Source organism: Vreelandella piezotolerans, assembly GCF_012427705.1.
Taxonomy (GTDB): Bacteria; Pseudomonadota; Gammaproteobacteria; order Pseudomonadales; family Halomonadaceae; genus Vreelandella; species Vreelandella piezotolerans.
Map to the genome: position 1 here is coordinate 2815930 of NZ_CP048602.1, position 115343 is coordinate 2931272.

Below are 115343 nucleotides of genomic sequence, written 5' to 3' on the forward strand. Positions count from 1 at the left end.
GCGGCATGAAGCGGCTGATCGTATAGAGCTGCCGCCCCGCCTCGACAGGATCGAACAGTAGTCCCCATACCGACACTACCGCCGCAATGGTCGGAAACAGCGCCAGCAGCGCGTAAAATGCCACCCCTGCGGCAAACATGGTGACCCGGTCTCGGCGCGCGGCGCGCACGACGCGCCACGCAATATCCTGCCAACCACGCTTTGGAATATCGTTGGGCACATCGGCACTTCGGCCGCGCTCACCCAATGGCTCTCTTGCTTGTTGCCCCACTACTGTCCCTCCCAAATGAGCAAAAGTGCCAGGAGAACGGCCAACGCCATCATCAAGCCTCCACCATGCTGGCGCATCCATGACTCCACTGATAGTCCGCGCAACAACCCCTTCATGAGCAAACGCTCACCCTTCAGTGCCAGCGCCACGGAGGTTGTTTTACCTCTTCCACATCGCGCGGCCAGTGAGCGTGCGGCGCTCAAGCCTAGAGTGGCAAGGGAATGGTATCCCCACCACCAATCCCCGGCAGGTGGCGTTGGCACATCAAAACGGCGCAGCGCCAACAAGCCTAACGCCATGCCGACAACGCCTACCGGAAAAGGCCAAATAATGCCCAACCACTCGTTCAAGGGAGGAGCGATCACACTCCCCTCCGGTAACGGCAGCCACAGCGGTGTCATTAGCGCAGCGATCAATGCCGCTAGCCACGCCCCCCACTGAAACGAATGGCTGTTTCCTCGCTGCCGCTGCTGCCATTGTCGCCACACGCAGACCGTCACCAGCGCGGCCGTGCCCATCGCCGCCCAAGTCAATAGTGCGATAATGCGCTCTTGCTCGAACTCATAGAGCGCATGCTTCACCCCCCACTTGCTGAACATGCCTGCCGCGAGTGCGCCTGTCAGCGAAATGCCCGGTAGAGCAATCAAAAGAAACAGCAGCGAGGTGGGCCACTTGGGCATATGCTCACTCACACTGGTACCCATAAAGAGAGCGCCCTTCGCTAACGCATGGTGACCCGCAAACAAAATGATGGCAGGTAGCAAGGCCGGCCATACCGCTGGCACGACGATTCCCATACCCACTAACGCCGTTAACATGCCCATTTGGCTGATACTGGAGTAGGCCAAAATTGCTTTGGGATGCGACTGCCAAATGCCGTACAGGGCCGCACCAAATGCTGCTGCAAACCCTGCCACCAATACGACATTGCCAAACTGCATCATGGCAGGAGATAGCGACTCCATTCCCAACGGCAACACGGTCAACCAACCCAACAAGCCTGCCTTGATCATGGCGCCGCTGAGGACAGCGCTGGCGGGCGCGGGAGCCACGGGGTGCGCTAATGGTAACCAAACATGCAGCCCAATCACCCCCGCTTTCACGCCTAAACCCAGCCACAGCAACAGCGCCATCCACGCACCATGGTCTGCCGTGGCCAGGGTGTCGCGCACGCCTTTGAGTGTTAACGTATCCGAGGTGCCTGCGGCCCAGAGAAAACCACCTAATATCAAACCTTCACCGATAACGGCCAGCACAAGATAGGCCTTAGCCCCCAGCTTCGCGGCCGGAGTGCCGTTATGCACCACCAGCGCATACGCAGCGAAGGTCATCAGCGCAAAGCCAAAATAAAAACTGGCAATATCCTGGGCGACTATCAGAAGAATGTTGCCCAGCAAGGTTAGCGGCCACAGTAAGGTTAAACGCTGTAAACGCCGTTGTGCCGACGCATCCCCTCCTTGTGCCTGACGCTGTTCATCGGCGAAGTAACCTCGTGCATGAAACGCCGCCATACTCCAAAGCAGAGCAGTAAAGGCTAGCCACGGTCGGCTGAGCGCATTCAGCTCCCAATACCCACCTAACATCCAAGCATCCATGGTCCACTGCACGTCACCCACATACGCCAGCGGTAAAGCAGGCCAGGCAGCACTTACCCACATCATCGAAATGAAATGACGCTGTTGAACAGGGACTCGGTAAGCGCTCCAAACGCTACTGCCTGCCACGATAAGCGGCCAGAGTAAGGCCACGGCCAACAGCAGTGAACTCATGGCAGGTACTCCCCAACGGCTACGCGCGTTGCCCAATCCAGCGGACTAAATGGCAACCCAGCCAACAAACCAGCCCCTATACTAATGACGGCCGTCAATACCGCTGGCCACAACAGCCATCCGTGGGTTTCCAGCCGCCCTAATGACTGCTCTTTAGGCCATTGCCCCTTGCCATGGGCCGGACCCTCACGGAACCAGAGGCGATGTACGATAGGGAGAAAATAAATCGCATTCAGCGTACTGCTTGCTACTAGCACGGCCACTACCCAGTACATATCTGCCTCGATAGCGCCCATGCCTAGGTACCATTTAGTAATGAACCCAGCGGTCGGTGGCAACCCGATCATCCCTAGCGCCCCCACCGTAAACGCTAGGCTAGTCAATGGCATGCGCTTGCCTGCACCGTCCATTTCATCGAGGCGATGAATCCCCAGCTCTTCTGCATAATTGCCAGCACAAAAGAACAGCGTCACTTTCATCAGGCCTTGGTGAAGCAAATGCGCCAGCGCGCCTATCGTCCCGAAAGGGCCAAACAAGCTAACGCCTAACACCACATAGGAAACTTGGCTAATCGTCGAAAACGCCAAGCGTGGCTTTAACTCCTCTTGGGCAATCGCCCGCAGCGACCCATAAATAATGGTGATAGACGCAGCGACGGCCAGCACGGTGGTGACGCCCAACTCCACGCTAAGTTCAATGCCGTATAGGTCGTATATGACACGCAAAATGCCAAACGCACCGGCTTTTACCACAGCAACGGCATGCAGCAATGCACTCACCGGCGCCGGTGCCACCATCGCCCTGGGCAGCCAGCCATGCAGCGGCACCATGGCTGCCTTCACCGCCAAGCCACCGACCAGCAGCGCAAAAATAAGGGTTAGCAAACCACGGTGATCATCCAGGTAGGGGGACAACCCTTGCTCTGACGCAAAAGAGTGATCGTTGGTTAAGCTGTACAGCAAGACAACGCCTAGCAGCAGCACGACGCCCGCCGTGAGGGTGTAACGCAAATACACTCGACCGGCCGCTAAGGCTTTTGCTGAACCGGCGTGCACCACGAGCGGGTAAGTTGAGAGTGTCAGCATTTCGTAGAAAATCAGGAAGGTAAACAGGTTTCCCGACAGGGCAATCCCTAGCGTACTGGTGACACACAGGCTGAAGAAGCCAAAGAAACGCTTCCGATTGGCCGCCCCTTCCAAGTACCCAATCGCGTAAATCGTCGTGCATAGCCACAGCAGTGACGAAAGACCCGCAAACATAACGCCGAGGGCATCCGCCCGCAGCACAAAATCAACGCCTCCCACGATTTGAAAGCTAAAGGTGTCTTCATAGCCTTCTGAAACACGCCCGACCATCACTATCACTAGGAGAATTTTAACGACCGCCGCCAGTAAGTTGATGCTCGTGCGGACACGTCGAGCCTCTTCTGGCAACGAGAAAATAATCACCGCCGCGAATAAGGAAGTTGCCAGCGTCGTCAGGGGTAACCAAGCCGCGTTCATCCACCACCTCCATGCAGCAACCCCAGCGGAAAGTGGGCGAGTAAGCCAAGCGCAAAGGCTGCTACCGCCAAACACAGAGCAATGGCATCCATGCCGGGCGCAAGCGGCTGATAATCGTGTCGCGGTGCGGTTTCATCAAACGAGTAGCGAAATACGCGAAACACGTAGGCAGCCGTCAATAGCGTGCCTGCCAGTAGGGCCGCCACGGCTAACCATTGCTGAGTCAGCACCATGGATTGAAGCAAGAGCCACTTTGCCGTAAAGCCAGCGCTGGGGGGTAGCCCCATTAACGTAACGGCAGCCATGCCAAAGATAAGTAGCGAAAGTGGCAGCCGACGACTGGTTCCTGCCAGCGCTTTCAGTGAGCTTTCACCCGTGGCAATGATCAAATTGCCTGCCGCCATAAACATGGCTGCTTTGGCTAGCGCATGTCCCATCAAATGTAACCAAAACCCGTCCCATGCCAGCGACAAAGGCAGCGGAGCGATGTTGGGACCTAATACCAGAGGAAAGGCCACCATCAAATAGCCCAACTGGCCCACAGTGGAAGAGGCAATCAGCGTTTTGAGTGAATCGGCTCGCCAGGCCACCAATCCACCCCAAACAATCGCCAACATGCCCAACCAGGCCACCAAACGGGGAGCAAACAGCGTCTCCGGCAGCAAGATGCCCCACAGCATCATTAAAATATAGAGCGAGGCCTTAATGACGAGCGCTGCATGCAGTGCACTGACCGGCGTCCAAGCATTCTCGTGTACGGGGGTTAGCCAACCATGCAAAGGGAATAGCGCCGCCTTTAAGGCAAGCCCCGCGCCTATAAGGGCTGCTGCAACCCAAGTAAGGGGCTCTGGCTCCACCCGTGCTTCAAGTGCGATTAAATCTAACGTTCCCCATTGACTCATTAATAGGGCAACGCCCAGTAAAAACGCGAGCGACCCCACCAGAGCCAAAAGGAGGTAACGCATACCGGCCTGTAGCGCCGCAGACTTACCCGACAGCAGCAACATCCCCACGGCCGCGAGTCCCATTGCCTCCAGCGCGGCATACAGAATCAACAGATCCGCCGCCAGCCAAATCAGTGAAAGCGCACTAACGAGCAACCCCATTAATGGCCATAACCAACGGACGCTGGCATTGGGGAGCGTTAGGCGGAGATAGCCAGGGGTATAAACGGCAACGGCGGCGGCCGTCCACTGGGTAATCAAGAGCATTAGAGCACTAAGGCCACTCAAGCGCAGCGTTAGCTCGATACCCGCCACCTCCCACTGCCAACGCAGCAATCCGACCTGTTGGTAGTCCAATACCATGACCCCTCCAGCCAGTAAAATCGGCAAGCAGGCCAAGGCAACCGGCAGCAAACGAGAGGGGCGAAACACGGCTCCGAGCGCACCAAACACCATCGGCAGCAGTAGCACAGCGGCGAGTGCCCAGTCCGTCATCCATAAGGGATCAAAGGTATTGTCGTACAGACCAAAGCGCCAGATCATGAAGGCGGCCTTACAGGGGCGTATTCATCGTTGAGGGCGGCGCTACCTTCCTGGTGCACTAGCTGGCGAAGGAGTAAAACCCCCAATAGCGACCCCAGCCAAGCGATGAGCAACCCCACCGTGATGAGCGCCTGGGCGCTGGGTGACGTACCCGCCATGCCTGCGAGCATCAAGAAAACGCCCGATCCAAGCACATTAAAGGCCATCAAGCGGCGCATCAGATGGTGGTGTAAAGCAAACGCCCCCATTCCCAACGATACAATGACCACAGAGCACAAAATAAGCGGATGCGCGGTCAGTGAAAGCGCCATATCAGGTAATAGAAACTGAGTCGCCACGCCTAGCATGATACTCCAGGCAATGATGAGCAGCCCCTTCGTCAAACGGTGTGGCCACTCGACGCGCGTACGATCATAACGTGGCATCGATAGCCTCTGACTGGGCAGTGTGCGCAAGACGTAAATAAAGCCACCCCCCGTGAGCGCACTCCCTAATATCACTTCCACCAAGGCTAACCACGGGGCGTTCAGGTACCACCACGCTGCACTCATCAACAGCGCAAATAGCACCAAAAGCCAACACGCCCTTAATAGGTGGCGATCGAATAAGCACCCAATGGCGGTCATCAGTAGACAAACGGCTAACCCACTTTCAACGGTATCGATAGACGCTATCATGTGCCCCTGCCTGTCCCTTGCCGCGGCATTAATAGCAGCAGCGTACTATCAAAGGCGCCGAACGCCTACTGCTCTCCCCTTAACCCAGACGCTCGCTTAGCCATTTGCCGATATCGTTGACCTGCTGCGGACACAGTGCATGTGCCATGGGGTACTGGCGATAGTTGACGCTGTAGCCCATGGTTTTCAAACGATCGACGCCGCTGCGACCCAGCGTCTCGGGCACGATGGGGTCGAAGTTGCCGTGATGGACTTCGATCGGCAGCTGACGGTTCGCCTCGGCAGGTGAGATGCTGTCGGCAGTGGCAAAGTAGGTGGACATCGCCAGCAGTCCGCCTAGCGGCTGCGGAAACGGCAGCGCGGCCTGATACGCCACCGCACCGCCTTGCGAGAAGCCCGCCACGATGATGCGCTGGCTATCGATCCCTTGGTCGATCTGCTCTTGGATCAGCGCCTGGATGCGCTCGGCGGATTTCTTGAGCTGCACCTCATCGACGCGGCGTCCCAGGTCCATTGCCAGGATGTCGTACCAAGCAGGCATCACCATACCGCCGTTGATGGTCACCGGTAGGCGCGGCGCATGGGGCATGATGAAGCGCACATGGGCGCTTTCCGGCAGCGCCAGGGCGGGTACTAGCGGCTCGAAATCGTGCCCATCGGCACCCAGGCCGTGGATGATGAACACGCATGCATCGGCGGGTTGACCATTTTTCGGTTCAATAATCAGTTCGCCAGGGGCTGTCATGGGCTATGTCCTTGCTGATATTAAAAGCGCCACCCTAGCGTAAAGCAGCCCAGGGAGCGAGTCATTCGCGGCTTAGAATGGCCACACCCATGGAATCAGCGCCACCACGATCACCCCCGTCAGCACGTTCAGGCCACCCCCGACGCGGAGAAAATCAGCGATCCGATAACCACCGGGCCCGTGCACCATGAGGTTGGTTTGGTAGCCAATGGGGGTAAGAAAACTGGCCGACGCCGCAAACATGACCGCGACCACATAGGGCATGGGGCTAACCCCTAGGCTTTCCGCCGCCGCCATGACCACCGGAAAAATGATCACGGCGGCGGCATTGTTAGTCACCAACTCCGTAAGCAGTGCCACGACGGCATAAGTGCCCACAAGCAGCAGCCATGGATTGCCAGCCACCACCGAGAGCACCCCACCGGCCATGGCATCCGCCGCCCCGGAGACGTGCAACGCCGCCCCTACCCCAAACGATGCCGCAATGGTCAACAGCACCTGGGTATCCAACCCGCGCTTGGCCGCCCCCACCGAGCAGCAGCCGGTCAACAGTGCCATGGCGGCGCCCAACATGGCGGCATTGAGCATGCTCAACACACCCAGCGCCGCCAGCAGCACCGCGCCAATCAGAATACCCCAGGCCAGCGGAGCCTTCTCGTGGATGGGCCGCGCCGAGCCATTGAGCTCACTGATCAGCAAAAAGTCTTTCGACTGTCGGTGGCGCTCGATGAACGGCGGGCGCGCCTCTAATAGCAACACATCGGCAGGCTGCAGGCGTACCTGTCCAAGGTTTCCCGTCACCCGCTCGCCGCCGCGACAAATGGCCAGCACGGCCGCACCGTATAGCGTTCTAAATCGTCCATCTCGAATCCGCTGACCAATGAATTGACACTGGTTGGAGACCACGGCCTCGACCAAACGGCGCTCTTTGAACTCCTTCTCCAGACTCGACGCGCCATCCCGTGAGGGGATCAGCCCGCGAATCTGCTGTAACTCGACGGCGGCGTCAGAGGTGCCCACGAAGACGAGGCGGTCTCCGCCTTTTAACTGCTCGCCAGGGCCGACGACGCTGACCACGTTACCGGCGCGTTCGATTTCGACGAGAAACAGCTCCTGCAAATGGCGCAGACCTGCCTCCTCGACGGTGCGGTCGACCAAGACACCGCCCGGGTCGACTTCCATTTCGATCGTGAACTCGCGGGGGTTGGCAAAGGCTTTGGCCGTACCGCCACGGGCAGGTAGAAGGCGCGGGCCGAGAAGAATTAGATACGCCAACCCCGCCACGGCGACGGGGATACCGACCCATGCCAGGTCGAACAACCCCATGGATAAGTCCGGATAGCGCTCGATCAAAAGCCCGTGCACGACCAAGTTAGTGCTGGTGCCGAAGAGCGTGATCGTGCCGCCCAGAATCGACGCGAAGCTCAGTGGCATGAGCAGGCGCTGGGGAGAGAGTCTCAGGCGGCGGCTCCAGCTCAAAACGGCAGGGATATAGGTGGCTACCACCGGGGTATTATTGAGAAAGCCGCTGAGCGATGCCACCGGCAATAGCAGCCGCGTCAGCGCGCCACGTTCGCTCGAGGGACGGCCCAACACATAGCGAATGATCAGATCGATACCGCCGGTTTCACGTATGCTGGCCACCAGTACATACATGAACGCAACGGTAAACAGACCGCTATTGGAAAACCCGCCGAGTGCCTGCTGAGGATCGATGACGCCCAGCGTCATCAGCACGACCACCGCACCCATTAAAATGATATCCGGTCCGAGGCGTGAGAGCGCCATCAGCGGAAAAATCGTCAGCACGACCCCTACTGCAATCCAAGCATCCAGCGACATAACCCCACATCCTTTCTCAAGCCCACTCACTGACATAACCGAATAGTACGAGGGGCATTGTGCCGCTTATCAGATATTCTAAAAAGTTATTTTTAGACACACAGTAAGAAGAAAATAGAATATATCGTGAGGCGTGAGGCGTGAGGCGTGAGGCGTGAGGCGTGAGGCGTGAGGCGTGAGGCGTGAGGCGTGAGGCGTGAGGCAGATAAGCATACACCAACGAAAAAACCCCGCATTGAGCGGGGTTTTTCTAGCTCGCTAGCAGACGCTGCTAGCGGCAAACATCAAGCTGGAATTAACCCAGAACTTTGATGTTAGAAGCCTGAAGGCCTTTTTTACCCTGGGTGACGTCGAAGGAAACCTTCTGGCCGTCTTGCAGAGTTTTGAAGCCGTCAGCTTGAATTTCGGAGAAGTGAGCGAACAGGTCGTCGCCATTGTCGTCCGGAGAAATGAAGCCGAAGCCTTTAGTGTCGTTAAACCACTTAACGGTACCAGTTGCCATGATCGAAATCCTCGATTTAGCTTTAATGTAGAGCCGGGTAATACCCGAGTTGCAGTGGGTAGAACAAGAAACCTTCACCAGACTCAACGCTAGAGCGTTTCGATACTGCTGACAACGTTCGACTTGCTAACCAACTGCATGCAGCATGCGCTTAACGACGCTGCACGTCAACACTATGATGGAAAAAAAAGTCAATGCAATGAATTTTCTTTTAAAATCCATCCGGCGGCTTTTTCAGCGATCATGAGGGTCGGCGAATTGGTGTTTCCACTGGTGATGGTGGGCATCACGCCCGCATCCGCAATCCGCAGCCCCGACACCCCTCTCACGCGCAATGTTGCGTCCACCACCGCCATTGGGTCATCACCTTTACCCATTCGTGTGGTGCCCACCGGATGAAAAATCGTCGTACCGATATCCCCTGCCAGCCGCGTTAACTCCTCGTCCGTTTGATACTCGACGCCCGGCTTCACTTCTTCAGGTGAGTACTTCGCAAAGGCAGGCTGTTCGGCGATACGCCGGGTTACCCGCAGCGAATCGGCCGCCACCTTGCGATCCTCCGGCGTGCTGAGATAGTTCGGCGAAATCGCCGGTGCCTGACGCGGGTCGGCGCTTTTCAACCGCACCGTTCCTCGGCTGGTAGGGTTCAAGTTGCATACGCTCGCGGTAATGGCCGGATAGGGATGCAGCGGCTGCCCAAAGGCCTCTAGGCTGAGCGGTTGGACGTGATACTGAATATTGGGGTACGGCTGATCGTTGGAGCTGCGAGTAAATGCGCCAAGCTGCGAGGGGGCCATGCTCATTGGCCCGGTGCGTTTGGTCACATATTCCCAGCCGATGCCCGCTTTGCCCCACAGCGTGCTGGCAATGGCATTGAGCGTCTTGGCGTTACTGACACGATACACCGAGCGTATTTGGAGGTGATCTTGCAGGTTTTCGCCAACGCCCGGCAAATCGTGAATGGCCTCGATACCATGCTCGCGCAGATGCTCCGCAGGCCCAATGCCCGATAGCTGTAAAAGGTGGGGCGAGCCAATCGCCCCTGCGCACAGCACCACTTCTTTTTGCGCCTGCACCCGCAGGGTTTTGCCGCTGCGCACCACCTCTACCCCGGTACAGCGAAGCGCTTGCGAACGATCGAAGCAGAGCCGGTTCACCTGGGTAGAGTGCCAAAGCGTCAGATTGTCCCGCTTTAGCGCGCTACGCAAAAATGCCTTGGCGGTATTCCAACGCCAGCCATCGCGCTGGTTCACTTCGAAATAGGCGACCCCTTCGTTACTGCCCCGGTTAAAGTCCTCGGTGCGGGGAATGCCAGCCTGAACCGCCGCTTCGGCAAAGTCGTCCAGCACTTCCCACTTTAGGCGCTGCTTCTCGACCCGCCACTCACCGCCATGGCCGTGAAACGCACGGTGTGTCTCGTCACCGTCGCTGCCCTCATCCAGCCGGTAGTGGTTTTCGTGTTTGATGAAGTCCGGCAGGCAGTTCTCCCAGCGCCACTCGTCACTGCCGGTGACCTCCGCCCAGTGGTCGTAATCCCGCGCCTGGCCACGCATATAGATCATACCGTTGATGCTGGAGCAGCCCCCCAGGGTTTTTCCTCGAGGGTAGATCAGCGAGCGGCCATTTAGCCCCGTGTCCGGCTCGGTGCGGAACAGCCAGTCGGTGCGCGGGTTATTGATGCAATACAGGTAGCCCACCGGAATATGGATCCAGTGGTAGTTATCCCGACCGCCCGCCTCGATCAGCAGCACCCGATTCTGTGGGTCGGCGCTGAGCCGGTTGGCCATCAGGCACCCTGCGGTGCCTGCGCCTACCACGATGTAGTCGAACGACTCAGCGTGGGAGTTTGTCATTGTATTCGTTGGCATAGGCTAGGCTCCCGTAACGGTCTGGCGCTACTTCGCCGTCGGCATCACGAATTCGGCGCCCGCATCGATGGAGTCGGACCAGCGCTGCATAATCGACTTCTGTTTGGTATAGAAGCGCACGCCCTCTTCGCCATACGCGTGGGTATCGCCAAACAGCGAGCGCTTCCAGCCACCGAAACCGTGCCACGCCATGGGCACTGGGATAGGCACGTTGATGCCGACCATACCCACCTGAATCCGCCGACCAAATTCGCGGGCGACGCTGCCGCTTTCGGTAAAGCAGCTCACCCCGTTGCCAAACTCGTGGCCATTGATCAGTTGAATAGCGGTCGCCACATCCGGCACCCGCACGCAGACCAGCACCGGGCCGAAGATCTCTTCTTTATAGATGGTCATTTCCGGCGTGACGTGATCAAACAGCGTGCCGCCCATCCAAAAACCGTCAGAACAGCCCTCGCCTGCTTGCGCGCCGTCGAACTCGCGGCCATCGACGACGAGCTCGGCGCCTTCTGCCACGCCCTTTTCTATGTAGCCGGTGATCCGCTGGTGCGCCTGACGGGTCACGATCGGACCCATTTCTGCATCTAGCTGCATGCCATCTTTCACCTTCAGCGCCTCGGCGCGTTCGGTGAGCATCGGTACCACCTTGTCGGCCACGTCGCCGACTAACACGGCCACGCTAATCGCCATGCAGCGCTCGCCCGCACTGCCGTAGGCCGCACCGATCAGCGCATCAACGGCTTTATCCAGGTGGGCATCCGGCATCACCACCATATGGTTTTTTGCGCCCCCCAGCGCCTGGACGCGCTTGCCGTGCTTGGCGCCACGCTCGTAGATCAGGTTGGCGATCGGCGTAGAACCCACGAACGACAGCGCCTTCACGTCAGGGTGATCGATTAGCGCTTCGACCGAATCTTTATCGCCCTGCACCACGTTGAAGACGCCATCCGGCAGGCCTGCTTGCTGCAATAGATCCGCTATCATCAGCGAGGCACTGGGGTCCAGCGGGCTAGGCTTGAGAATGAAGGTATTGCCAGCGGCAATGGCAATGGGGAACATCCACATGGGCACCATCGCCGGGAAGTTGAACGGCGTGATGCCCGCCACCACTCCCAGCGGCTGGCGCACGGTCCAGTTATCGATACCGGTGCTGACCTGCTCGGTGTAATCACCCTTCAAGAGCTGGGGGATGCCGCAAGCGAATTCGACGATATCGATGCCCCGGGCCACCTCGCCTTGCGCGTCGGTGAAGACTTTGCCGTGCTCTTTGGTGATTGCCTCGGCCAGGGCATCCTTATTAGCGTTCAGCAGCTCCAGAAATTTGAACATGACCCGAGCGCGGCGGATGGGCGGCGTATCGGCCCAGGCGGGGAATGCCGCCTGAGCGGCTTGCACGGCCGTATCTACGTCAGCGCTCGACGCCAGGGCCACACGCCCGGTGACCTGCCCGGTGGCGGGGTTGAACACATCTTGGGCGCTACCGGAGGTGCCTTCGCTACGTTGGCCGTTGATGAAGTGATGGATGGCGTGGGTGGTCATGGTCGCTACCTTTATAAAAAAAGCTTAAGTGATCAGAGGATGATCACAAGACTACCCCGCCGAACAGGCTAATCAATTGAGTAATTTTTAACCAAGATATAAGATTCACTAATAACACACCAGGGTAGGTTCATCACCATGCAGGAGTACGCCACGCTGCGGGCCTTTGTGGCCGTTGCCCACACCGGTAGCGTCTCGCGGGCGGCCGAGCAGCTCCACCTGACTCAGCCCGCCGTCAGCCTAAAGTTGAAGCAGCTACAGCAGCATCTAGGCTTAACGCTCTTTACCCGCCGCCCGCAGGGGTTAACCCTCACCGCTGACGGCTATGCACTCCTACCCACTGCAGAAAATGCGCTGGCCAGCGCGCTCGCCTTCGAGCTGACCGCCAGCGCTTTGCACAGCACCCTGCGTGGCAAGCTGCGCATTGGCACCATCGTCGACCCAGAGTTCATCCGCCTTGGCGACTTTCTCAGCCGCTTGATGGCCCGCGCGCCCCAGCTGGAAACCGAACTTCACCACGGCATGAGCGGCAATGTTTTGAGTCAGGTGGAACAGGGGGAGTTGGACGTAGGCTTCTTTCTCGCCACGCCCGGTGAAGGCACCGGCCGTCCAGCCCTTGATTGGCGCGAATTGACCCACTTTCATTATCACGTCGTCGCCCCGCCAGGCTGGGAAGCCAAGCTCGTCGATACCCGCTGGGAGACGCTTGCCCAGTTACCCTGGATCGTCACCCCCACCGTGTCGGCGCACTCCCGGCTACTCGAACGGGCTTTGACCGACAGCGGCGCGATACCGCGCCGCGTTGCCCAAGTCGACCAGGAGGTCTGTATGCTGGATTTGGTCAGAGCGGGTGTGGGGCTAAGCTTGGCGCGCGACGCGCTGGCCATGGCCGAACGGCAGGAGAGCGGTTTGACAGTGGCGGATAACGTTCGCTTGCCCTGCGCGCTCAGCCTGATTTGGCGCAGCGACCGCGCTACCGAACCCACCATAAAAGCCGCACTGGATACCCTCGATACGGTGTGGCCTCAGCGTGGTCGGTCGCGTTAAGAACGCGGAACCTCTCGATACTAATGGGCTCAATACCGAGCATCGATTCGTCACTGGAGTGTCAGACATGTACCGATTTTCCTCTTTTCGTCCGTTGACGCTGTGCATAATGGCCGCCGCTGGCCTGGCAAGCGCACCGCTCCAGGCGCAATCCAATAGCGAGGCAACGTTTGCTGGCGGCTGTTTCTGGTGCATGGAGCCGCCCTACGACAAGCAGCCGGGTGTCAGCGCCACCACCTCCGGCTATATGGGCGGCGAGCTGGACAACCCCACCTACGAACAGGTCTCCCGGGGCGGCACCGGCCACATAGAAGTCGTCAACATCGAGTACGACGACAGCCAGATCAGCTACGAACAGCTACTGGAGATTTTCTGGCGCAATATCGATCCCTTCGCCGTCAACCGCCAGTTTTGCGATAGCGGCGATCAATACCGCTCGGCCATCTTCTACAGCAACGAGGAGGAGCAGGCGTTAGCGGAAGCCTCGAAAGCCGAGATGGAAGCGAGGTTCGATCAAGAGATCACGACCGAGATCCTGCCGGCCAGCGAGTTTTGGCGCGCCGAGGAGTACCATCAGGATTACTACGAGAAAAACCCGCTCCGCTACAAGTTTTACCGCCTGAGCTGCGGCCGAGATGACCGTTTAGAAGAAGTATGGGACGAAGAGGCAGGCGGTCCTACTTTTGAGTAATCACGCCCTGTGACCTTTAAAAGCGCCAAGTCGGTTTATCTGTCTTGGCGCTTTTTTATGGAACCATTGTCTACCCGTCTTGCCCCAACGAGGGTGTCACGACATGCCTGATGATTCATTTGGGCAAAACGCCATTTATCTACTAAGGTAGAAATTCAGCATTAATAGACCAGTCGGCTAAAGGACTGCTCTACCTGATCGAACGCCCGTTGATCTAAAGATAGGAGATCTTATGAGCAACACCATCTCGACAGTCAATCCGACCACCGGCGAAACGCTTGAGACCTACACGCTGATGGATGAAAGCCAGGCCAAGCAGATCGTCGAGGCCAGCCATGAGGCGTTTCTGGATTGGCGGCTCAAGCCGCTAGAGCACCGCGCCAAGGTCGTCAAAGCCATTGGCGAAGCGATGAAGGCGCATAAAGACGAGCTTGCCGACCTAATGGTCAAAGAGATGGGCAAGCTGCCCTCACAGGCGCGCCAGGAAGTGGATCTGTGTGTCGGCATCTGTGATTATACCGCCGAGCACGGACCCACCAAGCTCGCCGACGAAGAGCGCAAGCCCGGCAACGGCGAGCGCGGAATCGTCACCTACTCCCCGATGGGCGTGATTTACGGCATTCAGCCGTGGAACTTCCCTGCGTATCAAGTCGTGCGCTACTCCATCGCCAACATCATGGCGGGCAACAGCGTGCTGCTAAAACACGCAGAGAACGTTACGGGTAGCGGGCTGCTGCTGGAGAAAATCTACCGCGAAGCGGGCCTGCCGGAAAACGTCTTCCGCACGCTGGTGATTTCTCACGATGTCTCCGACACGGTGATTGCCCACAAAGCCGTGCGTGGCGTCACCTTGACCGGCAGCGATGGCGCTGGTCGAAAAGTGGCCGCCAAAGCCGCCGAGCATCTGAAAAAGACGGTACTGGAGCTGGGCTCCAACGATGCCTACCTGGTACTGGACGATGCCGACCTTGATGTCGCGGTCGACACCTGCGTGACCGGTCGCGTCTTCAACGGCGGCCAAACCTGCGTGGCGGCCAAACGCTTTGTGGTCACCGAAAAGAACTACGAAGCATTCAAAGAGCGCTACGTAGCGCGCATGAAGGATTTGAAAGCGGGCGACCCAACCAAAGAAGATAGCGACCTAGGCCCGATGGCCCGCGTCGATCTTCGCGACGACCTTCACGAGCAGGTGGAAGAGAGCGTGCGTAAAGGCGCGACAATCCTCTGCGGCGGCGAAAAACCCGAAGGCAAAGGGGCGTTCTACCCGGTCACCGTGCTGGATAACGTCACCCCTGGACAGCCTGCCTACGACGATGAGCTGTTTGGCCCGGTCGCTGCGTTGATTCGTGCCAAAGACGATGAAGACGCTATGCGCATTGCTAACGACAGTCGCTACGGCTTGGGCGGCGGCATCATCTCCAAAGACGTGAAGCGCGCCACCGAGCTTGCCAGCCAGTATTTCGACACCGGCATGGTGTTCATCAACGGCTTCGGTGTCGCCACGCCGGAAATGCCGTTTGGCGGCGTGAAGGATTCAGGCTATGGGCGTGAGCACGGCGGCTTTGGGATGCACGAGTTCGTCAACGCCAAATCGGTGATCGTCGTACAAAGCTAAGGTGACCACGCTTTTCGTCTAGCGCTAGGCGGAGAGCACGTTACCCAAAACGCCGCAGCGTCGTTTTCACGACCTGCAGCGTTTTCGTGGTCCGCCTTGTTTGCAGCCTCTTTTACAGTATCAGGCGATTTGCCGCCGACGCTGCCAGAGCGTTAGCAGCAGCGCGACCACCAGCCAGCTCACCAGCGCGGCAATGACGTCATCCAACACGATACCGAACCCGCCGCTCACGTATTCTGCCAAATGAATGGGCGGCGGTTTCAATCCATCGAAGAAGCGGTAGACGCCAAACGCCAATGCCAGTACCAGCGGATGGCGGGCGGCTTTTAGCCCCAGCACCGCGAGCGGAAAAGCGACGTACTCATCGGCGACGATGCTGCCATGGTCCAGGCCATCATAATGCCACGCAGCGATATGACAAACCGGCACGGCCGCTATCAGCATCAGCGCGATGATGACCGCCTGCTGCCCCGTTGGGCGGCCCAAGAGCCACCACGCCAGCGGCAGGCCAATCAGTGACCCAAAGGTACCCGGCGCAACGGGCGCTAGCCCCAACCCAAAGCCAGTGGCTAGCCAGAAGTTGAGCGTATCGAGCATTAGCCAGCCTGCTGCGCCTGACGCTCGAGCTCTGCCGCCATCTCAGGCGTTAGGTTTAGCGCACTGGCGAGTTGATCCAACCAGGCGCGCTCCATGGGGTTTTGGTCGTCGATTACGGCGACGCTGATCAAATACATTTCGCGAGCGGCCTGGGGAGAGTCCGCTTCACGGGCCAAGGCCTGGGCGTCCAGCGGGGCTTTTAGCTGCTGTTCGACCCAGCGGTGCATCTCCTCATCCGCGCCGAGGGCATCGATCTGATCGGTAATCAGCGCCTGCTCCTGCTCGTCGATATGGCCATCCGCCCGGGCGGCCATGATCATGGCCTGCAGCAGCTCCAAGCTGCGGCGCTCTTGAACCTCGCCGCTCAACACCTCGACACGCTCGCCTTCCGAGGAGGATTGGGTCCCAGCCCCCTTCTTCTCCTTCTCCTGAGTACTTTGCCACGCCTTCCAGGCCAGTACGCCGACTCCCGCAATGGCACCATATTTGAGCGCTTTGCCGCCCATGCTGCGGCCACGCTTCGAGCCCACCAGCATGCCTAGGGCACCGCCGCCCAGCAGGCTTTTCATGTCGAAACCGCTGGAACCGCTGCTTTGGCGCGAGCCTTGGCTGCCACTGCCGCCCAACTGGCGGGAGAGGCCATCGATCACCCCTTTGACATCCATGCCGCCGCTACTGCCCTTGCTGCCGCTGGCCTGACTCATCAACTGCTGAAGAATTTTGCTTGCGTTCATCCTTGCACTCCTCAATGGTTACTCATTCGACGGGTCGAACGCGGGTCGTTTAATGTTCGTTATAGCGCATGCTACATGAATACAGCATGAATCGATCCTGCACTCGCGCTTAGCCCAGCGCCCCTTTTACCGCGACCGAACTGCCATGACGGCTAGCGCTCACCTCGATGCGCACTGGCATCTGCTCTTTGAGTTCGCTGACGTGGGAAATGATCCCTATCGTTCGCCCGCTCATTTGCAGTTCGCTCAACATGGCGATGGCTTGATCCAGCGCGTCTTGGTCCAGACTGCCAAATCCCTCGTCGATGAACAGCGTATCCAGTTGAATTCCCCCCGCGTAGGCCTGGACCACATCGGAAAGCCCTAGGGCCAACGATAGCGCGGCCATGAACGATTCCCCACCGGAGAGCGTGGCCACCGGACGGTTCTTGCCAGTGTAAGTATCGGCCACGTCGAGCTCGAGCCCTGAGGCTTTATTGCCTTTGGAAGGATCTTCCCGGCGCACGAGCTGATAGCGCCCGCGGCTCATTCGCACCAGACGTTCGGAGGCTTGGATCAGCACATCGTCCAGCAGCACGCCCAGCACGAAGCGCTGCAGGCTAATGCGGTGACCGGTGCGGCCGTTGGCGACCTCGCTGAGCGTTCCCCAAAGCTGATACTGCGCCTCGAGCGCTGCCTCGGCGTGGCGTGCCTCCGCCAAGCGCTGCTGGGTACTCGTAAGCTGATCGACGCGTGCCGCCAAGCGCTGATACGTTTGGCGGCACGCCGCTTCGTGAGACTTGGCCGCTTCGGCGTGGGTCTCCAAGGCAGCAACGTCGGGGGGCGTTTTGCCTTCCAGCAGCGGTTCGCTGGCCTCGAGCTGGCCCTCCAATTTGGCGAGCTCCCGCTGAAAACGCGCGACGCTTTCACTCAGGCGCTGCTGTTCCGACGCCTCTAGGCGGGCAGCGGTAAACGCCGCTTCGTCTCTGAAGGGGCTGGCCTGCAGCGCTGCTTGCCACTCGGTTCGAGCGGTGCCTAACGTGTGCTGCGCCTCGGTTTGGCGCTGGGTGGCCTCGGTTAGCGTGGTTTGTGCTTGAGTGAGCGCCATATGAGCCGTTTGGGCCTGGGCCTGGGCCGTTTTCCAGGTCCGTTCGCAGGTGTCGATCTCGCGGTTCACAGAGGCTAACGACGCGTTCACGCTCTCCAGCGACACGCTATCGCCCAACTGCTCGCGAAGCCGTTGGCAACGTTCGTCGAGGTGGTGAGACTGCTGCTCCAAGCCCTGGGCATGCTGCTGGGCACTCACCCAGGCCTGGCGAGCGTGCTCGTAGGCACTTCGCGCCTGCTTCATCTCCGCTTGCGTCACCAGCGCTTGGGAGGGAGTGGCGGGAGCCGGATGCTCACGGCTACCGCACACCGGGCAAGGCTGGCCGCTGTCCAACCGCTGGGCCAGCAGCGCCGCCTGGCCCTGGTGCCAGCGCATCTCTTGCTCGATGGCGTGCTGCTCTTGGCGGGTGGCCTCTTGCTGCGTCTGCTCTAACGTCTCGAGCGCTTGGGCGACCTGTTGGGCAAGGGTGGCGCGCTGCCCTTCCAGCGTGGCCAGCTCCTGACACGTAGCGAGGGATTGCTCCCACTCATACGCTTGACGCTGCAGCGCGGGCACCCGCTCATGCTGGGCATTGGCCTCCGCCAGTGCCGCCTGGGCCTGCTGATGGGCGGCCTGTCGAGGGGCTATGGCCTGCTGGGCGGCCTGGCATTCGCTCTCGGCGGCAGCGGCGTTTTTCTCGGCGCTTTGCAGCGCGTAAAACGGCGTAGCGAGCGCTTGGGTTTGTTCGTGCCGGTGCAGCTGCGCTTGGGCGTGCTGAATCGCGGGCTGCTGCTCCAATAGGGCCGCTTTTGCCTTGACCAGCGTGGCGTGCTGCTCGAACTGGCGAGCCAGCGCCGTGCCCGCCTGGGCGGTCGCCACGGCCTGCTCGCGCTGCTCGGTGGCGGCCGCCAGCGCCTGTTTGGCGGCGTGATGATCCGGGTCGAGCGCGGCGAGCGCTTCCTGTAGCGCGGCCTCGCTCTCGACATCGCTGGCCGACAGGATGCCCTGCACCCGCTGGCGGTGGTCGTTCACCTCACGGACGATCTGCTTGGCCCGATCCAGCAGGCGCTGCTCGATACGCTGAAAAATTTCGGTTTGAAACAGCTGGGCAAAAATCTCTTCGCGCTCTTTCGAGCCCGCCAGCAGCAGCTCGCGAAATTTACCCTGGGGAAGCACCATGACTTGGCGAAACTGACGCGCATCCAAGCCCAGCAACTGCTGCAGCTGGACGTTGGCATCGGTGATCTTTCGTGCCACCAAGCATTCGTCCTCCTCGCCCTTGGGAGTAACTCGCCATAATTGAGCTTCCGCCGCTTGCGTGGTCGTGCCTTCGCCGCTGGCTTTGGGGCGCTCCTGCTGCGGCACTCGGCGCACTCGATAAATGGCATCTCGTAGACGGAACGTCAGCGTCACTTCGGTCAACAGGGTCGCGGGCGCTTGGTCGCAGCGCATTTGGCCAGCGTCGCGCTCGTTGCCGGTGGTTTGGCCGTACAAGGCAAAACACATCGCATCGAGGATCGAGCTTTTACCCGCCCCGGTGGGGCCGTTGATCAGAAACAGCGGGCTTCTACCCAGCGCGGTGAAGTCGATGGCCTCAGTACTCGCAAAGGGGCCAAAGGCCTGCATGGTGAGTGTCAACGGCGTCATGCTTGGCCCTCCTGCTCACGGCTGAGGGTGGTGATCAGCTCGCTCATGGCGCGGGCCTGCTCGTCGCTCATTGGCTCACCGCTGGCTTGGGTGAAAAAGTCGCTGAACATATCCAGCGCGCTGAACTGAAGCCGCTCGCGGTCTAGCTGCTGGCGCCCTTTTGCTTCCAGCATGCCGGGCTTCTCCAGGTGCAGCACGTTGGGGTAGACCTCCCGCAGTTTGCCCATGGGGTCGAGAATGGCATGGCGGTCGGTGAGGCGCACCAGCAAGTAGTCATCGGCGTAGGGATCGCTGGCGCCTTGGGCCAGCAGCTGCGTCAGCTCGCCTTCCAGTACGCGTACGTCACGACGGGGTAGCAGCGGATGATGCTCGATCTGGGTGACACCTTCGCTGCCCACCTCGACGAGGGTGACGCCTTTACGCTGAGTGGCTTCGGAAAAGCTGTACTTCAGCAGCGAGCCGCTGTAGCGAATGTGCTCGCCACCGCGAGTTTGCGGGCCGTGAAGATGGCCAAGCGCCACGTAGTCGAAACGCTGCATGGGCTCCCAAGCCACGCTCTCCGCCCCGCCCAGGGTGAGCGGGCGCTCGGAGTCGCTGGCGGTGCCGCCATCGACAAAGCAGTGGCTCATGAGCATCGTCGGGCGGCCCGGCTGGCGCTGCGCCTCGATGCGCTCCAGCAGGTAGCGGTGGGCGCCGTCGAAGTCGCGCACGTCCACGCCAAACGCGCTGCGCACGTACTCCGGATCGGCGTAGGGGATGCCGAACACATCCAACGTGTCACCGCCCATCGTTAGCGTGACCGGCTGATCGCAGGTGGCCAGGTCGGTGAGGATATGCAGCCCGGCCTGACGCAAATGGCGGGCGCCAAAACCCAAGCGCTCGGCACCGTCGTGGTTACCGGAAATCATGATGACCGGCAGGCTGCGCTTCTCGCACAGCTCGACCAATATCTCATCCAGCAGCGTGACCGCCGCAGCGGGTGGCACAGAGCGGTCGTAAATATCGCCTGCGACCAGCACGGCATCCACCTGCTCGCGGTCGATGATCGCCAGCAGCTGCTGCAACACATGGCGCTGGTCTTCCAGCAAGGAGAGGTTATGGAATAGCCGCCCCAAATGCCAATCGGCGGTGTGAAGTAATCGCATGACGCACTCGATACAGAAACGTTAGCTGCATCATAACAACCTCACACCGCGACGCTAGCGCTCAGGGGGTGATGGGCAGGTGCCGTTTATGCGCTGAGCGCTGATACGTTTGTATCATCGTGGCACGCGCTTCCTCGCTTACCTGTTTACCCGTCAAGAAAGCATCGATATCTGCGTAGCTAACGCCAAGTGCCTCCTCATCGGCTAGCTGGGGTTTCAGAGTCTCTAGATCAGCCGTGGGCTGCTTCTCTACCAGCGCTTCGGGCGCGCCTAGCACCGCACCTAATTGGCGTACCTGGGCTTTAGTCAGACCGGTTAATGGAGCGATATCGCAGGCCCCATCGCCATATTTGGTAAAAAAGCCCATGAGCGCCTCCGCCGCCTGATCGGTTCCCACGACCAGCCCCGCGTTAGCCCCTGCGACAGCATATTGAGCCACCATACGTTGACGCGCTTTGATATTGCCCAGGACGAAATCGCGTTGCTGCGCATCGGTAAAGCCCAGCCCACCTGCTTCAAGCGAAGCCAACATTGCATCGCTCGCGGCCTGGATATTTACACTCAGCACGCTATCGGGTTTGATGAATGCCAACGCCTGCTGGGCGTCTGCTTCATCGTGCTGAGTATCGTAGGGTAAACGCATCGCATAGAAGTGGGCTGACACACCCTCTTGGCGAGCTTTTTCTACCGCCAACTGCGCCAAGCGCCCTGCTACAGTGGAGTCGACCCCGCCACTGATACCCAACACCAAGCTCTTTTGCCCAGAGTTTAGGAGTTGGCGATAGAGAAACATCACACGGCGCTCGACTTCTTGCTGCGGATCGATGGCGGGCACGACCCGCAACGCGGTTTGAATATGGGCTTGATGGGCTTGATGAGCGACGGCGCTGACCTCTCCCTCTACCACTGCAGCGTGGTGAGTCATTAAGCGCTTCAAAGCGTAGTGGGCCGCCGCTAAACGCACTTCGTTACGGTCACCTGAAAAATGCCGTGTCTCTGCGATGAGATAAATCTGCTGCTCGTACCGAAACGCCCAGGCAAAGCATACCGTTCCTACGGGAATGCCATCGTGGGGCTCTGGTCCAGCGATACCGGTATTGGCTATCGCAACGTTGGCATCATTGTTAGTGAGTGCCCCCACGGCCATTTCTTTGGATGTCGCCTCGCTGGTCAAACCACAACGCTCAAGGGTTTGAGCGCTTACCGAAAGATAACGCTGCTTAGCCTCTGGCGAGTACACGGCAAGGCCGCAATCCATCGATTGGCCACTGCCTGGCACCCGCGCCAGTTCCGACGCAATCAGTCCTGCCGTACAGGATTCGGCAGTAGCGAGCTTAAGTGAGTAGTCTTGTAAATAATCGCGAACTTGTCTCAGCAGTTCCATTGCGGGTCTCCTTGAAGGATGCATCCGTGCAGGTGGGGTTACTAAAGCCACTATAGATAATCACTCTGGTTTGTCGAAAACCCTCCTCGTCGTCTTAAGGTCATCTTTCGCGCCGTAACCCGCATACACAAAGCCCCCATCGCAAGGATGAGGGCTTTGTGTTAGTGACATAAAATTAACCTAGATTAATCTCTAAACGCATCCGGGTAGGTGGTGAGATCCACGCCCCACAGCATCGGCAGCAGGAAGTAGACCGCGGCCACGATCAACAGCATCGCAATGATGTTGAGCCAGAAACCGTTGCGCACCATCTCGATGATTTTGATTTTACCCGTGGCGAAGATGATCGCATTGGGCGGGGTGCCTACCGGTAGCATGAAGGCGCAGTTGGCCGCCATGGCCGCTGGCACCATCAGCACGAACGGATGAATATCGAGCGCCAGCGCCAATGAGGCTAGCACCGGCAAAATCATCGTCGCTGTGGCCGTGTTGGAGGTGATCTCGGTCAAAAATAGCACCATGCCTGTCGCCAGCAAAATGACCAGCAGGAAGTTGACGCCTTCTAGCACGCTCATTTGGCCGCCAATCCATGAAGCCAGACCCGATGAGCCAAAACCTGCGGCAATCGCCAAGCCGCCGCCGAACAGCAGCAAAATGCCCCACGGCACGTCTTTGGCTACGTCCCACCCCAACAGGCAGCCACCTTTATTGGGCGAAGGAATCAGAAACAGCGCCACGGCAGCAGTGATCGCAATCATGGTGTCGTTAATGCCTGGAATATTGAGGATCTGTCCCTGCCAAAGAAACGAGCGGGTAATCCAGAAGAACGCGGCAAACAGGAACACACCGAGCACCGCCTTCTCTTCGAAGGTGATCCTACCCAGCGCTTCTTTCTCTTTTCGAATCAGCGCCCGGCCGCCCGGCAATTTGGCGAGCTTGATCGGATAAATGAAGCGCGTCAGCATCACCCAGCCAATCACCAGCAGCGTCACTACCACCGGGAAGGCAAACATCAGCCAGCCCGCGAACGAAATCTCGACACCGAACAGCTCGTTCACGATCGCCGCCAGGATAATGTTCGGCGGCGTGCCGATCAGCGTGCCTAAACCACCAATGGTGCCACCATAGCCCACGCCGAAAATGAGCGCCTTGCTGAATTTATCGATTTCGTCGCTGTGGTCACCTTCGGTTTTATTCAGTTCCTGGGTGACTTGATAGACAATCGCAGTGCCAATAGGCAGCATCATCATCACAGCGGCGGTATTGGACACCCACATGGACAAGAAGCCCGTCGCCGCCATGAAACCAAACACGATGCTGTTGATGCTAGTACCGAGCACGGAGATGATCGACAGCGCAATGCGTTTATGTAGATCCCACTTCTCCATCGCCAGGGCGATCATAAAGCCGCCCAGGAACAGGAAAATAATCGGGTTGCCGTAGGCCGCCGTAACGGCGTTGCTCTCCAACGCCCCGGTAATGGGTAGGAGAATAATCGGCAGCAGAGAAGTGACAGGAATCGGGATGGCTTCGGTAATCCACCACACCGCTACCCACAAGGTAGTGGCCAGCACCATCCGGCCTTCGAAGCTAAGATCAGCCGGGTGGAAAAACATCACTACCATTGCAAACAGCAATGGCCCCAGCACCAAGCCGATTTTCTGCGCTCGGTTATACGCAGGAGGACGGGGTGAGTGGCCGCTGCTGCCTTGTGTACCATTAGCCTCGCTGCGGGATGAGGAGCCACCGGTACTTGAGGTAGGCAACGCACACATCAGAAGGTTTTTGACTTGATCGTGGGAGTGCCAAAGCTGATCCCACAGCGTCATCGTAGCAGTTCTGCGCATTATTAACGTACCGCTCGCAGTCAGGGTGAACGAAAGGGCTCAACACGGGGCAGGCCCTACGGCATTTTTACCAGCGCCGCTGGCGTTTGTGGTGCCCTTTATTCACTGCAATAAGCCTTTAGTCCAGCGAATTGGCCGTTATTACAACCAAAGTCTAAACACTTTAGTCTTAATTATTAGCCGCTACTAACATTAAACCCAGTCCCCTTTTACGGAGATATCATCGTGTTAGACCGCTTTACCATGCCGCTGACCCAGCGACCGCTTCTCGCGCTTGCTGACATCCTGCATCGTCAAAAAATTACCGCTGATCAAGTCACGCTAGCGGCCTTCATCGTGGGGCTCAGCGCCTTGCCGCTACTGGCATTCGAACAGTACGGGTGGGCGTTGGCTGCAATCGTGCTCAATCGTGTGGGAGATGGGGTAGATGGTGCCTTGGCCCGGCTGAATAATCAGCAAAGCGACGCGGGCGGCTTTCTAGACATTGGGCTTGATTTTGTCTTTTATGCGTCGGTAGTGCTCGGCTTTGCGCTGGCCGACCCTGCGCAGAATGCGCTGCCCGCTGCGCTGCTGCTCTTTGCGTTCATTGGCACCGGCACATCGTTTTTGGCCTTCGCCATCGTCGCCAAGGCCCGGCAGATAGAACGGCCCAGCTTTCCTAAAAAAGCCTTTTACTATTTAGAAGGCTTGACTGAGGGCACCGAAACGGTCGCGGCGTTCGTGTTGTTCTGTTTGTTCCCCACGGCGTTTCCCTTGTTGGCTTGCCTGTTCGCTGCTGCGTGCTTGATCACCACCATCACGCGGCTCTGGGGTGGCTACTGGACACTGCGTTCATGACCCGATCATGTCATCATCGTTAACATTTTGTATAGCTTTTATGAACTCCTTTTCGGTGCCGCTGGTCTATGCTGTGGGTATGAGTTTATCGCGCTCGTCAGGGCATGAAACTTGGCGCAGCTGTACTCTCTGAGGGGGGATCGACCACATTACCGACCGTTTGGGAGGTTGCATGATCCGTCAACACATCTACCAGGGCACCCAGCCTGGCAGCCGAGAGCATCTTGAGAAATTTCTTACGGAACAAAAGCATAGTCGTGCAAAAGCAAAACAACCTGACGTAGTGACCGTTGCCACCGTGTCATTCTTCACAGGTTGTTTAGTCACTTTGCTAGCCACTATGACGCTCTAATGATAGACACTGAGCGCTCCATCACAGCGAAAATCCCCACACGAAATGTGGGGATTTTTTATGGCTTTTGATCCATGTGAATTTTTGCAGACAGTCGAAAACGGTGATTGATTCTCACCAATCTCTGTATTACTCTCGAAGAGTACAAGACGCGTACAAATAGCGTTTCGACACTTACGCTGCTATTTCGAGCAGCCAATGGCATTCACAAGGAGTCGTGGCATGCATACCCATTCTCTGGTCGATATCTCGCAGGCGGGCCTTGAACTGGCCATTCAAGAAATCAAGGAAGAGATGTTCGATACACCGCAGTGTGACTACACCATTGCCAAACTGCTGAGCCATTGTGGCCAGTTTGAGGCGGCTGAGCGCCATATTGATGACATGTTGTTGAAATGGGGCGCTTCTCCCGATGTGCTCGCCCTTACCGAACAGGCTTATGCCGACATGGCACGTTTCAGCGTCGATCAAACGGCTAACGCCTTGTCAGCGGCCAACCGCGCTTCCGTGGCACAAGCCAGCGCCGCAGCTTGAAGTTTTGAGCGCTCGTCCCTAACGAGCGATGCGAACGGCCTGCCGCTCTTCGAGTGGCAGGCCGTTTTTATGATTAGTCTAAATGCTCTAGCGTCACCACGATATCTTGGGTAGAAACATCGACGTTCCAGAAGGTATAGCTGTCATCGTCCTCGTCGACCAAGCGAATATCGAATAAGGGACTGTTATACCCCGTTAGCGTCACGCGCTGGGTATCCCCATTCATCAACACGTCGCTGCCCAGCACGTCCTCCTCCCAACTTTTCGAATCCGCCGGGCTCACGTACATATAGTAAATGGTGTAGCCAGTACGGTTGGTGATATCGACGTAGTAGTCGGCCGCCATGACGAGCGACGAGCTGCACATCATCAGCAGTGCAGCAAACAACACTTTCATACGCATGAAACGTTCCTTCTTCTTCTTTTGGGATAGGCGGGAAGTAGCACTAAAGCCACGCTGCGATGATGCCCCGCAGCAAGCGAAGTATAGTCTGGCGCTCATCTCTGTGACAGCGAGTGCCGATTTTTGGCACACCCACCCCAGAGAAGCCCTCAACTGATAGAATGCTGCCCCTTTCAGGCGCGGTGGCGCTTACCGCCGCATCGCTTCCCCCCTTTTACTACCTGAGAGTCACGCAATGATTGCCACCGCTACCACCGTTTTTCGACCCTTGTTACGGCTGGGGCTTATTCCTCAAATCGTCATCGGTATTGTCGCTGGGGTGCTGTTGGCCCTACTCGTACCCGACATAGCCAGCGATGTAGCGCTTCTCGGGCAGCTTTTCATTGCCGCGCTGCAAGCCGTGGCGCCTATTTTGGTCTTCGTACTGGTGGCGGCGGCCATTGCCGCCCATCAGGCGGGCCAGCCGACCCATATTCGCTCGGTGCTCTTACTCTACGTCGCAGGTACGCTGATTGCCGCGTTGATTGCCGTAGCCGCAAGCTTCGCACTTCCCACGGAGCTGGCCTTGGATGCGGGACAAGTCGACGGCAACCCGCCGAGCGATATTTTCACCGTGCTGCGTGACTTACTGCTCAACGCGGTGGCGAACCCTGTGACGGCTCTGATGGACGCCAATTTCATCGCCATTCTGGCCTGGGCCATTGGTTTGGGGTTGACACTTCGCCAGGCCAGCGACACGACTCGCCAAGCGCTGAGCGATTTATCCGCCGCCATTACGCGTATCGTCACCCTGGTGATTCGCCTGGCCCCCCTGGGTATTTTCGGCTTAGTGGCCGGTACACTCGCGGAGTCTGGCGTTCAGGCACTGCTGAACTACGCCCAGCTATTGGGGGTGATCGTTGGCTGTATGCTGTTCGTTGCGCTAGTAAGTAACCCGCTATTGGTCTACTTGGCTACCCGCCAAAATCCTTACCCGCTGGTGTTTGCCTGCCTGCGGGGCAGCGCCATTACGGCGTTTTTCACTCGCAGCTCGGCGGCCAACATTCCGGTCAACCTGGAACTTTGCCGCCGTTTGGACCTGGATGCCGACACCTACGCGATCTCCATTCCGTTAGGTGCCACCATCAATATGTGCGGCGCGGCGATCACCATTACCGTGATTACGCTGGCGACTACGCACACCCTGGGAATTAGCGTGGATTTCCCCACCGCGCTGCTGCTCTGCATCGTATCGGCTCTGGCGGCCTGCGGTGTGTCTGGCGTGGCGGGCGGTTCGTTGATGCTGATTCCCATGGCCGCCAGCCTGTTCGGCATTCCGACCGAAGTGGCCATGCAGGCCGTCGCCATTGGCTTTGTGATTAGCGTGGTGCAAGACTCTACCGAAACGGCGCTCAACTCCTCCACCGATGTGCTGTTTACCGCCGCCGCCTGTCGAGCGCGTAAGCCTGATTAACGCTCCTTTGTGGCTCGTCGATTGACAGATCGCTGTTCCTTATATAGAACGTTCTATAAAAGGAACAGCGAAGACGTCCATGGACGAGCACTCTCTTGTTACGCTAGGCCAACACCTCCAAGCGCTTCGTAAAGCGCAGGATTTATCGCTCTCGCAACTTGCCAACGCGGCGGGCATCGCGAAATCCAACCTATGCCGCTTAGAGCAAGGCAATGGCAACCCGACGCTCGACACGATCTGGCGGCTGGCCGTCCAACTCAACGTTCCGTTTGGCACCCTAGTTGCACCGATTAGCGTGCCGCTCGGCGAGGATGGCGTGCAGGTACAGTTGATTGACCAAGGTAAAGGCGCATCACAGGTAGATGCCTACTGGATGCGCTGCGCGCCCCACACCCTGCGCCACGCCGAGGCCCACACACCGGGCACCCAAGAGACGCTGACGCTGATCAGCGGCTATTTGGAAGCCGGACCAGAAGGCGCAACGCTCTCGCTCGCTCCCGGCGATAGCGTCACTTTCCCCGCCGATCAGCCACACCTTTACCGCACTCAGGCGGCAGAAGCCACTCTGCTGCTCACCGTCACCTACGGGCTAGAGGGCACCCGCTCATGAGCCAGCCAGCCGATCACACCGTTAACGCCCAGCACTCATCGCTGCGCTCTGCCTTACAGGGTGTGCGTGAAGCCATTCCGCTACTAGGCGGCTATATTCCAGTCGCGCTCTCGTTTGGTTTGGTCGCGACGCAGGCCGATTTCACCACCTGGGAAGCCGCCGCCATTTCAGCACTGATCTATGCGGGTGCGTCGCAGTTTCTGTTCGTGGGCATGATTGCCGCGGGCGCACCGCTGTGGCTGGTGGTCATCATGACGCTGCTCATCAACGTGCGCCACGTGGTGTACGGCCCCAATTTGGCCGCGCTGCTGCCCCGCAGCCGCCACTGGCCTTGGTTGATGCACGGCCTGACCGACCAAGTCTTTGCCTTGGCACTCACACGGCTACCCCAGCTACCGGAAGTCAAGCGGTTCAGTTGGTTCGTGGGTGCCTCGCTGCTGGCTTGGGCGGTGTGGATCATCGGTACCATCGTCGGCGCGTCCGGCGGCGAGGCGGTCACCGCCCGCTGGCCGCTGCTGGGGGAGATCATGCCCTTCGCCCTTCCAGCCCTATTTCTTACCATGGTGGCACCGCGCTTTACCGACCAGCGCTGGGCCGCCGCCATGCTGTGTACCATCCTTGCCGCGCTGGCCTTGAACTTGGCCGGGTGGAGCAATGTCGCGATTCCGCTGGCCGCCGCCTGCGGCGCGCTGTGCTTTTATACGGTCACGTTCCAACCACGGAGGAGCCGCCCATGAGCAGCACCATGTGGATCGCCGTCATTATCTGCGCACTCGGCACGTTGCTGATGCGAGTGGTGCCCTTTTTATGGATGCAGCGCCGTCTTGGTAGCGCAGCGGGCATGAATGCCATGCCCCAATGGCTGGTGATTCTGGGCCCGATGATGATTGCCGCCGTGTTGGGCGTCTCGATCGTACCGGTCAACCCCAACGCCATCTCTTGGCTCGCCACAGCGATAGGCCTTGGCGTCACGCTATTGGTGTGGCGACGGCTGCGCTCACTGGGCTGGCCGGTGGCCGCCGGGGTGGCGATGTTTGGTGCAGTAGAGGTAGCGGCTGCTCTCCTTTGAGAGCGCGGCGACTGACGCACCCCCGCCCAATCACAACTGATAACTATTTGCATTAAATACCTTTAACATGGCATCATCCCCCTCTGGCTAAGGCGTCATAGCAGCACGTCTGCTTTGCCATATCCCCATGACATCTCAGAAAGCGGGTTTCATGCCGAACGCGACCTCCAACGGCAAAAAAGTGCTGATCAGCGTGCTACTGGGCACCTTTACCGTCAGCCTCAATAACAGCGCTCTTAACCTAGCCGTCGCTGACCTCATGGTGACGTTTAACGCTAGCGCCACCCAGGTCAGCTGGGTGGTGACCATCTTTATGATTGCCATGGCGATGACAATGCCGCTAACGGGCTATTTAGCGGGCAGATGGGGGCGAAAAACGGTTTACCTCGTGGGCCTGTGCGGTTTTTTGGCCGGCTCGGGGCTGGGTGCCTTTGCGCCACATCTCAATGGCATCATCGTAGCCCGAGGCGTGCAAGGAATCGCCGCTGGCTTGATGATTCCGCTGTCTCTGTCGTTGATTTTTTCTGCTTACCCGCGCGAACAGCGGGGACGGGCCAGCGGTGTGTGGGGCTTTGCCGTGATGATGGCGCCCGCCATCGGACCGGCGGTGGGAGGGCTACTGCTGGAGGTCAGCCAGTGGCGCGCCCTGTTTTTGATGAATATGCCCTTCGCGATCCTAGGGCTGATATGCGGCTATCGTTATTTATCCGCCGACTCGCGGCCGCCTCGACGCCAGTTTGACTTACCGGGCTTTTGTCTCATCACGCTGGGTATCGGGGGCGTACTGCTGTCTCTCAACGGCGTTGAAACGTTATCAGACCTGTTGCGTCCCGCTACTCTCGTACCGCTCCTGCTAGGTGCCATCGCGTTAACGCTGTTCATACGCGTCGAGCGACAGCAGGCTCAGCCGCTACTCGACCTGTCACTGTTTCACCACCCTCGCTTTCGCTACAGCGTGCTGCTCGCCTGTTTGCAATCGATCATCCTGTTTGGATGCATCTTGTTAATCCCTCTGTGGATGCAGAACACGCTGGGCTTTAGCCCGCTGACGACAGGCCTCGTGTTTCTCGCCACTGCGCTGGCTGCCGCTGCCTGTTCGCCCATTGCAGGCCGCTGTATCGACCGGGCACCCCCTCAATGGTGTATTGGTTTAGGCCTGATTGCCACGGTCATCAGCTTGATAGGCCTCGGCACGCTGAGCGCGGCTACCTCCGTTTGGATCATTGCAGCCTGGATGGGGCTTCGCGGCATGGGGTTGGGGTTCGCTTACTTACCAGCGACCACGGTGGGCATGAAAGATCTTCCTGAGCAGCAGGTGGCCCAGGCCTCGGCCATGAACAACATGGCGCGTCGACTCGTCTCCTCACTCGGAGTGGTCGCCCTATCGGTCTACTACGACATGAGTGTACGAGCATCCCTGGACCTGGGCATCGCCTACTCCGAGGCCAGCGCCTCTGCCCTGCACGTGTCCTTTCTTGTCTTGGCGGGTATCGCGCTGGCATGTCTCCCTCTGGCGTGGGTACTGGGGCGCACAGGTGCCTCGTTGAACATGGCGATACCTTCCTCCTCAAACGGCCAGCCGCAAACGTCGCTTCAAGGAAGAGCCAAATGATCCCCTTTCAAACGCACCGAATCACCTGGCGACCTTCATTGGGCAAAACGCTGCTGAGCATTGCCTTCGTCGTGAGCTTGATGGGCGCTACCTGTGCCGCCCAACCCCTTAGGAGCCAAACATCCTCCGTTGAACGCGTCGTAACGCTTTACCAAGGAGCCACCGATAGCGCCGTCGCCTTGGGGATCACTCCCATTGGCGTGGTGGACTCATGGTTGGAAAAACCCATGTATCGCTACCTGCGCGACGAATTAAACGACGTGCCGCACGTGGGCCTGGAAACACAGCCAAACTTGGAAAAAATCGCTTGGCTGAACCCTGATGTCATCGTGGCCACGGATTTTCGTCATCAGAGAATACGGCCGTTGCTGACAGCCATTGCCCCCACTGCCACGGCCGATAACGTTTATGACTTCAAAGAGACGCTGACCCTGGTGGCTGATGCCACAGGTCGCGAGGAAGCAGCCAATGCGTTACTGCGCGATTGGGCGACACGTGTCGACGACTTTCACCGACAGATAGCAGACGCGCTCGGAGACGCGTGGCCGCAAAAAGTCGCGGTGATCCGCTTCAAAAGTGATCACCTGCGTATCTACTCGGGCGGCTTTGCAGGCTATATTCTCGACGAGCTAGGGTTCGAACAACCCGACACCTTGAACACGCACGGGTGGGGCATGAAGCTTTCCAGCACGGAGAACATCCCTATGTTGGATGCCGATGTCATTTTCGTGCTGCTGGAGCCGGACCCCGCCATTCTCGATAACTACCAGCACTGGTCGTCCCACCCTTTGTGGCAGCAGCTAGAGGCCGTCGAACATCAGCGGGTATTCGAAGTCGACCCCGTCAACTGGATGATGGGCGGCGGTATACTCGCCGCCAATGCCATGCTCGATGACCTGTATCGCCACTATGGTCTTGAAGGCATCGAGCAAGGTGATGCGCTTGCTAGCCGCCAGGAGACGCAGGATGCTAGATAGCCACCTCGCTAAAAGTCTCGGGCTGCTGTTTGGGGTGATGGTGACCTGGAGCGCATTTTTAACCAGCACGCTATCAGGAACGAGCGATATTGCGTGGCACGCGCTGTGGTCAACCTTACATCACTATGATCCCGGCAATGTCGCACACATCATCCTCATCACCGAGCGTCTACCGCGGGCGATCATCGCAGCGTTAGTGGGTGCGAGCCTCGCCATTGCCGGGGCTCTGATACAAACCATCACACGCAACCCGCTGGCCTCACCTAGCATCCTAGGCATCAACGCGGGGGCCATGTTTTTTGTCGTGGTGGCCGTGTCTTTACTGCCGCTTTCAGCGCCTGCCCACTATGTCTGGGCGGCGCTTTTCGGTGCATCGGTGGCGGCGCTCTTAGTCATTCTGCTCAGTAGAGGACGACGCGGTGAGCTATCGCCGCTGCGCGTCGTACTGGCCGGGGTGGCCGTGACGGCCATGTTCGTCGCCTTTAGCCAGGGGCTCCTGGTGATCGATCAGCAAAGCTTCGAAAGCGTGCTCTACTGGCTGGCAGGCTCGGTATCCGGGCGAGAACTTGCGCTGGTGGCTCCTTTATTACCGCTATTTGGCGCAGCGCTCCTGCTCTGCACCCTGCTGGTCCGTCATGCCAATGCGCTCTTGTTAGGCGATGACATGGCAACAGGTCTGGGGTTACAGGCCACCACGATCAAACTGCTGCTTGGGCTCGTCGTGATCGTATTGGCGGGTAGTTCCGTGGCCTTGTCGGGGATGATCGGGTTCGTAGGGTTGATCGTTCCTCACATGGCGAGGAGTCTGTTTGGTATCGATCACCGCTGGCTGTTGCCCGCCTGCGCGCTACTGGGCGCCAGCCTTCTATTGCTGGCAGATGTGGCGTCGCGATTTTTAATTGCTCCCCAGGAGATCCCTGTAGGCGTGATGACCGCTTTGCTAGGGACGCCTTTCTTCATTTATCTGGCGCGACGCAACATGGCAGCCCAATGACATCGCATATTTCACGCTCCTTTATCTCTTCTGAACAGCGCCATGACGATCGGTCGCTGCTCACGGTCGTCAGTTTGGCCGTTTTGCTGTTTGCCAGCGCGGGCGTATCGCTGAGCTTGGGGAGCTTTCCTACCGCGTTCGTGGACGTTGTGAAGGCGTTAGCAGCGCCGCAAAGTAGCGACATTGCGTTTATCGTTTGGGAGTTACGCCTACCGAGAATCGTGCTGGCAATCTTGGTGGGTAGCGCCTTGGCGATGGCAGGTGCTCTCTTGCAGGGTATCGTGCGTAATCCCCTGGCGTCTCCTGACGTCATCGGCATCACGAGCGGTGCCGCCCTTGCGGCGGTTCTATTTTTAGCACTGCTTAGCAGCATCTTTAGCATTCATTGGCTGCCACTCTTTGCCATGTTGGGTGCCCTGGTATCGACCTTGCTGGTCTTTACACTCGCTTGGAAAAATGGGCTGCACCCGTCACGTATGGTACTCGTGGGCATTGGTTTGGCCGCGGCCATGGGCGCAGGCACCACGCTTTTAATCGTCATTAGCAGCGACGCTGCGGCCATGTCGGCCTACGTCTGGCTCACCGGCAGTTTGTATGCAGCCCAGTGGCGGGACGTCTATGGCTTACTGCCGTGGCTGGTGGTGACCACACCGGTATGTTTGGCCTTCGCCCGCCATGCAGATGCCATGGCGCTGGGGGATCAGGTGGCACAAGGGCTAGGCGTCGCGGTGATACGTAGCCGAGTCATCCTACTGGCCTGCGCTGTGGTGTTGGCAGGCGCTGCGGTGGCCTATGCAGGGGCCATCAGTTTCGTGGGCTTAATAGCGCCGCATATCGCGTCTAAATTCGTGGGACGCCATATGGCACGCCTCCTTCCCGTATCGGCGCTGGTCGGGGCACTGATCGTCCTATATGCCGATTTGCTAGGCCGGGTCGCTTTTCTTCCCAAAGACCTGCCCGCAGGCATTTTCGTGGCCGGCATCGGCGCGCCCTTCTTCGTTTATTTACTTCACCGCACGCGCTATTAGCGCGCTCGAGGTAAACAAAGAGAGTCCCATGTTCCATGTCCTTCCCCGTCAAGAAAACATCACCCCCCAGCAGCGGCAACGATTCGAGGACATTGCCACCTCGACACTCGGACATTTTACCGATATCGGAGCCATCGCGACCCTTCTGCCACTCAAGCGCCCTGTTCGGCTTTTAGGCACGGCCCTCACGGTACGCATTCCCCATGTGGATGGCAGCATCATCCGTGAGGCGCTGATCATGGCACGCCCAGGCGACGTGCTGGTGATCGACGTCGGCAGCGATGTTCAACGTGCCTGCTGGGGGGAGTTTCGCGCTTACGCCGCCTTACAAAAGAGCTTGGCGGGCGTGGTGACGAATGGACCGGTCACCGACTGGGCCTATCTTTCTCAGCTGCCGCTCCCCACCTTTGCACGGGGAACAAGCCCGTTAACCACCCGGGCACTCTCGCTAGAGGGTGAAATCAATACGCCCGTCACAATCGAGGGGTGTGTCATAACCCCAGGGGATCTGGTCATTGGAGATGACGATGGGCTCTTCGTGGTGCCTCCTCACCGCGCAGAGGCGCTAGCGAGTGCTGCAGAGGAAAAGCAGACGCAGGAGGACGAGAAGCGGCGAGCGCTGAAAGCAAACCATCCCGCTTGGTTTTGCTAATTCGGCATGTTGATTGAATAGCCGCCTAGCAGATCTACTAGGCGGCTTTTGACTCAGTGCTCCGTGACCGCTTCCTGGTGGCGTTGCTGCTTCGAAACGATAACTTGGCGAAGCGGATTACAGGTTGCGCTGGTGCCGAAGGGCATACTGCCTGGCCCCCCCGCTCGCTCGATGATGGGTGAAATCAGGCGTTTATAGGGCCACTGCTCCTGTTCGAACAACTGCTTTAGCAGTCTATCCCGGTCATGTTGGTCAAAAGCAACCTCGTTCAGCTGGGCTCTCAACCGTATCGCCAACGTCTCCCATAGAGTGTGCGCCGAGACTCCGTAGTAGCCTACCAGCGCGTCGATGATGGCGCGTAGATTGACTTGAATGGCAAGGGTTTGCAGCCAAAACAGCAGGGCTTCCAGGCTATCGTGGTAAAGGGTATTGGAGTGACCTTGCTTGATGCGGTAGCACGGGTCCTGCATCCCATGCTGTTCCAACCGCTCAACGCAGATACGCAGCGAGTCATGATCGCGTAACAGCACGCCGTGACACCGGCCTGATTTAAAGACCATGACCGCATTCTGCCCATGGACTTCTGCCAGCATCCCCAACCGAAACAGGCGTAGGTTGATCTCGAAGAAGCGGTCGCACAGCTCGCCGAAGAGGGCTGTCACGGATGATGCACTCGCAGGCCACTCCCGCTCGGCTAACCAGTCATCGAACACATGGTGCTCACCACCCGGTAGTGGCGTTCCCAGCGTGGCCATGGGCACCAAACGCACGGTATCGTCTTCCAGTAACTCAGAGGGGTAGCTACGCACCATGGCCGACAGGTGACGAGGCGCTTCATCAAAGAGCGTTGCCCCTTGCGGCATATACGCCCACCACTTGCTTTCATCACATAGATAGAGGCCTTGCGCTAATCGAGCGTCGCGTGCCTTGGCCTGCTGCAGCAAGCGGGCACTGAGATCGCCATTGATCATTTTCACGGCCGGTAAATAGCGAGAAGCCCCCAGAGAGTAAATGGCCATGGGCAGTTTGAGAAAGTGCGGACTGGCCGTGGTGGGCGCAAGCGACCGTAACGAGGAGGTGGCTAGCCAGGGTTCCGTGACGGTCGTGAGTGACACGCAGGCACCGGCTTCAAAGGCGTCTTGCAACCAATGGGGCAACGCATGCTCGTACTGCCACGGATGTACCGGAATGGCGGTATGCGTATGCGCTAGGCCTCGCTCGACCATCTCCTGCTCCAACATCCCAGCGCTGGTCTCGCTGGCGAGCCAGCGCACTGGCAGCGGCGTTTCTTCGTTGACACCGTCACCACTGAGCAAAGCGTTATTGTCGATGGCGACCCAACGGAGTTCGATAGGCAGATTGAACTCCGCCATATAGGCGTGATACTCCTGATTATTCAACCCCTGCTTGGCTTTCGCCGTGGGGTGATAAGGGCGATCCAACAGCGATGCCCACTGCTCCATCACAGCAAAATGATCAGCCGTGGCAAGCGCTGGCAAACCCGCCGTTCTTACCTGATGCTTCACCGAGCTGGTCGCTTGCCAAAGCGTATCGGAGAGCGCCTGCAAAAATACTTCCTGCCCCTGGGTTAGGGCTGCGTCATCCCCGCCTCCGTTAGCAAAGAGGTAATGCATGAAGGCCTCAGGTGACAAAGCGTGATGCTGACCTGCGGCATGGTCGACCAACACGACCGGCGTCTGCGGCACTTTCTCCCAAGCCTGCGTGATACCAGGCTGAAGCAGCATCGCGACATGCCAACCCGGCTTTGCTGGCCAGCGCCAAAGACGCTGCGCGGGATCACGGGTAAAACCACCAAACAAGCCAGTCAGTGCTTTCTCGTCGTCACCGACGATGCTCCACTGCGCATCGAGCCCCTCTAGCAAGCCTTCTACCAAGCACCCATCGACCAAACATTGCAGAATCTGCTGTTGCGCATAGTGCTGAGCATTAACGGATGTCATGTGCCTAACCTCCAAAACGGTATCAGTAACGTGAAAACATCGATCAGTGTGAAACGTCTTTAGCTTCGTGAAGGCTCTTCTGCAGCGCGCGAAACGCAATCCCTCGTTCATCTCCCAGCATGAAGGTGCGAACACCCCGTGCCTGCCATCGCGCTTTAGCGCGGGATTGGCGGAGAAAGGCGCAATAAGGGATGCCGAATGCCTGGGCCGTCTGCTGAACATGCTCGAGCGACTGGACGACGTCTGGATGGTCGGTTTGCCACGTCACCCCCAGGGACTGGGAAAGATCCGCCGCACCCTCCAGCACCATATCCAAGCCAGGCACGGCACAAATCGCTTCGATTTGCTGCACGCCTTGGTGGCTTTCAATCATGGCAACGACCATCGTTTCTTGGTTGGCTTGCCCCACGTACTCGGCGAGAGAGGACTTACCAAACCCTCCAGGGCGACCGGCGTTGAGGCTTCTTGCTCCCTCAGGCGCGTATTTACAGGCAGCCACCGCGTCGGCTAACGACGCGGCCGACGCCACATTGGGCAACACGATGCCTTGCGCACCGCCGTCCAGCAGGCGCAGCAGCTGTTTGGGGTCCGTATCCGCCACTCGAACCAGTGGCGTCATCCCATAGCTCTCTGCGGTACGGATCATGTGTTCGATGGTTTCTGGGTTGATCAGAACGTGCTCGGTATCGATGACCACGTAGTCAAAGCCTGCTTCTCCGATCAACTCAATCGAGGCAGCAGTCGGCATGGAGGCCATCACCCCGTAGACTTCCCTGCCCTCTAGCAGCGCACGCTTTAGCTGATTCGTTCTCAACATACGCGCGCTCCTTCAGGTGCATAGGCGGCCAGTGGGTTGGGCACCTTTTTGACCTGGGGCTGCTCGTCTCCAAAGAGACGGCGACGAGTCAGGGCCTCTACCTCCCACTCTGGAGTAAACACGTCAAAACAGCGATAGCGCTCAGCGTGCTGGGGATGCTCGCGCTGGTACTCTTTGACGACCTCTGCCGCCATGGCCCAAAAGTGCGTCTCCTCCAAGCCAAAGTGGCGCTTCAAAAAAATGGCCATGTCACCAAGCGCAATGAAGAAAAAGGCATCGCAAGAGTAGTCACGCACCGCTGCTAGATCATCGGTGACGATAAAGGAGTTGCGATTGAGCGCGGCATGGCGCGGAGGCACCGGCTCGAGCTTGGGTACCAGCTCTGGCCGGGCGAGCTGCGCCTTGCTAAAACGTACGCCGTCATGAAAATCTTTGAGGGCAACGCGTGTAGGCCAGCCATCACGATGAATGACGACGATATTTTGCCCGTGGGACTCCATTCCGATACCTTCCGCAAACAGCAGATGGATGATCGGCAGCGTCGTGACGCGGATCAGTTGGCGCGTCCACGCAACGAGCCCGTAGCGCTCTACCCAGGGGATGATGAATGGGTCAGAGGGCTCCCCTTGCGACGTGCGAGTAAGCTGGCTCAACCCGTTGAGTGGGGCAGCTTGCTCGCCCTCATGTAAATATTGGCGGATATTTTGTCGCCAAATAGCCCCGACCTTGCCATACACCTCTGCATAGCGCTTGTCAGCAAATGCGCGCTCATCCAAGGCCACGCCAGCGATCTCTCCCAATAGGACGAAACCCGCAGAGGAGGCGGTCTCATTCGTCTCGATCAGCCGCTGAAGCCACTGCGTGATGAGGGGGCCGTTGGTGACGGTATGGCGCGCCAAGATACGTGTGCTAGACGTATTCGTGATACTCATCGCCAGCTTGAGATAGGGCAGATGACGCGTTACCGGAGCCAGGGTACGTATCGACTGCTGAGGGGTATAAACCGCTTCGCCCTCCCCTAGGAAGGCAATATCGCCACTAGCAAGCTCGGGATAGAGCACCTCGACCAGAGCATTTTCCCACTGCCATGGATGCACGGGCATGAGCACGACCTCATCGCGCCGACGCTGCTGGCGTTCGAGATAGTCCTCCAACCTCGCCAGCACCTCAGGCCCGGCCTCCTCCATAGCCCGGCCTAGGCAGGTTTCTCCGTCCACCGCACTTGCATGAGCCAACTGGTTGGGCACTGCCAACCAAATGACACGCAGCGGTTGAGCAAACTCAGGGCCGTAGCGCTGATTATCCTGTAAGGAGAACCCCAGCCGTGACTTGTAGCAAGGATGGTAACTATGGGCATCCGTGAAATAGCGCTCTAATGCATCCGCCTCCAACGTTTGAGGCGATGCAGTGTCACTTAGCGCACACGTGGCCGATTGGGTGTCTTTGATGAGTGTCTGCACCAACTCGTTGACGAAGCCTGGCTGAATGGCTCCCTCCCCCAGCGTCTCTTCGAGATCCGTGATGAAGCACTGCAAACTGACGGTATCGGGTTGGTTCGGCGCGCCACTCACCGAGAGCGTGGTATGGTCCAGGCGGATCAAATGGAAGCTGTGGCATACCCACCCATCAACGCTATAGCAGCGGCTACCCAACGTGATCGAAAATCGTGACGCTCCAGCCCGCGTTGCGGCCGGGTTTGGCACGACGGTATAGCTCAGTACATCCTCATACAGCAGGGTTTGCAGCAGTTGACCAATGACACGCTGCTCGATACGGCGGTAGTGGCGCCAGCTATCCAAAGAAGAAAAGGGTGTGGAGACAACGGCGTTCTCGATGACCGCCCGCGTGGGCAGCCAAGTTGCTTGTGACGTCATGGAGTACCTACACAACATAGAGAAATGGATAACGATTAGCCTGAGTAGCCCGCAGCCAGCACGCGACGAGGCCCAGCGCGAGAAGGCAGCACTTCAGCGGTGTCCGTCACAAAGTGCTGAGCTGGCCGGGGATGGCAAAGGAAGTCCGCATGGGAAATGTTGTAGCCATAGGCGCCTGCCAAAGGCAGCACCAATAAGTCCCCCACCCTGACGCCATGCAGCTCTTGGTGTCGGCTCAATACATCTTTTGGGGTGCAAAGCTGCCCCACGATCGTCCAAGCGCGCTGTTCGCCGTTGCTCGATAGCGTTGGGTCGCGGGGTAAGTGAATGATCGGATGATCGTGCCCCTGCGCTGCAGGTAAGCGGAATTGATGCGTCCCCCCTCGACAGACTAAAAACCCTTCACCATGACTGACTTTGGTATCCAGCACTTCCATGACGTAGTAGCCACAAAAGGCAGAGAGATAGCGTCCGATTTCGAAACGAACGCTTGGGGGTGCGGACAGGGTGTCGAGCTGTTGACCAAGCGCGTGGCAGAGACTAGCCCAGTCGAACTGGTGGGAAGGCTCGCGATAATTCACCCCAATGCCGCCTCCTACGTTGAGCTGCGTCAGTTGCTCGGGATAACGTGCCAGGCTTCGCCACGATGGCCACCGCTCCAGGTAGAACGCGATTAACTGTTGATGGCGCTGCTCGCTTGTTTGGTGCGACATGGCATGCACGTGAAAGCCGCAGAGCGTTAGGTTTGGCGCGCTACCCACGGCGCTGACGGCCTTGGGGAGCTGTACTTCGTCGATACCGAACGGTGTCGCCGTGCCAGCCATGCGCAAACGACTGGAAAACGATGCCGGTAATTGGGGGTTGATACGCAAAAGAACGGGCTGTGTATGGCCCATCGCTGCAGCGATGGACTGCAAACGCGCAATTTCTCCGAGGCTTTCGACATGAAACGCCTCTACGCCCCGTTCGATGGCACTCCGCATGTCCGCATCCAGCTTGCCAGGCCCCGATAACACCCATGGCCGTGGCGTGGCACTGCGACACGCGCGCTCGATTTCTCCACCGGAAGATAACTCTAGGCCATCCACGATAGGGGCCAAGGTATCGATGATGGCGGGCTCGCTATTCGCCTTGATGGCGTAGTACAGCTCCACTCCAAGTGGCAGCGCCGCTTTCATGGCATGCGCGTGGGCGGCCAAGGCAGGCAGATCGTAGAAAAAGGCGGCCATGGGTTCGCTACACTGCTGGCGATACCGCTCTATTGCTGACAGGATCGTACGTGGCAGCGCATTTGGCTCAGCCATAGGCCACCTCCCGCCCCATGACCCGAAGAGCGTGCCAAGGGTTGGGCAACGACACATACTGCGCCTGGCGATCAGCCTGAGCCATGAGCCGTAATTTGAAGTTGGTCTTACAGGGCAGCGCGCCGCCTTGCAATAGCGCATCGAGCTCTGGCGCGGCTACCTCCAGCTGGCTACGCACATGCTGCAACGCCGTCGATGTGTCTTGCCATAACGCATCCGCCAACGCGGGACGTCGCCAGCTCAGCGCGAGAATGGCCTCCGCAATGTGGTTGACGAACAGGCAGTAGGCGATTCGGTTCCAACCTTGCTCCCGGCTGTAGATCATGGAGGCTTCGACGCGAGGGTGAAGGACTTCACCCGCCAACCAGGCGGTGCCCTTATCACGGGTCAACTTGACCCCCTCGAAGTCACGTAACAGCATTTTCTGGGGCGTTCCAGCCTCATGAATCAAGACGCAGTTTTGTAAGTGCGGCTCCATGACGATACCGTGCCGAAAGAACAGCCCCAGCACCGGTGGCAGCAGCGCCTTCAAATAGGCCTGAAACCATGCTCTCACTTGGTTCTGTTCAGGCAAGGTACTGGTACTGAGCGAGCCTTCATACGCCTGTGAAATGAAGTGGAGCACCATAGGCACCAGCGTCGTATCACGCGCAAACAACGTCCCCGTCAACAAGCAGGCTTGAGGAGAAAACCGTCGGCAGAAATTTTCTCGCAAGATGATGCCCGTTTGTTCGCGGAACCAGCGCTGCTGCTCCTCATTGCCCTCGTTAGGCGTCCAATGCACCGTAGCGGGCTCCTCGGCAACGAATAGCGTCGCCAAGGAAGGGTCTTCCAAGCGACCCAGTTGATGCATGATGCGATCGATCACCAGCGTGCTTTCCAGCTCGTACCACGCGTTTTTACGCACGCAGTTGGTGATGCGCACATTGAGCGTTCCTTTGATGAACCAGGGATGCCCTTCGATATACCACGTGCGCATGGAGGCCGTTGGCACTGCGCTAAAACCACTTTGACCAAGATCTCTGATCACGTTGCGCTGAAGCAGCGCTTGGACGGCAGACGATTGTTTGAACATGGCCGCTTGCACCGGATGCATGCTCAGCACGATGCGTTCATCGCTCTCGGCGGTCGCTTGGTCTGCCACGTAGGAAAGGACGTCCTCTTCTTCAACACGGTTGGCCTGAACGCGTACCCCGTCTGCGGGAAAGGAGAACTGGTAGAGCGAGGTGGCGACGCCACATTCCGGGGCGTAAGAAGGCATGCCATCAGCCAAGCAGTCATCAGGCCACTGGCGTGCTTTGGGCGTGGGATGATTCGGATGGCCAAACCATAACCCTTGCTCGCTGCTCGGATAGTCGGCTAACGGCTGCCGGTTAGATTGCTTGGCAGCATGTCTGACAATCTCAGCCATCACTTGACGACTCTGACGAACCTGCTGCGCCAACTCTTGATTGATGTCGGCATCGACACGCGGCAGATGTTTGAGCAGACGGCTGATGAGCATCTCGGCACTAGCGGCCATCCACGTCTTGTCGCCTTTACTCTTTAAGTAAACATCGGAAAGATAATACTGGCTACCTACCGTCGACTGACGGTCGACCATCACCCATAAGTGCAGTGAGGTTGACCACTCGATCAGAAGAGGAATACCCGACAGCGCCTCAGGTAACCCGCGACGATGGCTCGGCCATTGAAACGCTAATCTTCGTTCAGGTATGGCGACTTCTTTGATAATACAGTTGAGTAACGCATGCACCGAGGCACACTGACTGATATCGCTCGCTGAGCGATGCTCCTGTGCGTAGCTCATATAGCCCCCGCAGAATGTCATCCTTTTGAAAGGTTTACTTACCTATCGATAGGTAAACCCACGCATCCATGGCTAGTCACATCGCGCGGTTTTTATTGTGTTACTGCTTGAACGAAACATTTTCCTTCATGCACGTTCAGTTGGTTGACGGCTAGCCACCCCTTCCATCGAAGGAGTGGCCAGACGTTAGACAGCACTAAAAACAAGATGCCGGAGCCTTAAAAATCCAGCTGATACCCCACCGTGAACGTGCGCCCACGGCCGGTGAAGTAGTACTCATCGCTGATGCGAGCGGCTTGAGAGTAGTAGGTGAGGTAGTCTTCGTCGGTCAGGTTCTCAATACCCAGCGATAGCTGCCCCGTAGGGAGCTGGTAGGCCAGCGAGGCATCCACCAAACCGTAGCCATCGAAGTCGAGCGCCGGGTTATCGACGCTGCGGTCGAAGTAGTAGCGGCCCTGTAGGCGCGTCGAGAGACGGTCGTTCCACACGGCGCTCCAGCCCAACTTGAGCGTATCGGGCGCGATGTTGATCCCGGTGAGTTTGGTATCCACGCTGCCATCGCCGTCTTGGTCCGACTTACCTTCGGTATGGGCATAGGAGAGCGACAGATCATGCTGGTCATTGACCTGCATGTTGCCAGTCACTTCCACCCCTTGGATTTCGGTTTTTTCCCGACTACCCACCCACGTACCGTTCTGCTCGGCCAAGCGCTGGCCAAAATCAGAGTTCGACTCGTAGTAGCTCACTTCCAGGCCGTAACGCTCCCAGTCGAAACGCGCGCCAATCTCGCGGTTATCGGTGACGATAGGCTGAAGTTGGAGCAGCGTATCGACATCCTGGCCCGGTTCGCTGATGCCCCGCAGCACGCGGCCCACGTCCGGCATGCCAAAGCCTTCCGAGTAGCTGGCATATAGCTGCGCCCACTCCGTGGCTTGGTACGTCAACCCCACGTTATAGAGCGTTTCATCGAAACTGGGGTTGCCGCCTCCTACCGCGACGTTGTCTTGAGTGACGTTGCTACGATCAATCGTCTCGTAGGCATCCACTTCAAGCTCCGCATGTTCATGGCGAACCCCGGCATGCAGCGTGAGCGGGTCGGCGATCTTGAACTGCCCCTGCAGGAACGGCGCAATGTTGCTGTAGCGGCTTTCCGGTACGTAGGTGCGCCCGGTCTCTACCAGCATTTGGCGGGTTTCATCCTCGAGGATGTCGAGCCCCACTGTCACACCGAGCCGGTCGTCCAGCATACCCTGGCGGTTCAGGGTGAACTTGGCCCCCTGCTTATCGGACTCGTTACGGGTTTGGTCGTACTGGGTATTGCCGTTGCCGTCCAGGTAAGGGAAGAACGGCGTAGTGGCAAAGCGTGCCCGGAAGCGCTGGCGGTACACCTGAGCATCGACCGCGTTGCCGTACCAATCCGCGTGGGAGTAGGCCAAGCGAGCCGTGGTCACTTCATTGAAGCCCGGGGCGCCATCGGGTGTGCCCCGCTCGGCGCTAGTGGGAATGCCCGCATCCCGGTTGCCCACCACGGGCACGTAGTCGTCGCCCTCTTCCAAATCGAAATGATTGAGCGACAGCTCGATATTCTGATTGTCGTCGATCCAGTAGCCTAACTTGCCGAACAGGTCGTAACTTTCGGAGTTTTGCAGCTCGCCGGGGTAGGCAATGCCCACGCGGCGGTCGCCGCCATCGTAAAACACGCCCCGCTCCTGGCGGGTGGCCGAGGCCACGAAATCCCAGTCGCCCTGCTGACCGCTAATGCGATAGTTGAGCTTGTTGCCCAGGCCTTCCGAGTGCAGGTCGTCGTCAATGGTGACGCTAATGCCTGCGCTTTGGCTAATACCGCCCCCTTCGGCCCGACGGGTGACGAAGTTGATCAAACCGCCGGTGGCCCCCAAGCCATGCTCGGCGCTGGCCCCGTGAATCACTTCAATCCGCTCGACCATGGAGAGGTCGATGGTGTAACTGTCACGAGAGCTATCGCGCAGCGGATTGGACTGAGGCACGCCATCGATTAGGAACAGCGCATCGCGCCCGCGCAGCGTCTCCCCGGCGTTGGACAGCTTCTGACGGCTAGGAGAAAAGGAGGGAATCAAGTTGCTCAAGACCTGGCCAGGGTCGTCGGTGATGGCGAGCTGCTGTTCGATCTGCTCACGGGTGATCACTGTCACCCGCTGCGGGGTTTGACCCTCTTCGCTGCGGCTACGCGTCGCCGTCACGACCATGGTGGGTGATGACTCGTTGAGCGCCTGCCCCACGTCAGTTGCCTCTTGCTGGGCATTGGCCTGAGTGGCCGCCACTAATCCTGCCAAGGTGACCGTTGGCCAGAAAGCGGCGTGTTTCATCGTTTGCATGTCTGCTCCCTTGCGTTGTGTGTGTTGCGTCGTGTTGATGAGCCCTTGTTGACTATCACGTTAGCGCGCACTGAAATGACAATGCGCATCTAAATGATAATGATTATATTATCCATAAAGAGCCAAGCAGGTCTACCTTTGCGAACGAACCGTTCGAACTAACGAACTATCTCGACATGAGGCAGCCACAAGAACAACATTGAAAATGAGAATATTTTGTCTTAGGGTGCTGACTGCCCTGATTTCGTGACTGAGCTTGCCTGAGCCTACCTTATGCCCGCCTATTCCCACCCTGCATCACGACTCACCGCTAACGGCCTGCACGCGGGCTACGACACCAAGCGCATTCTGCAGGGGGTGGACCTGACCGTGGCGGAAGGCCAACTCACCGTGCTACTGGGCCCCAATGGCAGCGGCAAATCGACCCTGCTGAAAACTTTGGCGCGCACGCTGACGCCCAGCGGCGGGCATGTCTATCTCGATGGCAAGGACATTCACCGCAGTAACACCCGCGAGGTTGCTCAACGGCTGGGCATTTTGCCGCAAGGCCCCACCGCTCCCGAAGGGTTGAGCGTCAAACAGCTGGTGGGGATGGGGCGCTTCCCCCACCAAGGGTTGTGGAAAAAAGACCCGCAGCAGGATGCCAGCGCCATCGCGGAAGCCATGGCCTATATGCACGTGACCGAGTTTGCCGACCGGGATGTGGAAGCGCTCTCCGGCGGCCAGCGCCAGCGCTGTTGGATCGCGATGGTGCTCGCCCAGCAGACCGATTTGATTTTGCTGGATGAACCCACCACCTTTTTAGACTTGAAGGTGCAGGTAGACCTGTTGGCGCTGCTATCTCGGCTGGCCCACGACCATGGCCGCACGCTGCTACTGGTACTGCACGACTTGAATCTCGCCGCCGCTTACGCCGACCATCTAGTCATGATGCGCGACGGGCAAATCGTCATCAGCGGCACGCCAAGCGATGTGTTCACCGCGGCCAACCTAAAGCGCGTCTTCGACTTGGATGCTCACATTCTGCGCGACCCCGCTAGCGGCAGCCCAGTGTGCGTGCCCTTCACCTCGGCGACGTTACAGGCAGTCCTATGAACCACACCTTCTGCGCGGATTTAAGCCGTGAACAGCACGACCCGCTGGCCGGTAGCGCCGCTCATGCCGAGCGCAACTTACTACTCAGCTGGCCGCGCGCGAAGTGGCAGCGCAAACTCCGCCACGCCAGCGATATGAGCAATTCATTAAAGCAAACGCTAGATACGCTGGCTGACGATGGCCTACGCATCAACCTGATCCAACAGCCGGGCATGGAAAAGTACCAGCATCAGCTCTTTCTGATGCCGGAGCGGCGCCGCTTTCGTGTGGCACGATGGGAATTAGAGGCGTTCTTCAGCGCCTTTCAAAGTGGCAGCCGCCTTAGCCAGTGGGAGCAGCCAGCGATGCTCAATGATTTGGTTCTTTGCTGTACCCACGGCACCAAAGATAAGTGCTGCGCGAAGTACGGTTATAAAACGTTCAAAGCGCTAGCCAGCACGGTAGCTGAGCACCCGCTGCCGTTCGAGGTATGGGAGAGCAGCCACCTGGGCGGCTGCCGACTCGCCGCCAGCGTGATCGTGCTGCCAAACGTGCGCAAATATGGGCGTATTACGCCAGAACAGGCCCTGCCCTTCTTACAGGCGGAAGCCCGCCAACAACGCTTTTTGCCCGGCTACCGCGGCAGCTCACAGCTCACTCCCGCGCAGCAAAGCGCTGAAATCGCTGCGTTGACGCAGTTCAGCACGGAGGCAAGACAACCCACGTTGGCTCTGATCAGCGATCACGGCGACGACCAAACACGAGAGATACGCTTTCAGTGGCGGCTCGACCAGCGGCAAGGCGAACTGACCGTGCACTGCCAAGCCACCACCCTATGGCGCGTGGATACCTGTGCTGACCTAGCGCAAGGCCCCACCGAAAGCACCGTATGGCACGCGATGGTGAATGGGTAGTACATAGACGAACAACAACGACGAACAACAACGCCCGGCTTAAAGCCGGGCGTTGTGGGTTAAAGCTGAGTGCGAGTGATCGCTCTTACCAGCGGTATTTCACGCTGCCGATGATGCTGCGAGATTCGCCGTAGTAGCACCAGTACTCACAGCTGGCCACATACTCTTCATCAGTCAGATTATTGACGTTTACCTGAGCCTGCCAGCCATCGGCAAACTCATAACCGACCATGGCATCCGCCACCATATAACTATCGACGGCGGTATTGTCCGCAACGCTCGTGTCCACCGTACTGCCCACGTAGCGTACACCAGCACCCAAACTCACGCCTTGCAAGGCCCCATTGGTAAAGGCGTAATCCAGCCAAGTAGACGCTTGATGGCGCGGAATTAATGGCGCGCGCTGATCATCTTCCAAGCGTGAATCCGTGTAGGTATAGGCAGCCGTCACTTTTAACGCATCGGTGAGGTAACCCACGCCCTCCAGCTCAAACCCTTGAGAAGTACGCTCGCCTTCCTGAACCTGGAATCCGGCAGGAGAACTCACGAGCGTATTGTTCTCTTTCAGGTCGAACACGGCAGCCGTCACGTAGCCATCCCAGCCAAACGGCGCGATTTTGACACCGGCTTCCCACTGCTCGCCTTCACGGGGCTCGTACAGATCGCCCGCGTCATCTACACGCCCCACCGGATCGAACGACTCGGTGTAGCTGATATACGGGTTGACCCCTTGGTCGCTCAAATACATCGCGCCGCCCGACCAAGAGACTTGGTCATCATCGGAGCGCTGCGTGACACCGGATGTCAGGTTGCTGTTTTCGGTCTCGGCTTGGTCAACGCGCACGCCGCCAAGCAGCACCCAGCGGTCATCAATACGAAGTTGGTTTTGAGCATACAAACCGGTCTGCTCTTTATCGATCTCGCGGCTCAGCAAGTCATCCGCGCCCACCGGCGTAAAGTTGCCGTAGGTGGGGTCGAACACGTCGATAGGATCACCAAATGGGAACGGGTCGGCTTCTTGCCCACTCACCCCCAGGTTCTGATAATCGACACCCAGCAACAGCGTGTTTTCGGTGCGGTCCGTGTACCAGTTACCCACCATGCGATTATCGACCGTCCAGCTGTCGATAGAACCATCGCGGTAGACATGGCCACGCGTTGCCCGACGGGCGTCCGACATGAAGAACGCATAGGTGCTGCGTAGCTCCAGGTCTAGCTCGCTGTAGCGTAAATCTTGTTCAAACCGCCACGTATCGTTGAGGTCATGGCGCAGCTCGTAACCCAGCGCCCACTGCGTGCGGTTATCACGGTCGTAGCCCGGCTCGCTGAGGTTGGTTTGCGGGTCGACGCGGCCGAACGGCGTATCTTGCACGGTGCCGTAGGGCAGCTTGAACGGGTTGACCGGCACGCCATCGTCTTTCTGCACGCTGGCCAAGAAGGTCACGCTCGTATCGTCGCTCATATCGACGGCGAGGCTAGGCGCGAAGTAATAGCGCTCGTTATCCGTGTGGTCGAGATCGCCATCGCGCTCTTTGTACACGCCCACCAACCGATAGCGAACGTCACCAGACTCACCCAACGGCCCGCTGGTATCGACCCCCACTTGGCGATGATTACGGTTGCCCAGTTGGAAATTCACCTCGCCCTGCGGTGTTTCCGTAGGACGTTTGCTCACCGCATTGATCAAACCACCGGGAGGCGCCTCGCCGTATAGAATCGAGGAAGGCCCTTTGAAGACTTCGACTTGCTCCAAGCCATACGGCTCAGGCAGCCACTGGTAAAAGCCTTCACGGTAAATGCGCAACCCATCCTGATAAGTGGACTGGTCAAAACCACGCACCTTGAACCAATCCGTATTGTTATCACTTCCAAAATGGCCTGATAGCACACCGGCACGATAGCGGAAGGTTTCATCCAACTGCTGCACGTTACGGGTTTCCAACTCTTCCCGATCAACGCTAGAGACCGGGCGCGGCGTCTCCACCAACGGCGTATCGACCTTCAACGCGGTCGCGGTGACTACGGTGGTACCGGTGTTAATGGTTTCTTCTTGGGCAAGCGCAGCCAGCGGCGCAGCGAACAGCATTCCACCGAGCGACACCAGCAGTGAACGACGAACGGCAGCAGGCAGCGGCGCGACGGAAAACGGGAGAGTTTTACGGAGCATGAGGAAGTCTCAACGGGTATGAGGAGAAGTATCGTTATAGTAAGGCGAATGATACGGATTTTTATTCACAACCACAATCACTCGGGTGGGGCAAGGGATTGAACTGGAACGGGGTGTTCGAGGGAATCGGCTAGAGAGTCAGCAGAAACAGGTGGGGATGAAAACGGAGAATATGGCAAAGAAGCCATTTACTGATGTTAGTCAGCGGCTTAAAGAAAAGGCGATCTAGAGGGAGAGACTAAGAAATGGTGGGCCCAGTAGGACTTGAACCTACGACCAAGGGATTATGAGTCCCCTGCTCTAACCAACTGAGCTATAGGCCCGAAAAGCGTGCATATAATAGCGAATGTGTGGGGGCGAGGCTACCCCTTGGGGCGCTATCTTACGGCGTGAGCAGCACTTTTTCGACGCCTGCTAGCCTCCTGGCGATGGCACTAATTACCGGCGCTGGGGTCTGGTGGTGAATGCTTCTATGGAGAATCGCTTTGAAAGCTTTGATGGCTCTTTTCCCGCTGCTGTTAGCGTTGCCGGTGCAGGCGGATTGGCAGCTTGATCCTGGCCAGTCTCAGGTGCAGGCGTCGATTACCCAACTGGATGGCGAAGCCCCGCAAACCCATCACCATCGGGTGAATAATTTGCAGGGCGATATTGCTGCCGATGGCACGCTGCGCCTGCCGCTGCGCTTGAGCCAAACCGACCTGCTCAAACGCTTTGGGGAGCTGCCGCCGTGGGTGGGCTTGCTGGCGAACACCACGCTGGTGACGCTGGTGGCGCAAATGCCGCCGGAGCGGTTAGACGGCTTGGATATTGGCGAATCGATGGTGGAAACCCTCACCTTCCGGGTGCAAACCGATCTGATTAACCAAGAAGAGGCGGTGCCGCTGCGCTTTACCCGCGAAGGGTTGAACGAGGTGCGCGTGACCCACGCCGAACCCATGGCGCTGGATGGCAATGCGCTGATGGCCAACAGCACGGTACGCACCGTGCTGTCGATGTTGGGCTACCAGCAGATTGATGAGCATGTGCCCGTCACGCTAAATGCGCTGCTGGTAAACCGCTAACGTTTGGCTTAGCTACTGATGAGCGCCTAGTGGCTGAGCGCTTCTACATCGCCTGCCTGGGCGGCCCCGGTTTGTACCCGCCACTGGGCGGCATAATGGCCGTCCGCCGCTAACAGGCTGGCGTGGGTGCCGCGCTCGGCCACTTGGCCTTTCTCGATCACCACAATCTCGTCGGCGTGCACAATGGTGGAAAGCCGGTGGGCAATCATAATCACCGTACGGCCGTGGGCGATGCGTTTTAGCGAGCGCTGAATGGCCGCTTCGGTTTCGTTATCCACCGCACTGGTGGCTTCATCCAGCACCAGAATCGGCGGGTCTTTTAACAGCGCCCGCGCCAGTGAAAGCCGCTGGCGTTGGCCGCCGGAAAGGCGCACGCCCCGCTCGCCCACTGGCGTATCCAGCCCTTGGGGCAGCGTTTCGATAAAGCTCCAGGCTTCGGCGGTTTTGGCGGCGTCGATAATCGCGGCATCGTCGGCATCCGGCTGGCCGTAGGCGATGTTGTCGCGAATGCTGCCTTCAAACAGGTACACATCCTGGCTCACTAGGCCAATCGCTTGACGAAGTGAGTGCATACTGACGTCTGTGATGGGTTGGCCATCTATCAGCACACGGCCACTGGCGGGGTCGTAAAAGCGCAGCAGCAGTTTGATCAGCGTCGACTTACCCGAGCCGGTGGCACCCACCAGCGCCAGCGTGTTGCCAGCGGGTACGTGAAGGTCCACGCCGTTCACACCTACTTGGCTTGCCTCATACTGGAAACTCACCGCCTCGAAACGCACGTCGCCTTTTACCGGGGCAGCCAAAGGCGTGGTGCTGTCATCTTTCACGGTAATCGGTACTTCGAGCAAATCCAGAATCCGTTTGGTGCTAGCCATGGCGCGCTCGAACAGGTCAATCACTTGGGCAAGGCCGGTGAGCGGCCACAGCAGGCGCTGGGTGAGGAATACCAGCACGCCATACGCGCCCACGTTGAGGCTGCCGTTCAGCGCCATCATGCCACCAACAGTAAAGGTGGCGAGAAAGCCCGCCAGAATCGCCATGCGGATGACCGGAATAAACACAGAGCTGACTTTAATCGCGCGGCGGTTGGCGTCTACATAGGCTTCGCTGGCATCCCTCAGCCGCTCGGCTTCCCGCGCTTCGCTGGTGAAGCTTTTAATCGTAGCGATACCGCTGAGGTTGTTGGAGAGACGGCTGGCAAGGTCGCCTACTTTTTCGCGCACGTCGCTGTACAGCGGCCCGGCTTTGCGCTGGAAGAAAAACGCGCCCCAAATGATCAGCGGAATGGGCGTAAATGCCAGCAGCGCGATGAGCGGAGACAGCACGAAGAACACCGCGCCTACGGCCACCACCGTAACCACTACTTGAATCAGCGCGTTGGCACCGCCATCCAGAAAGCGCTCTAGCTGGTTGACGTCATCGTTCATGGTGGCCACCAGCTGGCCGGAGCTTTTCGATTCGAAAAACGCCATATCGAGCCGCTGGGCGTGCTCATAGGTGTCTTGGCGCATATCCGCTTGCAGCCGCTGGGCCAGATTGCGCCAGAGAATTTGGAACAGGTACTCAAACAGCGACTCCCCCGCCCAAATAAAGAAGGTGAGCACCGCCAAAATGGTGATCTGCTCTTGAGGGGACTCAAACCCGACTCGCGCCACAAAGCTGTTTTCCTGGTTCACCACCACATCGATCGCCACGCCAATCAGAATTTCCGGGGCGATATCGAACAGCTTGTTGATAATCGAGCAAATCGTGGCGGTGATAATCTGCCGCCGATAGCCTTTGGCGTAGCGCAGCAGGCGCATTAAAGCGTGAAAGCTTTGATTGACGGACGCTTTGTCAGCGCGGGTCGGGGAAGAAGCCACATCAATTCCTTTTACGTTGTTATCTAGGGTGGTTAACCGTCAACACGTTACGCGGGTTGGCTCGCCCGCCGCACATTGGCAAGCAAAGGGCTGCCGGTATCGGGGTCGAGCAGCAGCGTGCACTCCACCTGATACAGCTCCCGCACCAGTGCAGGCGTCACCACCTCAGCGGGCGCGCCCTGGGCAACAATCTGCCCGTCGCGCATGGCAATCAGGTGGTCGGCGTAACGGCAGGCGCTGGCTAGGTCGTGCAGCACCATCACCACGGTGCGGCCGTGGCAGGCCAGGTCGCGCACCAGCTCGAACACTTCGATTTGGTGGCCTAAGTCTAACGCGGAGGTGGGCTCGTCGAGTAGTAAAAGCGGCGTTTGCTGAGCGATGGTCATGGCGATCCAGGCGCGCTGGCGCTGGCCGCCGGAAAGCGCCTCCAGCGGCCGGTCGGCAAGCGCTTCCAACCCGGCAGCGGCAAGAGCATGGTGCACCACCTGTTGATCTTCCGCCGACCACTGGCGCAGCCAGCCCTGGTGGGGCTGGCGGCCAAAGCGAATCAGCTCGGTCACGGTTAACCCTTCCGGCGCAACCGCCTCTTGGGGCAGTAGCGCTAGCTTAGTAGCCAATTTGCGGGCGGGCATCTGGGCGATGTCGTGGCCGTTGAGCAGCACGGCACCGCTATCGGGTTTGTGCAGGCGGGCAAGCCCAGAGAGCAGCGTGGATTTACCGCAGCCGTTGGGGCCAACAATGGCAGTTACTTGCCCGCTGGGTAGACTAACGCCGAGGTCGTGAATCACTTGGCGCTGGCCGTAGCTCATGCGGAGTGCATCGGTGGACAGCGTGGGTAACGAGATCATGGGCGGCTCCGTTGCGGGCGCATTAGTATCCAAAGTAGCCAGGGGCCACCCACCACGGCGGTGACGATCCCCACGGGAATCTCGATGGGGGCAAACAGCGTGCGGCCCGCTAAATCGGCCAGCACCATCACCAGCGCCCCCGCCAGCGTGGCGGCTAGAATGGGTACATGGCGGGCGCTGGAGAGCGAACGGGCGATTTCAGGGCCAATCAGCGCCACCAAGCCTACCGGCCCCGCCACGGCAACGGCTAGCGCCGTGAGCACCACTGACAGTAACAGCACCTGCAGCCGCCGCGCTTTCACCGCGGTGCCCAGGCCGCTGGCGGTCGCATCTTTAAAGCGCAGCAGCGTGAGCGAGCGGGCCAGCGCCAGCGCGGCCACCAGCCCAAGCGCCAGGCCAATGCCCAGCAGCTGTACCGCGCTTGCAGGGCGAGCATTGAGGGAACCGACGGTCCAGGGGTAGGCGGCGTTGGCGGTATCGATCGCTACCCGCGCCAGCATCAGCTGTGTAACCGCGCCAAAAACCGCGCCCACGCCAATGCCCGCCACGATAAAGCGGTAGCCCTGGGTGCCGCTGCCCGCCGCCAGGCCAAAGGTGAGTACGGCGGCGGTAGTCGCCCCCGCCAGCGCCATGGCGGGCGGGGCGATGCCGACGCCCATGCCGACAATCGAGGCCACCGCAAAGGCAGTGGCACCGTTATCGATGCCGATGATGCCGGGGGTTGCCAAGCGGTTACGGGCCAGGGTCTGCATCAGCACGCCGGCCAGCGCAAAGGCGGCCCCGGTGAAACAGGCAGCAATCAGGCGCGGCAGGCGCAGCTGCTGTACCATGAATGTGGTCATGCTATCGCCCTGCCCTATTAAGGAAGCCACCACCGCATTCGGGGAAAGCGTCACGCTCCCCAGGCTTAAATAGAGCACGCAGGCGGCCAACAGCACGACGCTAAGGCCCATATTTACTGCCACGGCGCGCTTTTCCAGCAGCACGCTCACCCCATAACGGGGCAGCGCGGCGCGCCAGTAGCCCAGCGGAGCAGCCACCGTCTGGGCACTCGCCTCTTCTTGATACGAGGGAGATGTGCGAGGAAGTGCCACGCCGCTCATCGACTGTTTTGCCGTGATTTTCATAGCATCAGATAACCAAAAAAGTGCGTTAGAGCATCGGCAGGCGCTTGGCCCGCACCACCGCGATCAGCACCGGCGCGCCGCATAGCGCGGTGAGCACGCCCAAGGGCAGCTCGGAGGGAGCAACGACGACGCGGGAGATGATATCGGCGGTAAGCACGATCAGCGGGCCAATGGGCAGGCAGAACCAGAGCGTGCGGCGAATATCCGGCCCGGCGATGGCACGGGCCACGAACGGTACCACTAGCCCCACGAAGGCAATCGGCCCGGCAATGGCGGTCGCCGCGCCGACCAGCAGCGCCACACAGCCCACCGCCAGCCAGCGAATCAGCCCAGGGCGGTGCCCTAGGCCGCTTGCGGCTCGCTCCCCTAGCGCCAGTGCGGCCAATGGCCGGGCAATCACGACAACGCCCGCTCCTGCTATCAACAGGCTTGGCAGCACGGCCCATAAATCGTCCAGTCGCCTTCCTGCCAAGCTGCCTACCACCCAAAAGCGAATTTCATCGGCGGCGCGCTGGTCGTAAAGCAGCATCAGGGCGCTGAGCGAACCGAGCAGCCCAGAAAACGCAGCCCCCGCTAACACTAAGCGCACCGGGTCGCTACCAACACCGCGCAGCCGCGCCACGCTGAGCACGCACACACAGCCGATCAGTGCGCCTAGCTGGGCCACGGGGATGCGTAAAGTGGCCGCGCTGGCCCCTAACACCAGCGCCAGGGAAACCGCAAATGCCGCGCCTGCGCTCACGCCCAACAAGCCTGGCTCGGCCAGCGGGTTGCGGGAAACCGCCTGCAGCAGCGCCCCCGCTACGCCCAGCGCCACGCCAACGGCAATGCCAATCAGCGTGCGGGGCGCGCGCAGCTCCCAGACGATAAAACGCGCTTCCGCGTGATCACTACCGCTCAACAGCCCTAACACTTGCCGGGGGCCAACGCTGCCTGCGCCTATCAATAAACTAACGACGCTCACCGCCACAAGGGCGGTGAGCAGAATAAGCATCCAAGCACGTGGCGAACAACGCCAGCCGCTCGCGAGGTGAGCAAAACGATTCACGGCACTCGTCACGGCAGCAGGGCGTTCTCGATATCATCCAGAATCGCCTGGGCCGCCAGCGGGCCGTTGGCACTGCTCCAGAGTTGGCCGTTCACCGGCACCACGCGCTCGTTCTGTACCACGTTCAAGCGATCGAAAGCGGCACTCTGTTTAGCGCTCTCCAGGGCGGCTTGGCCATCGTCGTTCAGCGTGGCCAGGAACAGCCAGTCGCCGTCTACCTGGGAGAGGTTTTCAAGGCTCAACACGTCGCTATGCACACCCCGCTCCCCAATCAGCTCGCCGCCTTGAACGTCCAGGCCAACGCGCTCCAACAGGCCAGTGGCAATCAGCTTTTCCGACATCACCATGGGGCCGCCGGGCATCCAGCGCACCAGATAGGCGTTGTCGCCTACATCGGCGTCAGCCACCGCCTCTGCCATCGCGTCGACCCGCTGATCGACGGCGCTGATCGCTTCGTCAATGGCCTCTTCCTGGTTCAAGGCCTGGCCGAACAGGCGCGCTTCGGCTTCCCAGTTATCGGCTGCCAGCGGCTGTGTGGGGGGCACCACGGTGGGGGCGATTTGCGATAGCAGCTGGTACTGCTCCTCCGGCAGTTGGGCCGCGGCCAGAATCAGATCCGGCTGCTGGGCCAACACGGCTTCGATATTGATTTCCCGCACGACGCCCACGATCTCGGGGTGCGCAAGCTCGTGGGCATTCAGGTAGTCAGTAACGTATTGCGCCACGTTATCACCGCCACGGGTGGTGACGGCCCCTATCGGCGTCACGCCCGCCGCCAGCGCGGCATCCAGCGCGCCTTCATACAGTGTGACGACACGCACCGGGTTATCAGCAACCTCCACGTCGCCATAGGCCGTCTCCAAGGTGCGCGCTTGGGCAGTACCCGCCAGCAAACCGCCCATCAACATTCCCAGTAAACCGCGCTGCAGTAACGTGTGTCGCATATGACTCTCCGGTGAAACGCTATGCCTAAATGATCCTCGCCGCTGATAATAACGATTCTCAAAAACACTTGCACCTATATTCCAACGAATCTCCCGTTGCATGTCATGCAACGCTGGGTGGAACGGCCCATGGCGCTTCTAACTCCATGGGCAAATCAGCGTCTCTCTGCCAGCGATCGTTCCACTACTAGCAACGCATTGTTCGATAAAACCATCTCGCAAGTGGGAACTTTTCTTCTTAGAATCCGCAACTCATTTGATAATCAGTTTCATTAACAAACAAGATTCATATCAGGGGATCGCCATGCCACGCTTTACTCGCACCACCCTCGCGAGCGCCATCGCGCTTAGCGTTACTGCGGTGGCTCATGCCCAAGAAGCCACCCAAAGCAGCACACCGCTCAACAATATGGTGGTCACCGCCGCCGGTTATGAGCAAACGCTGAACAATGCCCCTGCGAGTATTGCCGTGATTACCCGTGAAGAGCTGGAGCAACAACAGTTCTCTAACATCGCCGAGGCGATTGCCGATGTGCCGGGGGTCGATGTGCGCGCCGGGACGGGCAAAACCGGCGGATTGAACATCTCCATCCGCGGCATGCCTAGCGACTACACGCTGATTTTGATCGATGGCCGCCGCCAGAACACCTCAGGTAGCGTCACGCCGAACGGCTTTGGCGAAACCTCCACCAGCTTCATGCCGCCGCTCTCTGCCATCGAGCGTATCGAGGTCATTCGTGGCCCGATGTCGACGCTATATGGCTCGGACGCCATGGGCGGGGTCATCAACATCATTACGCGCCGCATTGGTGACGACTGGGCGGGCTCGGTGAGTGTCGAAAACACCTTCCAGGAAGATCGCGATGCGGGCAACCGCTCGGCCATCAATCTCTACAGTGCCGGGCCGCTGGTGGAGGACACGGTCGGCCTGCAAGTACGTGGCCGCCTGTTCGACCGCGACAGCTCCGAACGCATGATCGAGAACAGCGCTGGTCGCGACCCGCGCCCTTCTGAAGCGCGCATTTACTCCATCGGCGGGCGTTTGAACGTTACCCCGGATGAAGCCAACGAGTTGTGGCTGGATGCAGAGCGCGCTCGTCAGGTGTACTCCAACGACGATAACCGCCTGGGTACCCAGGATGGCACCGACCGTGCCGGTCAGCCTTCGCCGGGCCGGGTCAACGGCTATAGAGACGAGCTGCGCTTCAATCGCGACCAGATCGCCATTGGCCACACCGGCCACTACAGCGCAGGCACCTGGGAAAGCAGCGTAACGCGTAACTTCACCGAAACCCTCGGCCGCACGCTGCCAGCAGGCAGCGCCCCGGATTACGGCTATGAAGCCCAGGGCGGTGAAGATCGCCTGCTGGAAAACCGCGATATTATCGTCGACACCAAATTTGTAGCGCCTTTAGGTGACCACATGGCCACTATTGGCGGCCAGTACATCGATGCCGAGCTGCAGGACGGTACCGCAGGCGATATTACCTTCGAGCAAACCAGCTGGGCGCTGTTTGCCGAAGACGAATGGATGCTGCGCGACGACTTAGCACTAACGCTGGGCGGCCGCTATGAACACCACGATGCCTTCGGCGGCCACTTTAGCCCACGGGGTTACTTGGTGTGGAACACCACGCCCGAATGGACGCTGAAAGGCGGCGTGAGCCGTGGCTACAAAACGCCGAGCCTGAACGACCTGCATAGCGGTATAAACGGTTTTGGCGGCCAGGGCACCACGGTCAACATTGGCTCGCCGGACCTGGAACCCGAGAAGAGCACCAACTACGAAATTGGCGCTATCTACGATAACCAGAGCGGTTTCACGGCGGGTGCCACGGTGTTCTACAACCGGTTCACCGACCGTATCGCCGATGCGGCCGATATTCCTAACTGCCAATTCGTCGACAGCAACGGCAATACGCCCAACGCCGGGCTGGCGAACTGCCTGAGCATTGGCAACTTCACCCAGCAGGAGAGCTTTGGCCAGCTGACCAATATCGACGAAGCCGAAACCCGTGGCGTCGAGCTGAATGCCAGCTACCAGCTAGCGCCGGCATGGCGGGTCAGCGGTGGCTACACCTTCACCGATTCCGAAATCACCTCGGGGGCCAATGAAGGCCAGGTGCTGACCAACACGCCTGATCACAAGCTGACCGCTGATCTCACCTGGGCGATCAACGACCGCTGGAGCACTACGCTGGAAGGTGAGTACTACTCTTCCCGCGAGCGTTTCGTGGGCGAGGTAAGCGGTGAATCCGCCTCGCTGGTAGAGCAGTTGGGCAACAAGCTGGATGGTTACGAGCTGTTCAACCTGCGCAGCTCCTACCGCTTCAGCGACAACGTGCGCCTGACCGGCACCATCTACAACCTGTTCGATAAAGACTTCACCGGCGCGGATACCTTCGTGCACAACGGCGACACGCTGCTGGCTTACCGCTTTACCCAAACCGGCCGTTCCACCGACGGCGTAGCGCTGGATGGCCGCAGCGTCTGGGTCTCTGCCACTTACGACTTCTAACGCTTGAGGTTTCACTTACTGTTTCAATGCTGACTTGCTGCCCCGGCTACGGCCGGGGCTTTTTTATGACGTGCTGTTTGTGACGTGCTGTGCGTGAAGCGCCACTACAGTAGCTTTCCTCTATGGCGATCATTCATGGTTTTAATCTATGTCAACGCATGCGCTTGGGTAGTATGGGCAAGGAACGTGACTTGCGCGCCTACGCCTTGACCACCCTTCACCTAAGTGAGGATACGACCTGTTATGACGGTGCCTATACTTGCCCGCCCGCTTCCATTAGCTCGCTTAGTGCTGCTACTGGCTTTTTCACTCGTTGCTGGCGACGCGCTGGCCCAATCGGCCCCACGGGTGGAACTGGCGAGTGTCCACCGTGAGCCCATTTATCAAGAGCTCAACCTGGTCGGCACGGTGAACTCCCTGGAGGATGCGCTGCTCTCCTCCTCGGTGGCCGGGCTGGTCGCGGCGATTAACGTGACCCCGGGCGACCGAGTCGATGCAGGCGACACGCTAGTGGCGCTGGATGATGATTTGGCACGCTACGAGCTCGCTGGGGCAGAGGCAGCGGCGGAAGAAGCGCGGGCCGCGCTTAGCGAAGCGCAGCGCCTGCTGCGCGAGGCGGAATCGGTCGGGGCGGGACGCAACATCGCCGCCACCGAAGTGAGCGCTCGGCGCAGCGCGGTAAGCGTCGCCAACGCCGCCCTTTCCCGCCTGAACGCCGAACAGTCACGGCTCAACGCGCTGTTGGAGCGCCACATCCTGACGGCACCGTTCAGCGGCGTGGTCAGCGAGCGAAGCGTCAATCTGGGGGAGTGGGTCATACCAGGCGACAGCGTCGCCCGGTTGGTCAACCTAGACGCTCTGCGCGCTGATTTTCAGGTGCCCGAGGCGTTCTATACCGCCTTGGAGGAGAACGCCACACTCACCCTGTCTGCGGGCGAGCAGAGCGCCGACGCCCGCATCGCCACCCTGGTGCCAGTCAGCGCCAGCGGTGCGCGCACGTTCCTGCTACGCGCCGAGGTGCCCGAGGCGCTGCCGCTCTATCCCGGCAATGCGGTTGACGCAGTGGTGAACGCCGCCACCGGCCGCGATGGGCTCACCGTCGCTCGGGATGCGCTGAGTCGCTACCCGGATGGCCGCGTAACGGTGTGGGTCGCCGTGCCTGATGACACCGGCACGTACCAAGTGCGCGAACAGCGGGTCGAGGTCGGCATTAACTTTGCTGAGCGCGTCGAAATCACCAGCGGGCTTTCCGGCAACGAGCAGGTGGTGATACGCGGCAATGAAGCCTTGGTGGAAGGCGTAAACGTCGAAGCCGTCTCGGAGGGTAGCGAATGATGTTTGCTGCCCTGCTGCGCCAGCAAACGCTGGTGACCGTGATTGCGCTGATTTTCCTGCTGCTGGGCATCGCCGCGACGCTGCGCATTCCGGTGCAGATGATTCCGGATATCGAAGCGCGCACCATCACCGTGGAGACGCGCTGGGCGGGCGCGACGCCCCAGGATATCGAAAAAGAGATATTGATCGAGCAGGAGCAGTATCTGCGCAACGTGCCCAACCTCACCCGCATGACGGCGGTGGCGGAAAGCGGCAGCGCCGAGATCGAGCTGGAGTTTCCATTTAGCGTGGACATGACCGCCGCGCTGATTCAAGTGAACAACGCGTTGAGCCAAGTCTCCTCCTACCCCAATAACGTCGACCAGCCCCGGGTGGTGTCGGCGGCGTTCTCCACCGATGCGTTTTTGCGTTTTCACGTTGGTACCCTGCCCGGCAACCCCAAGGCGCTGGATATCCAGCTGATGAGCGACTTCATCGAAGACCGCGTGCGCCCGCGTTTAGAGAGCATCGAAGGGGTCTCGGAAGTCGGTGTGAACGGTGGCGCCCAGCGCCAGCTACAAGTGTTGGTCGACCCCGCCGCCCTGGCCCAGCGCGGCGTCTCGCTGCTGGAGCTACGCGAGGCGATCACCCAGCGCAATCGGGATATCTCTGGCGGCGAGCTGGACGCGGGCAAGCGGCGTTACCTGGTGCGCACGCTGGGCCGGTTCGATAGCGCCGAGGCCCTGGCGCAGCTGGTGGTGACGCGTGAGGGAGACAGTATCGTGCGGCTGGCCGACGTGGCGGAGGTTCGCCAAGGGCAGTCGCGGCTCAACCAGCTGTCGTTCTTCAATGGCGAGGCGGGGATCGGGATGGACCTGCGCCGGGAGAGCGGCGCCAATGTCATCGACATCAAATACGCAGTACAAGAAGAACTGGCAGCGATCAACGAGACCGTGCTCCGCCCAGCCGGTATGCAGATCGTCCTCACCGCCGATGACGTGCGCTACGTAGAAGCCTCGGTGAGCAATGTATGGAGCAACTTGCTGCTCGGGGCCGCCTTCGCGACCCTGGTATTGTACCTGTTCTTGCGCTCAGCCCGCGCCACCTTCATCGGCGTAATTGGCATTCCGTTCTGCACCATTGCAGCCTTCGTCGGCCTGATGCTGACCGGCCGCACCATCAACGTGATCTCCATGGCGGGCATTGCCTTTGCCATCGGCATGAGCGTGGATAACAGCATCGTGGTGCTGGAGAACATCGAGCGCTACCGCCGCCAGGGACTGGACCGCATCGAATCGGCGTTGCGCGGCGTGCAGGAAGTGTGGCCCGCCACGCTCGCCTCCACCGCCACCACCATTCTGGTGTTCTTACCCATTCTGTTCATCGAAGAAGAAGCCGGGCAGCTCTACTCCGATGTGGCCATTGCGGTATCGGCGGCGATTTTTGCCTCCATGCTGGTGGCGGTCACCTTGGTGCCTTCGCTCTGCTCTCGTTTCAATTTTTCGATGCATCACGACTCTAAACTCGACGGCGCTCGAGCGTCCGGCGACGAGCGACCTTCACGGCTGGGCGCACTACTTGAGCGGCTGATGGCGACCCCGCTGCGCCGCGGGGTGACCCTGGTGCTGACGCTGCTGATGAGTGGCTGGACGATACTCGTTCTGACACCACCCGCCGAGTACCTGCCCGAAGGGGAAGAGCCCAAAACCTTTGCCCGCATGAGCCCGCCTCCTGGCTACAGCCTGCAGGAGATGGCTGGTATTGCCGAACAGATCGAAGCGTACTTTCTGCCCCATGTGCAGGCGGAGCCGGATGCCTTCTTAGCGGGCGACACCGAGGTGCCGCCGCTGGCCTACATGAACATGCGCGTGGCGCCCACACAGCTGTTCATCGTCGCAGAAGCCGCCGACCCATCACATATCGAAGCGTTGATGGAAGCGCTCACGAACTACTACGAGCGCTTCCCCGGCATGCGCGCCTTTGCCTCGAAAGGCTCGATTATTTCCAGCAACGATGGCGGCACGCGCAGCATCAACCTGGATGTGGCGGGCCCGGACTTAGCCACGGTGTACGGCGCGGCCAATACGCTCTACCGGGAAGCCCAAACACAGTTTGGCAATCCGCGTATTCAAAGCCAGCCTTCGTCGCTGTCGCTCGACCAGCCCTTGATTCAAATCCGCCCCGACTGGGCCAGGGTCGCGGAGCTGGGGATTTCTGCCGAGGCGGTGGGGTTTTCGGTCTCTGCTCTGGGGGAAGGGGCGTATGTGGATGACTTCTTTTTAGACGATGAGAAGATCGATATTTACCTCTATGGCCCTCAGGCGTCGCTGCCGTTAGACCAACTGCCAAACCTGCCGCTGCATACTCCCGATGGTTATACGCTGCCGCTATCAGCGGTGGCGCGTATCGATGAAACTATGGATACCAGCGTGATTCGCCGGGTGGACAGTAGCCGCACGGTGACGCTGAACGTGATCCCCCCAGACAGCGTTGCATTAGAGGTCGGCGTCGCGCAGGCCGAGGCGATGCTAGAGCGGCTGCGCCAAGAGGGCGTATTGCCGTCGTCGGTGGATGTGTCGATTTCCGGCGCCAGCGACCAGCTAAACGCCACCCGTGAGGCGCTCACCGGCAACTTCCTGATCGCTATCGTGATCGTTTACCTTCTCCTGGTGGCGATCTTCTCCCACTGGGGTTATCCGCTGCTGATTCTGACGTCGGTACCGCTGGGCGTGGTGGGCGGCATCATGGGGCTGGCCGCCATGAACGGCGTGGGCAGCCTACTGCCATTGATCGGCGTAGCACCGCTCAGCCAGCCCTTCGATATGATTACCATGCTGGGCTTTTTGATTCTGATGGGCACGGTGGTCAACAACCCGATTTTGGTGGTCGACCAAGCCAGACGGCGCTTGCATGACAAAACGCTCAGCGTTCAGGAAGCGGTGTCTCAGGCGGTACAGACCCGACTGCGTCCCATCGCCATCACCACGCTGACCACCCTGTGCGGGCTGTCGCCGCTGGTCTTTCTACCCGGCGAGGGCACCGAGCTGTACCGCGGCGTGGGGGCCATCGTGCTGTTTGGCCTGTTAGGCACGGCCATCGTCACAGTGACGTTCCTCCCTGCGTTGATGATCAGCGTGCTCAATATCACCGAGCGCCGCTCTGCTCGCTCGCAGGCATGAAAAAACGCGGCCACTTGGCGGTGGCCGCGTCGATTGACGACTTGCAGGATGATGAATGACTTTCGCGTTATTTAGAAAGCGACGTTCAGGCCCAACCATACCCGGCGGCCGTCATCCACGTAACCATACTCGTCGTAGGTGATGCGCTCGTCGAACAGGTTGTAGATTCCGGCATTCACCGTGGTGCTATCGTTGAGCTGATAGCCGATACCGGCATCCACGAAGGTGTAAGACGGCGCGATGATGGCGCTTTGCGAGGGCCCGGTGGTGGGCTGGCTCTCTTCTCCCCGGTAGGTCACTTTGGTCCACTGGCTGAGCCGTGCGCTCACGTCCCAATCCAGCGAGGCCGACACCTGATGGCGGGGCAGCTGGGTCAGCGGCTCGCCGGCGTACTCACCGCTTTTCTGTTCGGAATCGGTGAACGTGTAGCTGGCGGTCAGCGCCAGCGTATCGCTCAACGGTGCGCTCAGGCTGGCCTCGACCCCTTGGGTCACCGCGTCATCGATATTGACGCGATACGTCGGGTCGCTGCCAAACTGATTCGCGCCATCATTACAAATATCAATCGGGCAGGCGATACGGGTAATTTTGTCTTCGAAGTCGTTGTGGAACAGCGTCAGGCTGCCGTTCAGGCCTGCGACGTTACCGTAAAGCAGCGCGATCTCTTTGTTGAGCGAGGTTTCCGGCTCGAGATCCGGGTTGCCATAAATATTACCGCCGCGGCTGACCTGCCCCCAATCCGGGGTGATTTCCCGCAGGTTGGGCGAGCGGTAGCCGGTAGACACGCCGCCTTTCAGGGTCCATTCCGGCGTCATGTTCCATACGCTATAAAGACGCGGGCTCAGGTGGCTGCCGTAGTTGTCGTCATCGTCCAAGCGCAGCCCGCCGGTCAGTGCCCAAGCGTCGGTCAGCATCCACTCATCTTCCACGAACAGCGCCCACTGGCTGTTTTCGATGGTCTGCCGGTCGGAGATTTGGTTGGTCGAGCTATCGTCCAGCGACTCCTCCTCCCAGCTCGCGCCGACGGTCACCATGTGCATACCCAGAGGAATCAGCGCGCTGGTTTTCGCGGTGGTGTTGGTAATCTCGATATCCCGAGACTGGTTTTCGCTGCGCTCGCGCTGTACGAAGGTCTCGCTGGTGCCCCAATCGAAGCGGCCGCTATGGGTCACGGCCACGTGGGTGTTGGTGTATTCGCCAATGCTGTCGGTGCAGCCACCGCGGCAGCCGTCCACCGGCCCGGAGCGCCCCATCAACGAGCGGCGATCCTGCTCGGTAATGCCCGCTTCGGCGGTAAAGTCGTGGTTATCGCTAGCGGCCAGGTTCAGTCGTGCGGTGAGGCTCTGCAAGCTTTTCTCTTCGTAGCCGTACTCGATGTCGTCTTCGTCGCGCTCGGAGGTGCGGCCATAGAGCTGTAACCCTAAGCGCTCACCCACCAGCGGCCCGCTGAGATAAAAGTTCGCTTGGCGGCTATCGCCAGAGGCGCTGTCTTCCTGCAGTACGGTGTCGAGCTGGATGTTGCCGTGCCAGGTATCCGCCACTTTGCGGGTAATCACGTTGATCACCCCGCCGATGGCATCGGAGCCGTACAGGGTCGACATCGGCCCGCGCACCACCTCGATGCGCTCGATGGCCTGCAGCGGTGGCAGCCAGTCCTGCTCGAAGCCCGCATCGCCGTTGGGGCGCGATTCGCGTGAGTTGATCGGGCGACCATCTACCAGAATGAGCGTGTACTGCGACGGCATACCGCGAATGGAAATATCGTTGCCGTTATCGCCACGTCCACCGCCGGTGACCACCACGCCCGGCACGTCGCGCAGGGCATCGGTGACGTTTTGATAGTAACCCCGCTCCAGCTCTTCACGGGAGATCACGCTGATCGAGGCGGGGGCGCTGCTGATTTGCTGCTCGAAGCCGGAGGCCGTCACCACGATATCGTTGAGCTGGGGCGTTTCTTGTGCAACGGCGGTCGTGCAGGCAACAGAGGCGACAGCGCTGGCCAGCAGCGAACGGCGCAAACGAGAAGACATAGTGGGTTCCTTGAGATGAAAGAGCACTTTTTACAAATACGAATTATTAGCATTTATATTTTTACATACTCTTTGCACAAAGGGGCGGGACGGTGCGTTCAATCAAACGGAACACAAATGGCAATTATTTTCATTCAGCCAATTCGGTGGCACAATAGCGTGACTCCGTTCCGCCAGTGGTCCCGACTATGTACGATTTCGACGAACTTGCCGCTTTTGCCGATGTGATGACCACCGGCAGCCTGACGCGCAGCGCACAGAAGCTCGGGCTGGCAAAATCGACGTTGAGCCGCCGAATTAGCCAGCTAGAAGCGCGGCTGAACCAGCCGCTGCTGCGTCGCCAGGCGAACCGTTTGATTCCCACCGAAGCGGGCCTGCTGTTTCATCAGTACTGCACCGAGCTGCTGGCCATGGCCGCCCACAGCCAGGAGGCGCTGGCGGAGCTACGCGAGGAGATCAGTGGGAAAGTGACGCTGGAAGTCCATGGCGCGCTGGCACGGGGCTGGATGGCAGGCGTCGTAGATGCGTTTCTGACCCGCTACCCCAAGGTCGAGCTGACCCTGCATACTCGGGAAACGCCGCCCACCAAGATGCACAGCAACAGCGTGCACATTTGGCTAGGCGCCACCCATGAGTGCGGGCTGAATCAAGAGCGCTTGGGCCACCTCACCCGCGGCCTCTACGCCAACCCACACTATCTGGCCCACGCGGGAACACCGCAACACCCCCAAGAGCTGGATGCGCATGCCTGGATCGACTTGTTGGATACCGCATCGAGCGGTCTTATGCTGCATCACCCCGAACACGCCGACTACCTGTTCAACGCGCCCCGCTCGCGGCTCCGGGTAGATCTCACGGCGCTGCACATCGATGCCATTGCTTATGGCCAAGGGATCGGCCTGCTGCCCCACTGGGTGGTCGAGAAACGCGAGCGCCACCACCCTGGGGATCTGGTCAACTGCCTGCCCGGCTGGGAGCCCGCCCCCTTACCCGTGACGCTGCTGTATGCCTATGGGCATCACTCCCGCCGGGTCAACGCGCTGCTGGACTTTCTGCGTGACCAGGTGCCTAACGAGTGGCAAACCCACGCAAACGCCGTTTACGCCTATTAGTAATTCGCCTTGCCAGTTAGCCGCCTAATTACCCACAATAGGCGGCCGATGATCGTCAAGGAACGTTAATGCTCGCTGAACTCTTCGCCGTCATGGCCCCCGTGTTGGCCGGTGCCGGACTGGGCTTTTTATGGGTTCGCCTTGGCCAACCCTACCCCGTCGACTTTGTGACACGCCTCGTTTTCAATATTGGGACGCCCGCGCTAGTGCTGGCGTCGCTGTCGGGGGCAACGATCGATGCCAGCACGTTCGGCCAAGTCATGCTGGCTGCCGCCCTAGTGATCGTCGGCATGGGGGCCGCTAGTTTTGCCGTTGCCAAGGTGCTGCGGCGAGACTGGCGAGTGCTCATCGCGCCGATGATGTACCCCAACACGGGCAATATGGGGCTGCCGGTGGTGCTGTACGCCTTTGGGAGCGCGGGCTTTGCTTACGGCATTACGGTCATGGTGACGGTCTCGCTGTTTCAATTCACCTTGGGGGCGGTGCTCAGTAGCCAGGGCAACCCGGTTAAAACTCTGCTCAAAACCCCGACGGTGTATGCCATCGTCATCTCCATGGCGCTGCTGCTGACCGAGACCCCGCTGCCGCTGTGGATGGCCAATACGGTCGATCTCATGTCGGGCTTTACCGTGCCCCTCATGCTCATCACGCTTGGCGTATCGCTCGCCAGCATTCAGGTGAAAAGCCTGCGCTCTGGGGTTGGCTTCAGCCTCATCCGCATTCCCCTGGCCGCGGCGGCCGCGTGGTTCATCGCTGGCTGGCTAGGCCTGCCGCCGCTGGCGCAGAACATTCTGGTGGTACAGATGTGCATGCCAGTGGCGGTCTTCAACTACCTATTTGCCCAACGCGCCCAACGCGAACCGGCCTATGTGGCCAGCCTCGTGTTCTGCTCGACCTTGATGGCACTGTTCTATTTACCGGCCTTGCTGGCGCTACTGATGTAGCGCTGGGGAACCCCCACCCGTCGATGGCAGTCACTGCTAGACTACTACAGACGCTGCGCCACTCGAGGACATACAATGCCCATGCGATACGCCCTGCCCATTCGACCGCAAACGCCACACCCCCGCTCGCTCTGCCATCGCGCCGCTCGCTGGGTGGCCCCTTCTTTAACGGGGCTTCTGCTTGCCAGCGCTGCCCATGCGGACGTCGTTCACCAAGCCCTCGACACCGATCATCTAGCCATCACTATCGAGCGCGTGGCTGATGGCTTCGAGAATCCCTGGGCGGTGGCGTTTTTGCCCGATGGCCGCTACCTGGTCAGCGAGCGCAGCGGGGAGTTGAATCTGGTCGACGCCGAGGGGCGCGTCGAGGAACTGAGCGGCCTGCCCCGCGTCAGCCAAAACGGCCAGGGAGGCCTGCTCGACGTGGCCCTGCACCCTGAGTTCGGCGACGGCGAGCACGATTGGATCTACTTCACCTGGAGCAAGCCAGAAGGCAGCCAAAGCCGCTCGGCGCTGTCGCGCGTCAAGTGGCAAGACGACGCCTTGGGCGACGTCGAGCATTTGTTCGAGCAGGATCGCGCCTCCTCCCCCGGCCGACACTACGGTTCTCGTATGGCGTGGCTCCAGGATGGCACGCTACTGATGAGCATTGGCGACCGTGGCGTCGACCCTTCCCGTGCCCAGGACAGCGGTGACCATGCGGGCTCTACGCTGCGGCTCACCGAAACCGGCGGCGTGCCCGATGACAATCCCTTCGTGGATGACGACGATACGCTGGATGAGATTTACACCCTGGGCAACCGTAATATTCAGGGCATGACCGTGCTAAGTAATGGTGAGTCCTGGGCCACCGAACACGGCCCGCGCACCGGCGATGAATTGAACCAGATCGTGCCTGGCAACAACTACGGCTGGCCGGAGGTGAGCTTGGGCAACGATTATGCCACCAACGAACCCATCGGTGTGGAATCCAAACCCGGCATGGAAGACCCGGTTTACCGCTTCGAGGGGCGCTTTGCCCCTTCTGGCTTGGCCGAAGTGACCAGCGATGCCTTCGCACCGTGGCAAGGTAGCTTGCTGGCGGGCGGCCTGGGCAGTCAAAAGCTGCTGCGCCTCACCCTCGACGAGGGTCAAGTGGCCGATGAAGAGCTGATTCTGGAAGGCGAGATTGGCCGTATCCGCGACGTTCGCCAAGGGCCCGATGAGGCGATTTACTTGCTAACCGACGGTAGCCAGGGCAGCCTTTATCGCTTGACGCCCACACAGCGCTAACCTTGTTCGACTCCCGAGACACCACCAGGAAGCACGATGCGATTACGTAACCTCATCATCTTAACGGTCATCGTGCCGCTCTTCGTGATCCTGGTGGTGTTTAGTCTAGTGGCGATCAAATCGCTGGAAGACAACGTTCGCTCCAAACTGCAAACCGAAGTCGAGATCATTACTCGCGCACTGAGCACGTCGTTGAGCTATGCGGTAGCCCGCGACAGCGCCACCCCGTTGGAAGAGGCGCTGCAGTCGGCGTTTTCGTTTCACCGTATCTATGGCGCTTACGTGTTCGATCCCCAAGGGCGTGAAGTATATGGTTTAGGGTTGGGTAAAGATCTCTTCACGCCAGAAGAGATCCAGCAGGTCATCGAAACCGACGACATGCATAGCAGCTACCGTCAGCAGGAGGGCTGGACCTACTACTCCGCCCTGACGCCGTTGCGCACCCAAGATGGCACGGTGCTGGGCGTGCTGCAGGTCAACCGCCTCAATACCGGCATCGAGAATTACACCGGTTTCATTAGCATCGTGGCGGTGCTGGTCTTCGTCATTGGCGCGGCGGGCATCGTGTTCAGCATTTGGTGGGGGTTTCGTCACTACATCGAGCGGCCGCTCAACCGCCTGCTGCGCGTCATGCTCTTGGTCGAAGATGGTGACCGCAGCCAGCGGGCCACGGCAGATGGCCCCACGGAGTATCGCCGCTTAGCCTCTGGCCTGAATGGCATGCTGGATGCCATGGCCGAAAAAGATCGCGACATCGATGCCCGCCAGCGCCGTGAAATCGAGCTGGAAAAACGCCTGCGCAAATCCAAAAAGCTGGCCGAGCTGGGCGTGCTCGCCGCCGGGGTCGCCCACGAGATCGGTGCCCCGTTGACGGTCATCAACGGTCAAGCCCAACGACTGGCACGCCGCGATACGATTGGCGACGATGAGCGGGCACGGCTGGGCAGGATACGTGGCGAAGTGGAACGTATCGTCGATATCGTCCGTCAATTGATGGAGCTTGGCCGACAACATAACGTAGAGAAAGGACACCAAGCGCTCGATCAGCTTATCATCAGCGCCAGCGAGCTGGTCGAAGAGGAGCTGGAACCACGAAATATCCACTTGGATATTGATCTTCCCACTCCGACACCCCATTTATTGGTCAATGGTCAGCAAATCGTTCAGGTGTTGACCAATTTATTACGCAATGCCGCCCAAGCTCCCCAGGTCAGCCACATTCGTGTGCGCGCGCAGGCACACAGTGAAGAGTTGACCCTTTGGGTTGAAGACGACGGGCCCGGCATACCTGCATCGCACCATCACCAAGTGTTCGATCCTTTTTTCACCACCAAGCCGGTGGGTCAAGGCAGCGGCTTGGGATTATCGATGGTGCACCGCATTATCAACGACCACGGCGGGACGATTGGCGTATTTGACAGCGCACTTGGCGGCGCTGGCTTTGAAATTACGCTGCCCCTTAGTGAAACCGCATCCGCTTGAGGACGACGTTTGTGACCCATCAGGAACACCTTTTACCGTTATTGGTGGTGGAAGATGACGCCGCTATCCGTGAGTTGCTAGAGGAGGAGCTCAACGACGCGGGCTACGACACACTGGGTGTCCCCAGCGCAGAAGAAGCCATTGCCCTACTGAGCCATACGCCGGTGGCGATGATGATCACCGATGTACGGCTACCGGGCATGACCGGCATTCAGTTACTTCAACAGCTCCGCCAGAGCGGCAGCGAGCTAGGCATCATCGTGATTACCGCCTTTGGCACCATCGATCAGGCGGTAGAAGCCCTCAAGCTAGGTGCCGATGACTTTTTGACCAAACCGCTCGATTTGGATGCCATTCGTGACGCCGTTTTTCGCGTACTGGAGCGTCAGCGCTTGTCGCTGTCTCATGATACGGAGCTCAGCCATTTCCACGGCATCGTGGGTAAAAGTCCGGCCATGCAGTCGCTGTTTCACGATGCCTCTCGGTTGGCGAAAAGCGATGCGCCCATTTTGATTCTGGGTGAAAGCGGCACCGGCAAAGAGCTGCTGGCCCGGGCGATCCACCAGGAAAGTAGCCGTCACGACGCGCCCTTCGTGCCCGTGAACTGCGCCAGTATTCCTGCCGATCTGATGGAGAGCGAATTCTTCGGCCACGTAAAAGGCGCTTTCACGGGCGCAAACGAGGCCAGAAAAGGGCTTTTCCAAAGTGCCCAAGGCGGTAGCCTATTCCTCGATGAGATTGGTGAAATGCCGATCAATCTGCAGGCCAAGCTGCTGCGCGCCCTGCAAGAGAAAACCGTACGCCCCGTGGGCGGTGAGCGGGAGGAACCGGTGGATGTGCGCATCATTGCCGCTACGCACCGCCACCTGGAGAAAGAGATCGAGCAGGAGAACTTCCGTAGCGACCTGTTTTACCGCCTGGAAACCTTCTCGCTACGCATTCCACCGCTACGTGAGCGCGGCACGGACATCGAGCACTTGGTGTTCGCCTTGATCGACAAACATGCCGACACCCAAGGGAAACAGATCGAGCAGATCGAGCCAGAGGCCCTCAATAGCCTGTTGAACTACTCCTATCCCGGCAACGTGCGCGAGTTGGAGAACGCGATCATGCGCGCGGTCACGCTCAGCGAAGCAGGCGTGCTACAGCATCAGGATCTCCCCGAGCGCCTGCGCGAACAGTCCGGCCAGCAAAAGAGCAGTACCGACACGACGCCCACGCTAAGCGGGGAGGTACTACCAGGCACGCAAATTCCGGCACCCGCGCCAGCCCGCTGGCCAAGTTTGGAAGAGGTGGAAAAGCGCTATATTCGCAAAGTGTTGGAAGCGACAGGAGGAAATAAACGTCGGACGGCCGAAGTACTAGGCATCGCCCGCCGCACTCTTTACCGGCGTTTGGAAGATAGCGAGGAGTAAGACCAAGCCGGTCGCACTCGCCGACCGGCTTTTTCATGCTTACTCCGGGTCACTCACGCCATCGCCGGGCGACTCACGTGTCGCTTGCCCATCATTCGCCATGGGGCCGGTATCCATGGGCTCTTGAGGTTCGTCGGTCGGTACTTCCGAATCGGTGGTCGGTGCTTCGGAATCACCGCAGCCTGTCAGCACGCCCGCCATGAGCAGTGCGCTCAACAGTAGCGCCGTCCCACGCGCATTGCGTAATCGTGACATCATGTCCATTCTCCTTCCTTGTTCATGGGCTAGCAGCCGCCAAAGCAGCGTCTGCTCCCCCTAACCTTAGCGGCTGACGGGTAACTTGCAACCGCCCAAACTCACCGTCATACGCTTTAAACAAGCAAAAAAAGCCCCCGCGGGCGCGGGGGCGAAAGGATGATAAACCGTGTGGAGCAGCCGCAGGGAACAGACAGCTGGGTCGGCTTACCATCGTAGGGAGCGTTGACGGCTATTGGCCGTTAGTCATGTCGTCTTCATCATCGGTACTGTTAACGTCGTCGGTAGTGGTATCGCTTGCACCGGGCATGGGATCGGTACCTTCACCGAAACCAGGGTTCTCTTCAGGATCATTGACAGCGCCCGTTTGCGTATTCTCACCCGGCATTGGCTCTTGCGTCGCCGCGGGATCTTCGCCTAAGCCCGGGTCTTCATTCATCGGCTCGTCTGCCATGGTAGGCTCGTTACCGGAAGCCGGAGCCGTCGTGGTCGTCGCGTCCTGCTCCATGGTGTCAGGTTGCTGCGCCGGGGGCATTTCCTCTTCGCCGTTGCCACACCCCGCCAGGGCCAAGGTGCTAACGGTTGCGGCTAACATGCACAGTGTCAGCACACGTGGACGCTTGCGCGATTGGCTCACTTGTTTATCCATAAAGATTGCCTCCTTTTTCGACTAACGTGCTTGCGTCACTTGCCAAGCTTTTCTAGAAAGATAATTTCACACTTCGTGCCAACATTGAAAAAAAATAAATTTATGTTTTAAAAAACAGCAACTTATTAAAAAATCGTAGCCACCATTCGCTGTCACGACAGGGTCATGGGTGGGGGTTCAAAATGGCACATGTGGCGTAAATTGCCGGGGTGAGCAGGAGCGTTGTGGCACATCCTGCTCACTTATGTATAATAATTTGTAATAACTTGTTAAATATAATCTTAACTCCTACTTATGAACCGTTTTGTGTCGCTGCTTGCAGGAAGCACGTCTAGGCCGCAGGTAAGCGCGTTGAGTAACGACACAAGGCTGCTCATTCAATCAAAAGGCACCGCTGATGGACGAGACACGCCCTGTCAAAATTCAGGTACGCGGCTTGAGCAAGGTCTTTGGTAAACAGCCCAAAAAAGCTCTCGAGTTACGCGACCAGGGCCTCAAACGCCCTGAGATTCTCGAAAAAACTGGCCAAACCCTCGGCCTTTCCGATATCTCCTTCGACGTCTACGAAGGTGAACTACTGGTCATCATGGGCCTGTCTGGCTCGGGTAAATCCACGCTGATTCGCTGCTTGAATCGCCTGATCGATACGACCGAAGGCGAGATCATCATCGACGGAGAGAACATCCCCACGTTGGGTGAGAAAGCGCTGCTGGAGTGCCGCCGCCGTCATTTCTCGATGGTGTTTCAAAACTTCGCGCTTTTCCCTCACCGGACGGTACAACAGAACGCCGAATTTGGTTTGGAGATTCGCGGGGTAGAGAAGTCCGAGCGGCAGTCGATCGCCCACAACGCGCTCAAGCAGGTGGGCTTGGAAGGCTGGGAAGATGCCTACCCCAACCAGCTATCGGGCGGTATGCAGCAGCGTGTAGGACTTGCCCGCGCACTGGCCAACGATGCCAGCGTACTGCTCATGGACGAGGCCTTCTCAGCCCTTGATCCGCTCATCCGCAAGGACATGCAGCAAGAGCTTCTGCAGCTGCAAACCAAAATGCAGAAGACTACCGTCTTCATTACTCACGACTTGGATGAGGCGCTCAATATCGGCGACCGCATCGTGCTGCTGAAAGATGGCGAGGTGGTGCAGATCGGTACGCCCGAGGAGATTTTGACCAAGCCTGCCGATGATTACGTGCGCCGCTTCATCGAAGGGGTCGATCGTTCTCGTATCTTGACCGCCGAAAGCGCCATGCGCCCGGTGCGCACCACCGCCCGCGACAGCGACGGCCCGCGTACGGCACTGCACCGCATGCGTGATCACAGCATCGACTCCATCTATGTGACCGACCGTGACCGCCAGCTATTGGGCTTGCTGGAGGCCGACGCTGCTAGCCGTGCCATCGAGGAGAAAGCCGACACCATCACCGATTACCTGACCCAAGATTTCCGCAAAGTGCCGCCAGACGAGCCGCTGCAGCACCTCTTCGCCATGTTCAGCGAGAAGAGCTACCCCATTGCCGTGGTCGATGAGCAGCAGCGCCTATTGGGCGTCGTGGTAAAAGGCGCAGTCCTGGATGAACTGGCACGAGCAGGAGAACAGTAATGGAGATAACACGCATTCCTTTAGGTAGTTGGATTGAATCCGGCCTGACATGGCTGACCAGCGAATACTCCGCCGTGACGCGCGGCATTTCGCGTATTACGCAAACCGGCATCAATAGTTTGAACGATAGCCTGATGTGGTTGCCCGAGTGGGCGTTGCTGGCGATCATTGCCCTGCTGTGCTGGAAACTGGCCAGCATGCGCTTGGCGATTGGCGCCACGGCTGGGCTTGCGTTGATCTGGAACCTAGGGCTTTGGAACCCGATGATCGAAACGCTGACGCTGGTGGTGATTGCCACACTAGTGGCGGTGGTCATCGCGCTGCCCGTAGGCATCGCCGCGGCGCTTTCCGAGCGACTCTACCGGCTGATCATGCCCGTGCTGGACTTCATGCAGACCATGCCCGCGTTCGTGTACCTGATCCCTGCCATCCCGTTTTTCGGCATTGGCTCGGTGTCGGCGATTTTTGCCACGGTCATCTTCTCCATGCCGCCCGCCATTCGCTTTACTACACTAGGCATCCGCCAAGTGCCGACCGAACTCATCGAAGCTGCCGACGCCTACGGTGCCACGCGAGGCCAAAAACTGTTCAAAGTGCAGTTGCCGCTGTCGCTGCCCACGGTGATGGCGGGCATCAACCAAACCATCATGCTGGCCCTGTCGATGGTGGTCATTGCCGCCATGATTGGCGCCGATGGTTTGGGTAGCGAAGTCTGGCGTGCCATCCAGCGCTTGCGTCCAGGGGATGGCTTCGAGGCCGGGATTGCCGTGGTCATTCTAGCCATGCTGCTGGACCGTCTGACGCAGTCGCTGCGCAAATCGCGCCGCTCGCCTTAGCATTGAGCGCTGCGTTGATTGGCATGCTTGAACCACCGGTCATGAATGACCATGCTGATCGATTCAAGCGATCATTAAGGTCAAGACCTTGAAGTAAGCAAAGAACGACCTCTTCATACCGCAGTGGCAAGTGCCACTGCCCATCAACAGGGAGCAAGTGAATGAAAACGCGTACGTTGAATCACCGCATCCGTCTCGCCTCTTTGGCCCTGGTCGCGGGTACCGGGCTAGCCGCTGGCAGCCTGGCCCACGCCCAAGATCAAGGCACGGTCAACTTGGCCTATGTCGAGTGGTCCTCTGAAGTCGCTTCCACTAACGTCATTGCTGCGGTTCTCGAGCAGGCAGGGTTCGAGGTGGAACTGACCTCGCTGTCCGCAGCGGCCATGTTCCAAGCCCTCTCCACGGGTGATGCCGATGCCATCGTCGCCGCCTGGCTGCCGACGACCCACGCAGACTACATGGAGCGTGTCGGTGACAATACCGAAGACTTAGGCCCCAATCTGGATGGCACCAAACTCGGCTTGGTCGTACCTGAGTACACCGACGTGGACTCCATCGCCGATCTGAACGACAACGCCGACAGCTTCAACGGCGAGATCATCGGTATTGACCCCGGTGCTGGCCTGATGGCACTCACCGAAGAGGTCGTGGATACCTATGACCTCGGGCTGAACCTGCGCAGCGGCAGCGGTGCCACCATGACGGCTGCTTTGGCCAGCGCCATCCAAAACGAAGAGGATGTGGTCGTCACTGGCTGGACGCCGCATTGGATGTTTGCTCGGTTCGATCTGAAATACCTCGAAGACCCAGAAAACGTCTACGGCGGTGCCGAGCAGATCCATACCGTCGTACGTAGCGGTCTGGAAGAAGACATGCCAGAAGCCTACGCCATTCTGGATGCCTTCGAGTGGACGCCCGAGCAGATGGGCGAGGTGATGCTGATGAACCAAGAAGATGGCAGCGACCCCTACGAAAATGCCAAGCAGTGGGTAGAAGAGAACCAAGACGTGGTCGAGCAGTGGCTCAACGGCTAGTCATACTCTGCCCCGAGCGTTAAATGACAGAGGGCTTCGGCCCTCTGTCGTCGTTGTAAATGTGACGTTTTTTCGTGCTAACGTGCCCGCGCGTTGAACAAAGATTAAGCAACGTTTGCTACTGTTACTGATGTAATACACGCCTGCTAATGCATTTGTGATTGGCCAGAAGGTAACTGCTGGTCCATCCAGGTGCGTTTGGCGGTTTCTGTCCGACATGGAGAGGCTCCCGTGGATAATCCTGACTCTAAGCGTCCCGCTGATGAGCCGGTATCAGAAGGCATCCCCGCCCCTGATGGCCCGGCTAACCTGATCGATACCGATTACGTGATCGGCCAAGACAACATTACGACGAGTGCAATGGGCTTCAACCTTGACCTACACGGCAAGGTATTCACCATTTCGTCACTCGTGGTGCTGCTGTTCGTCATACTCACCTTGGCACTGCAAGATACGATTTCGCCGATCTACGACGCCGTTTTTGGCTTCCTGACCGGCAATCTGGCTTGGTTCTTCATTTTGGCCGCCAATATCTTCGTCATTCTTTGCCTGGGTTTGATCGTCTCTCCCCTGGGTAAAATCCGCATTGGCGGGGCAGATGCCAAGCCGGACTTTACCTATGCCGGCTGGTTTTCGATGCTGTTCGCCGCCGGTATGGGCATTGGGCTAATGTTCTTTGGCGTCAATGAGCCGCTGACCCACTTCGGCACCTCTTTGGATGGTGGCGACTGGGCACCGCTGGCTGGCGCTGAGGGCGATACGGCAGGCGCAGCGGCGCTGGGCATGGCGGCAACGATCTTCCACTGGGGTCTGCATCCGTGGGCGATTTATGCCGTGGTGGCTCTGTCATTGGCGCTATTCTCGTTCAACAAAGGCTTGCCGCTCTCCATGCGCTCGGTGTTCTACCCGCTACTGGGTGAACGCGTTTGGGGTTGGCCGGGCCACTTGATCGACATTCTGGCAGTGTTTGCCACACTGTTTGGTCTGGCCACGTCACTGGGGCTGGGCGCTACCCAGGCCGCTGCTGGCTTGACCTATCTGTTTGGCGCGCCGGAAAGTGATATCACGATGATTCTGCTCATCATCGGTATCACGATGATAGCGATTGGCTCGATCGTTGCCGGTGTCGACAAGGGCGTACAGCTGCTGTCGAAAATCAACATCGCCATGGCTGCCGCGCTGCTGTTCTTCGTGATCGGTGTCGGCCCGACGCTGCTGATCGCGACCGGCTTTTTCGAGAACCTATTGAGCTACGTGGTTCATCTTCCGGCGCTGTCGAACCCCTTTGGCCGTGAAGACGCGAACTTTAGCCAAGGCTGGACGGCCTTCTACTGGGCATGGTGGATCTCCTGGTCTCCGTACGTCGGCATGTTCATTGCGCGGGTATCCCGCGGCCGTACCGTACGTGAGTTCCTGGTCTCCGTGCTGATCGTGCCGTCCGTCGTTTCGGTACTGTGGATGACGACCTTCGGTGGCACCGCCATCGATCAGTACGTCAGCCAAGGCATCGAGGCCGTGCGCGACGCAGGCGTGGATCTGCAGCTGTTCATCATGCTCGAGCAACTGCCGCTGTCACAGATCACCTCGTTCATCGCCATCGTGCTGGTCATCGTGTTCTTCGTGACCTCGTCGGATTCTGGCTCGCTGGTCATCGATTCCATTACCGCAGGTGGCAAGGTCGATGCACCGAAACCGCAGCGTGTGTTCTGGGCGATCATCGAAGGCGCGATTGCCATTGCACTGCTGCTGGGGGGCGGTTTGACCGCGCTGCAAACCATGGCCGTGTCGACCGGGTTCCCGTTCACCATCATTCTACTGGTGGCCTGCTACGCCATCATCAAAGGCTTGATGAGCGAACCCAAAGCAGTGTAAGTAGCAGCTTCAACTCGGCAAGACGTCAACGGGCAGCCCAAGGGCTGCCCGTTTTATTATGCAAAGAAGGTGCGAGCGCTAACACCACAGCGCTTTTAAAGGCGTCTCAGGGCTATAGCGATTGGCGATTTGCGCCTGCAAAAGCTCGGCAGTGGCCAGAGCATCAATGAGCGCATGGTGGCCTTGGTAAACGGGTAAGCCGTAGCGCTCGCGGCTGGCGTTGAGGCGAATCGATACCGGCGGACGACCCAGCCAGCGGCGAAAGCGGGCCCACAGTGTTTGTCGATGCAACCGCGCTTCCAGCGACATGGTATCGATCATGGGAAACAACACTCCCTCACCACGGCGCGCCTTCACCGCCGCATCGAGAAAAGGTCGCTCGATATTACGAAAGTGAACCACCACGACCCGCCCGGCCAACACCGTCAACAGCTCGTCTAGCACGCTATCCAAGTCTGGCGCATCGGCAATCTCCGAGTGCGTGATGTGGTGATACGCTATCGAGTCCTCATCTAACGGACGGGGCGGTTTCACTACCCAGTAACGGCGCTGAGCCATGGATATACGCCCTAACGTAAACGGCACGACGCCAATACTGACGATCGCATGGCGTCGCTCATCGAGTCCGGTGGTTTCCATATCCAGCGCGACGAGCGGCACCTCGGACAGCGGCGTCTCGGAATCAGGCATCGGCGTATCGAAAAAGCGTATCAAGGTGTCATCTTTGGCCCGCTCGGCCCGAGCGGCCATATAGCCCTTCCAATCGGCTTGAGTGACCTTTTGGCGCGGACGAATACCGTGCATATCAGCGCCTCTGCCGTTGGGTGGGAACGGGGTAGCGGAACTTCAAAAATTTCTGAGCATTGCTCAACACCTGAAAAGCATCCTTTAGGGTGTGCCGTTCGCTGTCTTCTACGTTCTCCGGCTCGATATTATTGTCCGGCTCACGCTCCTCCTGCAGGTCGATCATTTGGTGACGGATCCGCGACATGCACAAGAACTCGAGCGCATAGCTGAGTTTGTCACTCACCCCGGTGGCTAGCAGCTGGGTTTTGCTGATGTCGTCCAACCGTTGAAAGGAGCTTTGCGCTTTAGAACCACAGGCCAAGGCATGCACACGAATCAAATCTACCATCGGCGCCGTGCCGCGTCGCTTGAGGTTGATGGAGTTGTTGTGCTTGCCATCTTTTTCCATGACGATAGTGCGGAAAAAGCCCAAAGGTGGGGTGCGATTGAGCGCATTACGCGCCATGGCCGCCAGGAACAGCGGTGATTTGGGAGCCGTTTGGGCAATTAAATCCTGCAGCGTTTCAACGAACAGGTCCTCCCCGTAAACACTATCGAGATCGAAAAAGATCGAGCTGTGCAGCAGCTTCTCGGGCGTTGGGTTCGCCATCCAGTCCTGGAAGTAGCGCTTCCATACCGCCAACGGCTGACGCCACTGCCGGTTGGTCGCCATGACATCCCCTTTGCAGTACGTATAGCCACAGGCGGCAAGGCCGTCGCTGACGAACGCGGCCAACGCATGGAAGTACTCATCATGCTCTTCGGCAACGAAGTCATCGGAGAGAATCAGCGCGTTATCCTGATCCGTGACGATGCTCTGCTCGTTACGCGCCATGGAGCCATTGACCATGAAGCAGTAGGGTACCGGCGGCGGACCCAACGTATCTTCTGCCAACTCCAGCAGTCGGCGGGTGAAGCTGCGGCCGATGGTAGAGAGCGCGCTGCCCACCATTTGCGAGTTTGCGCCCTCCTGCACCATGCGTACGAACGCTGCTCGAACGTCGGGCGCCAGTTTGGCAAGCCCTTGTGCACTGGACTGGTTGAAGATATTGCTCACCAGGTAGAGTCCGCTGTGCGTTTCGTAGCGAATGATATCGGATAGGTGCACCACACCCACCGGGCGCTGGCGGTAGAGTACCGGGAGGTGATGGACGTTGCTACGCAGCATGGTCAGCATCGCTTCATACACGGATGCATCGGACTGGACGGTAATCAGCCGCTCGGAGATGACCTCTCCCACAGGGGTGCTGGGCGATAGCCCCTCGGCCACGACCCGCGTGCGGAAATCGCTATCGGTGAGAATACCGCACATCTGCCAAATTTGGCCTTCGCTATCCTGAAAGCTATAGCGAGGGTTATCGCTCCCCTCTTTGATGACCAACACCGCAGACGCCTGGGCATCGATAATTTGCCTAGCCGCCTGCTGGACACTCGTCGTCGCCTCCACCATGACCGGATAGCGGGTGACCAGTTTGCGAATACGCGTCACCATCATGTCGTTCGACTTCTTCTGCTGCTCTGCGGCAGTCTCTAAGCGTGGGCGCTCGAGTTCGACGAAGTCGGCAAAGTCATCGTCCTCTTCACATAGGCGCTGAAATACCGCGTCGGGAATAAAGTAAATCAGCGTGTCTTCAATGGCTTTGGCAGGAAAGCGAACCTTGTGATTTCGCAGCAGGCTGAAGTGACCAAAAATATCGCCCTCGCCCAAGCGGTTGTAGAGCTCTCCTTGGCGACGATACACCTCGACCGCGCCGCTGCGGATGTAGCAAAGCTCGTCGAGGGTATCGTTGAGCGCCAGAATATCGCTGCCCGTTTTGAAGTAGCTTACCTCTACCTGCTCGGCAATCGCATCCAGCAGTTCATCCGATAAGCCATCAAACGGGGGAAACTGCCCCATGTGCTGGCGTATTTCTAATAACTCGACGTCCATACGCTCTCCTGCTGGGCGCTGACTCTGTTGAACGGACGGTGCTTTGATGCATCATGGGACGACAATAGGCCGTCCTGGTCTCAGTGTGTCGTGAACATGCACCTTGGACAACCCTTTGAGGTGAAACGAAAGTGCCGGACTCAATGACCCGCACAAAAAAAGCCCAACGCATGTACGTTGGGCTTTGGTCGGCTTGCGGCGTGACAGTTACTTCGCACTTTAAGGAAAATCTGGCACTATCCACATAGCCTTGGGTATAACATTCAATTCATGGCCTTTACGACTGGCTAGCCATTTCCTGAACGCGCTGCATCATTTCTGGATCTTGCTGGATGGACTGACCAATTGCGTTGAACGTATCGACATCCAAGCCGCTATCTTCGACGACTTCGATCATGCGGTCGTTAGCTTCAGCGCGTACTTCCTGTTGTGCGGCTTCGTCTTCTGCTTCCTGCAGACGCTGTGTGTACTCTTGCGAGATCACGGCGATTTCTTGAGAAGCATCGGCGAACTGCTGTAGCTGCTGATCAGAAAAATCCTGAGTCGGGGCTTGTTGAGTAGCCATTGGGTCCTGCGCTTGACCGTCGGCTTGTTGGGCGTGAGCGGTGCCCGCCATCAGACCCGTCGCAAGAAGTGCAGCAGAGAACAAAGCAGTCATACGTTGCATGGTAAGAAACCTCATTGGCGCGTTATGAATGTGCCCAGTGTGACGCGTCGTTTGGGCGCTGGTTCAATCTTTTATGTAAAACTCAGTAACAAAAAGAACAAAGCGTAAGTCACCCAACTCACGAATCATGCTACTCCAGGAAGATTATGTCTATTAATTTCAGAAAGTTAACAGATAAGGACGCTGCCTCCCTTGGTTTGACTGCCATGCCAGGCCTGTTCGTTCTGTTGTGGAGTACTGGCTTTATTGGCGCAAAATTTGGCCTCCCCTACGCCGAACCCTTCACCTTTTTGTTCATCCGTTTCGTACTCACCCTACTGCTACTGACTCCCTTGATATGGGTAATGCGTATTTCTTGGCCTTCATCACCTACGTTATGGAAACATATTGCGGTATCGGGTTTGCTGGTCCATGGCACCTACTTAGGCGGTGTATTTTACGGTATCTATTTGGGCATGCCTGCAGGTCTGGCTGCGCTCTTGGTCGGCCTGCAGCCACTCCTCACCGCCGCCTGCGCAGGACCGCTGCTCGGCGAGCGGTTGACCAGACGGCAGTGGTTAGGCCTGTTGTTGGGATTGGTCGGCATCAGCTTGGTACTGGGCAGTAAGCTGGAGCTCGGCAGCACGCTCTTTAGCGGCTTCGGGATGGGTGCGTTGGTGAGCGTGATGGCCGCCCTAGTGGGTATCTCGCTTGGCACCCTATACCAAAAGCGCTACTGCACCAGCATGCCACTGCTGTCGGGCGCAGCGATCCAGTACATGGCGGCAGGTGGACTGTTGGGCATTGGCGCCCTACTGTTCGAAAGCCGCGAGGTGGAGTGGAGCTCAACGTTCATACTCACGCTTGGCTGGCTCGTGCTGATTCTCTCAATTGCCGCTATCCTGCTATTGATGGCCTTGATAAAGAAGGGGGAGGCTTCTCGTGTAGCGAGTCTCTTTTATCTGGTGCCTCCAGTCACGGCGCTTCAGGCGTGGTGGCTATTCGATGAGCGTTTGCCGCTGCTGGGATTGGCAGGCATGGTCATTGCCATTATCGGTGTGGTCATGGTGGTACGCCCCTCGACGACATAATTCGATACGAAAAAAACGAATCTTCCAGGGCTTGGAAAAAATGACTGCACAACCTCACTGCGCCAGGGTCGACGGCGTTTGCAACCGATGCGACACCCCAGTTCCCTTTGCGTTTACGATGGCCTTTCAACCCATTGTCGATGTTTCCCAACGACGAGTGGTGTATTACGAAGCATTGGTGCGCGGAGTTAACGGCGAATCGGCCTTTTCGATCCTGAATCAAGTGACCGATGAGCTGATGTATCGCTTCGACCAAGCCTGTCGCGTAAAGGCCATCGAGCTTGCCAGCGAACTGGGCATGACCGAGCGGCTGTCGATCAATTTTTTACCGAATGCCGTGTACGAACCGGAGGCGTGCATTCAGTCCACGCTAGACACGTCACGCCGCGTGGGCTGGCCCACCGAGCGGCTTAACTTCGAAATCACCGAAACTGAGCGTGTCGTCGACAGAGCGCATATGCGTAATATTATCGATAGCTATCGACGGATGGGGTTTACCACCTCGCTAGATGACTTCGGCAATGGCTACGCCAACTTGGATTTGTTGACCGACCTTCGCCCCGACACCCTCAAAATCGACCGCGAGCTGGTCATGGGCTGCGATAGCAACGTGCGTCGTCAGGCCATTCTCAAGAGCATGGTGTCATTGGCACGCACCCTAGGCACACAGCTCGTCGCCGAAGGGGTCGAAACCCGAGAAGAGTCCCGCTGCCTGCTGGCGCTAGGCATTTCCGTGCAGCAAGGTTACTACTTTGCGCGCCCTCAGATCGGCGAACTGCCTACCGTGGCACCCGTGCGATACGACTGAGCCAAGCGGCTCAGTCAAACGCCCACCTCATTGCCTCTACGCTCATAGCCGCTCCAAGTAGGCCGTGCCGCCTAAATTGCGCATCTGCTGACGAATCCATTGGCTGCGACGCTCGACCTGGGCGTCGGGCCGGGAAGCGCTGCGAGTGCGTGGGCTGGGTAGTATGGCGGCCAACAAACTAGCCTGACGCTCGGTCAACGCGCTGCCTGAAGCACCGAAGTAGTGATTGGCCGCCGCTTCCAAACCGAACACGCCGGTATCCCACTCGGCGACGTTGAGATACACCTCTAGAATTCGCTGTTTCCCCCAGAGCGTTTCGATCAACAGAGTGAACCACGCTTCTAGCCCTTTACGCACCCAGCTACGCCCGGTCCATAGAAACACGTTTTTGGCAGTCTGCTGGCTCAGGGTACTGGCGCCGCGCAGCCGCTCACCGTCTCGACTTGCTTCCCAGGCGCGACGCATTTCGACGAAATCGAACCCGCGATGCTGGGGGAACCGCTGATCCTCTGCGGAGATCACCGCCAGTTTGGCATTGCTAGACAGTTGCTCCCAACTACGCCACTGACGCTGAATGTCGATGGGCTCACTGTTGATCCAGCTCTGCACTTTACGCTCGACCATCACCATGGAGCCAGGCGGCGGTACGAAACGAAATAGCAGCACCAACGCCACGGAGAGCACCACGAACCCCAGCGCACCACGCCAGACAAGCCGCCATAGCAGACGAAGAAAACGGCGCAGCGCGCGATCGAGCATCTCGGAATCCTTAGCGTTTCATGAGGTGTTCCGCATGATAGCGCAAATGGTCCTCGATGAACGAGGCGATGAAGAAGTAGCTATGGTCATAGCCCGGCTGGCGACGCAATGTCAGCGGGTGATCGTGCTCTTCACAGACGGCTTCCAGGCGCTCAGGCATGAGCTGCTCTTCCAAGAACTGGTCCGCCTCGCCCTGGTCGATGAACAGCCGCTGGCGAGACGCACCGTTGGCCACTAGCTCACAGGCATCGTATTGACGCCAGCGCGACTGGTCGTCGCCCAAGTAGCTTGTAAAGGCTTTTTGGCCCCAAGGGCAGTTCATTGGATTGACGATCGGCGCGAAGGCCGAGACCGAACGGAACCGACCGGGATGGCGCAGCGCAAGGATCAGCGCGCCGTGCCCGCCCATGGAGTGACCGCTGATCGATTCACGACCATTGACGGGAAAGTGCTGGCGCACGACCGACGGTAGCTCCTCGATCACATAGTCGTACATCCGGTAATGCGGCTTCCACGGCGCTTGGGTGGCATTGACGTAGAAACCGGCCCCAGAGCCGAGATCGTAGCTGTCATGCTCGCCGGGCAGATCGGTACCGCGCGGGCTGGTATCGGGGCAGACGATCGCCACCCCAAGCTCAGCAGCAATCCGGTGGGCGCCCGCCTTCTGCATGAAGTTTTCGTCATTACAGGTCAGCCCGGACAGCCACCACAACAGCGGCACCCGCTCGTTTTCCGCTTGCGGCGGCAGGTAAACGGCGAAGACCATGTCGCAGTCAAGCGCCCGGGAGTAGTGGCGGTAGCGCTTGTGCCAGCCGCCGCAGCTGCGGTTGGCCGACACCAGTTCTAAGGTTTCACTCATGCTCATGGGGCAGGCTCCTCGAGAAGATGAAAACGCGGAGGGTCGCCCCTACCGCGTTCGTTTACCCGGTTTCGTTGACTTGATGATACTCAGTAATGCAGCACGGTACGAATGCTCTTGCCCTCGTGCAGCAAGTCGAAGGCTTCGTTGATCTGCTCGAACGGCATGTCGTGGGTGATGAAGTCGTCGATATTGAGCTCGCCGTTCATGTAGCGCTCGACGTAACCCGGCAGCTCGCTGCGCCCCTTCACACCGCCAAACGCAGAGCCTTTCCAAACACGACCCGTGACCAATTGGAATGGACGTGTAGAGATCTCTTCGCCTGCGCCAGCCACACCAATGATGATCGATTCGCCCCAACCCTTATGGCAGCACTCCAGCGCCGAGCGCATGACGTTGACGTTGCCGATACACTCGAAAGAGTAGTCGACGCCACCATCGGTCATATCGACGATGACCTGCTGGATCGGATCGCTGTAATCTTTAGGATTGACGAAATCCGTCGCGCCGAACTGCTTGGCCAGGGCGAATTTATCCGGATTGACGTCGATCGCGATGATTTTGGACGCCTTGGCCATCACCGCACCCTGAATGACCGCCAAGCCGATGGCGCCCAAACCAAACACGGCCACCGTCGAGCCGGGCTCTACTTTAGCGGTGTTCAAGACGGCACCAATGCCCGTGGTCACGCCACAGCCCAATAGACAGATTTTGTCCATGGGTGCTTCTTTGGACACCACCGCTAGGGACACCTCCGGCAGCACCGTGTACTCGCTGAACGTGGATGTCCCCATGTAGTGGTGCAGCATCTTACCGTCGAGGGAGAAGCGCGACGTGCCATCAGGCATGACGCCTTTGCCTTGAGTCGCCCGTACACTGCCGCACAGGTTGGTTTTACCTGACAGGCAGAATTTGCACTTGCCGCACTCTGCAGTGTAAAGAGGAATGACATGATCGCCTGGCTTGACGCTGGTGACGCCTTCCCCCACCTCTTGAACGACGCCCGCACCCTCGTGCCCGAGCACTGCCGGGAAGTTGCCCTCTGGGTCGGCGCCAGAGAGCGTGTAAGCGTCGGTATGGCACACGCTTGTAGCGGCCATTTTGACCAACACTTCTCCCGCCTTCGGGCCTTCTACATCGATCTCTACCAGCTCTAGGGGCTTACCCGCTTCGAGTGCAACTGCCGCGCGTGATTTCATGGTGACTCCTTGGGGTTCACGGTCATCGAACGCGTCGTGACGCGTTCGCGAAAACAGACAGAAAGTGTAGGTCAGCTAGGCGACCGGGATAAAGCGGGATACACTCATAAGATTATTGTCACTGAGCAACAATCCACTCGATTAAGGGCTCGCCATGCAGCGCTGGGATCGTATCGAAGCCTTCGTCGAGGTGGTCAGGCTGGGCACCTTTTCCGCCGCTGCTCGACACCTCAAAGTCTCTACTTCACATATCAGCCGTTTGGTCAGCCAGTTAGAGAACCAGCTAGGCGTGCAGCTACTCTACCGCACCACGCGGCAGATTCGGCTGACCGATGCGGGGGCGCTTTACGTGGAGCACTGCCGGCATCTCTTCGACGGACTGCGCGACGCCGAGCAAGCCATCAGCGAACTTCAAGCCAGCCCGCAAGGTCTGTTGAAGCTCACCTCGGCCACCACCTTTGGCGAGCGCTATATCGCGCCGCTGGTCAACGACTTCCAGCGCCTGCACCCCCAGTTGGAAGTCCACATGCACTTTACCAATCGCCCGGTCGAGCTGATCGAGGAAGGCTTCGACATTGCCATCCGCATGGGCGTACTCAAAGACTCCAGCCTGATTGCCCGACGGCTGTGTGAACGCCAGGAGTACGTGGTGGGGTCGAGCGCCTACTTTCGTCAAGCGCCCAGGCCACACACCCTGTCGGAATTGAGCCAGCACCGCTGCCTGATCGGCTCGCGGCCCAACTGGCTCTTCGAAGTCAACGGCCAGCGCCGGGAGGTAAAGGTAGAGGGATGTTGGAGCGCTAATTCTGGACCGGCCCTGCTGGATGCCGCCCTCAAAGGGCTGGGGCTCGCCCAGCTGCCGGATTACTACGTGGCGCCTTATCTGGCCAGTGGAGAGTTAGTGTCGGTGCTGGAGCCGTTCCAACACCACGACACGGCGGTCTGGGCGGTGTACCCTCGCCACCGCCACTTATCGCCCAAGATTCGTCAGCTGGTCGATCATTTGGTCGACCATATCGACACTCTGTTACCTGCTTATTAGCACTCGATGGCATTGACTGCGAGACCACCTTTCGAGGTCTCTTTGTACTTGTCCTGCATATCGCGACCGGTATCGCGCATGGTGCGGATCACCTTATCCAGCGAAACGAAGTGGTCTCCGTCGCCATGTAGCGCCATACGCGCGGCGTTGATTGCCTTCACCGAGGCGATCGCGTTGCGCTCGATACAGGGTACCTGGACTAGTCCTGCCACTGGGTCGCAGGTCAGCCCCAAGTTATGCTCCAAGCCGATTTCGGCAGCGTTCTCTACCTGCTTGGGCGTGCCGCCCAGCACCTCGGCAAGGCCCGCGGCGGCCATGGCGCAGGCGGAGCCCACCTCCCCCTGACAGCCTACTTCAGCGCCGGAAATGGACGCGTTCTTTTTACACAGGATGCCCATGGCCCCCGCCGCCAACAAGAAATCCACCACATCGGCATCGCAGGCGTCCGGCTCGAACTTCAGATAGTACGCCAGCACGGCGGGCACGATGCCCGCAGCGCCGTTGGTCGGCGCGGTCACCATTCGCTTACCGGCGGCATTCTCTTCGTTCACCGCTAGGGCAAACAGATTGACCCAATCCATGACCGAGAAACTGGTCACGATGAGACGCTGATGGTCGGGCGGTGAAAGCAGCTGCTGATGCAGCGAATGAGCGCGGCGGCGGACGTTCAAACCACCCGGCAGCCGCCCGGTGGCCTTCAAACCGTTATCGATACTCTGGCGCATGGCGTGCCAAATCGTTAACAGCGTTTGGCGAATCGACGCTTCGCTGCGCCACGCTTTCTCGTTTTCGAGCATCAGCTCGCTAATCCGCAGATCGTGCTGCTGGCACAATGCCAGCAGCTCATTGGCCGATTCGAACGGGTATGGCAGCGCCGTTTTATCCTCATCCAGCCCCCCCTGATCGGCACAGGCCTGGTCCACGTAGAACCCACCGCCGAGTGAATAATAGGTGTTCGTGCTAACCACCGTATCGTCATGGTAGGCCGTTAGCGTCATGGCGTTGGGGTGGAAGGGCAAGCAGGTGTCGTCCCATTCGATGTCCTGAGCGCGCTGAAATACCAGGGACTGGCCGTGGGGAAGCGTCAACGGCTTACCGTCATCCAAACCGGCCAATCGCCCGGCAATGATGTCCGGGTCGATCGCTTCGGGTGTCTCACCCATGAGCCCCATGATGACCGCACTATCGGTCCCGTGCCCAACGCCAGTGGCGGCCAGCGATCCATGCAGCCTTACCACCACTCGGGTGACGTCTGGTGCGGTCAGTGACATCACGAAATCCCGCGCGGCCCGCATGGGGCCCACGGTATGCGAGCTGGAGGGCCCAATCCCTATTCGAAACAGATCAAACACACTAATGGCCATAATAGTGCCCGCCCCTCAACGGTCATGCTTAGTAGTGACGACGACTTGATACCATCGCCGCTTGGTATTTTCTTGGTTACTCTTACTTTGCAGCGTTATCGACTGTCCGTCGAGTCATGCATAGAAGGTTAGACGTGCGAGCACAGGAAAGTGACGATATAATGAACATTCATTTCTGAATGTTTACTCTCCTCGCCTCACCCCCAATAAGGATGTTGGTATGCCATCGTCACCCCCCTGGGCGATCAGTTTTCGCACCGCGCTACTTCGTGCCACTCTGTACACGCTCGCCATCGGCGGTATCGCCCAAGGCGGTTACCTGGAAGTGCTTTATTTGCCCGAGGTTCGCTACACCGAGCTTGGTTTTACCGAATTCACCCAAACCTTGGTATTGGCAAGCTGCTGCGCGCTACTGATCTATATTCGCCACGTATTGAAAGTATGGCCCACCGTCACGCTGCTGCTGCTGGCGTTTATCGGCGCATCGCTCGTGCGTGAGCAGGACTACTTTCTCGATCACTACGTGGCGGAAGACACCTGGAAATATCTCGTCGCGCTGATCGTGCTCCCCAGTCTTGGCTGGGTCATCTTTCACCGCCAGCGGTTTTTGGAAGAGTTTCGCCACTACAGCAACACCTTCTCGTTTGGTCTATTTGCGGCAGGCGTGCTGGTCACCTATATCTTTTCTCGCCTTTATGGACGCCAAGATTTTTGGCGAGCCGTGTTGCAAGAGCACTATATCCGTGACTTCAAAGACATTGCCGAAGAGGCCATCGAACTACTCGGCTACAGCTTGATTCTGTTTGCCACCATCGAGCTTCTCTTTCTCGCACGACGCATCTATCGCGCACGGCAAACGCCTTAACCAATCACTTATCCCCCAGCCAAACACCGCTGACGCCCCGCATCAGCGGTGTTTCATTTTTTACATCTCGCTATACGTAAAGCCATTTGCGCCCTTGGCACCATCAACGTAGTGTCAGCCGATCTGTTTAATAGGCATTTTTGCTAAAGAATAACCTACCAACGATATAAACCTTATGACAAACCCACGAAATCGCGAAGAAAACCTGAACCGCGGAGCGTTCACACGCTTTCTCGATAGCGTCGAATGGCTGGGAAATCTATTACCGCACCCGGTCACACTGTTTGCCATTCTCTGTGTACTGGTCGTGCTGGCTAGCGGTATCGCTGCCGCCCTGGGCGTATCCGTCGCCGACCCGCGCCCCGCGAACGAGGGCGAGTGGATTGCGGTGAATTCACTGCTCAATGCGGAAGGGCTACGCCTTCTCGTCACCAATATGGTGACTAATTTCACCGGTTTTGCACCTTTGGGCACGGTGCTGGTGGCCATGTTAGGAGTCGGCGTTGCCGAACACTCCGGCCTATTATCGGCGAGTATGCGCGCGCTGGTGCTCAACCGCTCTCCGCGCATCGTGACTTATGCCGTAGTGTTTGCCGGAATCATGTCGAACATGGCCGCCGAGCTTGGCTATGTGGTGCTCATTCCGTTGGCCGCAATGATCTTCCACTCCCTGGGTCGCCACCCGCTGGCCGGCTTGGCAGCGGCTTTCTGCGGCGTTTCCGGTGGCTATAGCGCCAACCTTTTGATCGGCACGGTCGACCCGCTGCTTTCCGGCATCACCCAAGAAGCCGCACGCCTGCTCGACCCTGCCTACGTCGTTGGCGCCGAGGCTAACTGGTTCTTCATGTTTGCCAGCACGTTCTTCGTCACCCTGATTGGCGGTTTGGTTACCGAACGCATCGTCGAACCCAAGCTTGGCAAATTCGATTCGGCCTATGCCGATAGCGACATCGACCAGCATCGTATGGAGGGCCTGACCGCTACAGAGAAACGGGCACTCAAAGGTACGGGCTTAGCCGCCCTGGCGCTGGTAGCGTTAGTGGCCGTCATGGTGGTGCCGGAGAGTGGCATTCTGCGCAACCCAGAGACGGGCCTCGTGAGCGGTTCGCCGTTCCTACGCGGTATTGTGGTCATCGTTGCCATTGCGTTCACCGTACTGGGCTTTGTCTTTGGCCGTTTGGCGGGCACCATGCAAAACGATCGCGATATCGTCGATGCCATGGCCAAAAGCATGAGCAGTCTCGGCCTCTATATCGTGCTGGTGTTCTTTGCCGCTCAGTTCGTGGCGCTGTTCAACTGGAGTAATTTTGGCACCGTGACTGCCGTGGCGGGCGCTGACCTGTTGGACTCCCTTGGCTTGCGAGGCCCCGGTCTGTTTGCGCTGTTCATTCTCATGTGTGCCTTCGTCAACCTGTCGCTGGGTAGCGCCTCGGCGCAGTGGGCGGTCACCGCCCCTATCTTCGTCCCCATGCTGATGCTCATGGGTTACGCGCCCGAAGTCATTCAGGCGGCGTATAGGATCGGCGATTCCGTCACCAACCTAATTACGCCCATGATGAGCTACTTTGGCCTGATTCTCGCGGTGGCGACCCGTTATCGTAACGACATGGGCATCGGCACGCTGGTGGCGCTCATGCTGCCTTACACGCTGTTCATGCTGATCGGTTGGAGTGTGCTGTTCTTTATCTGGGTCTTTATTCTTGGCCTACCGGTTGGTCCAGGCTCTGCCACTTACTACACGCTCTAAGCTTTAAACGGCATAACATAAAAAGCCCGCCGTTCAGAGAACGGCGGGCTTTTCGGTCTTCGTGGCTACTCTATTCACCACTCACTCTGCACTACTCGCGGCTTTACTCGTCCAGGAACGAGCGCAGCGGTTCTGAGCGGCTGGGGTGACGCAGCTTGCGCAGCGCTTTGGCCTCGATCTGACGAATCCGCTCGCGGGTAACGTCAAACTGTTTGCCCACTTCTTCCAGCGTGTGGTCGGTATTCATATCGATACCAAAACGCATACGCAGGACTTTCGCTTCCCGGGCCGTCAAACCACCCAGCACGTTGCGGGTCGCTTCGATCAAGCCTTCGCCAGTGGCCATATCGATCGGCAGCAGCATGGTGCCGTCCTCGATGAAATCCCCCAGATGCGAATCGTCGTCATCACCAATCGGCGTCTCCATGGAGATCGGCTCTTTGGCAATTTTGAGCACCTTACGCACCTTGTCTTCAGGCATTTCCAGACGCTCGCCCAGCTCTTCCGGCGTCGGCTCGCGCCCCATCTCTTGCAGCATTTGACGGGAGACGCGGTTGAGCTTGTTGATCGTCTCGATCATGTGGACCGGAATACGAATGGTCCGCGCCTGATCGGCAATCGAGCGAGTGATGGCCTGACGAATCCACCATGTCGCGTAGGTCGAGAACTTGTAGCCACGACGGTATTCGAACTTGTCCACCGCCTTCATCAAGCCAATGTTACCTTCCTGAATTAGATCGAGGAATTGCAGGCCGCGGTTGGTGTACTTCTTGGCAATCGAGATCACCAAGCGCAAGTTCGCCTCGACCATCTCTTTCTTGGCACGACGTGCTTTCGCTTCGCCAATCGACAGCTTGCGGTTGACCTCTTTCAGATCGGCTACCGAGAGCTGCACCATGTCCTCTTCGAAGGCAATCTTGCGCTGAGAGCGGGCGATATCGGCACGCAGTGGCTCTAAGCGGTCAGCGTACTTGGGCTGCGCTTCTTGGAAGGCGTCCAGCCACGTCTGATCAGACTCGTGGCCCGGGAACGACTTGATGAACGTCTTGCGCGGCACCTTGGCTTTCTTGACGCACAGCTGCATGACCGCTTTTTCTTGGGCACGCACCTGCTCGACGCTGATCCGCACTTGGCCTACCAGTCGCTCGAAGTGCTTCGGCACCAGCTTGATCGGCGAGAACAGCTCGGCGAGGCGCTCCTGTTCGAATTTCAATTCGGAGCTACCACGACCGTGTTTGGCCAGCGCGGCTTCCACCGCCGCGTTCTGCTCACGAATCTGCTCGAAACGCGCTTTAGCCTCTTCTGGATCTGGACCGCCTTCGCTGGCGCTGGTGTCTTCTTCGTCATCGTCGGCGTCGCTATCGATATCGTCATCGTCGCTCAGCTCGGTATCGACGTCAGGTTCCGGCGTCTCCGCTTCGGCAACCCCGGGGATACCTTCGTCGGGGTCGATGAAGCCAGAGAAAAGATCGGATAGGCGCCCAGGCGCTTCTTCGTCCTGAGTGGCGTCGTAGGCTTCGAGGATCGACGCGACCGCGCCCGGCAAATACGCCAGTGCGGACATCACTTCCCGCGTGCCTTCTTCGATCCGCTTGGCGATTTCGATTTCGCCTTCGCGGGTCAAAAGCTCGACCGTTCCCATTTCACGCATGTACATGCGAACGGGGTCGGTGGTGCGACCTACGTCGCTTTCCACGGCGGCGAGTGCCGCAACGGCCTCTTCCGCAGCGGACTCGTCCGTGGAGTGATCCGACATCATCAAAGTGTCTTCATCAGGCGCTTCCTCAACGACACTGATACCCATGTCGTTGATCATGCCAATGATGTCTTCCACTTGATCCGGGTCGGCGATATCCTCGGGTAGATGGTCGTTGACCTCGGCATAGGTCAGGTAGCCCTGCTCCTTGCCGCGCGCGATCAACTCCTTCAGACGTGACTGCTGCTGCGCATTTCCAGCCATAGAAACCCTATCTCGACGAAGAAGAATGAAACACCTGGGGCGCTGAATCGATTAAACTCAACAAGCCGAACAGTATAGCGTAAATAGCGGGATTTTTTCCAGCGAAACGTATTTGCGCGGTCATTCAGGTGTGTTAGGTTGTTCGGTTAGGCCAGCGCCTGGCGACTAACCCTATATGTGGTGTTGAAGCGTCGTAATTCAACCCCTCGCTATGTATTGCTCTTGACCGGTCTGTCTCCTGAGCGCTGAACCAGCTCCATCATCAGACTCGCCAATCGCTGACGCTGCTCCTTATCCAGCCTCTGTCCAGAGCGCTCCAGCGCCAGCAGCGCATCGTACTCTTCCTGAGGCGAGCGCTTGCGCTGCTTTTCTAGCAAATGTTCGACCAAACCATTGAGCTCCGCCTCCCGAGTGCTTTTCGGAATCAGCAGCTCACGCTGGGCGAGCTCGGCCAACACCTGACCCTCATGGCTACCCTGAAAATGCGCCAGCACCACCTGCGGACTCCGGTAGCGCCCGGCGCGCAGCAGCGCGATCAGGTCGCGACACAGCGGTGCCTCTTCGCTGTTGTCGGGTAGCCACTCCAACGTCTCGGGCAGCACCGTCACCAAGCGTGGTTCGTGAAGCAGTAGCTGTACGATCCGAGCCACCGTCGATAGCGTCTGCAGCCTCGCTCCCTGACGGCGGCGGGCAGCAGGGCGTGAAGCCTCGTCCGCCACCACCGGCTCGAGCGGCGCGTCATCCACTGGCTCCCACTGCGGCGATGCGCTGGCGGCAGCAGTGCGCTTATCCAGCAGCGCCTGAAGCTGCGACTGGGCCAGTCCGCTGCGTTTGGCCAGTGACTCGAGCAGTAGCGATTTCAGCATACCGTCAGGCACCTTGTTCAGCGCCTCTAGCACTTGACTCGCAAATCGCTCGCGCCCTTCCACCGTATTCAAATCGCGCCCCTGGGCGGCCTGCTCGAAGAGAAACTCCGAGAGCGGCATCGCACAGGTGACACGATCTTCGAACGCCTCTCTGCCCTCTCGACGCACCAGCGAATCCGGGTCGTCACCCTCCGGCAAAAACAGAAACCTTGCCTCGCGCCCATCGATCATCTGCGGGAGTGCTGTTTCCAATGCGCGACTTGCCGCTTGGCGGCCCGCGCGGTCACCGTCGAAGCAGAACACTACCCGGCTCACCAAACGAAACAGGCGGCTCAAGTGATCTTCCGTGGTCGCCGTGCCCAACGTAGCGACGGCGTTATGAATGCCGAACTGGGCCAGCGCCACCACGTCCATATAGCCTTCGACCATCACCAACTGCTCGAGTTTGCTAGACGCTTGACGCGCCTCGTACAAACCGTATAGCTCGCGCCCTTTATGAAAGACAGGCGTTTCTGGTGAATTGAGATATTTGGGCTGTTCATCCCCCATGACCCGGCCGCCAAAGCCTAGGGTACGACCACGCAAGTCGCGGATGGGAAACATCACTCGGTCGCGAAAACGATCGTAGGTGCGCCCAGTGTCTTCGCGGTGGATCAGCAGTCCGTACTCGACCTGTACCGGCTCGCCGATCCCTTTTGCCGACAGATGCTGCTTGAGCGCCTCCCAGCCACCCGGCGCATAACCAATACCGTAGGTGTCGATGACCTCTGGCGACAGTCCGCGGCCCTGCAGGTAGCGCTGAGCACTTTGACCCTCCTGCATTTTCAGCCGCTCGCGGTAGAAGCTGGCGGCCACTTCCAGCAGGTTGACGCCCTCTTTACGCTTTTTCTCGCGCTGCTGAGCACGCGGGTCATCCGCTCCCTCACGGGGAACATCGAGACCTAAACGCCCGGCCAACTGCTCTACCGCTTCGGGGAACGGCAGCTTGTCGTACTCCATCAAAAAGCGCAGCGCGTTGCCATGAGCGCCACAGCCAAAGCAGTGGTAAAACTGCTTGTCGGCACTCACCGTGAACGACGGTGTTTTTTCCTGATGGAAAGGGCACAAACCGGAGAAGTTACGACCCGCTTTCTTAAGCTGCACGCGCTCGCCGACAACCTCCACCACGTCAACGCGGCCGAGCAGGTCGTCAATGAAACGCTGTGGAATTTGGCCTGCCATGAACTGCGGGCATCCTCGCGCGAAGCGCTAATGGGCGGGTCTAACGTCATCAGACAATGCGCCTGATCACCTTAAACCGCGCAAAACACACATCACAGAACGAAAAACAAACGGCCACCTAGTGGCGGCCGCTTGGCATCCCTCTTGGGATAACCGGTCAATTGCGCTGGCTATCCCCAGGTACGGATCAATAGAGCCGTTCGAAACGCTTACGCTCACGCTGCAACTTCTTAGCGTGACGTTTTACGGCAGCGGCCGCTTTGCGTTTACGCTCAGCAGTCGGCTTCTCGTAGTGCTCGCGACGACGTACTTCAGACAGAACGCCAGCTTTTTCGCAAGAACGCTTGAAGCGACGCAGGGCGACGTCAAACGGCTCGTTATCACGTACTTTTACAGAAGGCATTAAGCACTCACCTACCTTAAGGAGTCTTGAGTTCGGATAGTACGCACACCGAACACAACGGTGTACGACCCAGTTTTACAGCGCACAGTAGTCTAGTCGCGGTTGGCGATCTTTGCAAATGCTTACGCCCCTCTACTGCCATAATGCTAGACTAGCCGGTTTGTAACCTCTGCCTTACCACCTACACGAGTTCTTTTGCCATGCGCGTACTGGGCATTGAAACGTCTTGCGACGAAACCGGCGTCGCCATTTACGATACCGCGTTCACCGGCGGGCGCGGCCTGTTGGCCGATGCGCTGTATAGCCAAATCGCCATGCATGCGGAGTACGGCGGCGTCGTGCCGGAGCTGGCCTCCCGAGATCACACCCGCAAGCTGTTGCCGTTGATCGAGCAAGTATTGAAAGACGCCCAGCTCACCCGCCAAGACCTGGACGGTATCGCTTACACCGCCGGACCGGGCCTCGTCGGCGCGCTAATGGTTGGCGCCAGCACTGCCCACGGCATGGCCAAAGCGCTGAACATACCGGTGCTGGGCGTTCACCACATGGAGGGCCACCTACTCGCCCCGATGCTGGAAGATGACGCCCCCGATTTCCCGTTCGTGGCCCTTCTGGTCTCGGGCGGCCACACTCAGCTAGCCGAAGTACAGGGGTTAGGGCACTACCAACTGCTGGGGGAGTCGGTGGATGACGCCGCCGGGGAGGCTTTCGACAAGGCCGCCAAAATGCTCGGCCTTGCTTATCCAGGCGGACCGCTGGTCGCAAAGCTTGCCGAACAGGGCGACCCGACGCGCTTTCGTTTTCCGCGCCCAATGACTGATCGTCCGGGGCTGGACTTCAGTTTCTCAGGCCTTAAAACCCACACCCTAACGGCTATTCGACAGCTAGAAGCGGCAGACGAACTGGATGATCAGGCGAAGGCCGACGTTGCGCGAGCCTTCGAAGAAGCCGTCGTCGATACACTGGTGATCAAATGCCGCCGCGCCCTTGACCAAACCGGCCTAAAACGCATCGTGATGGCAGGCGGCGTCAGCGCCAATACTCGCCTGCGTGAACGGCTAGCGCTGGAGACCCAAAAGCGCCAAGCCCGTGCTTATTACCCTCGCGGGCGCTTTTGTACCGACAACGGCGCCATGATTGCCTATGTCGGTGCGCAGCGCTTGGCAGCCGGCGAGCGGGATGACAACGGCGTGATGCAGGCGACCCCTCGCTGGCCGCTCGATACGCTTACCGCACCACGGTAGCTCTCGCGCCTATCCGCGTAGGGGCGGCTCTTCCCCGCGGCGCAAACGGCGAATATTGAGGCCATGGCGGGCCAATACGAGCAGGCTAAAGCCCCCTACGACGCTGACGTAGCCGGGGGCTAGCCAGAGACACAGCAGCGGTGCCAACAGCGCGCTAACGAGCGATGCAGCCGCCGCCGTGCGCAAACGCCACGCGAGTAGCGCCCAGCAAAGCGCCGTGAGCAGCGCCACGCTGGGTACCAGCACCAACAGCACGCCAAACGCGCTGGAGACCGACTTTCCGCCGCGAAAGCCGTGCCAGATCGGATAGCTATGACCCAGCAACACGGCCAGCCCCACAATTCCCTGCAACCATACCGGCAGCGCCAGCAGCTTGGCAGCCAGTACGGCAGGCACCCCTTTTAACGCATCGAGCAGCAGCGTGGCCGCGGCGAGCCTTGGACCATATAGGCGGAGCACGTTCGAAAATCCTGGGTTGTAAGAGCCGCAAAACCGTGGATCCGTCACACCGGCCCACCGACATACGCTCACCGCCGCCAGCCAACTACCGCTCAAATAACCGATTACGATCCATATCATGGACTGCCTACCCTGGCATGGGCGGCCGACGCCGCTGCCTTACTGTCGTTTCTGGTCATCCTCAAGTACAATCGCCCGCTTGTTGACCCTGGGGGAAGGCCTGTGGACCGCATTTTGATCGAAGCACTCACCGTCGACACCGTCATCGGTGTGTACGACTGGGAACGCACGATAACGCAATCGCTGAGCCTGGATCTATCGCTGGCAACAGATATTCGGCCAGCGGCCGCCACGGACGAGCTACGCCTAACGCTGGATTATGCCGCTATCTGCCAGCGAATCCAGCAGTTTGCCGACGAGCATCAATTCGCCTTGGTGGAAACGTTCGCAGAGCGCCTTGCTGCCTGCTTGCAGCACGAATTTCCGATCAGTTGGCTTCGCATGACCGTCCGCAAACCCGGTGCCGTTCCTCAAGCGGCCAGCGTCGGCCTGGAAATCACGCGCGGCACGCTGCCGGAGGCCACGCAGGACACATCGTCATGAATCTGGTCACACTCAGCTTGGGCAGCAACATCGATCCTGACACCCATATCCGACTTTGCCTAGACGCCCTGGAAGATACCTTCGGCCCGCTGCAGATATCACGCATTTTCGAAAGTGAGCCGGTCGGCTTCAACGATAGCCGCAACTTCTACAACTTGGTGGTCGCTTTCTATAGCGACTGGTCGGTGAGCGAGCTTCAAGCATGGTCCAAAGAGCTCGAAATCGCCCACGGCCGAACGCCGGACATGATGAAATGCAGCCCCCGCGCGCTGGACATCGATCTACTGACCGTCGGCGATGCCTGCGGGGTCATCGATGACGTCGCGCTGCCGCGTGGCGAAATCACCCGTAACGCCTTCGTGCTTCAACCCCTGGCGGAGCTTTTGCCCAACACGCGCCACCCCGCCTGCCAAACCCCCTATGCCACACTCTGGAAGCGCTTTACCTTAGGCGACCAACGCCTATGGCCGATCGATTTTCACTGGCGAGGCCGCTGGATTTCCCAAGCCGACCCGCAGCTCCGGGTGGCCATAGCGCGCTAGCGCGACGCCCCCTCGTCTAACGCGCCTGCCACCGCTTTTTGGCGATGCTGGCGCAGCGCGTCTCCTAGGGCGGCGCCACGATACCCCTCACCGAGCAATGCCTGGGGGCTCACTGCCTGAGCGGCTTGCCACGCCTTCTCAAGCCGGGGTTGGCGCGCCGGTGCCAAACGGCTGACAAGTTGTAACTGCGCAATGACTTGAGCGGGTTTGCGCCAGCCATCCAAGCGCTCCAACCAGTGCAGCACTCGCTCATCGTCGAGCGGTTCATTGAGCAGCGCTTTCGTCAGCGCGGTATGGCGGGCCAACTGCGCCACCGCGTTGGGCAGCCGCAGCCTGCTCGCTAACGCGTCGCGCTGCTCATCACTAAGCACCGACACCAATAGCGCATAGCGCCAGTGGGCCAGCGCGGGTGACGAGGTCTCAGGCGCGCTGGCTAGCGCATCGAGGGCAGCAGCCAACGTTTCGTCATCGGCAAGTTCCGGCCACCAAGTGGCCAGCGCTTGGCACTCGTGTAGCGTCGTGAAATAGCGCTCTGGATTGGGTTCGCCAAGCGCTTTTTCGGTCTCGACCCACACCCGCTCTGCGGCGAGATGGCCAAGTTCGCCGCTTTCACTGACATGACGCATCAACGCCTGGGTATCTGGGGCGATGGCAAAGCCCAGATGCGCATAGCGAGCTAAAAAGCGCGCGGTACGTAGCACCCGCAGCGGATCTTCGCTGAAGGCAGGCGATACGTGGCGCAACAGGCGTTGCTGGATATCCTGCCGACCGTGAAACGGGTCGGTCAGCGCTCCGTTAGTCCCTTGAGCGATGGCATTGATCGTCAGGTCACGCCGTGACAGATCTTCTTCCAGCGTCACGTCCGGGCTGGCATACACATCGAAGCCCCCGTAGCCATGACCGGATTTGCGCTCGGTGCGCGCCAGCGCATACTCCTCTGACGTATGGGGATGCAAAAAAACCGGAAAGTCGCGACCCACAGGCTTGAAGCCCCGCCGACGCATGTCGTCCGGCGTCGCCCCTACTACGACCCAGTCGTGATCGACCACCGGCCAGCCCAGCAGCGCATCCCGCACTGCTCCACCTACCCGGTACACCTCTAACCCTTGGGTAAGAGCATCCTGTTGAAACACTTAACGGCCTCCTTGCTGGCTAATCACGCAGGTGCGCTCGCCGGTCTCCAGATTCATAGCGGTCAACGCGCCGCCCCATACACAGCCGGTGTCCAGCCCCTCGACGTTGATCTTGGCGTGGGGCGTGCGCCCCTCCAACGCGGCCCAGTGGCCAAACATTAGGCGTATATCATCCTGACGTGGAAACTGGAACCAGGGAGCGAATCCATCAGGGGCGCTATCGAGCCCCTCTTTGGCCGCAAAATCGAGACGCTCCTGGGTGTCGATGAAGCGCATCCGGGTCAACACGTTGACGATACAGCGCAGACGATCCATGCCTTCCAGGTCGTCCCGAAAACGATCCGGCTGATTGCCAAAAAGCTGGGACAGAAACTCGCCCGAACGCTCGCTCTGAAGTGCCGACTGCACTTCACCGCTAAGCGCTAGCGCCTGCTCGGCACTCCAACTTGGCAGTAGGCCCGCGTGCGCCATGAGCGTACTCTCCTCGCGCACGACCAGGGGCTGGTTCTGCAGCCAATCCAGCAGCGACTCACGCTGGGGAGATGCCAGAATATCGTCCAAGGTATCGTTCTTTTTCAACTTGCCGCCCCCACGAGCCACCACCAGCAAATGAAAATCGTGGTTGCCCAGCACGCAGCGCACGGCCCCCCCCAACGCCTTGGCCTCCATCAGGCAAGCGAGCGAACCAGGGCCGCGATTAATCAGATCCCCTACCAGCCAAAGCCTATCCTGGGCCGGGTTGAAGCGTAGTTTTTCCAACAGGCTGACAAATTCGGCATGGCAACCATGGAGATCGCCAATGGCGTACGTACTCATAGGCTAAGGCCTTGTGATGAATGGAATGAAAATGATGGACAACACGCCTAACGACTCAGGGGAACGCCTCGGCGTTATCTCCCTCCAGCAGCACAAAAATTCTGGAGCAATCGGCAAAGTTACATCACTATGTACTCAGACAGCTCGCGACTCTCTGTTAAGGATAACGGTACGCTGATGAGCCCTTACTTGCCGCGTCACTCCCCGATCGATCTTGCCCGCCGAGACGTTTTAAGATGCCTGCTTGTTTCGACAGGCACCGTGCTCACCCTAAGCCGGTGGCCGATAGCGGCTGCACAATCCGTCTCTCCACCGGCGCCGGTACTGGTGAACGGTTGGCTGCTAAGCGCTGAAGATCGCTAATGTATCTCGCCTTTGACACCCTCGCGACCCAAGCAACCGACTACGACATCTGCATCATCGGTGCCGGTGCAGCCGGAATCGCCATGGCCGTGACGCTGGCTGAGCAAGGCCATCGTACGTTGCTGTGCGAAGGTGGAGAGGCCTCTTACAGCGAGCGCTCCCAAGCCATTTACCGAGGCGAGGTCGTCGGCGACCCCTACATTCCCCTGGATGACGCACGCCTACGCTATTTAGGTGGCTCTACCAATCACTGGGGCGGGGTATGTAGGCCTTTGGACGCCCACGATTTTACTGCAAAGACGGCCGCCCCTGATACGGCTTGGCCAATTACTCAAGAGGCGCTCGCGCCCTATTACACCCAGGCCGCCAAGCTACTGAATTTAACGCAGCCCCATGCCGATTACCCGGTGCCCGGCTCAGGATTTGAGCGTATTTACTTCTCTTTGGGCAACCCTGTGCGGCTGAAAGATAAATATGCCGCCACACTCAATGCGTCTGCCCATGTTAACTACTGTCTGACGGCCAATTTGGTGGCGCTTGAACGTCACGCTGGCCGAGTCGAGCGCGCCACCTTGCGTAACTTTCAGGGGGATGAGTGCCAGGTTCGTGCACGATACTTCGTACTCGCCTGCGGCGGCATCGAAAACTCGCGACTGCTGCTGTGGTTAAACCAGCAGTCCAATGGTCAGCTTATCCGCAACGCCTCGACATTGGGTCGCTATTGGATGGAGCATCCGCATGCTTCCGTGGGCCAAGCACTGCTGTTTGAGCCGCAGGCACTGGGGCTGGATCAAGAGTACAACGTCTTTTTATCCCCCACTCCCGATATGCTTTCCAAGCGCCAGTTGCTCAACTGCGGCCTGCGCTTACACCGCATGAACGGGGAGGCCACTCAGCAGTTGATCAATACGCTGTCACAAGACGCGCCAGCACTAGGAGAACAGCTCTCCACGTGGCAAGCCCAAGGTCGCGTCATGCATGGCGTGATTCTACGCGCCGCCTGGGAGCAGGAGCCGCGTTTCGACAATCGAGTGGCGCTGGATACGGAGGTCGATGAGTTCGGTATCCCACGCAGTCGGCTTATTTGGCAGCAGTCAGCGCTAGACCGCCACACCATTCGCGACAGTATGCTGCTACTTGGAGAACACCTGCTCAACCAGAATATCGGGCGCTTAAAGCTCGCTGATTGGTTAGCTGCCCAGCCTGTCGTAATGCCCAGCGAAGGCGAGCTGGCGGGGCGCCACCATATGGGCGGTACTCGGATGAGCCATCGCGCCGAACAGGGGATCGTCAATAGTGACTGTCGCCTGTTCGACCAAGAAAACATGTACTTAGCGGGGTCAAGCGTGTTTCCAAGCGTCGGCCACGCCAACCCTACGCTGACGATCGTTCAACTGGCGTTGCGCCTTTGTGACCATTTAGATCGTCAACTCAGGCGACCGTCCCACGCCTGAACAGCGTCAATGTAGCTGCCGTGGAACGGCGAGCCGAAACGGTGCAATGGGCACGTCGAAGGCTCGTTGGGTATAGGTATTGAGCAGCGTATAAGCCCCCTCCATCACCCCCACCGGCGTTTGTAAGATCGCTCGACTGGTGTAGCGAAAACGCTGACCAGGGCCAATCAGCGGCTGCTGGCCCACCACGCCTTTGCCGCGTACCTCTTGGCTATCGCCGCTGCCCTGGGTGATCTTCCAGTAACGCGCCATTAGCTGCACGCTATGTGGGCTTTGATTGTGGACCGTTACGGTGTAACTAAACACGTAGCGGGATTCACTGTCGCTCGACTCGGCATCACGAAACTCGGGCGTAACGCTGACCTCGATCTCCAAACCACTCACCCCTCGTCGCCTCCCTGGCGGTCGTTGTCTGCGCTGGCCGACTCGTTGGCCGCGACCTGATTGGCGATGGTGACGTACTCCGCCACCGTCAGGGTTTGCGGGCGTCGCGCCGGGTCGATGCCCAACGCTTCCAACGTCTCGGCGCTGACCCGCCCTTTCAGGTTATTGCGCAGCGTTTTACGCCGCTGCCCAAAGGCCAGCTTGACCAGTTCGAACAGCAGGGCCGGATCGTCGGCGATGTGGGGCAGGTGCTCAAAGGGAGTGAGACGCACGATCGCGGAGTCCACCTTCGGGCGCGGCACGAAGGCCTCCGGAGGCACGATGAACAGCTGATCGACCTGACAGTAGTACTGCGCCATCACCGACAGGCGACCCCAGTCGGTGCTGCCCGGCTCGGCGGCCAAGCGCTCCACCACCTCTTTCTGCAGCATGAAGTGCATATCGGCGATGGCGCTGCCCATACTCAGCAAATGCACGATCAAAGGCGTGGAAATGTTGTAAGGCAGGTTACCCACTACCCTCAGCGCCGGGCCCTCGCCCTTGAGCTCGGCAAAATCGAACTTCAGCGCGTCGCCTTCATGAATCACGAATTCAGGGTAGTTAAAAAACTGTACTCGCAAGCCTGGAACCAGATCGCGGTCCAGCTCGATCACCTCCAGCTTTCCCGCCGCTTCCAGCAGCGGCGCCGTCAGTGCACCTTGCCCGGGGCCAATTTCGACGAGTCGGTCGCCTTCGCGTGGCCCAATGGCGCGGACGATACGCGAAATGATGCCGAGGTCACGCAGAAAGTTCTGACCGAAGCGTTTACGAGCACGGTGCTGCTGAGGCACTTGAGACATCTAACAGTGTTCCTTGGAGGGTTGATTCATGAAGCGGCCAGGGAGCTGGCACGCTGAGCGGCAAGCCGCTGCGCGAGGGCAAGCGCGACGCCCAGGCTATTGGGGTCGGCAGTACCGTGGCCCGCCAAATCCAGCGCGGTGCCGTGGTCCACCGAGGTACGCACCAGCGGCAGCCCCAGGGTAATGTTCGCGGCCTGACCAAAGCCGGCGTATTTTAGCACTGCCAAGCCCTGGTCGTGATACATCGCGAGAACGGCATCGATCCCGGCCAAATGACGCGGCGTGAATAGCGTATCGGCGGGCAGCGGCCCTTGGATATCCAACCCGTCGGCACGCAGCGCGTCGAGGGCCGGAATGATCGTGTCCAGCTCTTCGCGCCCCAAATGCCCTTCCTCCCCGGCATGGGGGTTGAGGCCGCACACCGCAATGCGCGGATTCGAGATGCCGAATTGGCGCTTCAAGTCAGCGGCCAGCAGGCGAGTAATCTGGGTGACCCGCTCGAATGTGATGGCATCGGCCACGTCACGCAGCGGCAGGTGAGTCGTCACCAGCGCCACGCGCAAATCGCCGCTGCCTTGCCAAAGCGGGTTCTTGGCATGCAGCGCGGCATCGGTCGCCAACAGCATCACCACCTCATCGACGCCACAGGCGTCGCGCAACCACTCGGTATGGCCGGTGAAATGGGGAAAACCCCCTTCGATGATGACCCCTTTATGCAGCGGCGCGGTGACCATAGCCGCAGCCTGCCCTGCTTGGCAGGCGTCTACGGCGATTTGCAGTGTCTCCAACACGTAGCGGGCATTGGCGGGATCGAGCACCCCAGGCGTGGCAGGCGCTCGCAGTGTGGCGGGCCACACCACCAAACGCCCTGGAGAGGATATATCCAAGCCACCCGGCGTGGCCTCGACGACCTCTACGGCCAGCCCGAGCAGCGCGGCGCGCTGGCGCAGCATCTGCGGGTCACCCACCGCCACCGTGTTGGCTAATTGCCCACGAGCGGCCAGCATCAGCGCAAGCTCTGGCCCGATGCCCGCGGGCTCACCGGTGGTCAACAGCAGCGGCCGCGTCATTAGAGACGAATATCCACGAAGGCCTGTTCACGGATTTCACGCTGCCAGGTTTGCAGCTCTTCGTTGGCACGACGCTGGAAAATCGCTTGGCGCACCTGCTCACGACGGCTCTCTTCGGTCACGTCCTGACGGCGACGCTCCAGCACTTCGATGACGTGATAGCCGAACTGCGAGCGCACAGGCTCGGAGAGCTGGTTCGGGCTGAGAGACGTCATGGCTTCTTCAAACGCAGGGACCGTTTGTCCAGGGCGCACCCAGCCCAGGTCGCCGCCGTTCATGGCGCTACCACGATCGTCGCTGTACTCACGGGCCACCGACGCGAACTCTGCGCCCTGCTGTAAACGCTGGCGAGCCTCTTCTGCGCGGGCACGGGCTTGGTTCTCGTTACGCGTAGGCGTCAGTTCCACCAGGATATGGCGGGCACGGGTTTCTTCGATAAAGGCTTGGCCCTGCTGCTGGCTCGGCTGCTGGCTCAAGAAACGCTCCACATCGCGATCGGAGACCGTGACACGCTGACTGATCTGGCGCTGCTGTACTTGGCGCATTAACATTTCACGACGTACGTCTTCGCGCACGTCGGCCAGGGTAATGCCGTCGGCTTCTACCGCATCGGCAAACTGGTCCAGCGTCATGCCGTTGGATTCGGCAATGCTGCGCAGCTGGCGGTTGAGTTCGGTGTCATCCACGCTCAGATTGGCTCGGCGGGCCATTTGCAGCTGGATTTCATCCATGACCATACGCTCCAACACTTGCTGGGCCAGCTGGTTACGCGGCGGCAAATTGCCGCCCTGAGCCGCTGCTTGCTGCTCCACCTGGGCAATGCGGTCATCCAACTCGCTGCGCATGATGACGCCATCATTGACGACTGCGACGACGCTATCCAACTGCTGACGCTGGGCCGACTCGAAGTTTTGCGCATGAACGGTCAGCGGAACCAGCGCCGCACCCGTGCCCAGGCAGAGCACCATCAGGCTGCCTGCGGACAGCTGGGTGGCTCGTTTCTTCAGCGCGCAGCTCAGCAAGGTCTTTCTGATCATCATAAAAAGTCTCTTTCAGTCGCTATTTTAAAGTGGTCGTTCATAAGGGCGTGGGACGGTAGCCAGGAATCGCCTGTTCAAAGTAGCCGTCGGCCTCTTGGCCCACGCCACCTAGACCACGAAACACGAAGCGCAAAAATAGCCCGCGGTCGTTGAAGTCATCGCCAACCCGCGCCGTATCGTTGTCGTCGATCCATTCACGCCATACCAGCTGTACGCCGTAGCAGCAGTCGTTCCACTGCAGGCCCGCGAGCTGTTCCAAGGGACGGTTGTTGGTTTGATCGTGCAGGTAGCGGCCAATCAAATCAATCCTTGGGCTCGCTTTCCACGCCAGCGAAAGATCCCACTCTTCACGGCTGTAGTCGCGGAAACCATCGTCCCCCGGCACCACGCTCGGATCGAACCCTTCGATCTCCCAACGGTAGCCAAGGTTCACTACGTGCCCCTCCGGATGGCGATAGCGAACGTCCACGCTGGAGCGCTCGGTCTGTTCACGCTCATCATCGTAAAGCCACTCGTAACCGGTACTCCAGCGATCCGATATTTGCCAATCCAGGCGAGTGACCAGCGGAGAGCGGTCACGGGTGGCCTGATAGCGGCTTTCCGGATTCACGGAAGGGTCTTCGCTGGGGCGCGGCGGCAGCGTGTCCGGGTCGCCTTCGCTATCGATGCGCCGCTCGGAGAAATAGTAACTTTGACCGACACCGAAGGTGAGTCGGTCCCGGCCAGCGCTATCTTCGATCAAGCGTGACTGTACGCCGAGCGAGACGCGGTTGAGGTCGCCCACGCGGTCAGCTCCAGAGAAGCGGTGCGGCGACCAGAGCTGATCCCAGGAAAACGCCCGCTCGCGACTATCGAAATCGGGTAGTTGGGTCTGGTCGGTGCGCGGCACATAGGCATAGTTCACCCGGGGTTCGAGGGTTTGGCGATAATCGCGCCCGCCGAGCTCCAGTTCACGTTCGAAGACTAAGCCGCTATCGATGGAAGTGATCGCCACGCTACGCGAAGGCGAGGTGGCGCGATCGGTCACCCGATCGCCATAATCCAATTCGTACGCGGTGTGCCAAAGCTCGGTGCGCGGCTCGATATAGCCCCAAGGCTGCTCGTAGCGCCAGCCCACGGCGGGCGTCAGGTGCAGGCGCGAACCGATGGCCGCTTCGCGTTCAGGAACTCGCCGCTCATCCACGTCGCGCCAGAAGTAGGTCGCGTTCGAGCGCCACTGCGTATACAGGCCGTTGTCTAGCTGCCAGTTGGCGTTGGCGGTCAAACTCGGCAGGCGGTAGAACGGACGATCGGTATCGCTGAGCGGGTCTTCCAGGCGCTGAAAGCCCTGGGCCCTTGCGTCGAGCTGCCAGCGCTCACCGCGATAATCGACCTGGGCCAGACGCTCCATACTGACGCGGTCGCTGTTGCCGAACTCGCCGCCAAAGTCGTCGAAATAGCGGCCATCGCTGGCCGCGCCGTAGCGCAGTCGATAGTCGCTGCGCGGCGTGAGCCGTCCTGCATGCTGAGCATCAATGTACCAGCGGTCGTCGCCTTCGAAGCGGTTATCGCCGTTATTGGTGCCGCCGTCGCTATCGAGATAGCCGCCCTCCACCAAGCCCTGGCTGCCCTCGAGCAGGTAGCGATACTCTCCGTTGAGCAGCAGACCACGGTCCGACATCCAGCGCGGGGTAATGGTGGCATCCTGGTTCGGTGCAATGTTCCAGTAGAACGGCTGCGTATAATCGAAGCCATCGCTTGAGAAGCTCACTGACGGCGAGAGCAGCCCGGTATGGCGGCGGTCATCGATGGGGAAACGCAGCCACGGCCAGTAAAATATCGGGACGTCTTTGACTTCCAGCCGCGCGTGACGGGCGGTACCAAACCCCGAGGCTTGATCGAGACGAATATCGCTACCCACCAGTTGCCAGCTATTGGCACCGGGGTCACAGGTGGTAAACGTAGCCTCCTGAAGGCGGTACTGATTTTCGCCAGTCTGCTCTAGCTGTCGGGCTTGCCCACGCAGATGCTGTTCGTAAAGCACGTAGTGGCTGTTACGCAGCGAGGCGCGATCTTCGTTCAGCATCAGCGTGGCTTGTTCACCGCGCACGAGGGCCTGTCCATCACGAATGGCCAGGCTCCCCTCGGCATCCACCCGCTGGCGATCCGCCGGAAGAAAGACGCGCTCGGCCTCCAGCTCGGTATTACCTCGGCGCAGCACCACATCGCCCCGCAGCAAGGCTTCGCCATCGGCGGCGTAGTCCACTTCGTCGGTTTCCACCGAAAGCGTTTCTGGGTTCTGTTCCGCTGGCAAGCGGTAGCCGGGCATCACATAGCGCCCCCGGCATAGCTGTTGCGACGCTTCGTCTTGGCGCCAGGCCTGCCAGTCCAGCGCCTCTGCGGGCAGGGTTGGGTCCTGTGCCACCGCTGAAAACGAGGCGCCAGCGAGCAAACTGCCCAGCAGCGTATGCGCAACCGGTACGGTGCGCGAGATTCGCTTGCCCATGTTCGTTATCCTTGGCATCCAGAATCGGTATTATACAGCCCGCATGATGCCCGACCAGCAAGGAGCTTGCATGTCCTCTTCTCGGATCGACGCCCTCACTCAGTGGGCGGCGCAACACCACGGCCTCGACCGTGCCACTCTTCGCCTCTCTGCTGCGGGCGGTGACGCCAGTTTTAGGCGCTATTTTCGGCTAACGCTACCGGATGGCAACACGCAAATCATCATGGATGCGCCACCTGCCCAGGAGGACTCCGCGCCGTTTGTGACCATCGGCCAGCGCTGGCACGCCGCCGGGCTACCGGTTCCCGCCATTCACGCCAGCGACTTGGAGGCCGGCTTTTTGCTGCTCGACGATCTGGGCGATACGCCGCTGCAGGCTACCTTTACCGACCCGGCACGCACGAAAGAGAACCACTTGGCGGCGCTGTCACTGATTGCCGAGTTGCAAAACCGCGCCAATCCGGCCGCTCTTCCCGCCTACGATGCCGCCCTGCTCGCCCGGGAACTGGATCTCTTTCCCGAATGGTGCCTGGAGCGCTGGCTGTCGCTATCCGCTCCCGGCAGTTGGGAAACACTGCGCACGGGCTTGATCGAGCGCGCCCTAGAACAGCCGGTGGTGAGCGTTCACCGCGATTTCGATGCGATGAATCTGATGTGGCACGATCAGACGCTTTATATGATCGACTTTCAAGACGCCGTGGCAGGCCCGCTCAGCTACGACGTCATTTCGCTGTTGCGAGGTCGCTACTGCCGTTTCAGCGCTGACCAGTTTGCCGCGCTAGTGAGTACCTTCTATCAGCAAGCCCGGCAAGAGGGTCGCTTGACCCGCTCGGTGAGCGAGGCTGCCTTTTTGGCCCAGTGCCACGCGATGGCCGCCCAACGCTCGCTCAAAGTCCTGGGCATTTTTTGTCGATTGACGCTGCGTGACAGCAAGCAAGGCTACTTGGCCCGCCTGCCGCACTTTTTAACCCACTTGGAAGATAGCTTAATGGCCCTTCCCGAACACGATGAGTTTGCCGACTGGGTCCGCGAGGTGCTGCGTCCCGCCATTCTCCAGCGCCTGGAGGCATCAACGCCATGAAAGCGATGATCCTAGCGGCGGGCTTGGGCAAACGGATGCGCCCACTCACCGACCACTGCCCGAAACCGCTGCTGCCCGTAGCGGGCAAACCGCTGATCGTCCACCACCTGGAGCGTTTGAAGCGTGCGGGCATCGAGGAGGTGGTGATCAACGTAAGCTACCGTGCCGAGCAGATCATGGGGGCGCTGGGTGATGGCTCGGCACACCAACTGCACCTTCACTGGAGCGTGGAGCCACAACCACTCGAAACCGGCGGAGGCATTCGCAAGGCGCTGCCTCTGCTAGGTGAGGCGCCGTTTTTACTCGTCAATGGCGATGTGTGGTGTGATCGCCTGCCCAGCGCGGCCGCGCTGACAGAGGGCGATCTTGCCCACTTGATCTTGGTGGACAACCCGGAACACCACCCAAACGGCGATTTTGCCCTCGACCGGGGCCGCGTTACGCCAATGGGAGAGCCACGCCTGACCTACTCCGGTATTGGCATCCTACACCCCGAACTCGTCGCTCGAGAGCCCCTTGGGGCGTTTGCACTGGCACCGTTGCTAAAGCAAGCCATGGCCAAGCAACGAGTCAGCGGTGAGCATTTTTCCGGCCACTGGGTAGACGTAGGCACCCCGAAACGGCTCGCCGAACTGGAACAGCATCTGGCGCAGCCTTGACGCCTGTTAACCGCGCGCGATGAAGCCGTGCGCTGTCGCCTAGAAATGTTATGCTGCGCGACTTACCTATCGTCGCCAAGATGAGGAGAGCAACGTGAAAGCACGGGTAAAATGGACCGATGGTCGTCAGTTCGTCGCAGAGTCGGGTAGCGGGCACAGCGTAGTGATCGATGGTCCGCCCGATCACGGTGGCCGCAATACCGGCCCGCGGCCGATGGAAATGCTGCTGATGGGCATGGGAAGCTGCACCGCTTTCGATATCTTGAACATTCTCGATAAGGCCCGCGCCGATGTCACCGACTGCGTGGCGGAGCTCGACGCCGAGCGTGCCGACGAAGTGCCCTCTGTGTTTACCAAGATTCACGTCCACTTTGTCGTTACAGGCCGCAGCCTGAAAGAAAAGCAGGTACAACGGGCGGTAGAGCTGTCCGCGGAGAAGTATTGCAGCGCCTCGATTATGCTCGTCAACGGCGGCGTCGAGATTACTCACTCCTTCGAGATTATCGAAGCTTGAGCCCTGCGCCGCGAGACGGTCGCTCTGCGTCAAAAAAAATCGCCTGGCCGGATGCAACCCACGCCACGGGCGGGCATAATACGCCCGCTTGTTTCTCCCCCTACTGCGTAGTGCGGGGCCGCGTCGGACGTCGCGGCTGCTTCAGCACGGTAACAAGTGTTTATCGGTTCCGGCGCTGGATCGTCGGGGTGTCTTCATCTGCCATAGGGAGGTTCGGACGTGTCAGATAATCTCCGACTCCACGGGTTCAACAACCTGACCAGCTCGTTGAGCTTCAATATTTACGACATCTGTTACGCCAAGACCGAAGAGCAGCGTGCGGCTTACATCGACTATATCGATGAGCTTTACAACGCCGAACGTTTGACGCAGATTCTCAAGGACGTGACCAATATCATCGGCGCCCACGTGCTGAATATTTCACGCCAGGATTACGAACCCCACGGGGCGAGCGTCACCATCCTGATCGCCGAGCACGAGCTGGATGAACCCACGCCGGGTCAAACCGAGCCGGGGCCGGGCCCGCTACCGGAAACCGTGGTCGCGCACCTGGACAAGAGCCACGTGACGGTGCACAGCTACCCAGAATCGCACCCGGACAACGGCATTAGTACCTTCCGTTTGGATATCGATGTCTCGACCTGTGGTCATATCAGCCCGCTGAAAGCGCTGAACTACCTGATCCACAGCTTCGACTCCGACATCGTGACCATGGATTACCGCGTACGTGGTTTTACCCGGGACGTGGATGGCAAAAAACTGTTCATTGATCACGATATCACGTCCATTCAGGACTACTTGGCAGAAGATACCAAGCAGGCCTACCAGATGATTGACGTGAATGTGTATCAAGAAAACATGTTCCACACCAAGATGCTGCTCAAGGATTTCGAACTGGATAACTACCTGTTCGGCACCTCACGTCGCGACATCACCTTCGAAGAAGCACGAGACATCGAAAGCCGTCTGCGCAAAGAGATGCTGGAAATTTTCTACTCCCGCAACCTCGACTAATACATGGCTGTAAGACCGCCTCGATACCAATGAAAAGCTGCCCGCGGGCAGCTTTTTTCTTACCTTGACTGGGCAGCGATGGCTAGTAAACACTCTCCTCGCCCTCTGGGCGAGTCTTGAACCGCCGATGCAGCCATAGATACTGCTCGGGATGTTTGCGTATCGCCCGCTCGATGAAGACATTCACCCGCGAGGCATCGGCCATTTCATCCCCACTAGGGAACTCCTCGAACGCCGGCAAACACTCGATGGTGTAGGTGCGATTATCCGGGTTGCGGTGGAACATCAGCGGAACGACGGGGGCGCCCGTCATGCGGGCGATTTTCGAGGTGAGACGGATGGTCGCCGCCGGCTGACCAAACAGCGGCGCAAAGACGCTGACATCGCGGCCGAAATCCTGATCCGGTGAGTACCACACGATGTGCCCCGCTTTGATGCGGCGCACCACGCCGCGCAGGTCATGGCGATCAATGGCTTGGCCAAAGATGCGTGAACGTGCTCGGGTCATGAATCGCTCGAAGAGCGGGTTGTTATGGGGGCGGTAAACCACATCTGCCGGGAAGAACAGCGAGTGTAACGCCCCGCCTAAGTCCAGCGTCGAAAAGTGGATACCCACCACCAGCACGCCTTTGCCCTGGGCTTTAGCGCGTGCAAGGTGCTCTTGGCCGTGATAGGCCACTCGATGACGCAGCCCTTCGGCATCACGACACCAGCCAGTTGCGGTTTCGACCAAACCGATCCCGTTGGCAATGAAGGTCTCTTTGACCAGTTGGCGCTGCTCGTCGGCGCTTTTTTCTGGAAAGCAGAGCGCGATGTTCGTGGCGGTGATGTGCCGACGACGCTTCACGAAGCGCCACGCCAGCAGGCCAATCGCTTTCCCCACCCAGAGCTTCACGCGCCAAGGAAGCCACGCGGCCACGTACATAAGGCCAATCGCCAGCCATGTTGGCCAGTAACGAGGGTGCGCAAAGGAGCGCGGATTAGACGCGTTAGACATACCGATAACCGTTCAAACGTTAGCCCCATGATAACGCCGAGGAGCTCTAGGCAGCACCCCGGTGAGCAGTGTATAGCTGATGGTAGCGCAATAGCGGGCCACCTCATCCACCGGCAGTACGGCGCCATTGCTGGCTGCTCCCCATAGCACCACTTCACTGCCAATGGCCGCTTCGGGTACATCGGTCACGTCCACCGTCAGCATGTCCATCGACACCTTTCCAGCAATCGGGCAGCGCTGGCCATTGACTAGCACCGGCGTGCCGTCGACCGCGTGGCGATCATAGCCATCGCCATACCCTGCCGCCACCACGGCAATCTTGGAGGGACGCGGGGCCTTCCAGCGCCCGCCGTAGCCGACCTGCTCGCCGGTATCGAGTTCGCGCAGCGCGATGATTTTCGAGCGTAACGACATGACCGGGCGTAGCTGGCGGGTGACGTCGTTGGCCACTTCCAGCGGGTCGCTGCCATAGAGCATCACCCCAGGGCGATTCCAATCACCGTGAGCGACTGGCCAGGCCAGCGTCGCCGGAGAGTTGGCCAAACACAGCGGTGCCTTCAGTTCATCCGCTAGCCCTTGCAGCACGCGCATCTGCTGGTTGAAGACGCTAGGGTCTTGGGCATCGGCACTGGCAAAGTGGCTCATAAGGTGCAGCGCCGTTACCTGGGGTGCGTCGACCAGCCGCTGCCACACGCTGGCCACTTGCTCGGGCGAGAACCCCAGCCGGTGCATGCCGGAATCCACCTTCAGCCAAACAGGAATCGGCTGCCGGGGCGAATAAGACAGCAGCGCCTCTACCTGCCAGGCGCTATGAACGCTGATCCACAGACGGTGTTCATCTACCAGGGCCAGCTCGTCGGCGTCGAAGATACCCTCGAGCAGGACAATGGGGGCTTGGATACCGCCTTCACGCAGGCTCAACGCTTCTTCGATGCACGCCACGGCAAAGGCCGGGACGTCGGCTTCCAGCGCACGGGCGCAGGCCAGTGCTCCATGCCCATAGGCGTCGGCTTTGATCACCGCTACCGAGCGGCTTTGCGGGGCGCAGCGACACGCCAGTCGATAGTTGTGACGCAGGGCGTCCAAATCAATATGGGCCACTAGCGGGCGCATGGCATTCTCGCTCTTTCATCTACCATTTCATTCACTATCTCGTTCACCCTCTCATTCACTCCTGCATGGGCAGGTAATGCCGCTGGCGGATGGACAATGCTGACACGATCAAGCGTCCCGCCCGGCAGCGGTGGAAAACCTTTCGCCCAAAAACAGCGCACCGAGTGGGTCACTCGGTGCGCTATCTGTGCTGCGTGCCTAGGCTTGGCCAGAACGGCTGACGCGACTCACGACGATCGCCTAGCTCTCGAAAATCGCGTCGAGAGAGAGGCCCTGTTTTTCCAGCGAGCGGCGTAGCTTCTTTAGCGCTTCTACCTGGATTTGACGCACCCGCTCACGGGTGAGACCAATTTCGGCACCCACCTCTTCTAGCGTTGCCGCCTCGTGGCCGCGTAGACCAAAGCGACGCACCACGACTTCTCGCTGCTTCTCGCTCAGTTCATCCAGCCAGTGGTCTACGTGCTCACGCACGTCGCCGTCCACTAAGCAGGCTTCCGGGCCGAGTACTTCATCATCGGTGAGCGTATCGATCAGCGGCTTGTCGCTTTCGCCTCCCATGGGATAATCCACCGACGATACTCGTTCGTTCAGCCCGAGCATTTTCTTGACCGTCTCGACCGGCTTGTCGAGATGTTCGGCAATCTCTTCGGCGGTGGCTTCGTGGTCCAGCTTTTGGGTCAGTTCACGAGCAGCGCGCAGATAAATATTCAGCTCTTTAACCACATGGATAGGCAGACGAATGGTGCGCGTCTGATTCATCAACGCACGCTCGATGGTCTGGCGAATCCACCATGTGGCGTACGTCGAGAAGCGAAAACCCCGTTCGGGATCGAACTTCTCTACCGCACGGATCAAACCAAGATTACCTTCTTCGATCAGATCGAGCAGCGTCAACCCCCGGTTCAAGTAACGTCTGGCAATTTTAACCACCAAGCGCAAGTTCGACTCGATCATCCTCGAACGTCCCAGGGCATCGCCTTTACGCGCCAAGCGTCCGTAATACACTTCTTCTTCCGGCGTCAGTAGCGGAGAAAAGCCAATCTCATTGAGGTAGATCTGTGTCGCGTCCAAGCTTTGAGTCGATTGACGATCTTCACGGCCTAGCGCTTTTTCGAACGCATCCTCTTCGGCTGTGGCGTCGTCATCGGCGTCATCCAACGCCTCTTCAACTTCATCCAGGTCAATCTCCTGTAGGTCCTTCTCCAGCATACTCATGGTCATACCCCCGTGGTTTCGCCTATCCGCCATGTAGAAAAGTAAGGGTGGTCGCACTTCCTGTGCGCGTGCACCTTATTGTTATATGACGCCCTGAATCAGCTGTTCGGGTAGTCTTGGCAGGTCTACCTTACACCCGCCAAGGGATGACTAGCGAGAGGGCAGATAGTCCAACGGATTTTGCGGCTGGCCATCGCGGCGCACCTCAAAATGCAGTTTGACGGCATCTGCATCGCTATCGCCCATCGTGGCGATGACTTCACCAGCCTCGACGACATCATTCTCTTTTACGCTCAAACTATCATTGTGTGCGTAGGCACTGAGAAACTGATCGTTGTGTTTCAGTAGTATTAGGTTACCGTAACCGCGTACGCCGCTACCGGCGTAGACCACGATCCCAGGACCTGCAGCACGGACAGGTTGCCCCTTTTGTCCGGCGATATCAATCCCAGCGGTGATGCTGCCGCCTTGCCCGAACTCGCCGGTCACTTGGCCGTCGGTGGGCCAGCGCCAGTCGATGTTTTCGGCAGGCGTAAAGGTCCGTGACGAACGATCGGTGCGGGCAGCTTGAGCCGGCTCAGCGGCAGGCTCTGGTGCGGCGGCGGGTGTCGGCTCAGGTTCCGGCGCGGGTGCCCGCTCGGGCTCGGGCTCCTGCTCGGGCTGAGTGCTTGGCTGCTGGGGAGCAGCCACCTCAGACGCCTCGGTAGCGGCAGCGACCTGTTGAGACGCCTCGACCGCCGTGCGCTCCGCACGCTCTGCCGTTAGCCGCTGGTTGCGCTCGATGGCACTCTCGTCCGGCAGCAGCCAGTCGAGTTCCTGGTCATTGCTCGCCACGGCAGTGGCTTGTGGTTGTAGCCCCGTAGCAACGGCACCGCTGGTCGAAGCGGGTGACGCGTTGCCGCCAGACGCAGTCGACATGCCTCCCGCGCCTTCACGCAAAGCGATGGTTTGACCAGGATAAATTTGGTAAGGCGCGTCGATATTGTTGATGGCGGCGAGCTGGCGATAGTCCAGATTGTGCTGCCACGCGATGCCATAGAGCGTATCGCCTGCTTTGACGGTGTACTGTGGTGAGTTTTCCACCGCACGGCGTGCGTCGCTCAAATCGCGCACCTGGGGGGTGTTGGACTGCTGACTGGCACAGCCACTCACCGCCAGTGCAAGCACCGTCATCATAAAAACCTTACGCATGGAAACCCTACTCCTGTTCAACGCCGTGCTAACGATCAATGGAACGATTATCTGTCGAGTGATGCTGGGCATGAGTGGCCGCACGCCGGTTGAGCGCTACGACGAGTAGCGCACCGACGACCATCAACGTTATCACGCCAGTTACCTGTGCCGACGCCCCTGTCAGCACGGCGTAATCGCTGGGTAACAAATAGCGGTAAGCCAGCGGGATCATCTGCCCATCGGGGCCTAGCTGGTAGCGTAACAGTTCACGCCAGGGCCAGAGAACCGGTAGCGAGCCGATAATGAAGCCCAGCAGCAGCTGCAACGTCGCGCCATGGTAGCGCCGTAGCAGCCACGATAGCAGGCGCGACGAGAGTGCCAGCCCCACCACACAGCCCATTCCAAACAGTATGATAATACCGATGT

General features: G+C 59.1%; 97 protein-coding genes and 1 tRNA gene (2 of these 98 only partly in view). 42 read left to right on the forward strand and 56 right to left on the reverse strand.

From position 1 onward, the window contains the following. From GYM47_RS12930 to GYM47_RS12975, 10 genes are all read right to left on the reverse strand, one after another. Positions 1 to 271 carry the start of a YihY/virulence factor BrkB family protein gene (locus GYM47_RS12930; protein ID WP_231125560.1) on the reverse strand. It extends 755 nt beyond the left edge of the window, so the window shows 271 of its 1026 coding nt (coding positions 1-271); its start codon is at positions 269 to 271; the stop codon falls past the left edge of the window. Beyond that, a complete protein-coding gene (locus tag GYM47_RS12935) occupies positions 271 to 2040 on the reverse strand; it encodes a complex I subunit 5 family protein (RefSeq protein ID WP_153842649.1) in 1770 nt (589 codons plus the stop codon). The genes GYM47_RS12930 and GYM47_RS12935 overlap by 1 nt, the downstream gene beginning before the upstream one ends. Beyond that, the gene (locus GYM47_RS12940) at positions 2037 to 3542 is read right to left on the reverse strand and encodes a proton-conducting transporter transmembrane domain-containing protein (protein ID WP_139526590.1); all 1506 of its coding nucleotides are present in this window, start codon (positions 3540 to 3542) and stop codon (positions 2037 to 2039) included. The genes GYM47_RS12935 and GYM47_RS12940 overlap by 4 nt, the downstream gene beginning before the upstream one ends. Then, positions 3539 to 5029, reverse strand: a complete 1491-nt coding sequence (locus tag GYM47_RS12945; protein WP_153842648.1) for a complex I subunit 5 family protein — start codon at positions 5027 to 5029, stop codon at positions 3539 to 3541. Before GYM47_RS12945 ends, GYM47_RS12940 begins: the two co-directional genes overlap by 4 nt. After that, a complete protein-coding gene (locus GYM47_RS12950; RefSeq protein WP_139526588.1) occupies positions 5026 to 5706 on the reverse strand; it encodes a DUF4040 domain-containing protein in 681 nt (226 codons plus the stop codon). Before GYM47_RS12950 ends, GYM47_RS12945 begins: the two co-directional genes overlap by 4 nt. 79 nt (positions 5707 to 5785) lie before the next feature. Then, positions 5786 to 6451, reverse strand: coding sequence for an alpha/beta hydrolase (locus tag GYM47_RS12955; protein ID WP_153842647.1), 666 nt, complete (start codon positions 6449 to 6451; stop codon positions 5786 to 5788). Positions 6452 to 6523: 72 nt separating this feature from the next. Continuing rightward, positions 6524 to 8293: an SLC13 family permease gene (locus GYM47_RS12960; RefSeq protein WP_153842646.1), complete on the reverse strand. Its 1770-nt coding sequence runs from the start codon at positions 8291 to 8293 to the stop codon at positions 6524 to 6526. A 295-nt stretch (positions 8294 to 8588) separates the two neighbouring features. Further along, positions 8589 to 8795, reverse strand: a complete 207-nt coding sequence (locus GYM47_RS12965) for a cold-shock protein (protein WP_054641278.1) — start codon at positions 8793 to 8795, stop codon at positions 8589 to 8591. 191 nt (positions 8796 to 8986) lie between these two features. Then, positions 8987 to 10648, reverse strand: coding sequence for a GMC family oxidoreductase (locus GYM47_RS12970; protein WP_153842723.1), 1662 nt, complete (start codon positions 10646 to 10648; stop codon positions 8987 to 8989). 42 nt (positions 10649 to 10690) lie between these two features. Beyond that, positions 10691 to 12202, reverse strand: a complete 1512-nt coding sequence (locus GYM47_RS12975; protein WP_153842645.1) for a CoA-acylating methylmalonate-semialdehyde dehydrogenase — start codon at positions 12200 to 12202, stop codon at positions 10691 to 10693. A 138-nt stretch (positions 12203 to 12340) separates the two neighbouring features. Between GYM47_RS12975 and GYM47_RS12980 the strand changes: the two genes are divergently transcribed. From GYM47_RS12980 to GYM47_RS12990, 3 genes are all read left to right on the forward strand, one after another. After that, entirely contained in the window at positions 12341 to 13249 is a 909-nt protein-coding gene (locus GYM47_RS12980; RefSeq protein WP_153842644.1) for a LysR family transcriptional regulator, read from the forward strand. Positions 13250 to 13316: 67 nt separating this feature from the next. Next, a complete protein-coding gene (gene msrA / locus GYM47_RS12985) occupies positions 13317 to 13940 on the forward strand; it encodes a peptide-methionine (S)-S-oxide reductase MsrA (protein ID WP_153842643.1) in 624 nt (207 codons plus the stop codon). 232 nt (positions 13941 to 14172) lie between these two features. Continuing rightward, positions 14173 to 15555, forward strand: coding sequence for an NAD-dependent succinate-semialdehyde dehydrogenase (locus GYM47_RS12990; protein ID WP_139526582.1), 1383 nt, complete (start codon positions 14173 to 14175; stop codon positions 15553 to 15555). A 120-nt stretch (positions 15556 to 15675) separates the two neighbouring features. Here GYM47_RS12990 and GYM47_RS12995 read toward each other — a convergent pair whose 3' ends face one another. The 6 genes from GYM47_RS12995 to GYM47_RS13020 form a co-directional block, all read right to left on the reverse strand. Further along, entirely contained in the window at positions 15676 to 16152 is a 477-nt protein-coding gene (locus tag GYM47_RS12995; RefSeq protein WP_139526581.1) for a phosphatidylglycerophosphatase A family protein, read from the reverse strand. After that, positions 16152 to 16886 (reverse strand): tellurite resistance TerB family protein, encoded by a 735-nt coding sequence (locus GYM47_RS13000; protein WP_139526580.1) that lies wholly within the window; start codon positions 16884 to 16886, stop codon positions 16152 to 16154. The genes GYM47_RS12995 and GYM47_RS13000 overlap by 1 nt, the downstream gene beginning before the upstream one ends. A 109-nt stretch (positions 16887 to 16995) precedes the next feature. After that, the gene (locus GYM47_RS13005; protein WP_153842642.1) at positions 16996 to 19599 is read right to left on the reverse strand and encodes an AAA family ATPase; all 2604 of its coding nucleotides are present in this window, start codon (positions 19597 to 19599) and stop codon (positions 16996 to 16998) included. Then, positions 19596 to 20744, reverse strand: a complete 1149-nt coding sequence (locus tag GYM47_RS13010) for an exonuclease SbcCD subunit D (RefSeq protein ID WP_139526578.1) — start codon at positions 20742 to 20744, stop codon at positions 19596 to 19598. The genes GYM47_RS13005 and GYM47_RS13010 overlap by 4 nt, the downstream gene beginning before the upstream one ends. 61 nt (positions 20745 to 20805) lie before the next feature. Then, the gene (gene nadE, locus GYM47_RS13015) at positions 20806 to 22128 is read right to left on the reverse strand and encodes an ammonia-dependent NAD(+) synthetase (protein WP_194928570.1); all 1323 of its coding nucleotides are present in this window, start codon (positions 22126 to 22128) and stop codon (positions 20806 to 20808) included. Between the two features lie 185 nt (positions 22129 to 22313). Then, entirely contained in the window at positions 22314 to 23957 is a 1644-nt protein-coding gene (locus GYM47_RS13020) for an SLC13 family permease (RefSeq protein WP_153842722.1), read from the reverse strand. 243 nt (positions 23958 to 24200) lie between these two features. Between GYM47_RS13020 and GYM47_RS13025 the strand changes: the two genes are divergently transcribed. Next, positions 24201 to 24812 carry a CDP-alcohol phosphatidyltransferase family protein gene (locus GYM47_RS13025; RefSeq protein WP_153842640.1) on the forward strand — a complete coding sequence of 204 codons (612 nt, stop codon included), beginning with the start codon at positions 24201 to 24203 and terminating at the stop codon, positions 24810 to 24812. A 574-nt stretch (positions 24813 to 25386) separates the two neighbouring features. Further along, complete coding sequence (locus GYM47_RS13030; protein ID WP_139526575.1) at positions 25387 to 25698, forward strand: hypothetical protein; 312 nt, start codon at positions 25387 to 25389, stop codon at positions 25696 to 25698. 73 nt (positions 25699 to 25771) lie between these two features. On the opposite strand, the gene GYM47_RS13035 is transcribed toward GYM47_RS13030, so the two are convergent. Beyond that, positions 25772 to 26101: a hypothetical protein gene (locus GYM47_RS13035; protein WP_153842639.1), complete on the reverse strand. Its 330-nt coding sequence runs from the start codon at positions 26099 to 26101 to the stop codon at positions 25772 to 25774. 235 nt (positions 26102 to 26336) lie between these two features. On the opposite strand from GYM47_RS13035, the gene sstT reads away from it, so the two are divergent. The 9 genes from sstT to GYM47_RS13080 all read left to right on the forward strand — a co-directional run bounded on the left by sstT (position 26337) and on the right by GYM47_RS13080 (position 34496). Continuing rightward, positions 26337 to 27554: a serine/threonine transporter SstT gene (sstT, locus tag GYM47_RS13040; protein WP_044629521.1), complete on the forward strand. Its 1218-nt coding sequence runs from the start codon at positions 26337 to 26339 to the stop codon at positions 27552 to 27554. A 79-nt stretch (positions 27555 to 27633) separates the two neighbouring features. Next, on the forward strand, positions 27634 to 28164 hold the full coding sequence (locus GYM47_RS13045; RefSeq protein WP_153842638.1) for a helix-turn-helix domain-containing protein: 531 nt from the start codon (positions 27634 to 27636) through the stop codon (positions 28162 to 28164). Continuing rightward, a complete protein-coding gene (locus tag GYM47_RS13050; protein ID WP_153842637.1) occupies positions 28161 to 28901 on the forward strand; it encodes an AzlC family ABC transporter permease in 741 nt (246 codons plus the stop codon). The genes GYM47_RS13045 and GYM47_RS13050 overlap by 4 nt, the downstream gene beginning before the upstream one ends. Continuing rightward, positions 28898 to 29233: an AzlD domain-containing protein gene (locus tag GYM47_RS13055; RefSeq protein WP_153842636.1), complete on the forward strand. Its 336-nt coding sequence runs from the start codon at positions 28898 to 28900 to the stop codon at positions 29231 to 29233. Before GYM47_RS13050 ends, GYM47_RS13055 begins: the two co-directional genes overlap by 4 nt. A gap of 151 nt (positions 29234 to 29384) precedes the next feature. After that, entirely contained in the window at positions 29385 to 30845 is a 1461-nt protein-coding gene (locus tag GYM47_RS13060) for a DHA2 family efflux MFS transporter permease subunit (protein WP_153842635.1), read from the forward strand. Then, positions 30842 to 31822, forward strand: coding sequence for an ABC transporter substrate-binding protein (locus tag GYM47_RS13065; protein WP_168444468.1), 981 nt, complete (start codon positions 30842 to 30844; stop codon positions 31820 to 31822). Before GYM47_RS13060 ends, GYM47_RS13065 begins: the two co-directional genes overlap by 4 nt. Beyond that, the gene (locus GYM47_RS13070) at positions 31812 to 32816 is read left to right on the forward strand and encodes a FecCD family ABC transporter permease (RefSeq protein ID WP_153842634.1); all 1005 of its coding nucleotides are present in this window, start codon (positions 31812 to 31814) and stop codon (positions 32814 to 32816) included. Before GYM47_RS13065 ends, GYM47_RS13070 begins: the two co-directional genes overlap by 11 nt. Further along, complete coding sequence (locus GYM47_RS13075; RefSeq protein ID WP_153842633.1) at positions 32813 to 33844, forward strand: FecCD family ABC transporter permease; 1032 nt, start codon at positions 32813 to 32815, stop codon at positions 33842 to 33844. Before GYM47_RS13070 ends, GYM47_RS13075 begins: the two co-directional genes overlap by 4 nt. Before the next feature lie 28 nt (positions 33845 to 33872). After that, the gene (locus tag GYM47_RS13080; RefSeq protein ID WP_139526566.1) at positions 33873 to 34496 is read left to right on the forward strand and encodes an RraA family protein; all 624 of its coding nucleotides are present in this window, start codon (positions 33873 to 33875) and stop codon (positions 34494 to 34496) included. A gap of 53 nt (positions 34497 to 34549) precedes the next feature. Here the strand turns inward: GYM47_RS13080 and GYM47_RS13085 are convergent, their stop codons facing one another. The 6 genes from GYM47_RS13085 to GYM47_RS13110 all read right to left on the reverse strand — a co-directional run bounded on the left by GYM47_RS13085 (position 34550) and on the right by GYM47_RS13110 (position 44607). After that, positions 34550 to 36457, reverse strand: coding sequence for an IucA/IucC family protein (locus GYM47_RS13085; RefSeq protein WP_153842632.1), 1908 nt, complete (start codon positions 36455 to 36457; stop codon positions 34550 to 34552). A gap of 43 nt (positions 36458 to 36500) precedes the next feature. Then, positions 36501 to 37274, reverse strand: coding sequence for an HpcH/HpaI aldolase family protein (locus GYM47_RS13090; protein ID WP_153842631.1), 774 nt, complete (start codon positions 37272 to 37274; stop codon positions 36501 to 36503). Then, positions 37268 to 39148 (reverse strand): IucA/IucC family protein, encoded by a 1881-nt coding sequence (locus tag GYM47_RS13095; RefSeq protein ID WP_153842630.1) that lies wholly within the window; start codon positions 39146 to 39148, stop codon positions 37268 to 37270. Before GYM47_RS13095 ends, GYM47_RS13090 begins: the two co-directional genes overlap by 7 nt. 35 nt (positions 39149 to 39183) lie before the next feature. After that, positions 39184 to 40452 (reverse strand): type III PLP-dependent enzyme, encoded by a 1269-nt coding sequence (locus tag GYM47_RS13100; RefSeq protein WP_153842629.1) that lies wholly within the window; start codon positions 40450 to 40452, stop codon positions 39184 to 39186. Further along, positions 40445 to 42262 carry an IucA/IucC family protein gene (locus GYM47_RS13105; RefSeq protein WP_153842628.1) on the reverse strand — a complete coding sequence of 606 codons (1818 nt, stop codon included), beginning with the start codon at positions 42260 to 42262 and terminating at the stop codon, positions 40445 to 40447. The genes GYM47_RS13100 and GYM47_RS13105 overlap by 8 nt, the downstream gene beginning before the upstream one ends. A 218-nt stretch (positions 42263 to 42480) precedes the next feature. After that, positions 42481 to 44607, reverse strand: a complete 2127-nt coding sequence (locus GYM47_RS13110; protein WP_399465012.1) for a TonB-dependent receptor — start codon at positions 44605 to 44607, stop codon at positions 42481 to 42483. A 282-nt stretch (positions 44608 to 44889) separates the two neighbouring features. On the opposite strand from GYM47_RS13110, the gene GYM47_RS13115 reads away from it, so the two are divergent. Both GYM47_RS13115 and GYM47_RS13120 read left to right on the forward strand, forming a co-directional pair. Continuing rightward, a complete protein-coding gene (locus GYM47_RS13115) occupies positions 44890 to 45711 on the forward strand; it encodes an ABC transporter ATP-binding protein (RefSeq protein ID WP_153842626.1) in 822 nt (273 codons plus the stop codon). Next, positions 45708 to 46604 (forward strand): sucrase ferredoxin, encoded by an 897-nt coding sequence (locus tag GYM47_RS13120; protein ID WP_153842625.1) that lies wholly within the window; start codon positions 45708 to 45710, stop codon positions 46602 to 46604. Before GYM47_RS13115 ends, GYM47_RS13120 begins: the two co-directional genes overlap by 4 nt. Positions 46605 to 46689: 85 nt before the next feature. Here the strand turns inward: GYM47_RS13120 and GYM47_RS13125 are convergent, their stop codons facing one another. After that, positions 46690 to 48771 carry a TonB-dependent siderophore receptor gene (locus GYM47_RS13125; protein ID WP_153842624.1) on the reverse strand — a complete coding sequence of 694 codons (2082 nt, stop codon included), beginning with the start codon at positions 48769 to 48771 and terminating at the stop codon, positions 46690 to 46692. A gap of 246 nt (positions 48772 to 49017) precedes the next feature. Continuing rightward, positions 49018 to 49094 (reverse strand) — tRNA-Ile (locus GYM47_RS13130). A 162-nt stretch (positions 49095 to 49256) separates the two neighbouring features. On the opposite strand from GYM47_RS13130, the gene GYM47_RS13135 reads away from it, so the two are divergent. After that, positions 49257 to 49832: a hypothetical protein gene (locus GYM47_RS13135; protein WP_153842623.1), complete on the forward strand. Its 576-nt coding sequence runs from the start codon at positions 49257 to 49259 to the stop codon at positions 49830 to 49832. A 26-nt stretch (positions 49833 to 49858) separates the two neighbouring features. Here GYM47_RS13135 and GYM47_RS13140 read toward each other — a convergent pair whose 3' ends face one another. The 5 genes from GYM47_RS13140 to GYM47_RS13160 form a co-directional block, all read right to left on the reverse strand. Then, on the reverse strand, positions 49859 to 51634 hold the full coding sequence (locus GYM47_RS13140) for an ABC transporter ATP-binding protein (RefSeq protein ID WP_153842720.1): 1776 nt from the start codon (positions 51632 to 51634) through the stop codon (positions 49859 to 49861). 107 nt (positions 51635 to 51741) lie between these two features. Beyond that, positions 51742 to 52542, reverse strand: coding sequence for an ABC transporter ATP-binding protein (locus GYM47_RS13145; RefSeq protein WP_153842622.1), 801 nt, complete (start codon positions 52540 to 52542; stop codon positions 51742 to 51744). Further along, positions 52539 to 53669, reverse strand: coding sequence for a FecCD family ABC transporter permease (locus GYM47_RS13150; RefSeq protein ID WP_153842621.1), 1131 nt, complete (start codon positions 53667 to 53669; stop codon positions 52539 to 52541). Before GYM47_RS13150 ends, GYM47_RS13145 begins: the two co-directional genes overlap by 4 nt. A gap of 25 nt (positions 53670 to 53694) precedes the next feature. Next, on the reverse strand, positions 53695 to 54663 hold the full coding sequence (locus GYM47_RS13155; RefSeq protein WP_153842620.1) for a FecCD family ABC transporter permease: 969 nt from the start codon (positions 54661 to 54663) through the stop codon (positions 53695 to 53697). A 62-nt stretch (positions 54664 to 54725) separates the two neighbouring features. Next, complete coding sequence (locus GYM47_RS13160) at positions 54726 to 55661, reverse strand: ABC transporter substrate-binding protein (RefSeq protein ID WP_153842619.1); 936 nt, start codon at positions 55659 to 55661, stop codon at positions 54726 to 54728. Positions 55662 to 55965: 304 nt separating this feature from the next. Between GYM47_RS13160 and GYM47_RS13165 the strand changes: the two genes are divergently transcribed. The 3 genes from GYM47_RS13165 to GYM47_RS13175 all read left to right on the forward strand — a co-directional run bounded on the left by GYM47_RS13165 (position 55966) and on the right by GYM47_RS13175 (position 62672). Next, positions 55966 to 58179 (forward strand): TonB-dependent receptor domain-containing protein, encoded by a 2214-nt coding sequence (locus tag GYM47_RS13165; RefSeq protein WP_153842618.1) that lies wholly within the window; start codon positions 55966 to 55968, stop codon positions 58177 to 58179. Positions 58180 to 58422: 243 nt separating this feature from the next. Beyond that, entirely contained in the window at positions 58423 to 59514 is a 1092-nt protein-coding gene (locus GYM47_RS13170; RefSeq protein ID WP_153842617.1) for an efflux RND transporter periplasmic adaptor subunit, read from the forward strand. Next, positions 59511 to 62672 carry an efflux RND transporter permease subunit gene (locus GYM47_RS13175; RefSeq protein ID WP_331250789.1) on the forward strand — a complete coding sequence of 1054 codons (3162 nt, stop codon included), beginning with the start codon at positions 59511 to 59513 and terminating at the stop codon, positions 62670 to 62672. Before GYM47_RS13170 ends, GYM47_RS13175 begins: the two co-directional genes overlap by 4 nt. Before the next feature lie 71 nt (positions 62673 to 62743). Here GYM47_RS13175 and GYM47_RS13180 read toward each other — a convergent pair whose 3' ends face one another. Next, complete coding sequence (locus GYM47_RS13180) at positions 62744 to 64702, reverse strand: ligand-gated channel protein (protein ID WP_153842616.1); 1959 nt, start codon at positions 64700 to 64702, stop codon at positions 62744 to 62746. Positions 64703 to 64890: 188 nt separating this feature from the next. On the opposite strand from GYM47_RS13180, the gene GYM47_RS13185 reads away from it, so the two are divergent. The 5 genes from GYM47_RS13185 (at position 64891) to GYM47_RS13205 (ending at position 70927) form a co-directional block, all read left to right on the forward strand. Further along, the gene (locus tag GYM47_RS13185; protein ID WP_153842615.1) at positions 64891 to 65814 is read left to right on the forward strand and encodes a LysR family transcriptional regulator; all 924 of its coding nucleotides are present in this window, start codon (positions 64891 to 64893) and stop codon (positions 65812 to 65814) included. A 68-nt stretch (positions 65815 to 65882) separates the two neighbouring features. Continuing rightward, a complete protein-coding gene (locus GYM47_RS13190) occupies positions 65883 to 66758 on the forward strand; it encodes an AEC family transporter (protein WP_153842614.1) in 876 nt (291 codons plus the stop codon). Between the two features lie 81 nt (positions 66759 to 66839). Continuing rightward, entirely contained in the window at positions 66840 to 68030 is a 1191-nt protein-coding gene (locus GYM47_RS13195; protein WP_153842718.1) for a PQQ-dependent sugar dehydrogenase, read from the forward strand. Positions 68031 to 68066: 36 nt separating this feature from the next. After that, a complete protein-coding gene (locus GYM47_RS13200; protein ID WP_139526539.1) occupies positions 68067 to 69512 on the forward strand; it encodes a sensor histidine kinase in 1446 nt (481 codons plus the stop codon). Positions 69513 to 69523: 11 nt separating this feature from the next. Then, positions 69524 to 70927 (forward strand): sigma-54-dependent transcriptional regulator, encoded by a 1404-nt coding sequence (locus tag GYM47_RS13205; protein WP_153842613.1) that lies wholly within the window; start codon positions 69524 to 69526, stop codon positions 70925 to 70927. A 39-nt stretch (positions 70928 to 70966) separates the two neighbouring features. Here the strand turns inward: GYM47_RS13205 and GYM47_RS13210 are convergent, their stop codons facing one another. Both GYM47_RS13210 and GYM47_RS13215 read right to left on the reverse strand, forming a co-directional pair. Then, positions 70967 to 71185 (reverse strand): hypothetical protein, encoded by a 219-nt coding sequence (locus GYM47_RS13210; RefSeq protein WP_139526537.1) that lies wholly within the window; start codon positions 71183 to 71185, stop codon positions 70967 to 70969. 229 nt (positions 71186 to 71414) lie between these two features. After that, a complete protein-coding gene (locus tag GYM47_RS13215) occupies positions 71415 to 71831 on the reverse strand; it encodes a hypothetical protein (RefSeq protein WP_153842612.1) in 417 nt (138 codons plus the stop codon). Between the two features lie 397 nt (positions 71832 to 72228). Between GYM47_RS13215 and GYM47_RS13220 the strand changes: the two genes are divergently transcribed. The 4 genes from GYM47_RS13220 to GYM47_RS13235 all read left to right on the forward strand — a co-directional run bounded on the left by GYM47_RS13220 (position 72229) and on the right by GYM47_RS13235 (position 77173). After that, a complete protein-coding gene (locus GYM47_RS13220) occupies positions 72229 to 73431 on the forward strand; it encodes a quaternary amine ABC transporter ATP-binding protein (protein WP_139526535.1) in 1203 nt (400 codons plus the stop codon). After that, positions 73431 to 74267, forward strand: coding sequence for an ABC transporter permease (locus tag GYM47_RS13225; RefSeq protein ID WP_153842611.1), 837 nt, complete (start codon positions 73431 to 73433; stop codon positions 74265 to 74267). Before GYM47_RS13220 ends, GYM47_RS13225 begins: the two co-directional genes overlap by 1 nt. A 161-nt stretch (positions 74268 to 74428) precedes the next feature. Further along, entirely contained in the window at positions 74429 to 75301 is an 873-nt protein-coding gene (locus GYM47_RS13230) for a glycine betaine ABC transporter substrate-binding protein (protein WP_153842610.1), read from the forward strand. 231 nt (positions 75302 to 75532) lie between these two features. Beyond that, on the forward strand, positions 75533 to 77173 hold the full coding sequence (locus GYM47_RS13235) for a BCCT family transporter (protein WP_139526532.1): 1641 nt from the start codon (positions 75533 to 75535) through the stop codon (positions 77171 to 77173). Positions 77174 to 77251: 78 nt separating this feature from the next. On the opposite strand, the gene GYM47_RS13240 is transcribed toward GYM47_RS13235, so the two are convergent. The 3 genes from GYM47_RS13240 to GYM47_RS13250 form a co-directional block, all read right to left on the reverse strand. Beyond that, complete coding sequence (locus tag GYM47_RS13240) at positions 77252 to 77977, reverse strand: 3'-5' exonuclease (RefSeq protein ID WP_153842609.1); 726 nt, start codon at positions 77975 to 77977, stop codon at positions 77252 to 77254. 1 nt (position 77978) lies between these two features. After that, positions 77979 to 79889 (reverse strand): DUF294 nucleotidyltransferase-like domain-containing protein, encoded by a 1911-nt coding sequence (locus GYM47_RS13245; RefSeq protein ID WP_139526530.1) that lies wholly within the window; start codon positions 79887 to 79889, stop codon positions 77979 to 77981. 277 nt (positions 79890 to 80166) lie between these two features. Continuing rightward, positions 80167 to 80556: a DUF4168 domain-containing protein gene (locus GYM47_RS13250; RefSeq protein WP_139526529.1), complete on the reverse strand. Its 390-nt coding sequence runs from the start codon at positions 80554 to 80556 to the stop codon at positions 80167 to 80169. Positions 80557 to 80702: 146 nt separating this feature from the next. Here GYM47_RS13250 and GYM47_RS13255 point away from each other — a divergent pair, with 146 nt between their 5' ends. After that, a complete protein-coding gene (locus GYM47_RS13255) occupies positions 80703 to 81626 on the forward strand; it encodes a DMT family transporter (RefSeq protein WP_153842608.1) in 924 nt (307 codons plus the stop codon). A gap of 40 nt (positions 81627 to 81666) precedes the next feature. Further along, on the forward strand, positions 81667 to 82434 hold the full coding sequence (locus GYM47_RS13260) for an EAL domain-containing protein (RefSeq protein WP_457853313.1): 768 nt from the start codon (positions 81667 to 81669) through the stop codon (positions 82432 to 82434). 42 nt (positions 82435 to 82476) lie between these two features. On the opposite strand, the gene mtgA is transcribed toward GYM47_RS13260, so the two are convergent. From mtgA to GYM47_RS13275, 3 genes are all read right to left on the reverse strand, one after another. Then, positions 82477 to 83193, reverse strand: coding sequence for a monofunctional biosynthetic peptidoglycan transglycosylase (gene mtgA, locus GYM47_RS13265; protein ID WP_153842607.1), 717 nt, complete (start codon positions 83191 to 83193; stop codon positions 82477 to 82479). A 10-nt stretch (positions 83194 to 83203) separates the two neighbouring features. Then, on the reverse strand, positions 83204 to 84058 hold the full coding sequence (fghA, locus tag GYM47_RS13270; RefSeq protein ID WP_153842606.1) for an S-formylglutathione hydrolase: 855 nt from the start codon (positions 84056 to 84058) through the stop codon (positions 83204 to 83206). Between the two features lie 83 nt (positions 84059 to 84141). Continuing rightward, positions 84142 to 85251, reverse strand: a complete 1110-nt coding sequence (locus tag GYM47_RS13275) for an S-(hydroxymethyl)glutathione dehydrogenase/class III alcohol dehydrogenase (RefSeq protein ID WP_139526524.1) — start codon at positions 85249 to 85251, stop codon at positions 84142 to 84144. A 154-nt stretch (positions 85252 to 85405) separates the two neighbouring features. Here GYM47_RS13275 and GYM47_RS13280 point away from each other — a divergent pair, with 154 nt between their 5' ends. After that, positions 85406 to 86293 carry a LysR family transcriptional regulator gene (locus GYM47_RS13280; RefSeq protein ID WP_153842605.1) on the forward strand — a complete coding sequence of 296 codons (888 nt, stop codon included), beginning with the start codon at positions 85406 to 85408 and terminating at the stop codon, positions 86291 to 86293. On the opposite strand, the gene GYM47_RS13285 is transcribed toward GYM47_RS13280, so the two are convergent. Then, positions 86290 to 87657, reverse strand: a complete 1368-nt coding sequence (locus GYM47_RS13285; RefSeq protein ID WP_153842604.1) for an L-serine ammonia-lyase — start codon at positions 87655 to 87657, stop codon at positions 86290 to 86292. The two genes, GYM47_RS13280 and GYM47_RS13285, sit on opposite strands and share 4 nt — an antisense overlap. 220 nt (positions 87658 to 87877) lie before the next feature. Between GYM47_RS13285 and GYM47_RS13290 the strand changes: the two genes are divergently transcribed. Then, entirely contained in the window at positions 87878 to 88522 is a 645-nt protein-coding gene (locus GYM47_RS13290) for a hypothetical protein (protein ID WP_139526521.1), read from the forward strand. Positions 88523 to 88697: 175 nt separating this feature from the next. Beyond that, a complete protein-coding gene (locus GYM47_RS13295; protein WP_153842603.1) occupies positions 88698 to 90269 on the forward strand; it encodes an AbgT family transporter in 1572 nt (523 codons plus the stop codon). A 103-nt stretch (positions 90270 to 90372) separates the two neighbouring features. Here the strand turns inward: GYM47_RS13295 and rpoD are convergent, their stop codons facing one another. The 3 genes from rpoD to rpsU form a co-directional block, all read right to left on the reverse strand. Next, positions 90373 to 92229 (reverse strand): RNA polymerase sigma factor RpoD, encoded by a 1857-nt coding sequence (gene rpoD, locus GYM47_RS13300; RefSeq protein WP_139526519.1) that lies wholly within the window; start codon positions 92227 to 92229, stop codon positions 90373 to 90375. Positions 92230 to 92438: 209 nt separating this feature from the next. After that, the gene (gene dnaG / locus GYM47_RS13305; RefSeq protein ID WP_153842602.1) at positions 92439 to 94316 is read right to left on the reverse strand and encodes a DNA primase; all 1878 of its coding nucleotides are present in this window, start codon (positions 94314 to 94316) and stop codon (positions 92439 to 92441) included. A 187-nt stretch (positions 94317 to 94503) separates the two neighbouring features. Further along, entirely contained in the window at positions 94504 to 94719 is a 216-nt protein-coding gene (gene rpsU / locus GYM47_RS13310) for a 30S ribosomal protein S21 (protein ID WP_016416934.1), read from the reverse strand. A 200-nt stretch (positions 94720 to 94919) separates the two neighbouring features. Between rpsU and tsaD the strand changes: the two genes are divergently transcribed. After that, the gene (gene tsaD / locus GYM47_RS13315) at positions 94920 to 95963 is read left to right on the forward strand and encodes a tRNA (adenosine(37)-N6)-threonylcarbamoyltransferase complex transferase subunit TsaD (RefSeq protein ID WP_153842601.1); all 1044 of its coding nucleotides are present in this window, start codon (positions 94920 to 94922) and stop codon (positions 95961 to 95963) included. 9 nt (positions 95964 to 95972) lie between these two features. On the opposite strand, the gene plsY is transcribed toward tsaD, so the two are convergent. Further along, entirely contained in the window at positions 95973 to 96542 is a 570-nt protein-coding gene (gene plsY, locus GYM47_RS13320) for a glycerol-3-phosphate 1-O-acyltransferase PlsY (RefSeq protein ID WP_139526516.1), read from the reverse strand. 102 nt (positions 96543 to 96644) lie between these two features. Between plsY and folB the strand changes: the two genes are divergently transcribed. Together folB and folK are read left to right on the forward strand one after the other, a co-directional pair. Further along, on the forward strand, positions 96645 to 97025 hold the full coding sequence (gene folB / locus GYM47_RS13325) for a dihydroneopterin aldolase (RefSeq protein WP_139526515.1): 381 nt from the start codon (positions 96645 to 96647) through the stop codon (positions 97023 to 97025). Further along, complete coding sequence (gene folK / locus GYM47_RS13330; RefSeq protein ID WP_139526514.1) at positions 97022 to 97567, forward strand: 2-amino-4-hydroxy-6-hydroxymethyldihydropteridine diphosphokinase; 546 nt, start codon at positions 97022 to 97024, stop codon at positions 97565 to 97567. The genes folB and folK overlap by 4 nt, the downstream gene beginning before the upstream one ends. Here folK and GYM47_RS13335 read toward each other — a convergent pair. Both GYM47_RS13335 and GYM47_RS13340 read right to left on the reverse strand, forming a co-directional pair. Beyond that, positions 97564 to 98700 carry a tRNA nucleotidyltransferase/poly(A) polymerase-related protein gene (locus GYM47_RS13335; protein ID WP_153842600.1) on the reverse strand — a complete coding sequence of 379 codons (1137 nt, stop codon included), beginning with the start codon at positions 98698 to 98700 and terminating at the stop codon, positions 97564 to 97566. The genes folK and GYM47_RS13335 overlap by 4 nt on opposite strands. Continuing rightward, entirely contained in the window at positions 98701 to 99516 is an 816-nt protein-coding gene (locus GYM47_RS13340) for a symmetrical bis(5'-nucleosyl)-tetraphosphatase (protein WP_139526512.1), read from the reverse strand. Positions 99517 to 99878: 362 nt separating this feature from the next. Here GYM47_RS13340 and GYM47_RS13345 point away from each other — a divergent pair, with 362 nt between their 5' ends. Then, on the forward strand, positions 99879 to 101333 hold the full coding sequence (locus GYM47_RS13345) for an FAD-dependent oxidoreductase (protein ID WP_153842599.1): 1455 nt from the start codon (positions 99879 to 99881) through the stop codon (positions 101331 to 101333). A 6-nt stretch (positions 101334 to 101339) separates the two neighbouring features. On the opposite strand, the gene apaG is transcribed toward GYM47_RS13345, so the two are convergent. From apaG to GYM47_RS13370, 5 genes are read right to left on the reverse strand one after another with little or no spacing between them, the layout of a single operon-like run. Next, positions 101340 to 101717, reverse strand: coding sequence for a Co2+/Mg2+ efflux protein ApaG (apaG, locus tag GYM47_RS13350; RefSeq protein WP_139526510.1), 378 nt, complete (start codon positions 101715 to 101717; stop codon positions 101340 to 101342). After that, the gene (rsmA, locus tag GYM47_RS13355) at positions 101714 to 102556 is read right to left on the reverse strand and encodes a 16S rRNA (adenine(1518)-N(6)/adenine(1519)-N(6))-dimethyltransferase RsmA (RefSeq protein ID WP_139526509.1); all 843 of its coding nucleotides are present in this window, start codon (positions 102554 to 102556) and stop codon (positions 101714 to 101716) included. The genes apaG and rsmA overlap by 4 nt, the downstream gene beginning before the upstream one ends. Positions 102557 to 102582: 26 nt before the next feature. Further along, the gene (gene pdxA / locus GYM47_RS13360; protein WP_139526508.1) at positions 102583 to 103626 is read right to left on the reverse strand and encodes a 4-hydroxythreonine-4-phosphate dehydrogenase PdxA; all 1044 of its coding nucleotides are present in this window, start codon (positions 103624 to 103626) and stop codon (positions 102583 to 102585) included. After that, positions 103626 to 104666 carry a peptidylprolyl isomerase gene (locus GYM47_RS13365; protein WP_139526507.1) on the reverse strand — a complete coding sequence of 347 codons (1041 nt, stop codon included), beginning with the start codon at positions 104664 to 104666 and terminating at the stop codon, positions 103626 to 103628. The genes pdxA and GYM47_RS13365 overlap by 1 nt, the downstream gene beginning before the upstream one ends. A 37-nt stretch (positions 104667 to 104703) precedes the next feature. Then, on the reverse strand, positions 104704 to 107151 hold the full coding sequence (locus GYM47_RS13370; RefSeq protein WP_139526506.1) for an LPS-assembly protein LptD: 2448 nt from the start codon (positions 107149 to 107151) through the stop codon (positions 104704 to 104706). 70 nt (positions 107152 to 107221) lie between these two features. Here GYM47_RS13370 and GYM47_RS13375 point away from each other — a divergent pair, with 70 nt between their 5' ends. The 4 genes from GYM47_RS13375 to speD all read left to right on the forward strand — a co-directional run bounded on the left by GYM47_RS13375 (position 107222) and on the right by speD (position 110419). After that, a complete protein-coding gene (locus GYM47_RS13375) occupies positions 107222 to 108232 on the forward strand; it encodes an aminoglycoside phosphotransferase family protein (protein ID WP_153842598.1) in 1011 nt (336 codons plus the stop codon). Continuing rightward, positions 108229 to 108891, forward strand: a complete 663-nt coding sequence (gene murU / locus GYM47_RS13380) for an N-acetylmuramate alpha-1-phosphate uridylyltransferase MurU (protein WP_153842597.1) — start codon at positions 108229 to 108231, stop codon at positions 108889 to 108891. The genes GYM47_RS13375 and murU overlap by 4 nt, the downstream gene beginning before the upstream one ends. Positions 108892 to 108985: 94 nt before the next feature. After that, on the forward strand, positions 108986 to 109405 hold the full coding sequence (locus GYM47_RS13385) for an OsmC family protein (protein ID WP_139526503.1): 420 nt from the start codon (positions 108986 to 108988) through the stop codon (positions 109403 to 109405). A 219-nt stretch (positions 109406 to 109624) separates the two neighbouring features. Next, positions 109625 to 110419: an adenosylmethionine decarboxylase gene (speD, locus tag GYM47_RS13390; protein WP_044629679.1), complete on the forward strand. Its 795-nt coding sequence runs from the start codon at positions 109625 to 109627 to the stop codon at positions 110417 to 110419. An 82-nt stretch (positions 110420 to 110501) separates the two neighbouring features. Here speD and lpxL read toward each other — a convergent pair whose 3' ends face one another. The 5 genes from lpxL to GYM47_RS13415 form a co-directional block, all read right to left on the reverse strand. After that, positions 110502 to 111416 carry an LpxL/LpxP family Kdo(2)-lipid IV(A) lauroyl/palmitoleoyl acyltransferase gene (gene lpxL, locus GYM47_RS13395; RefSeq protein WP_153842596.1) on the reverse strand — a complete coding sequence of 305 codons (915 nt, stop codon included), beginning with the start codon at positions 111414 to 111416 and terminating at the stop codon, positions 110502 to 110504. 12 nt (positions 111417 to 111428) lie between these two features. Continuing rightward, positions 111429 to 112529, reverse strand: coding sequence for an alanine racemase (gene alr, locus GYM47_RS13400; RefSeq protein WP_153842595.1), 1101 nt, complete (start codon positions 112527 to 112529; stop codon positions 111429 to 111431). Positions 112530 to 112769: 240 nt separating this feature from the next. Continuing rightward, a complete protein-coding gene (gene rpoS, locus GYM47_RS13405; RefSeq protein WP_139526500.1) occupies positions 112770 to 113744 on the reverse strand; it encodes an RNA polymerase sigma factor RpoS in 975 nt (324 codons plus the stop codon). A gap of 150 nt (positions 113745 to 113894) precedes the next feature. Continuing rightward, positions 113895 to 114935: a peptidoglycan DD-metalloendopeptidase family protein gene (locus GYM47_RS13410; protein ID WP_153842594.1), complete on the reverse strand. Its 1041-nt coding sequence runs from the start codon at positions 114933 to 114935 to the stop codon at positions 113895 to 113897. Between the two features lie 28 nt (positions 114936 to 114963). Then, positions 114964 to 115343 carry the final stretch of a DUF368 domain-containing protein gene (locus GYM47_RS13415; RefSeq protein WP_139526498.1) on the reverse strand. 586 nt of this gene lie beyond the right edge of the window, so 380 of the gene's 966 nt are visible here — the last part of the coding sequence; its start codon lies beyond the right edge, outside the window; its stop codon occupies positions 114964 to 114966.

What these genes read in the sequence shown, in the direction of transcription:
- GYM47_RS12935 (WP_153842649.1), bottom strand. Translation starts at nt 2,040, where the DNA reads ATGAGTTCACTGCTGTTGGCCGTGGCCTTACTCTGGCCGCTTATCGTG.
- GYM47_RS12940 (WP_139526590.1), bottom strand. Translation starts at nt 3,542, where the DNA reads ATGAACGCGGCTTGGTTACCCCTGACGACGCTGGCAACTTCCTTATTC.
- GYM47_RS12945 (WP_153842648.1), bottom strand. Translation starts at nt 5,029, where the DNA reads ATGATCTGGCGCTTTGGTCTGTACGACAATACCTTTGATCCCTTATGG.
- GYM47_RS12950 (WP_139526588.1), bottom strand. Translation starts at nt 5,706, where the DNA reads ATGATAGCGTCTATCGATACCGTTGAAAGTGGGTTAGCCGTTTGTCTA.
- GYM47_RS12955 (WP_153842647.1), bottom strand. Translation starts at nt 6,451, where the DNA reads ATGACAGCCCCTGGCGAACTGATTATTGAACCGAAAAATGGTCAACCC.
- GYM47_RS12960 (WP_153842646.1), bottom strand. Translation starts at nt 8,293, where the DNA reads ATGTCGCTGGATGCTTGGATTGCAGTAGGGGTCGTGCTGACGATTTTT.
- GYM47_RS12965 (WP_054641278.1), bottom strand. Translation starts at nt 8,795, where the DNA reads ATGGCAACTGGTACCGTTAAGTGGTTTAACGACACTAAAGGCTTCGGC.
- GYM47_RS12970 (WP_153842723.1), bottom strand. Translation starts at nt 10,648, where the DNA reads ATGACAAACTCCCACGCTGAGTCGTTCGACTACATCGTGGTAGGCGCA.
- GYM47_RS12975 (WP_153842645.1), bottom strand. Translation starts at nt 12,202, where the DNA reads ATGACCACCCACGCCATCCATCACTTCATCAACGGCCAACGTAGCGAA.
- GYM47_RS12980 (WP_153842644.1), top strand. Translation starts at nt 12,341, where the DNA reads ATGCAGGAGTACGCCACGCTGCGGGCCTTTGTGGCCGTTGCCCACACC.
- msrA (WP_153842643.1), top strand. Translation starts at nt 13,317, where the DNA reads ATGTACCGATTTTCCTCTTTTCGTCCGTTGACGCTGTGCATAATGGCC.
- GYM47_RS12990 (WP_139526582.1), top strand. Translation starts at nt 14,173, where the DNA reads ATGAGCAACACCATCTCGACAGTCAATCCGACCACCGGCGAAACGCTT.
- GYM47_RS12995 (WP_139526581.1), bottom strand. Translation starts at nt 16,152, where the DNA reads ATGCTCGATACGCTCAACTTCTGGCTAGCCACTGGCTTTGGGTTGGGG.
- GYM47_RS13000 (WP_139526580.1), bottom strand. Translation starts at nt 16,886, where the DNA reads ATGAACGCAAGCAAAATTCTTCAGCAGTTGATGAGTCAGGCCAGCGGC.
- GYM47_RS13005 (WP_153842642.1), bottom strand. Translation starts at nt 19,599, where the DNA reads ATGACGCCGTTGACACTCACCATGCAGGCCTTTGGCCCCTTTGCGAGT.
- GYM47_RS13010 (WP_139526578.1), bottom strand. Translation starts at nt 20,744, where the DNA reads ATGCGATTACTTCACACCGCCGATTGGCATTTGGGGCGGCTATTCCAT.
- nadE (WP_194928570.1), bottom strand. Translation starts at nt 22,128, where the DNA reads ATGGAACTGCTGAGACAAGTTCGCGATTATTTACAAGACTACTCACTT.
- GYM47_RS13020 (WP_153842722.1), bottom strand. Translation starts at nt 23,957, where the DNA reads ATGACGCTGTGGGATCAGCTTTGGCACTCCCACGATCAAGTCAAAAAC.
- GYM47_RS13030 (WP_139526575.1), top strand. Translation starts at nt 25,387, where the DNA reads ATGCATACCCATTCTCTGGTCGATATCTCGCAGGCGGGCCTTGAACTG.
- GYM47_RS13035 (WP_153842639.1), bottom strand. Translation starts at nt 26,101, where the DNA reads ATGCGTATGAAAGTGTTGTTTGCTGCACTGCTGATGATGTGCAGCTCG.
- sstT (WP_044629521.1), top strand. Translation starts at nt 26,337, where the DNA reads ATGATTGCCACCGCTACCACCGTTTTTCGACCCTTGTTACGGCTGGGG.
- GYM47_RS13045 (WP_153842638.1), top strand. Translation starts at nt 27,634, where the DNA reads ATGGACGAGCACTCTCTTGTTACGCTAGGCCAACACCTCCAAGCGCTT.
- GYM47_RS13050 (WP_153842637.1), top strand. Translation starts at nt 28,161, where the DNA reads ATGAGCCAGCCAGCCGATCACACCGTTAACGCCCAGCACTCATCGCTG.
- GYM47_RS13055 (WP_153842636.1), top strand. Translation starts at nt 28,898, where the DNA reads ATGAGCAGCACCATGTGGATCGCCGTCATTATCTGCGCACTCGGCACG.
- GYM47_RS13060 (WP_153842635.1), top strand. Translation starts at nt 29,385, where the DNA reads ATGCCGAACGCGACCTCCAACGGCAAAAAAGTGCTGATCAGCGTGCTA.
- GYM47_RS13065 (WP_168444468.1), top strand. Translation starts at nt 30,842, where the DNA reads ATGATCCCCTTTCAAACGCACCGAATCACCTGGCGACCTTCATTGGGC.
- GYM47_RS13070 (WP_153842634.1), top strand. Translation starts at nt 31,812, where the DNA reads ATGCTAGATAGCCACCTCGCTAAAAGTCTCGGGCTGCTGTTTGGGGTG.
- GYM47_RS13075 (WP_153842633.1), top strand. Translation starts at nt 32,813, where the DNA reads ATGACATCGCATATTTCACGCTCCTTTATCTCTTCTGAACAGCGCCAT.
- GYM47_RS13080 (WP_139526566.1), top strand. Translation starts at nt 33,873, where the DNA reads ATGTTCCATGTCCTTCCCCGTCAAGAAAACATCACCCCCCAGCAGCGG.
- GYM47_RS13085 (WP_153842632.1), bottom strand. Translation starts at nt 36,457, where the DNA reads ATGACATCCGTTAATGCTCAGCACTATGCGCAACAGCAGATTCTGCAA.
- GYM47_RS13090 (WP_153842631.1), bottom strand. Translation starts at nt 37,274, where the DNA reads ATGTTGAGAACGAATCAGCTAAAGCGTGCGCTGCTAGAGGGCAGGGAA.
- GYM47_RS13095 (WP_153842630.1), bottom strand. Translation starts at nt 39,148, where the DNA reads ATGACGTCACAAGCAACTTGGCTGCCCACGCGGGCGGTCATCGAGAAC.
- GYM47_RS13100 (WP_153842629.1), bottom strand. Translation starts at nt 40,452, where the DNA reads ATGGCTGAGCCAAATGCGCTGCCACGTACGATCCTGTCAGCAATAGAG.
- GYM47_RS13105 (WP_153842628.1), bottom strand. Translation starts at nt 42,262, where the DNA reads ATGAGCTACGCACAGGAGCATCGCTCAGCGAGCGATATCAGTCAGTGT.
- GYM47_RS13110 (WP_399465012.1), bottom strand. Translation starts at nt 44,607, where the DNA reads ATGAAACACGCCGCTTTCTGGCCAACGGTCACCTTGGCAGGATTAGTG.
- GYM47_RS13115 (WP_153842626.1), top strand. Translation starts at nt 44,890, where the DNA reads ATGCCCGCCTATTCCCACCCTGCATCACGACTCACCGCTAACGGCCTG.
- GYM47_RS13120 (WP_153842625.1), top strand. Translation starts at nt 45,708, where the DNA reads ATGAACCACACCTTCTGCGCGGATTTAAGCCGTGAACAGCACGACCCG.
- GYM47_RS13125 (WP_153842624.1), bottom strand. Translation starts at nt 48,771, where the DNA reads ATGCTCCGTAAAACTCTCCCGTTTTCCGTCGCGCCGCTGCCTGCTGCC.
- GYM47_RS13140 (WP_153842720.1), bottom strand. Translation starts at nt 51,634, where the DNA reads ATGCGCCTGCTGCGCTACGCCAAAGGCTATCGGCGGCAGATTATCACC.
- GYM47_RS13145 (WP_153842622.1), bottom strand. Translation starts at nt 52,542, where the DNA reads ATGATCTCGTTACCCACGCTGTCCACCGATGCACTCCGCATGAGCTAC.
- GYM47_RS13150 (WP_153842621.1), bottom strand. Translation starts at nt 53,669, where the DNA reads ATGAAAATCACGGCAAAACAGTCGATGAGCGGCGTGGCACTTCCTCGC.
- GYM47_RS13155 (WP_153842620.1), bottom strand. Translation starts at nt 54,663, where the DNA reads ATGCTTATTCTGCTCACCGCCCTTGTGGCGGTGAGCGTCGTTAGTTTA.
- GYM47_RS13160 (WP_153842619.1), bottom strand. Translation starts at nt 55,661, where the DNA reads ATGCGACACACGTTACTGCAGCGCGGTTTACTGGGAATGTTGATGGGC.
- GYM47_RS13165 (WP_153842618.1), top strand. Translation starts at nt 55,966, where the DNA reads ATGCCACGCTTTACTCGCACCACCCTCGCGAGCGCCATCGCGCTTAGC.
- GYM47_RS13170 (WP_153842617.1), top strand. Translation starts at nt 58,423, where the DNA reads ATGACGGTGCCTATACTTGCCCGCCCGCTTCCATTAGCTCGCTTAGTG.
- GYM47_RS13175 (WP_331250789.1), top strand. Translation starts at nt 59,511, where the DNA reads ATGATGTTTGCTGCCCTGCTGCGCCAGCAAACGCTGGTGACCGTGATT.
- GYM47_RS13180 (WP_153842616.1), bottom strand. Translation starts at nt 64,702, where the DNA reads ATGTCTTCTCGTTTGCGCCGTTCGCTGCTGGCCAGCGCTGTCGCCTCT.
- GYM47_RS13185 (WP_153842615.1), top strand. Translation starts at nt 64,891, where the DNA reads ATGTACGATTTCGACGAACTTGCCGCTTTTGCCGATGTGATGACCACC.
- GYM47_RS13190 (WP_153842614.1), top strand. Translation starts at nt 65,883, where the DNA reads ATGCTCGCTGAACTCTTCGCCGTCATGGCCCCCGTGTTGGCCGGTGCC.
- GYM47_RS13195 (WP_153842718.1), top strand. Translation starts at nt 66,840, where the DNA reads ATGCGATACGCCCTGCCCATTCGACCGCAAACGCCACACCCCCGCTCG.
- GYM47_RS13200 (WP_139526539.1), top strand. Translation starts at nt 68,067, where the DNA reads ATGCGATTACGTAACCTCATCATCTTAACGGTCATCGTGCCGCTCTTC.
- GYM47_RS13210 (WP_139526537.1), bottom strand. Translation starts at nt 71,185, where the DNA reads ATGATGTCACGATTACGCAATGCGCGTGGGACGGCGCTACTGTTGAGC.
- GYM47_RS13215 (WP_153842612.1), bottom strand. Translation starts at nt 71,831, where the DNA reads ATGGATAAACAAGTGAGCCAATCGCGCAAGCGTCCACGTGTGCTGACA.
- GYM47_RS13220 (WP_139526535.1), top strand. Translation starts at nt 72,229, where the DNA reads ATGGACGAGACACGCCCTGTCAAAATTCAGGTACGCGGCTTGAGCAAG.
- GYM47_RS13225 (WP_153842611.1), top strand. Translation starts at nt 73,431, where the DNA reads ATGGAGATAACACGCATTCCTTTAGGTAGTTGGATTGAATCCGGCCTG.
- GYM47_RS13230 (WP_153842610.1), top strand. Translation starts at nt 74,429, where the DNA reads ATGAAAACGCGTACGTTGAATCACCGCATCCGTCTCGCCTCTTTGGCC.
- GYM47_RS13240 (WP_153842609.1), bottom strand. Translation starts at nt 77,977, where the DNA reads ATGCACGGTATTCGTCCGCGCCAAAAGGTCACTCAAGCCGATTGGAAG.
- GYM47_RS13245 (WP_139526530.1), bottom strand. Translation starts at nt 79,889, where the DNA reads ATGGACGTCGAGTTATTAGAAATACGCCAGCACATGGGGCAGTTTCCC.
- GYM47_RS13250 (WP_139526529.1), bottom strand. Translation starts at nt 80,556, where the DNA reads ATGCAACGTATGACTGCTTTGTTCTCTGCTGCACTTCTTGCGACGGGT.
- GYM47_RS13255 (WP_153842608.1), top strand. Translation starts at nt 80,703, where the DNA reads ATGTCTATTAATTTCAGAAAGTTAACAGATAAGGACGCTGCCTCCCTT.
- GYM47_RS13260 (WP_457853313.1), top strand. Translation starts at nt 81,667, where the DNA reads ATGACTGCACAACCTCACTGCGCCAGGGTCGACGGCGTTTGCAACCGA.
- mtgA (WP_153842607.1), bottom strand. Translation starts at nt 83,193, where the DNA reads ATGCTCGATCGCGCGCTGCGCCGTTTTCTTCGTCTGCTATGGCGGCTT.
- fghA (WP_153842606.1), bottom strand. Translation starts at nt 84,058, where the DNA reads ATGAGCATGAGTGAAACCTTAGAACTGGTGTCGGCCAACCGCAGCTGC.
- GYM47_RS13275 (WP_139526524.1), bottom strand. Translation starts at nt 85,251, where the DNA reads ATGAAATCACGCGCGGCAGTTGCACTCGAAGCGGGTAAGCCCCTAGAG.
- GYM47_RS13280 (WP_153842605.1), top strand. Translation starts at nt 85,406, where the DNA reads ATGCAGCGCTGGGATCGTATCGAAGCCTTCGTCGAGGTGGTCAGGCTG.
- GYM47_RS13285 (WP_153842604.1), bottom strand. Translation starts at nt 87,657, where the DNA reads ATGGCCATTAGTGTGTTTGATCTGTTTCGAATAGGGATTGGGCCCTCC.
- GYM47_RS13290 (WP_139526521.1), top strand. Translation starts at nt 87,878, where the DNA reads ATGCCATCGTCACCCCCCTGGGCGATCAGTTTTCGCACCGCGCTACTT.
- GYM47_RS13295 (WP_153842603.1), top strand. Translation starts at nt 88,698, where the DNA reads ATGACAAACCCACGAAATCGCGAAGAAAACCTGAACCGCGGAGCGTTC.
- rpoD (WP_139526519.1), bottom strand. Translation starts at nt 92,229, where the DNA reads ATGGCTGGAAATGCGCAGCAGCAGTCACGTCTGAAGGAGTTGATCGCG.
- dnaG (WP_153842602.1), bottom strand. Translation starts at nt 94,316, where the DNA reads ATGGCAGGCCAAATTCCACAGCGTTTCATTGACGACCTGCTCGGCCGC.
- rpsU (WP_016416934.1), bottom strand. Translation starts at nt 94,719, where the DNA reads ATGCCTTCTGTAAAAGTACGTGATAACGAGCCGTTTGACGTCGCCCTG.
- tsaD (WP_153842601.1), top strand. Translation starts at nt 94,920, where the DNA reads ATGCGCGTACTGGGCATTGAAACGTCTTGCGACGAAACCGGCGTCGCC.
- plsY (WP_139526516.1), bottom strand. Translation starts at nt 96,542, where the DNA reads ATGATATGGATCGTAATCGGTTATTTGAGCGGTAGTTGGCTGGCGGCG.
- folK (WP_139526514.1), top strand. Translation starts at nt 97,022, where the DNA reads ATGAATCTGGTCACACTCAGCTTGGGCAGCAACATCGATCCTGACACC.
- GYM47_RS13340 (WP_139526512.1), bottom strand. Translation starts at nt 99,516, where the DNA reads ATGAGTACGTACGCCATTGGCGATCTCCATGGTTGCCATGCCGAATTT.
- GYM47_RS13345 (WP_153842599.1), top strand. Translation starts at nt 99,879, where the DNA reads ATGTATCTCGCCTTTGACACCCTCGCGACCCAAGCAACCGACTACGAC.
- rsmA (WP_139526509.1), bottom strand. Translation starts at nt 102,556, where the DNA reads ATGTCTCAAGTGCCTCAGCAGCACCGTGCTCGTAAACGCTTCGGTCAG.
- pdxA (WP_139526508.1), bottom strand. Translation starts at nt 103,626, where the DNA reads ATGACGCGGCCGCTGCTGTTGACCACCGGTGAGCCCGCGGGCATCGGG.
- GYM47_RS13365 (WP_139526507.1), bottom strand. Translation starts at nt 104,666, where the DNA reads ATGATGATCAGAAAGACCTTGCTGAGCTGCGCGCTGAAGAAACGAGCC.
- GYM47_RS13370 (WP_139526506.1), bottom strand. Translation starts at nt 107,151, where the DNA reads ATGGGCAAGCGAATCTCGCGCACCGTACCGGTTGCGCATACGCTGCTG.
- GYM47_RS13375 (WP_153842598.1), top strand. Translation starts at nt 107,222, where the DNA reads ATGTCCTCTTCTCGGATCGACGCCCTCACTCAGTGGGCGGCGCAACAC.
- murU (WP_153842597.1), top strand. Translation starts at nt 108,229, where the DNA reads ATGAAAGCGATGATCCTAGCGGCGGGCTTGGGCAAACGGATGCGCCCA.
- lpxL (WP_153842596.1), bottom strand. Translation starts at nt 111,416, where the DNA reads ATGTCTAACGCGTCTAATCCGCGCTCCTTTGCGCACCCTCGTTACTGG.
- alr (WP_153842595.1), bottom strand. Translation starts at nt 112,529, where the DNA reads ATGCGCCCGCTAGTGGCCCATATTGATTTGGACGCCCTGCGTCACAAC.
- rpoS (WP_139526500.1), bottom strand. Translation starts at nt 113,744, where the DNA reads ATGAGTATGCTGGAGAAGGACCTACAGGAGATTGACCTGGATGAAGTT.
- GYM47_RS13410 (WP_153842594.1), bottom strand. Translation starts at nt 114,935, where the DNA reads ATGCGTAAGGTTTTTATGATGACGGTGCTTGCACTGGCGGTGAGTGGC.